Origin of the sequence: Stenotrophomonas maltophilia group sp. msm4 (assembly GCF_032025605.1) — a bacterium.
GTDB classification, from domain to species: domain Bacteria; phylum Pseudomonadota; class Gammaproteobacteria; order Xanthomonadales; family Xanthomonadaceae; genus Stenotrophomonas; species Stenotrophomonas sepilia.
Window position 1 is genome coordinate 945,402 of record NZ_JAVSKK010000002.1, and the last position, 110,953, is coordinate 1,056,354.

At 67.0% G+C, this 110,953-nt stretch carries 107 protein-coding genes and 4 pseudogenes (1 of these 111 running past the window's edge); 42 read left to right on the forward strand and 69 right to left on the reverse strand.

Annotated elements, in window-relative coordinates:
- Window positions 1-957: the 5' portion of an alpha/beta fold hydrolase gene (locus ROV93_RS13615; protein ID WP_312540110.1), read on the reverse strand. The gene continues 780 nt to the left of window position 1, outside the view; the window shows 957 of its 1,737 coding nt (coding positions 1-957); it begins with the start codon at window positions 955-957; its stop codon lies beyond the left edge, outside the window.
- A gap of 305 nt (window positions 958-1,262) precedes the next feature.
- On the opposite strand from ROV93_RS13615, the gene ROV93_RS13620 reads away from it, so the two are divergent.
- The gene (locus ROV93_RS13620; RefSeq protein WP_161820442.1) at window positions 1,263-1,907 is read left to right on the forward strand and encodes a TetR/AcrR family transcriptional regulator; all 645 of its coding nucleotides are present in this window, start codon (window positions 1,263-1,265) and stop codon (window positions 1,905-1,907) included.
- Between the two features lie 148 nt (window positions 1,908-2,055).
- Here ROV93_RS13620 and ROV93_RS13625 read toward each other — a convergent pair whose 3' ends face one another.
- The 10 genes from ROV93_RS13625 to ROV93_RS13670 all read right to left on the reverse strand — a co-directional run bounded on the left by ROV93_RS13625 (window position 2,056) and on the right by ROV93_RS13670 (window position 9,519).
- Window positions 2,056-4,026 carry a relaxase/mobilization nuclease and DUF3363 domain-containing protein gene (locus tag ROV93_RS13625; protein WP_033474832.1) on the reverse strand — a complete coding sequence of 657 codons (1,971 nt, stop codon included), beginning with the start codon at window positions 4,024-4,026 and terminating at the stop codon, window positions 2,056-2,058.
- Between the two features lie 448 nt (window positions 4,027-4,474).
- Entirely contained in the window at window positions 4,475-5,086 is a 612-nt protein-coding gene (locus ROV93_RS13630) for a S26 family signal peptidase (protein WP_033474831.1), read from the reverse strand.
- Entirely contained in the window at window positions 5,083-5,628 is a 546-nt protein-coding gene (locus tag ROV93_RS13635) for a DUF2840 domain-containing protein (protein ID WP_033474830.1), read from the reverse strand. The genes ROV93_RS13630 and ROV93_RS13635 overlap by 4 nt, the downstream gene beginning before the upstream one ends.
- Window positions 5,625-5,897 carry a hypothetical protein gene (locus tag ROV93_RS13640; protein ID WP_033474908.1) on the reverse strand — a complete coding sequence of 91 codons (273 nt, stop codon included), beginning with the start codon at window positions 5,895-5,897 and terminating at the stop codon, window positions 5,625-5,627. Before ROV93_RS13640 ends, ROV93_RS13635 begins: the two co-directional genes overlap by 4 nt.
- The gene (gene parA / locus ROV93_RS13645) at window positions 5,894-6,532 is read right to left on the reverse strand and encodes a ParA family partition ATPase (RefSeq protein ID WP_033474829.1); all 639 of its coding nucleotides are present in this window, start codon (window positions 6,530-6,532) and stop codon (window positions 5,894-5,896) included. Before parA ends, ROV93_RS13640 begins: the two co-directional genes overlap by 4 nt.
- 253 nt (window positions 6,533-6,785) lie before the next feature.
- The gene (locus ROV93_RS13650; protein WP_033474907.1) at window positions 6,786-7,631 is read right to left on the reverse strand and encodes a replication initiator protein A; all 846 of its coding nucleotides are present in this window, start codon (window positions 7,629-7,631) and stop codon (window positions 6,786-6,788) included.
- Window positions 7,632-7,657: 26 nt separating this feature from the next.
- On the reverse strand, window positions 7,658-7,942 hold the full coding sequence (locus ROV93_RS13655) for a helix-turn-helix domain-containing protein (RefSeq protein ID WP_033474906.1): 285 nt from the start codon (window positions 7,940-7,942) through the stop codon (window positions 7,658-7,660).
- Between the two features lie 115 nt (window positions 7,943-8,057).
- Complete coding sequence (locus tag ROV93_RS13660; protein ID WP_033474828.1) at window positions 8,058-8,825, reverse strand: DUF2285 domain-containing protein; 768 nt, start codon at window positions 8,823-8,825, stop codon at window positions 8,058-8,060.
- Window positions 8,826-8,879: 54 nt separating this feature from the next.
- On the reverse strand, window positions 8,880-9,047 hold the full coding sequence (locus ROV93_RS13665) for a hypothetical protein (protein WP_192840743.1): 168 nt from the start codon (window positions 9,045-9,047) through the stop codon (window positions 8,880-8,882).
- A gap of 121 nt (window positions 9,048-9,168) precedes the next feature.
- Window positions 9,169-9,519, reverse strand: coding sequence for a DUF2958 domain-containing protein (locus tag ROV93_RS13670; RefSeq protein WP_033474905.1), 351 nt, complete (start codon window positions 9,517-9,519; stop codon window positions 9,169-9,171).
- Between the two features lie 296 nt (window positions 9,520-9,815).
- On the opposite strand from ROV93_RS13670, the gene ROV93_RS13675 reads away from it, so the two are divergent.
- Entirely contained in the window at window positions 9,816-10,106 is a 291-nt protein-coding gene (locus ROV93_RS13675; RefSeq protein ID WP_033474827.1) for a helix-turn-helix transcriptional regulator, read from the forward strand.
- A 110-nt stretch (window positions 10,107-10,216) separates the two neighbouring features.
- On the opposite strand, the gene ROV93_RS13680 is transcribed toward ROV93_RS13675, so the two are convergent.
- The 5 genes from ROV93_RS13680 to ROV93_RS13700 all read right to left on the reverse strand — a co-directional run bounded on the left by ROV93_RS13680 (window position 10,217) and on the right by ROV93_RS13700 (window position 14,721).
- Entirely contained in the window at window positions 10,217-10,357 is a 141-nt protein-coding gene (locus ROV93_RS13680; protein WP_312540119.1) for a hypothetical protein, read from the reverse strand.
- A 39-nt stretch (window positions 10,358-10,396) separates the two neighbouring features.
- Window positions 10,397-10,711 carry a DUF736 domain-containing protein gene (locus ROV93_RS13685; protein ID WP_033474826.1) on the reverse strand — a complete coding sequence of 105 codons (315 nt, stop codon included), beginning with the start codon at window positions 10,709-10,711 and terminating at the stop codon, window positions 10,397-10,399.
- Window positions 10,712-11,476: 765 nt separating this feature from the next.
- A complete protein-coding gene (locus tag ROV93_RS13690; RefSeq protein ID WP_033474825.1) occupies window positions 11,477-11,686 on the reverse strand; it encodes a hypothetical protein in 210 nt (69 codons plus the stop codon).
- A 60-nt stretch (window positions 11,687-11,746) separates the two neighbouring features.
- Window positions 11,747-13,810 carry a ParB/RepB/Spo0J family partition protein gene (locus tag ROV93_RS13695; protein WP_033474824.1) on the reverse strand — a complete coding sequence of 688 codons (2,064 nt, stop codon included), beginning with the start codon at window positions 13,808-13,810 and terminating at the stop codon, window positions 11,747-11,749.
- An 80-nt stretch (window positions 13,811-13,890) separates the two neighbouring features.
- A complete protein-coding gene (locus tag ROV93_RS13700; protein ID WP_088886605.1) occupies window positions 13,891-14,721 on the reverse strand; it encodes a DUF932 domain-containing protein in 831 nt (276 codons plus the stop codon).
- A 411-nt stretch (window positions 14,722-15,132) separates the two neighbouring features.
- Between ROV93_RS13700 and ROV93_RS13705 the strand changes: the two genes are divergently transcribed.
- Window positions 15,133-15,654 (forward strand): hypothetical protein, encoded by a 522-nt coding sequence (locus ROV93_RS13705; RefSeq protein ID WP_235551469.1) that lies wholly within the window; start codon window positions 15,133-15,135, stop codon window positions 15,652-15,654.
- Window positions 15,655-15,792: 138 nt separating this feature from the next.
- Here the strand turns inward: ROV93_RS13705 and ROV93_RS13710 are convergent, their stop codons facing one another.
- The 3 genes from ROV93_RS13710 to ROV93_RS13720 form a co-directional block, all read right to left on the reverse strand.
- Window positions 15,793-16,071: a hypothetical protein gene (locus tag ROV93_RS13710; RefSeq protein WP_033475440.1), complete on the reverse strand. Its 279-nt coding sequence runs from the start codon at window positions 16,069-16,071 to the stop codon at window positions 15,793-15,795.
- A gap of 318 nt (window positions 16,072-16,389) precedes the next feature.
- On the reverse strand, window positions 16,390-16,776 hold the full coding sequence (locus ROV93_RS13715; RefSeq protein WP_033475439.1) for a hypothetical protein: 387 nt from the start codon (window positions 16,774-16,776) through the stop codon (window positions 16,390-16,392).
- Window positions 16,777-17,003: 227 nt separating this feature from the next.
- On the reverse strand, window positions 17,004-17,621 hold the full coding sequence (locus ROV93_RS13720) for a LysE family transporter (protein ID WP_033475437.1): 618 nt from the start codon (window positions 17,619-17,621) through the stop codon (window positions 17,004-17,006).
- A 66-nt stretch (window positions 17,622-17,687) separates the two neighbouring features.
- Here ROV93_RS13720 and ROV93_RS13725 point away from each other — a divergent pair, with 66 nt between their 5' ends.
- Entirely contained in the window at window positions 17,688-18,611 is a 924-nt protein-coding gene (locus tag ROV93_RS13725; protein WP_033475436.1) for a LysR family transcriptional regulator, read from the forward strand.
- A 43-nt stretch (window positions 18,612-18,654) separates the two neighbouring features.
- On the opposite strand, the gene radC is transcribed toward ROV93_RS13725, so the two are convergent.
- The 9 genes and pseudogenes from radC to ROV93_RS13770 all read right to left on the reverse strand — a co-directional run bounded on the left by radC (window position 18,655) and on the right by ROV93_RS13770 (window position 28,137).
- Window positions 18,655-19,164 carry a DNA repair protein RadC gene (gene radC / locus ROV93_RS13730; protein ID WP_033475433.1) on the reverse strand — a complete coding sequence of 170 codons (510 nt, stop codon included), beginning with the start codon at window positions 19,162-19,164 and terminating at the stop codon, window positions 18,655-18,657.
- Window positions 19,165-19,742: 578 nt separating this feature from the next.
- Window positions 19,743-22,061: pseudogene (locus ROV93_RS13735) on the reverse strand (TonB-dependent receptor); the annotation flags it as partial.
- A 145-nt stretch (window positions 22,062-22,206) separates the two neighbouring features.
- On the reverse strand, window positions 22,207-22,608 hold the full coding sequence (locus ROV93_RS13740; protein WP_180890452.1) for a hypothetical protein: 402 nt from the start codon (window positions 22,606-22,608) through the stop codon (window positions 22,207-22,209).
- Window positions 22,609-22,772: 164 nt separating this feature from the next.
- Window positions 22,773-23,450, reverse strand: a complete 678-nt coding sequence (locus ROV93_RS13745; RefSeq protein ID WP_072168619.1) for a Fe2+-dependent dioxygenase — start codon at window positions 23,448-23,450, stop codon at window positions 22,773-22,775.
- A gap of 10 nt (window positions 23,451-23,460) precedes the next feature.
- Entirely contained in the window at window positions 23,461-24,180 is a 720-nt protein-coding gene (locus ROV93_RS13750; protein ID WP_072168620.1) for a tetratricopeptide repeat protein, read from the reverse strand.
- Window positions 24,181-24,248: 68 nt separating this feature from the next.
- Window positions 24,249-26,540 carry a TonB-dependent receptor gene (locus ROV93_RS13755; protein WP_312540127.1) on the reverse strand — a complete coding sequence of 764 codons (2,292 nt, stop codon included), beginning with the start codon at window positions 26,538-26,540 and terminating at the stop codon, window positions 24,249-24,251.
- Window positions 26,541-26,689: 149 nt separating this feature from the next.
- Window positions 26,690-27,094 (reverse strand): hypothetical protein, encoded by a 405-nt coding sequence (locus ROV93_RS13760; protein ID WP_072168621.1) that lies wholly within the window; start codon window positions 27,092-27,094, stop codon window positions 26,690-26,692.
- 174 nt (window positions 27,095-27,268) lie between these two features.
- Complete coding sequence (locus tag ROV93_RS13765) at window positions 27,269-27,601, reverse strand: non-heme iron oxygenase ferredoxin subunit (protein ID WP_005415593.1); 333 nt, start codon at window positions 27,599-27,601, stop codon at window positions 27,269-27,271.
- The gene (locus ROV93_RS13770) at window positions 27,598-28,137 is read right to left on the reverse strand and encodes a GNAT family N-acetyltransferase (protein ID WP_072168623.1); all 540 of its coding nucleotides are present in this window, start codon (window positions 28,135-28,137) and stop codon (window positions 27,598-27,600) included. Before ROV93_RS13770 ends, ROV93_RS13765 begins: the two co-directional genes overlap by 4 nt.
- 68 nt (window positions 28,138-28,205) lie before the next feature.
- Here ROV93_RS13770 and ROV93_RS13775 point away from each other — a divergent pair, with 68 nt between their 5' ends.
- A complete protein-coding gene (locus ROV93_RS13775; RefSeq protein WP_065196581.1) occupies window positions 28,206-28,697 on the forward strand; it encodes a hypothetical protein in 492 nt (163 codons plus the stop codon).
- Between the two features lie 54 nt (window positions 28,698-28,751).
- Here the strand turns inward: ROV93_RS13775 and ROV93_RS13780 are convergent, their stop codons facing one another.
- The 5 genes from ROV93_RS13780 to ROV93_RS13800 all read right to left on the reverse strand — a co-directional run bounded on the left by ROV93_RS13780 (window position 28,752) and on the right by ROV93_RS13800 (window position 34,054).
- Window positions 28,752-30,008 (reverse strand): cysteine desulfurase, encoded by a 1,257-nt coding sequence (locus ROV93_RS13780; RefSeq protein ID WP_065196580.1) that lies wholly within the window; start codon window positions 30,006-30,008, stop codon window positions 28,752-28,754.
- A complete protein-coding gene (sufD, locus tag ROV93_RS13785) occupies window positions 30,005-31,267 on the reverse strand; it encodes a Fe-S cluster assembly protein SufD (protein ID WP_072168625.1) in 1,263 nt (420 codons plus the stop codon). Before sufD ends, ROV93_RS13780 begins: the two co-directional genes overlap by 4 nt.
- A complete protein-coding gene (gene sufC, locus ROV93_RS13790) occupies window positions 31,267-32,031 on the reverse strand; it encodes a Fe-S cluster assembly ATPase SufC (RefSeq protein WP_005415598.1) in 765 nt (254 codons plus the stop codon). Before sufC ends, sufD begins: the two co-directional genes overlap by 1 nt.
- Window positions 32,032-32,105: 74 nt before the next feature.
- Window positions 32,106-33,581, reverse strand: coding sequence for a Fe-S cluster assembly protein SufB (sufB, locus tag ROV93_RS13795; RefSeq protein WP_072168626.1), 1,476 nt, complete (start codon window positions 33,579-33,581; stop codon window positions 32,106-32,108).
- A 17-nt stretch (window positions 33,582-33,598) separates the two neighbouring features.
- A complete protein-coding gene (locus ROV93_RS13800; protein ID WP_049414161.1) occupies window positions 33,599-34,054 on the reverse strand; it encodes an SUF system Fe-S cluster assembly regulator in 456 nt (151 codons plus the stop codon).
- A 211-nt stretch (window positions 34,055-34,265) separates the two neighbouring features.
- Here ROV93_RS13800 and ROV93_RS13805 point away from each other — a divergent pair, with 211 nt between their 5' ends.
- Together ROV93_RS13805 and ROV93_RS13810 are read left to right on the forward strand one after the other, a co-directional pair.
- Window positions 34,266-34,733, forward strand: a complete 468-nt coding sequence (locus ROV93_RS13805) for an SET domain-containing protein-lysine N-methyltransferase (RefSeq protein WP_012479369.1) — start codon at window positions 34,266-34,268, stop codon at window positions 34,731-34,733.
- Window positions 34,734-34,895: 162 nt separating this feature from the next.
- Window positions 34,896-35,438, forward strand: coding sequence for a type 1 glutamine amidotransferase domain-containing protein (locus ROV93_RS13810; RefSeq protein ID WP_005415602.1), 543 nt, complete (start codon window positions 34,896-34,898; stop codon window positions 35,436-35,438).
- Between the two features lie 38 nt (window positions 35,439-35,476).
- On the opposite strand, the gene ROV93_RS13815 is transcribed toward ROV93_RS13810, so the two are convergent.
- From ROV93_RS13815 to ROV93_RS13830, 4 genes are all read right to left on the reverse strand, one after another.
- On the reverse strand, window positions 35,477-36,073 hold the full coding sequence (locus tag ROV93_RS13815) for a DUF1439 domain-containing protein (RefSeq protein ID WP_005415603.1): 597 nt from the start codon (window positions 36,071-36,073) through the stop codon (window positions 35,477-35,479).
- A gap of 81 nt (window positions 36,074-36,154) precedes the next feature.
- Window positions 36,155-36,694 (reverse strand): hypothetical protein, encoded by a 540-nt coding sequence (locus ROV93_RS13820; protein WP_072168627.1) that lies wholly within the window; start codon window positions 36,692-36,694, stop codon window positions 36,155-36,157.
- Between the two features lie 56 nt (window positions 36,695-36,750).
- Window positions 36,751-37,059: a DUF3861 family protein gene (locus ROV93_RS13825; protein ID WP_005415605.1), complete on the reverse strand. Its 309-nt coding sequence runs from the start codon at window positions 37,057-37,059 to the stop codon at window positions 36,751-36,753.
- Window positions 37,060-37,352: 293 nt separating this feature from the next.
- Window positions 37,353-37,751 (reverse strand): HU family DNA-binding protein, encoded by a 399-nt coding sequence (locus tag ROV93_RS13830; RefSeq protein ID WP_072168628.1) that lies wholly within the window; start codon window positions 37,749-37,751, stop codon window positions 37,353-37,355.
- 372 nt (window positions 37,752-38,123) lie between these two features.
- Between ROV93_RS13830 and ROV93_RS13835 the strand changes: the two genes are divergently transcribed.
- Entirely contained in the window at window positions 38,124-38,555 is a 432-nt protein-coding gene (locus ROV93_RS13835) for an OsmC family protein (RefSeq protein ID WP_072168629.1), read from the forward strand.
- Between the two features lie 99 nt (window positions 38,556-38,654).
- On the opposite strand, the gene ROV93_RS13840 is transcribed toward ROV93_RS13835, so the two are convergent.
- On the reverse strand, window positions 38,655-39,533 hold the full coding sequence (locus ROV93_RS13840) for a PhzF family phenazine biosynthesis protein (protein WP_072168630.1): 879 nt from the start codon (window positions 39,531-39,533) through the stop codon (window positions 38,655-38,657).
- A gap of 113 nt (window positions 39,534-39,646) precedes the next feature.
- Window positions 39,647-40,522, reverse strand: coding sequence for a PhzF family phenazine biosynthesis protein (locus tag ROV93_RS13845; RefSeq protein ID WP_312540145.1), 876 nt, complete (start codon window positions 40,520-40,522; stop codon window positions 39,647-39,649).
- Between the two features lie 75 nt (window positions 40,523-40,597).
- Here ROV93_RS13845 and ROV93_RS13850 point away from each other — a divergent pair, with 75 nt between their 5' ends.
- The 4 genes from ROV93_RS13850 to ROV93_RS13865 all read left to right on the forward strand — a co-directional run bounded on the left by ROV93_RS13850 (window position 40,598) and on the right by ROV93_RS13865 (window position 46,640).
- Window positions 40,598-43,192 (forward strand): bifunctional aspartate kinase/diaminopimelate decarboxylase, encoded by a 2,595-nt coding sequence (locus tag ROV93_RS13850; protein ID WP_072168632.1) that lies wholly within the window; start codon window positions 40,598-40,600, stop codon window positions 43,190-43,192.
- A 76-nt stretch (window positions 43,193-43,268) separates the two neighbouring features.
- A complete protein-coding gene (gene murL, locus ROV93_RS13855) occupies window positions 43,269-44,621 on the forward strand; it encodes a UDP-N-acetyl-alpha-D-muramoyl-L-alanyl-L-glutamate epimerase (protein ID WP_061479208.1) in 1,353 nt (450 codons plus the stop codon).
- Window positions 44,602-46,011 (forward strand): UDP-N-acetylmuramoyl-L-alanine--D-glutamate ligase, encoded by a 1,410-nt coding sequence (gene murD / locus ROV93_RS13860; protein ID WP_072168633.1) that lies wholly within the window; start codon window positions 44,602-44,604, stop codon window positions 46,009-46,011. Before murL ends, murD begins: the two co-directional genes overlap by 20 nt.
- 95 nt (window positions 46,012-46,106) lie before the next feature.
- Window positions 46,107-46,640 carry a hypothetical protein gene (locus tag ROV93_RS13865; protein WP_072168634.1) on the forward strand — a complete coding sequence of 178 codons (534 nt, stop codon included), beginning with the start codon at window positions 46,107-46,109 and terminating at the stop codon, window positions 46,638-46,640.
- Between the two features lie 87 nt (window positions 46,641-46,727).
- Here ROV93_RS13865 and ROV93_RS13870 read toward each other — a convergent pair whose 3' ends face one another.
- Complete coding sequence (locus ROV93_RS13870) at window positions 46,728-47,321, reverse strand: SMI1/KNR4 family protein (RefSeq protein ID WP_072168635.1); 594 nt, start codon at window positions 47,319-47,321, stop codon at window positions 46,728-46,730.
- Between the two features lie 133 nt (window positions 47,322-47,454).
- On the opposite strand from ROV93_RS13870, the gene ROV93_RS13875 reads away from it, so the two are divergent.
- Complete coding sequence (locus ROV93_RS13875; protein ID WP_072168636.1) at window positions 47,455-48,246, forward strand: dienelactone hydrolase family protein; 792 nt, start codon at window positions 47,455-47,457, stop codon at window positions 48,244-48,246.
- Between the two features lie 187 nt (window positions 48,247-48,433).
- On the opposite strand, the gene ROV93_RS13880 is transcribed toward ROV93_RS13875, so the two are convergent.
- Entirely contained in the window at window positions 48,434-49,432 is a 999-nt protein-coding gene (locus ROV93_RS13880) for a polyprenyl synthetase family protein (protein ID WP_072168637.1), read from the reverse strand.
- A 214-nt stretch (window positions 49,433-49,646) separates the two neighbouring features.
- On the opposite strand from ROV93_RS13880, the gene ROV93_RS13885 reads away from it, so the two are divergent.
- Window positions 49,647-51,260, forward strand: a complete 1,614-nt coding sequence (locus ROV93_RS13885; protein ID WP_072168638.1) for an alpha-glucosidase family protein — start codon at window positions 49,647-49,649, stop codon at window positions 51,258-51,260.
- Between the two features lie 278 nt (window positions 51,261-51,538).
- On the opposite strand, the gene ROV93_RS13890 is transcribed toward ROV93_RS13885, so the two are convergent.
- Window positions 51,539-54,295: a TonB-dependent receptor gene (locus ROV93_RS13890; RefSeq protein ID WP_072168690.1), complete on the reverse strand. Its 2,757-nt coding sequence runs from the start codon at window positions 54,293-54,295 to the stop codon at window positions 51,539-51,541.
- A gap of 275 nt (window positions 54,296-54,570) precedes the next feature.
- Complete coding sequence (locus tag ROV93_RS13895; RefSeq protein WP_180890455.1) at window positions 54,571-56,625, reverse strand: glycoside hydrolase family 97 protein; 2,055 nt, start codon at window positions 56,623-56,625, stop codon at window positions 54,571-54,573.
- A gap of 237 nt (window positions 56,626-56,862) precedes the next feature.
- On the opposite strand from ROV93_RS13895, the gene ROV93_RS13900 reads away from it, so the two are divergent.
- The 5 genes from ROV93_RS13900 to ROV93_RS13920 all read left to right on the forward strand — a co-directional run bounded on the left by ROV93_RS13900 (window position 56,863) and on the right by ROV93_RS13920 (window position 63,218).
- The gene (locus ROV93_RS13900; RefSeq protein WP_072168640.1) at window positions 56,863-59,052 is read left to right on the forward strand and encodes a Six-hairpin glycosidase-like protein; all 2,190 of its coding nucleotides are present in this window, start codon (window positions 56,863-56,865) and stop codon (window positions 59,050-59,052) included.
- Complete coding sequence (locus ROV93_RS13905; protein WP_072168641.1) at window positions 59,049-60,536, forward strand: MFS transporter; 1,488 nt, start codon at window positions 59,049-59,051, stop codon at window positions 60,534-60,536. The genes ROV93_RS13900 and ROV93_RS13905 overlap by 4 nt, the downstream gene beginning before the upstream one ends.
- Window positions 60,536-62,251 (forward strand): alpha-amylase family glycosyl hydrolase, encoded by a 1,716-nt coding sequence (locus tag ROV93_RS13910; RefSeq protein ID WP_072168642.1) that lies wholly within the window; start codon window positions 60,536-60,538, stop codon window positions 62,249-62,251. The genes ROV93_RS13905 and ROV93_RS13910 overlap by 1 nt, the downstream gene beginning before the upstream one ends.
- Window positions 62,252-62,372: 121 nt before the next feature.
- Complete coding sequence (locus ROV93_RS13915; RefSeq protein ID WP_072168643.1) at window positions 62,373-62,759, forward strand: SseB family protein; 387 nt, start codon at window positions 62,373-62,375, stop codon at window positions 62,757-62,759.
- Between the two features lie 141 nt (window positions 62,760-62,900).
- Complete coding sequence (locus ROV93_RS13920) at window positions 62,901-63,218, forward strand: hypothetical protein (RefSeq protein WP_072168644.1); 318 nt, start codon at window positions 62,901-62,903, stop codon at window positions 63,216-63,218.
- Window positions 63,219-63,329: 111 nt separating this feature from the next.
- Here the strand turns inward: ROV93_RS13920 and ROV93_RS13925 are convergent, their stop codons facing one another.
- On the reverse strand, window positions 63,330-64,361 hold the full coding sequence (locus ROV93_RS13925) for a LacI family DNA-binding transcriptional regulator (RefSeq protein WP_072168645.1): 1,032 nt from the start codon (window positions 64,359-64,361) through the stop codon (window positions 63,330-63,332).
- A 291-nt stretch (window positions 64,362-64,652) separates the two neighbouring features.
- Between ROV93_RS13925 and ROV93_RS13930 the strand changes: the two genes are divergently transcribed.
- Complete coding sequence (locus tag ROV93_RS13930) at window positions 64,653-65,225, forward strand: single-stranded DNA-binding protein (protein ID WP_043034165.1); 573 nt, start codon at window positions 64,653-64,655, stop codon at window positions 65,223-65,225.
- Window positions 65,226-65,348: 123 nt separating this feature from the next.
- On the opposite strand, the gene ROV93_RS13935 is transcribed toward ROV93_RS13930, so the two are convergent.
- Window positions 65,349-66,260, reverse strand: a complete 912-nt coding sequence (locus tag ROV93_RS13935) for a LysR family transcriptional regulator (RefSeq protein WP_072168646.1) — start codon at window positions 66,258-66,260, stop codon at window positions 65,349-65,351.
- A gap of 98 nt (window positions 66,261-66,358) precedes the next feature.
- On the opposite strand from ROV93_RS13935, the gene ROV93_RS13940 reads away from it, so the two are divergent.
- The 6 genes from ROV93_RS13940 (at window position 66,359) to ROV93_RS13965 (ending at window position 71,617) form a co-directional block, all read left to right on the forward strand.
- On the forward strand, window positions 66,359-66,685 hold the full coding sequence (locus tag ROV93_RS13940) for a nuclear transport factor 2 family protein (protein WP_072168647.1): 327 nt from the start codon (window positions 66,359-66,361) through the stop codon (window positions 66,683-66,685).
- Entirely contained in the window at window positions 66,682-67,464 is a 783-nt protein-coding gene (locus ROV93_RS13945) for an SDR family oxidoreductase (RefSeq protein WP_072168648.1), read from the forward strand. Before ROV93_RS13940 ends, ROV93_RS13945 begins: the two co-directional genes overlap by 4 nt.
- A gap of 210 nt (window positions 67,465-67,674) precedes the next feature.
- Entirely contained in the window at window positions 67,675-68,571 is an 897-nt protein-coding gene (locus ROV93_RS13950) for a TIM barrel protein (RefSeq protein WP_176698795.1), read from the forward strand.
- A gap of 27 nt (window positions 68,572-68,598) precedes the next feature.
- Entirely contained in the window at window positions 68,599-70,284 is a 1,686-nt protein-coding gene (locus tag ROV93_RS13955; protein WP_072168649.1) for a GMC family oxidoreductase, read from the forward strand.
- On the forward strand, window positions 70,284-70,859 hold the full coding sequence (locus ROV93_RS13960) for a gluconate 2-dehydrogenase subunit 3 family protein (RefSeq protein ID WP_072168650.1): 576 nt from the start codon (window positions 70,284-70,286) through the stop codon (window positions 70,857-70,859). The genes ROV93_RS13955 and ROV93_RS13960 overlap by 1 nt, the downstream gene beginning before the upstream one ends.
- On the forward strand, window positions 70,859-71,617 hold the full coding sequence (locus ROV93_RS13965) for a DUF1080 domain-containing protein (RefSeq protein ID WP_072168651.1): 759 nt from the start codon (window positions 70,859-70,861) through the stop codon (window positions 71,615-71,617). Before ROV93_RS13960 ends, ROV93_RS13965 begins: the two co-directional genes overlap by 1 nt.
- A 10-nt stretch (window positions 71,618-71,627) precedes the next feature.
- Here the strand turns inward: ROV93_RS13965 and ROV93_RS13970 are convergent, their stop codons facing one another.
- From ROV93_RS13970 to ROV93_RS13990, 5 genes are read right to left on the reverse strand one after another with little or no spacing between them, the layout of a single operon-like run.
- Window positions 71,628-71,924, reverse strand: coding sequence for a cytochrome c (locus tag ROV93_RS13970; protein WP_005415640.1), 297 nt, complete (start codon window positions 71,922-71,924; stop codon window positions 71,628-71,630).
- 18 nt (window positions 71,925-71,942) lie between these two features.
- Complete coding sequence (locus ROV93_RS13975; protein WP_312540161.1) at window positions 71,943-72,809, reverse strand: sugar phosphate isomerase/epimerase; 867 nt, start codon at window positions 72,807-72,809, stop codon at window positions 71,943-71,945.
- Window positions 72,810-72,828: 19 nt separating this feature from the next.
- Window positions 72,829-73,953 (reverse strand): Gfo/Idh/MocA family oxidoreductase, encoded by a 1,125-nt coding sequence (locus tag ROV93_RS13980; RefSeq protein WP_072168653.1) that lies wholly within the window; start codon window positions 73,951-73,953, stop codon window positions 72,829-72,831.
- 12 nt (window positions 73,954-73,965) lie between these two features.
- Window positions 73,966-75,183 carry a nucleoside permease gene (locus ROV93_RS13985; protein WP_072168654.1) on the reverse strand — a complete coding sequence of 406 codons (1,218 nt, stop codon included), beginning with the start codon at window positions 75,181-75,183 and terminating at the stop codon, window positions 73,966-73,968.
- Between the two features lie 27 nt (window positions 75,184-75,210).
- The gene (locus tag ROV93_RS13990; RefSeq protein ID WP_072168655.1) at window positions 75,211-76,263 is read right to left on the reverse strand and encodes a sugar phosphate isomerase/epimerase family protein; all 1,053 of its coding nucleotides are present in this window, start codon (window positions 76,261-76,263) and stop codon (window positions 75,211-75,213) included.
- Between the two features lie 95 nt (window positions 76,264-76,358).
- On the opposite strand from ROV93_RS13990, the gene ROV93_RS13995 reads away from it, so the two are divergent.
- The 4 genes from ROV93_RS13995 to ROV93_RS14010 all read left to right on the forward strand — a co-directional run bounded on the left by ROV93_RS13995 (window position 76,359) and on the right by ROV93_RS14010 (window position 81,612).
- Window positions 76,359-77,363: a LacI family DNA-binding transcriptional regulator gene (locus ROV93_RS13995; RefSeq protein ID WP_072168656.1), complete on the forward strand. Its 1,005-nt coding sequence runs from the start codon at window positions 76,359-76,361 to the stop codon at window positions 77,361-77,363.
- A 149-nt stretch (window positions 77,364-77,512) separates the two neighbouring features.
- Window positions 77,513-78,565: a diguanylate cyclase gene (locus ROV93_RS14000; protein ID WP_312540168.1), complete on the forward strand. Its 1,053-nt coding sequence runs from the start codon at window positions 77,513-77,515 to the stop codon at window positions 78,563-78,565.
- A gap of 116 nt (window positions 78,566-78,681) precedes the next feature.
- Complete coding sequence (locus ROV93_RS14005) at window positions 78,682-79,707, forward strand: AI-2E family transporter (RefSeq protein ID WP_072168658.1); 1,026 nt, start codon at window positions 78,682-78,684, stop codon at window positions 79,705-79,707.
- Between the two features lie 162 nt (window positions 79,708-79,869).
- Complete coding sequence (locus ROV93_RS14010; RefSeq protein WP_072168692.1) at window positions 79,870-81,612, forward strand: GGDEF domain-containing protein; 1,743 nt, start codon at window positions 79,870-79,872, stop codon at window positions 81,610-81,612.
- Window positions 81,613-81,621: 9 nt separating this feature from the next.
- On the opposite strand, the gene ROV93_RS14015 is transcribed toward ROV93_RS14010, so the two are convergent.
- Window positions 81,622-82,128, reverse strand: a complete 507-nt coding sequence (locus ROV93_RS14015; protein ID WP_072168659.1) for a PaaI family thioesterase — start codon at window positions 82,126-82,128, stop codon at window positions 81,622-81,624.
- Between the two features lie 35 nt (window positions 82,129-82,163).
- Complete coding sequence (locus ROV93_RS14020; RefSeq protein ID WP_180890459.1) at window positions 82,164-82,598, reverse strand: hypothetical protein; 435 nt, start codon at window positions 82,596-82,598, stop codon at window positions 82,164-82,166.
- A 286-nt stretch (window positions 82,599-82,884) separates the two neighbouring features.
- On the opposite strand from ROV93_RS14020, the gene ROV93_RS14025 reads away from it, so the two are divergent.
- The 6 genes from ROV93_RS14025 (at window position 82,885) to ROV93_RS14050 (ending at window position 87,731) form a co-directional block, all read left to right on the forward strand.
- Window positions 82,885-83,316 (forward strand): pyridoxamine 5'-phosphate oxidase family protein, encoded by a 432-nt coding sequence (locus ROV93_RS14025; protein ID WP_072168661.1) that lies wholly within the window; start codon window positions 82,885-82,887, stop codon window positions 83,314-83,316.
- Window positions 83,317-83,410: 94 nt separating this feature from the next.
- Window positions 83,411-83,992 (forward strand): hypothetical protein, encoded by a 582-nt coding sequence (locus ROV93_RS14030; RefSeq protein WP_005415652.1) that lies wholly within the window; start codon window positions 83,411-83,413, stop codon window positions 83,990-83,992.
- A gap of 205 nt (window positions 83,993-84,197) precedes the next feature.
- Window positions 84,198-84,665: a DUF2975 domain-containing protein gene (locus ROV93_RS14035; protein WP_072168693.1), complete on the forward strand. Its 468-nt coding sequence runs from the start codon at window positions 84,198-84,200 to the stop codon at window positions 84,663-84,665.
- Window positions 84,665-84,889, forward strand: coding sequence for a helix-turn-helix transcriptional regulator (locus ROV93_RS14040; RefSeq protein ID WP_061479178.1), 225 nt, complete (start codon window positions 84,665-84,667; stop codon window positions 84,887-84,889). Before ROV93_RS14035 ends, ROV93_RS14040 begins: the two co-directional genes overlap by 1 nt.
- Before the next feature lie 43 nt (window positions 84,890-84,932).
- Complete coding sequence (locus tag ROV93_RS14045; protein WP_072168662.1) at window positions 84,933-86,474, forward strand: TerC family protein; 1,542 nt, start codon at window positions 84,933-84,935, stop codon at window positions 86,472-86,474.
- 120 nt (window positions 86,475-86,594) lie between these two features.
- Window positions 86,595-87,731 carry a metallophosphoesterase gene (locus ROV93_RS14050; RefSeq protein WP_072168663.1) on the forward strand — a complete coding sequence of 379 codons (1,137 nt, stop codon included), beginning with the start codon at window positions 86,595-86,597 and terminating at the stop codon, window positions 87,729-87,731.
- 117 nt (window positions 87,732-87,848) lie between these two features.
- Here the strand turns inward: ROV93_RS14050 and ROV93_RS14055 are convergent, their stop codons facing one another.
- The 5 genes from ROV93_RS14055 to ROV93_RS14075 form a co-directional block, all read right to left on the reverse strand.
- Window positions 87,849-88,505, reverse strand: a complete 657-nt coding sequence (locus ROV93_RS14055) for a ferric reductase-like transmembrane domain-containing protein (protein WP_072168664.1) — start codon at window positions 88,503-88,505, stop codon at window positions 87,849-87,851.
- Window positions 88,506-88,587: 82 nt separating this feature from the next.
- Entirely contained in the window at window positions 88,588-89,322 is a 735-nt protein-coding gene (locus tag ROV93_RS14060; protein ID WP_072168665.1) for a putative DNA-binding domain-containing protein, read from the reverse strand.
- Window positions 89,315-90,154, reverse strand: a complete 840-nt coding sequence (locus tag ROV93_RS14065) for a DUF692 domain-containing protein (protein ID WP_072168666.1) — start codon at window positions 90,152-90,154, stop codon at window positions 89,315-89,317. Before ROV93_RS14065 ends, ROV93_RS14060 begins: the two co-directional genes overlap by 8 nt.
- A gap of 56 nt (window positions 90,155-90,210) precedes the next feature.
- On the reverse strand, window positions 90,211-90,687 hold the full coding sequence (locus tag ROV93_RS14070; RefSeq protein WP_069139051.1) for an EF-hand domain-containing protein: 477 nt from the start codon (window positions 90,685-90,687) through the stop codon (window positions 90,211-90,213).
- Window positions 90,688-90,787: 100 nt separating this feature from the next.
- Entirely contained in the window at window positions 90,788-91,432 is a 645-nt protein-coding gene (locus ROV93_RS14075) for a DoxX family protein (RefSeq protein ID WP_072168667.1), read from the reverse strand.
- Window positions 91,433-91,773: 341 nt separating this feature from the next.
- On the opposite strand from ROV93_RS14075, the gene ROV93_RS14080 reads away from it, so the two are divergent.
- From ROV93_RS14080 to ROV93_RS14100, 5 genes are all read left to right on the forward strand, one after another.
- A complete protein-coding gene (locus ROV93_RS14080) occupies window positions 91,774-92,568 on the forward strand; it encodes an alpha/beta hydrolase (protein WP_072168668.1) in 795 nt (264 codons plus the stop codon).
- Between the two features lie 3 nt (window positions 92,569-92,571).
- Window positions 92,572-93,117, forward strand: a complete 546-nt coding sequence (locus tag ROV93_RS14085; RefSeq protein WP_072168669.1) for a redoxin family protein — start codon at window positions 92,572-92,574, stop codon at window positions 93,115-93,117.
- Window positions 93,118-93,174: 57 nt separating this feature from the next.
- On the forward strand, window positions 93,175-93,915 hold the full coding sequence (locus ROV93_RS14090) for a response regulator (protein WP_072168670.1): 741 nt from the start codon (window positions 93,175-93,177) through the stop codon (window positions 93,913-93,915).
- Complete coding sequence (locus ROV93_RS14095; RefSeq protein ID WP_072168671.1) at window positions 93,912-95,225, forward strand: HAMP domain-containing sensor histidine kinase; 1,314 nt, start codon at window positions 93,912-93,914, stop codon at window positions 95,223-95,225. Before ROV93_RS14090 ends, ROV93_RS14095 begins: the two co-directional genes overlap by 4 nt.
- Window positions 95,226-95,409: 184 nt before the next feature.
- Window positions 95,410-96,669 carry an MFS transporter gene (locus ROV93_RS14100; protein ID WP_088496746.1) on the forward strand — a complete coding sequence of 420 codons (1,260 nt, stop codon included), beginning with the start codon at window positions 95,410-95,412 and terminating at the stop codon, window positions 96,667-96,669.
- 4 nt (window positions 96,670-96,673) lie between these two features.
- Here ROV93_RS14100 and ROV93_RS14105 read toward each other — a convergent pair whose 3' ends face one another.
- Complete coding sequence (locus ROV93_RS14105; protein ID WP_005415667.1) at window positions 96,674-97,621, reverse strand: nucleoside hydrolase; 948 nt, start codon at window positions 97,619-97,621, stop codon at window positions 96,674-96,676.
- A 151-nt stretch (window positions 97,622-97,772) separates the two neighbouring features.
- On the opposite strand from ROV93_RS14105, the gene ROV93_RS14110 reads away from it, so the two are divergent.
- Window positions 97,773-98,099, forward strand: a complete 327-nt coding sequence (locus ROV93_RS14110; RefSeq protein ID WP_072168673.1) for a hypothetical protein — start codon at window positions 97,773-97,775, stop codon at window positions 98,097-98,099.
- A gap of 223 nt (window positions 98,100-98,322) precedes the next feature.
- Here the strand turns inward: ROV93_RS14110 and ROV93_RS14115 are convergent.
- The 11 genes and pseudogenes from ROV93_RS14115 to mqo form a co-directional block, all read right to left on the reverse strand.
- Window positions 98,323-98,964 (reverse strand): annotated as a pseudogene (locus ROV93_RS14115) (GntR family transcriptional regulator); the annotation flags it as partial.
- Window positions 98,965-99,069: 105 nt separating this feature from the next.
- Window positions 99,070-100,437: an SLC13 family permease gene (locus ROV93_RS14120; RefSeq protein WP_072168675.1), complete on the reverse strand. Its 1,368-nt coding sequence runs from the start codon at window positions 100,435-100,437 to the stop codon at window positions 99,070-99,072.
- 104 nt (window positions 100,438-100,541) lie between these two features.
- Window positions 100,542-101,462 carry a malonate decarboxylase subunit epsilon gene (gene mdcH / locus ROV93_RS14125; RefSeq protein ID WP_072168676.1) on the reverse strand — a complete coding sequence of 307 codons (921 nt, stop codon included), beginning with the start codon at window positions 101,460-101,462 and terminating at the stop codon, window positions 100,542-100,544.
- Window positions 101,459-102,316 (reverse strand): triphosphoribosyl-dephospho-CoA synthase MdcB, encoded by an 858-nt coding sequence (gene mdcB, locus ROV93_RS14130; RefSeq protein ID WP_227836623.1) that lies wholly within the window; start codon window positions 102,314-102,316, stop codon window positions 101,459-101,461. Before mdcB ends, mdcH begins: the two co-directional genes overlap by 4 nt.
- Window positions 102,313-102,954, reverse strand: coding sequence for a malonate decarboxylase holo-[acyl-carrier-protein] synthase (gene mdcG, locus ROV93_RS14135; protein WP_072168678.1), 642 nt, complete (start codon window positions 102,952-102,954; stop codon window positions 102,313-102,315). Before mdcG ends, mdcB begins: the two co-directional genes overlap by 4 nt.
- Window positions 102,947-103,651: a biotin-independent malonate decarboxylase subunit gamma gene (gene mdcE / locus ROV93_RS14140; RefSeq protein WP_065178163.1), complete on the reverse strand. Its 705-nt coding sequence runs from the start codon at window positions 103,649-103,651 to the stop codon at window positions 102,947-102,949. The genes mdcG and mdcE overlap by 8 nt, the downstream gene beginning before the upstream one ends.
- Window positions 103,652-103,653: 2 nt before the next feature.
- Window positions 103,654-104,562 carry a biotin-independent malonate decarboxylase subunit beta gene (locus ROV93_RS14145; protein WP_111201158.1) on the reverse strand — a complete coding sequence of 303 codons (909 nt, stop codon included), beginning with the start codon at window positions 104,560-104,562 and terminating at the stop codon, window positions 103,654-103,656.
- Window positions 104,559-104,879 (reverse strand): malonate decarboxylase acyl carrier protein, encoded by a 321-nt coding sequence (mdcC, locus tag ROV93_RS14150; RefSeq protein WP_065178127.1) that lies wholly within the window; start codon window positions 104,877-104,879, stop codon window positions 104,559-104,561. Before mdcC ends, ROV93_RS14145 begins: the two co-directional genes overlap by 4 nt.
- A 10-nt stretch (window positions 104,880-104,889) precedes the next feature.
- Window positions 104,890-106,533: a malonate decarboxylase subunit alpha gene (gene mdcA, locus ROV93_RS14155; RefSeq protein WP_312540189.1), complete on the reverse strand. Its 1,644-nt coding sequence runs from the start codon at window positions 106,531-106,533 to the stop codon at window positions 104,890-104,892.
- 163 nt (window positions 106,534-106,696) lie between these two features.
- Window positions 106,697-108,894: pseudogene (locus ROV93_RS14160) on the reverse strand (TonB-dependent siderophore receptor).
- Window positions 108,895-109,223: 329 nt separating this feature from the next.
- Window positions 109,224-110,917, reverse strand: a pseudogene (gene mqo / locus ROV93_RS14165) (malate dehydrogenase (quinone)).
- Between the last annotated feature and the right edge of the window lie 36 nt (window positions 110,918-110,953).

Here is a 110,953-nt window from a genome sequence, read left to right on the forward strand (position 1 = left end):
GGCAATCGCCAGCAGCGTCCCGCCCAGGCAATAACCGGTGGCGTGCACCTTGCGCTTGGGAACGATCGCGTTGACGGCCTGCAGCGCTGCATGGAAGCCCTGCTCCAGATACTCGTCCATGCCCAGATCGCGCTCGGCCTGGCCCGGGTTCTTCCAGGAGATGCAGAACACCGTATAGCCCTGGCCTGCCAGATACTTGATCAGGGAGTTGTGCGGAGAAAGATCGAGGATGTAGTACTTCATGATCCAGGCGGGGATCACCAGCACCGGCTCCGGGTGCACCGTTTCGGTCGAGGGCGCGTACTGGATCAGCTCCATCAACTGGTTGCGCAGCACCACCTTGCCCGGCGTGGCGGCCACATCGCGACCGACCACGAACGCCTCCGCTCCTGCGGGCGGCAGCTTGGCCAGCGAGCGCTCGATGTCGTCAAGCAGATGCGCCAGGCCGCGCTGCAGGTTCGCGCCATCCTCGGCGACGGTACGTGCCAGCGCCTCTGGATTGGTCAGCAGGTGGTTGCCGGGAGAGAGCATGTCCAGCCACTGCCTGGCCGCGAAGGCCACCACGTTCTCGTGGTGCTTGTCCACGCCGGATACGCCATGGGTGGCCTGCGACCACCACTGCTGGTTGAGCAGAAAGACCTGATGCAACAGGTTGAACGGCCAATGGCGCCATTCCGGGGCAGCGAAGCGCCGATCCTGCACCGGTGTCTCGATGCAATCGCGGGCTTCTCCCGTGCCGGCCAGAAGGCATTCGCGCAGATAGCCGGCAAGCGCGGACGCCTGTTCGGCCGCCAGTGACATCAACTCGGACTGCTTGCCCGGCGAGGAGGCCAGATGCGAAGCCCAATCCGTCCACGCCAGCAGGAGAGACTGCGGCGAGATGGACGCGCTGGCAGCGGCCTGGACAGCGCGGGCCAACGCATCCATCTGTATCGAGACTTCACCTTCATTCGCCATCAAAACGCGTCCTCTTCCTATGACGATCAATGAATTACGCAAGAAACGACCCGTGCGTCGTTTTGGACTATAGCATCAATTCCCCAAATGCGAAGCGCTTATCCGCGGCTCGATCGGTCACGTGGGCGTACGCATGGGCCGCTCTACGACAAGGGGTGCGGCACGGGTGGGCGTTGAAGTGAAGCTCCGTGCTGCCTTGATTGCAGCTCTGAAAGCAGAATGGCGAGACTGCGCCAGGCGAGCCGCGTTAGAATTGCCGCAACAATTTCGCAGCGTGTTGAAGCAGGCCTAGGCCGGGAGATATCTTGAGTAGCTCGTCTCACCGAGGCGGTCGGCGGCGCCGTTATTTGCCAGGAGCCGAGCGAAAGCGGGAAATCCTGGATGCTGCACTGATCGAGTTCCTCGCACATGGGTTTACCAAGACCACTGTCGAGGGAATCGCCATACGCGCAGGCATGTCGAAGTCAGGGGTCTATGCGCACTTCGGCAGCAAGGATCAGGTCTTCGAAGAACTGTTGATGGCAGCCTTGCCTACGACGGAAGATTCTTTCAGCGTGTTTCTGTCCGAGGCCAATGGCTCGATCCAGGAGATAGCAGAGGCCTACATCGACAAGCTCTATGCACGCCTGGACAGTCCGCTTGCCGTTCCGACCTTCCAGTTGCTGATCGCGGAGAGCAAGCGGGTACCCGGCCTCATCGAACGATGGCACGCCAACATCCTGTTGAAGATGCGCGCGAGTTCGCAGGCCTTGGTCGACGAATGCGTACGCCGGGGAGTGATGCGTCAAAGCGCGCTGACAGAACATTTCGAGATCGTGCTTTGCCCTGTCGTGTATTGGCTGGCCAAATGCGTGCTGCTGGGCGAGCGCGCTGAAGAAACGGGCCTGTCGCTGAAAAAAATGCACGAGCTTCACAAGAAGTTGTTTCTGGAACTGCTCTTGCCTCGTTAATGATCCCGATATGGCGAGGCTGAGCGCCGTCGTTCGACAGCCTGGACACCGACCAGTCTGCGAAATCAATTGACCGCTTGCCGTCAACGTGATCGACCTCAGCGTCCGCGGGCCGAGCCAGGCGAATGGATTACCGGCTGAGCATTGATCATCCAACTGTCGGCCCTCGCTGCCTTCCGATCTCCCACGACACCCCGCCGCCACGCACCGTCGCCGCGATCTGCTGCCCCAACCGTGGCTCGATCACGGGTCGCCACGGCACCAGGCTGAACCCCATGCCGTCATCGAGCATCGCGTAGCGCCCGCTCGCCAGCATGACCGAGCGCCGGTAGATACCGGCGACCCGCTGCCCATCCGCCGCCGGGCGATGCGCCAGTCCGGTTTCGGCGGCAATGTCCTTGGCGGCCTGCGCCAGTTCCCGGTTGCGCAGCGTGCCAAGCAGGTTGCGCGCCAGGATGATGCGCTGCCCGCGCCGCTCGGCCAGCCCCTGTTCGGCCAGGAAGTCGGCGCGCTGCTGGATGGCCTGCTTGGCCTCGCCGCCAAAGCCCAGGTCGCCCAGCCCACGGTCGCCGCCGATCAGTTGCTGGTCAAGCCAGGTCGCGCCGATGACGCGGGCCTGCCGCTCGATGGACAGATGCGATTTCAGCTCCACCGCCACGCCACCCAGGCGCTGCGCGTCGTACTGGCGACCACGCTCGGCCAGATCGTCTGGCACCTTCCATAGCCCTTCGGCCACGCGCTCCACGATGCCGGCCCGGCGCAGGGCTTCCAGCCGGCGGACGTGGGCGGCGACAACCTCCTGCGGGTCGCGTCCGGGCTTGGCCCGGCCCTGTTCGATGGCAAGGTGATGGTCGGCACGGTACAGGCCATCACTCGCCAGCGCGGCGATGTTCTTGTCGGCGGCGCGAACCTCGGTCGAACCCTTCACTTCCACGATGGCGCCGGCCGGGTACTGCTCCAGCTCGGTGCGCGGCGGCAGCGCCACGTAGTGCGCCTTGCCGTCCACGCCGTCGATGACCAGATAGCCTCGGTCGTACAACTCGTCGGCCAGCCCTTTGCCTGCGACACGGCCCACGATGGTGTGGCCGTTTTCGCCATCGTCCTGGCCGGGCTGGAACACGGCCAGCTCGCGCTGCCTGCCGCCCATCGCCCGCTGCATGGTGCGGATGATGTCGCCGCGCTCGGCCATCGCCCGCAGGGTGGATTCAGCTTCTGCATGAATGGCCCAGGTGCCCGGCGCCGTTTCCGTCGCCAGTCCCATGCGCTGCAAGTGTTGCAGGCGACCGACGAGCAGCAGGCGCCGGCGTTGCAGCCTGGGTTCGGCAAGCCGTTCCGTGTGAACCAGGCCATCGACGGCTTCACGCTGCAAGGTGCGATCCAGGCTTGTCCATCGCTCCTGTTCCACCTCGCGGGCCAGGGTACGCTGTATCTCCAGCTCGGTGCGCGGCCCCAGCCACTCGGTCGCCAGTTCCATCGCCCGCTCGCGCATGCCGCGCGTGATGTAGTCCTGCGAGACGATCAGATCCTTGCCGGTGTCGTCCTTGCCGCGCAGCACGACGTGGGTGTGCGGGTTGTCGGTGTTCCAGTGATCGACCGCCACCCAGTCCAGTCGCGTGCCCAGGTCGGCCTCCATCCGTTGCATCAGGTGCCGGGTGTAGGTGCGCAGGTCGTCGAGTTGTTCCGCGTCTTCGGGGGAGACGATGAAGCGGAATTGATGGCGGTCGCCCCGGCCGCGTTCCTCGAAGGCGGCGGTGTCGGCCTCGTCGGTCGCCGGCCCGTAGGCATGGCCCGGCCCGCCCTGCCTGTCCACGCCCTCGCGCTCGATGTAGCGCAGGTGCTGGACGGTGGAGCGGCCGCTGGCCTGCTGGAGATACACCAGCCGCACCTTGACCGTGGCGCGGCGTGAGTTTGCCGTCAGCGACTGGCCGGTGAAGCGGGCCGCCACATGGCCGCGTCCCAGGCGTGAACCGGGCGCCTTGCCCCGCTTGCCGCCGGTCGCGTTGGCCGCCTTGCCGGCCTGGCGCAGCACCTGCGAAACAAAGGTGTCGCCGCGCTGCTTGGGCTTGCCGGGCCGGATGCGGAAATGGTCGTCACCGGGGGAGTTTCCGCGCTGGTTCATGGCGTGGCTCCAGGCAAGCCCGTCGCACCCTGGCGGGCGAGGCACGCGGATTCTCCAATGGCTGCAAGGCATTGGCTGCTGTCGCGGCACGAAGCCGCCATAAGGCGCGTGCCGCGCCACCCCCACGTGCAGACTGGCTTTGCGCGCACCCTGGTGCCGCACCCTTCAATCTTGCCTTCCGCCTTTGCCTTCCGCTGTCGCTCCAGGCACCGGCGGCCCGGCGGCGCTGCTGCGGGAGCAGCCAGCGCGCCGGCGAACGCGCGAACTGACGCTATGAAGGCCGCAGGCCGGGCGCGTTCGAGGCAAGACGCCTGCACGTTGGACGGCTTCGCCGAAGGCAGCGCGACGTGCGGTGCGAATGCACCGGCACGGCAGGCGCGACGACACGGCGACGAACAGTAGAACGACATGCCCGATGGCACGCCGGAGCGCAGCGAATTGGCGGCCATCATGGGCGTGTCTCCAGCCAGACCGGATGCGCGACGCCGATCACGGCGGATGCGCTGACCGGGCCGAAATACCGGCTGTCGAACGATGCCGGGTTGGTCACGCTCAACAGGAACAGCTCGCCCGGTTCGAGGCGGCGGCAAAGCTGCAAGGATGGCAGCGGCCGGCCCAGCCGGTCGGCAGGCAGCACGGCGGCCGCAGGCACGCCGTCGATGCGTACCTGCCCGGCGACGATGCAGACGTGTTGCGGCGCGACCGCGCCCACACGTTTGAGCAGCGGCACGCGCGTCGGCAGGTAGCCGCGCTGCGCAGCCAGCATGGCGGCCCTGTCGGGCAGTGGCACCAGCACGATGCTGTCCACGGACAACGGACGTGGCAGCGAGGCGGTGCGCGGGGCGAACGGTTCTATGCGATACCAGCCGACCGCCACGCTGTCGGACGGGTTGTAGATCAGGCGCGGCGGTGGTTGCACGAAAGCCGCCCAGGCCAGCGCAGCGAGACCGATGGCGGCCAGTGTCGCCACGACGACGCGAGCGCGCAAACGTGAACGTGGGTACAAGCGAGGACGCGGCGCAACGGCCGACGCGCCGCCCGTGTTGGTCGGGGCCGTCATGGCAGCACCTTCCCGGCCAGCCAAGCGGCGTGCCGCTCGGCGGTGTATTCGGGCAGCGCAAGGCGGGCCGCCAGACGGTTGCCCAGCGTGCGCCAGTACGCGGGCGACACGTCGATGGCGGCGATGCCCAGCGCTTCGATGGCGTCGATGCGTTCCAGCACGGCGCGCACATTGGCATCGCCTTCTGCGTGCAGCAGCAGGCGCGCGCCTGGCTGCACGCCTGGGATGCGCTGCACGGCATCGAGCGGCGTGCACGTTTGCATCACCATGAGCTGCCATCGGATCGTGCCGTAATCGTTGGCCTGCCAGCGGATGCGGCAGAGCATCGCGCCCGGCAGGAACACTGCGCAGCGCCGCCAGCGGTCTAGCTGGAGTGTGCGCGCAGGTTCTCCAAAGCGCAGGTAGAGTTTGAAACGGGCCTCGATGTAGGCCAGCGAAACGCGCGTCAGCGGCACGTTGCCGGCCTGTCCGGCGAGTGCCGAAAGCGCAGGCAGCGGCATAGCCGGTGCCGCGTTCGCGGCAGGCAAAGCGGATGCGGTCATGGTGTGTTCTCCCTGTGGTGATCGGGAAACTCCCGCTCCAGCAGGCCGCGCAGCAGGTCGGCCACGGTCACGCCTTGCGTGAAGGCCGACACCTTGATGCGCGCCCGCATGGCGGGCGTGATGTCCAGGGTCAGGCGCGCGGTGTAGAGGTCGCCTTTGCCCAGCGCATCGGCATCGCCCTGGCGAATCCACGCTTCTGCGTGCGGATTCGCGGGCGGACGTGCGCCGATGCCGACACGCTTGCCGCGTGGTGGTGGCTTCGCCGTCATGTCGGCCACCGCAGCAGTTCATCCACCAGGGCGGTGATTTCGCGGGCGGCGGCGCTGTCGGGCGCTGTCTCGCGGGCGAGCCGGCCAGCGGCCACGCTGTCGGCGAACACGATGCGCTGATGCACCTCCGAGCGCAGCGCGGGCAACGGCTGTTCGGCCAGCGATTGCCGTGCCTCACGCCCGATGATGGTGGTGCTGACGCGCCGATTGATGACGAAGGCCGCGCGCAGCGCAGGCCGGAACACCTGTGCCTCGCGGATCAGCGAAACCATCTCGGCGCTGGCCCACACGTCGTAGGGGCTGGGCTGCACCGGGATCAGCACGCGCTCGGCCGCCAGCAGTGCGGAGCGCGCCAAGGCCGCGATGCGCGGCGGGCCGTCGATGATGACGTGATCGGCCCGCCTGGCGAGTTCTGGCGCTTCCTGATGCAGCGTTTCGCGGGCGAGGCCGACGGCGCTGAACAGCCGCGGCAAGCCTTGCTGACTTCTGCGCTGCGTCCAATCCAGCGATGAACCCTGCGGGTCGGCATCGAGCAGGATGACGTGCTGGCCGCGCATCGCCAGCTCGCCGGCGATGTGCGTGGCGAGCGTGGTCTTGCCGACGCCGCCTTTCTGGTTGAGCAGAGCAAGGATCATGGCGCGGCCCTCCCTGCTGGAAAGCCGGTCTTTCGCTCCTGCATTTCGTGCCGTTGGGTGGTTGTCCACCGAAACGGCGCGCTTCTACTAAAAGTTATGTATTTACTGTTAGGGAAGTTAAGGGGCGAGAAAACCCAGCAGCGGCGCGGGTTTGCGGCCGATTTTGTTGCCTGATAGCACGAGGATTTGTTGCCTGATAGCACGAGTCCACTGTTGCCTGATAGCACGAGTGAATTAACAGGTTTTCCCGCACTTATCCCCGTGCCGTATGCAGCACGGGCCGGAAGGTCAGCAGTTCGGTTTTCTCGCCAGGCATCCGCTCGATGCCCAGGACGTAGCCGGGCAGCGACTGCCGCGCCACCAGCGCGCGCAGGTCGGCGGCGAAGTCGTAGAAACGCGCCACGCTGCCCGACTTGCGGTACAGGTGCTGGAAATCGAATTGCCAGCCGTGTTCCTGCCGTCCGCCGTGCTTGCGCACCAGGCGGTACAGCCACCGCTCGATGCCACCAGTGAGCCGGAAGTACGTCGGGTCGATGGTCAGCACCAGGGCCGCGTCCACCACGCCCGCGTAGAACCAGTCCGGCAGGATCAGCTCGATGCCCAGCGGCGTGCCGCTGGCATCGGCCAGTTCCTTCCACTCGTTGATCCACGAGAAGCGATGCAGTCGCCTTCCCGTGGTTTCGCGGATGGACGTGGCCACCGTGGTCGATTGCAGCCGGTCGAGCGCGGCCTTGAGGCGCTGGTAGTCGCGCAGCGACGTACCGCGCCCGATGAAGCGCAGGATTTCGTAAGGGCGCACCTGCATCAGCCGCGAGGTCGGGATGCCCGCGTCGCGGGCTTCCACGATCTGCGAGGCCGCCCAGATCAGGATGTCGGCATCCCAAATGGTCGCTATGCCATGCTCCTGCGTCCCCTCCACGCGGATGGTGATGCCGCCTGCCCGGAAGTCGATCGGCGCCGTGCGGCGCGACTTCGCCAGCGAGAAGAACGGAAAGGCCATCAAGTCCTGGCTGTCGCGTGGCGCCATGTCGCCCGGCAGCGCGCGGAACAGGTCGAGCTGTTCGCGCTGCTGCAAGGCTTGCCCTGGCGGGCTGGACATGGCGAAGGCCACCCACGCGCCGATGGTCAGCGGCCGTCACGGTAGTCGCCCGCATGCCGTTCGGCATATTCCGGGTCGGAAGTGGCCGCGTAGCTGCGCGCATCGGCCCAGGCGTCGAGGTCGCTCACCGCATACATGACGCGGCGGCCGAACTTGCGGAACTTCGGGCCACCGCCGATCACGCGCTGCTTCTCCAGCGTGCGCGGCGACAGGCGCAGGTAGTCGGCGGCCTCGTCGTTGGTCAGGTAGCGTTGGGGCTGCGCGGGCGCAGGGACAGCAGCGGCGGCAGGCCGCAAGGGAGCGGGTCGCATGGGATGTACCTCCATCAAGCCCGGCCACACCACGCGGCCGGATAGAGGCACTTTCAAGAAAGATGGGCTTCTTGCTAAGGGACGAATTGCAGGGACTGCAAAACGTCCCCCCTTACTACGATGCAACTGGCGAGACCTGCGCCAGACTGCGATAGCCGCCGCGCATCAGCGCCTCGCCACGCCTGACCAGCCGCCGCACGCGGGCACGCAAGGCGCTGTCCTTGTGCCAGTCGGCCACGACGGCATCCGCGCCGAACAGTCCTTCGGCGACTTCGCGCAAGGACGCGCCCGCCAGGGTCGCGTCGAGCGCCTGCAAGGTGTGCAGTTCCAGCACCGCGGCCGGCGTGGGCCGGGAGCGCGCCGCTGCCGCAGGCGCGGCCACGGTCGCGGCGGACAGCGCATCCAGCTCGGTCGCCAGCGTGCGGTAGCGCGCGCAAGGCGCGGCGCAGGCACGGGTGGCGTACAGGTAGGCCATGCCGTCTTCCAGGCCGGGCGCGAGCGCGAGCCGCAGGCAGCAGCCGGGCCAGTGCGACACCAGCACCAGGCGCTTGCCATCATGGATCAGTTGCTTGCGGCCAGGCACGCGCCAGAACTCGAAGGCAGCGGCTTCGGGCGGCGGGTCGGCATCGGGAACAAGCTGCACCACGGCATCATGATCGGGGAACCAGGCCGGATGCGCGTCGCGCGCATCCAGAGCGGGATCTTCCAGCAGGCGCAGGCCCCAAGCCAGCGCCGCGTCCGGCCGCCGGCGACGGCGCCGCCAGTCGCGGCGGTAGCCGGGGTTTCGGCGCAAGTATTCCCACGCCAGTGCGGGGCCGTCGAGGTGCAGGACGTAGAGATAAGCCGCTGTCGGATACCAGTGTTCGGCGCTGCGATCAGTCATGGCGAGACCTCCCTGTGCTTGGGGTGCGTCGCCACGGATTCCGCCGTGCGGGAGCTATCGAAACGCCATCAGGTCGTCATCAAAAAAGGTTAAGCTGTAACTGTCGGTGTCAAGACCGTTTGGCTCCGGCGTGTTGCGGCAATCGTCTGAATGCGACGGCTGCGCAACCCGGAAATGGTGCGCGGCACCGGATACCGTGCCGCAGGCCGCGCCAAAGATCATGACTGTTTGCATCATGCTGGCACCGCTTCGGTGCATCAATGCCGATTGAGACCGTACAGGTCTTGGGTAAGACCGAAATAGTCACAATGCGCCCCGGCTGGCCGGGCTGCGCTGGCCTTCATCAGTCCGTGATCGCGCCGTTCTCCTGCGCCAGCCGGACGTACTCCGACAGTGGGCGCAGCGCCTGGAAATACCGATCCCGCCGCACCGGCAGCTTGCGCGGGCCGACGATGCCGGCTAGGTCGGAGAGCTTGACCGTGCCCAGCGAGGGCATCCCGATACCGAGGTCGATCAGCCCGTAGGCCGTGTCGTCATCCGCAGGGTCGAGCGACACCAGCAGCCAGGTCACATGCGCGTCGGGGGTGAACAGCCGCACTACGGGCAGCGGGTCGAGGTGCTGGCCAGCGGCGAGCGCCGCTCCGTGGGCGAGCAGCCGGGCACGTTCGTCAGCGGTGACAAGTGGCAGGGTCATGGCCGGAACCTCCACGAAACCGAGGATGCGCGGATGCGCTTGTGCGTCGAAGCACGGAACCGCCAAACCGTCTCCGTGCTTTCGTGCGCAAGCACGGATGCGCAAGCCATCGCATCCTTGGAAGAACGCAAGCGCAGAAGCGCAATTGTAGGAAGCCGGAAAGACACGGATGCGATTCCCCGGTTCTGTTGGAATCCGTAGATACGGATTTCCGTAAAAGCACGGAACACCGTTTTTTCGCCAATGAGTTAAAGATAACGTGGTTTTAATTGTCCTTTGATTCGACGCTTCTGTCTATGCAGAAGCGATCCGTTCAGCCAGGCCGACCGGCCGGCGTTACCACCTTCGATGCCGACCTGGCGCAAGCCTTCGGCGCGGCGGTGCGTGCGCTACGGATGGAGCGAGGGATTGCGCAAGAATCGCTGGCGCACCTGGCCGGCATCGAGCGTTCGCACATGGGCAAGATCGAGCGTGGCGAACACATGCCCACGCTGGCGATCATCTTCAAAATCGCCCGCGCACTCGATTGCAGTACGGCGGTGCTGATGGCCGAGACGGAAAGCCAGATCGCGGCGTTCGAGACATAGCCGCAAGCGGAGCGCGCAGCGCCGCAGGCGCGAAGGCGTGAGGGATTGAAGCCGCATGGCCGTGACGGCGAAGTCGGCACGGGGCGCAGCCCGAAAGCCCGGCGGCGCTTTCAGCGCCGACACGCCATCTTGCGCTTGTCGCCACGGGCGTCGAGCCATTCGACCATCACCGATGCGATGCCGGCCCTGAACATGCGGCGCATGAGACAACTGCCGAAACCCTGTGCGTGCGGCGCTGCGATCAGCAGCATCGCGCCCCGCCGCAAGGGACGGGGCGCGGTGGGCGGCCGTCAGGCCGCCTTGGGCTTGCTGCGCGACCAGATCAGGTCGTGCGTGCCGTCCTCGTTCTCGATCAGGCGGGCATAGACCGTCGCCGGGAACGAAGGATCGTCGAGGGACACTGACACGTAGGGCCGCCCGGCTTCGCTGGTCTTCTTCCACCCCGCGCCGATGTCGTGGCCGGCCGCCTGAAGGCGGAAGTCGGGGGCGTTTTCGTTCTCGCCTTTGTCGTTGGCAACCAGCTTGACCTTGACGTTGAGGGTCAGGGTGCGAAGCGTGCCGGTGAAGCCGTCTTTCTCTGCGGTGAAGGTGCCGATGTTTGCCATGATGAATCTCCTTTCGGTTGAACAGGGTTCGCGCCCATCGCGTCCTGTTGTGATCCGACCGGCGGGGGACGGGCTGGCTGCACCGCTTGCGGGCGCAACGCAGTGGAGCGCCTGGAAGCGAAAAGAATTTGTCCCGCGAGGAATGCGCACAGCGCAGGGGAAATTGTTTTCGCTGGAAGGTTGCAGCCATAGAAGCCCGGCCACCGCCAGGATTCACAAACAGACAGGACGCCTTGGGCCGACCCGCTCCGAAAGGAAACATGGCCGGCTCGGCTCCCCGCGCGACGGCTTCACCGGCTTGCGCCCTGGCACGGGCAAGGACAACGCCCAGCGACAAGGTGAAAGCGCCCCTGACGTAGCAGGCGGCCTCTTGCTTGAGGCGTGGCGTGGAAGCTCCATTGCAAGGCCGGGTGGCGTGTCGGTGAACCGTCCTTCGTGACGTACAGGTGACGAACCGCCAGCGTCGAGGACGGCACGCTTTCGTGCAACCTGCGGCAGCAAGCCGGGGCGTAGGCCCACAAGCCCCGACCATTGGGGCGGGGCGCATTCGGAATGTCGTCGGCGTTGTGCGCCGACGCACTTATGGGCTTCGAGGGTTTCCCGCGCACAAGGCTACTTGTGCGCCGCCCCTGCGCGGCCTGCCCGAAGGCGGCGCAGGGGCGCTCTGGCTTTGGGCCTTGAACACCGGGCGCGGCCACCGCCGCGCCCGGATTTTTTGGCATTCCCCGCGCCCAAGACGGAACGGCTTGGGCGCGGGGCTGTTCCCTATTCTTTGGTTTCGATGATCCACCACACGGCACGCGGCAAGGCGCGGCCCGTGATGGGATGCAGGTCTGTCAGGTCGGCGCGCGCCGTCCAGCCGCGAGGCGGACGGTAGCCGCGCACGTCGCCATCGCCATGCCAGCGGCGGGCGCGTACCGTTCCGGGGGCGTAGGTCGCGGCCATGCGGGGGCGGTTCGTGGTGTCGTGGCTCATGGGGGAATCCTCGGCATGAAGCGCCCCGGCCGGAGCCGGGGCGCTATCTGTGGTGCAAGATCACGCGGCCAGTGCCTCGGCCTGCGGCTGCTCATCCGCCATGGCGGCGACTTCCTCCGGCTGTTCGGCTTCCTCGTCCGTCACCACCTCCTGCGCGTCCTGCTGCGGGGCTTCGGCGCAGAAGATGGCGGGCATCCAGCCGGTGCCATCGGCCAGCCGTTCGGCTTCGCTGGCAATGTCGGCCTTCTTCAACTTCGCCAGCCGGGTGACGTGCGCCGGGGCGTACTGTTCCACGGCTTCCAGAATCGCGGCCTTCGGCACATGCTGGAAGTAACCGTCTGCGGTCGGCTTCCACCATGCCGCCATGTCCAGCCCCACCGCTTGCGCCAGTTCTGCGCCGGGCTGGTGCGGCGTAGCGCGGGGCGTCACCACGTCCACCGTGGACGCCACGCACACGGCCAACAGGCGCACCAGTTCATCCTGCGGCTTCGCCAGCAGCGCGGCGAACAGTTCGGCGCTGTCCTCCGGCAAGGCTTCGCCCGCGACTTCCTGCAAGGTGCGCAGCGCCACGGCGGCAGGCGATTCCGACACGTCCGGGGCAAGGCTTTCGAGCCGGTCTTGCTGTTTCAGGCTCACACCCAGCGGCAGATCGTGGCCGTAGTAGCTTTCCTGCAAGACGGTCTGCACCATGCCATGTACCACGGCGGCCAGCGCGGCTTGCGGATGCCGGGCGACTTCGATTTGCAGCGCGGCGGTACGGTGGGCACTCAACCGCTGCGCCAGTCGGTCGGACATGGCGGCGGTCTTGGGGGCGTTGTCCGCTTCCTCTCCTTCGTCGTCGTTGTCGGCTTCGCCTTCGCTGCCGAACCCGTGGCGCAGCCGTTCCAGCGTGCGCAGCGCCTTGGCCTCGGCTTCGCGCAGCAGCCCGCGATGAATCACGGCCTGCCCGTCGCGGTCGATGCTGACGATGGCACCGGCTGCGGCCTTCACGTTGGCCGCATAGTCCAGCAAGCCATCTTCCAGCGCCTGCAACTGCTCGCCCAGGCGCTCGCCTTCCTCCTGCAAGGCATCGGCCTTTTCCTCGTCCTCGTCGTCCAGCGCGGCATCCACGGCTTCGGCCACTTCCTGCATCTTGGCTTGCAGCTTCTCGATACGCTGCGCGTCGCGCTTGTTCGGGCTGCGGCGTTCCCTCGGCGCACTCTGGAAGGCTTGCAGGTCGGCATGGGTCATGCTCGGCGTGGCATCCACCCAAGCCCAACCCTCGGCCTGCACCTCGGCGGCGATGCCTGCCAGCTTGTCTTGCGCCAGCCGTTCCAGCAGCGCGGCATCGGTCAGATACACGCCCTTGTCGCCTTCCGCGAACAGGTCGCGGCGGATGCCGCCGCCTGCCTGCTGGTAGCCGTCCAGCCCGACGAAACGCACCAGCGGATGCCGGTAGGCGTCGATTTCCCGTTCGGTCAGGCGGTCGCGCAGGTTGTGCGGGCTGCGCTGCCATGTCGGCGCATCGTAGAACGCGGCCTCCTGCGCGGCGTGATCGTCGGTGATGGCAAGGGCCATCAACTGATCGAGCGTCACGGCTTCGGCGCGGTAGTCGGCCAGCAGCCGGGGCGAGACGTTCGCCAGCTTCAAGCGGCGCTGCACCACCAGCGGGGACACGCTGAAATCTGCCGCTATGTCCTCGATGGGTCGGCCTTCGGCCACCAGCGCGGCGAATGCCTCGAACTGGTCGGCGGGGTGCATGGCTTCGCGCTGCACGTTCTCGGTCAGGCTGGCCGTGCGGGCGGTGCCATCGGCCACCAGCAGGCAAGGCACGTCCCATTCCTTGCTGATGCGGTGCTTCTTCGCCAGCAGCTTCAACGCGGCGAGGCGTCGGCCACCGGCGACCACTTCGTAATGCTCGCCATCGGCGGCGGCGATCACGATCAGGTTTTGCAGCAGGCCCACACGCTGGATGGATGCGGCCAGTTCGGGAATGGACATGCGCGGGGTCTTGCGCACGTTGCGCCCGGTCGCGCGCGACACCAGCCGCGACAGCGGAACCAGAATCAGATTCTTGGTCGGGTCGGCTGCTTCCAGCGCAGGGGCTTGGATGGCGCGGGCTTCGGTTTGGGTAATGGCGTTCATGGTGATAACTCCTATCGGTTCAGGGATGCAGCAGCGAAGAAAGCGGCTAGGGCTGCTGCCTGCCCCTGCCGCGTGGGGAATCAGGCTTTCAACTGGCGCAGGCCATCGGCCAGCATCCAGAGGGCGCGATTGAGGCGCACATCGGAATCAATGCCCTGCACCGGGCGGGTTTGCTGGCGGCGACCGTTGGCGCTGCGCCCATGCAATCCACCTTTGGTCAGGTTTTCTTGGGTGCGGTTGAACACGCTCCACAAGTCCGGGCGGCGGTCGTCGAACCGGCGCGGCATCAGGATTTGTGATTCGGTGATGGGCGCGGGCTTGTTGTCGGTAGGGTCGTACTTGAGAGCCAGCGCGGAACGGGCGAACACTTCGGCTTCGCCTTCATCCAAGGTGATCGCGCGCATGGCATCGCGGGAATCCTTCACCCGGTCGAAACCGCGCAAGACTTCGTAAGCGCCTTCGATGACATGCCCGGAAACGTCGCCTTTGTGGGGCACGCGCACATCGGCCACGGTGTCGCCGCACACAAGGCTATTGCTGCACACGAACCGGAACATGCCGGCCAGCATCTGATAGCTGCTGGTGCCATCGTGCGAGTTCAACAACACGATTTCATTGGCTTCCGCTCCGTTGATCTGGCTCGCGTGCCGCAGGCGCAGCATGTGTTTGGTGTGCTCGCGCTTGCCTTCGTCGCGCACGCGGGTTTGCGTCACCATGAAGGGCTGGAATCCTTCTTTGCGAAGCTCGGCCAGCACGGCGGCGGTGGGGATATAGGCGTACCGCTGCGAGCGGCTTTCGTGCGGGGCATCCGCGAAGATGGACGGGGCCACGCGGTGAATCTGGTCATCGGACAGCGGGTAGTCGCTGCGCAGCGAAGGGGAGCGGGAAGCGAAACGGGATGCGAGTTGCATGGTCTTTCTCCTGACGAAAAGGGTTTGCTGTTCACACCGCACACCGGATTCCTAGATTCGGAGCCCAGCCTTTCGGCTGTTCGGTGCGGTTGGCACGAGGAACCCGGTTGGCCCTGTTGCCACCGTCTTTCCTGAGTTCATCGCCCGCGGCCAAAGGAGCGCGCGGACGGGGGCCGTCAAGGAAACAAGCGCAGGGTTGGTGCGGCCCGCAGGCGCAGCCGAGGACACGGCCCTGCGCGCCTTGACGGCACACGGGAGCGGGCTACGGTCGCGAACAAGGTGATGGAGTCAGGAGAGATGGCTGGACAAGGCAACGGCCGCCCTGGTGTGCTGAACCGCACGCAAGCGAAGCGCGCAGGCCCGAAGCTGGAAGCCGGGCCGTAGGCGTCAGCCGAGCGGAGCGAGGGAACGATGGAAGCCCGTCAGGGGCGAGACTCGCGTAGCGAGGCTCGATGCGCAGCACGACAGCGCGACCGGCCATGTTTCCTGGCCGGGGACGCCCATTCCGCCTTTGCGTTGTTGTCGGAGCTGATGTCGAAATCGGGGCGTTTTTGGGCGAATTTCGACTGGAGTAAAGACAAGCTGCTGCCTATCGTGGGGGCTTCATCACTTCCTGGGCTTCCCATGACAACACCACCCTCTGCCGATGCTTCAACGCCCGGCACGCCACCCCAAGGCATCTTTCTGCCCTCGATGGTCTGGACGACCGACCGCGCGACAGTCGCAGCGGAGAAGAAACGCCTCCTTGCCCTGCATCAGCAGCTCAATGCCGTGGTGAACAACGCGCACCATGCCGACGAATGCGCCACCTGGCACATGATGGCCGAGGCATCGCTGTTCCAGTTGGATCACGACATTGACGCGCTATTCGACTGGCTGGAAGCCAACGAACGCGGAGTACGGCGAGAGCGCCCGGACAGGATGTACGACTGACGCCGTACAGTGCCGATCCGGCGCGAGCCGGTTCGGCTGCATTGAGGGGCGCCAAGCGCAGCGCGGCGGGGATGGCCGCATGGCCTTCCCCTGGAGTGCAAGCGAAGCGCGCAGCGCCCCGGCAGGGGCGCGAAGGCATCAACCCGCGTCGTCAGGGCGCAGGCTGGATTCCGCGACCGGCATCCAGGGCGAGGTCGAATTGATGAAGTAGCGCCGGCCGAGCGCGTACAGCCCGCAAGGCCCGGCAGGCCGATAGAACCCGGTGACGCGGCGATGGAACTGCACGCCGAAGTCATTGGTGTAGATCACCGCATCGCCGACCTTGAAGCGCAGCGGTTGACCGTTCTCCGGCGCGAACGGCTTGCGCGCGTCGTGCTGCGCCGAGACTTCGATGACCCAATCGTGATGGCTGCTCATGGCATGAACTCCTGAAAGATTACCGGGCGGAATTGCCCGACCCTTCCGGGGCACGGCGCAGCGCAAGCAGTCAGGGGGCGCAGACGGCCGCCAGGACGCAAGCGCCATCGGCGCGCAGCCCTTGACGGCGCGAACGCTGTGGCACGATGAAGGGAACAGCAAGACCGCCTCTCCGTCCATGCACATCGGCATGGCAGATTCGCCAGACACCATCTGGCTTTTTCGAGGCAGCGTTGCATGAAGGTGCAAAGGACGCGGACGCAGCAAAAAAATAGCGCGTCATCCCGAAGGACAACGCGCCGGATCAATGCCGCGCGATCAGTGCGCGGTCATCGCCTGCAACTGCTCGATCACGCCGGGTTCAACGAACACGCATGGCTGCTTGTCCTCGATCGGCACATTGAACACATCGGCGAACACCTCGCGTTTCAGGTGCGCCAGGCGACCAGTCCGATGCGCCTGATCGGGCTTCATGCGAGCGGCGCCCGCCGCAGCGCGGCTGCGCTGCGGATCGCATTCGACCAGCGCGACAAAGCCATCGTCGGACAGCTTCTGATGTTCAGGGCACAAGCCCCAGCCTGTCGCCGTGTGGCGCTCCATGCTCGCGCGCAGGCGCTTGTCCAGCAGGATGGCGCCGGTGTCGAAGCGAGCGCCGCAGACCAGGCAAACGTGTTGTTCGAGGAAAACGTGCGATTTGTCGTTCATGACGGTCTCCGGTTGCACGGGCGGAATTGCCCGGAACCGTCGCCAGCACGACGCAGCGCAGCCGTCAGGGGTCAAGGACGGCCACGGGCCGCAAGCGTGCTCGCACGCGCAGCCCTTGACGGCGAGAACGACGTGATACGGTGAAGGGGACAGCAAGACCGCCCCACGTCATGCACAAACCTTGGCATGCTGAATTTCCGAAACACTGTCTCGGAAATCCCAGACGATCAGCGCGATCCGCGCGCTACCGCCAACAGGACACCGAAACCGACCAGCAGCCCACCGAAGGCGCGGTCGATCCAGTGGCGCACGGCCAGCAGCCGATCGCGCACGGCGCCGGCGGAGAAGCACAAGGCCACCAGGCTGAACCAGGCCATGTGCGCCACCGAGATGAACGCGCCGTAGCCGATCTGCACCGCCAGCGGCGTGTCCGGCCGTACCACCTGCATGAACAGGCTAACGATGAACACCGTGGTCTTCGGATTCAGCGCATTGGTCAGGAAGCCGGTGCGCAGCGCCGCCGCATCCGACAGCGACGCCACGGTGCTGTCAGCCAGCGGGCCGGCAGGCTTGGCCCGCAGCATCTTCACGCCGAGATAGATCAGATAGACGGCACCGACCAGCTTGATGGCGTTGAACAGCCACAACGACTGCTGGATCAGCAGGCCCACGCCGACCAGCGTATAGGTGACGTGGACGAGCACGCCCAGGCCGATGCCCAGGGCCGTCAGCACACCGGCGCGGCGCGACAGCATCAGGCTGTTGCGCGTGACCATCGCAAAGTCCGGCCCAGGGCTGATGACGGCCAGCAAGGTGATTGTGATGACAGCTATCAGTTCGGTCATGGCGTATCCTGGCGAAAAGCAACGTATTAAGGCGATGCTATCGACAATAAGGCCCAGTGAATAACGATGATTTCTGACATTAATGGTGAGCCTGATTCACCATCGAACGATGCGCGCCTGCCTTCGCTGCTCGCGCTGCGCTGCTTCGAGGCGGCGGCCCGGCTGGAGAACTTCAGCCACGCGGCCAACGAACTGCACCTGACCCACGGCGCGGTCAGCCGCGCCGTGCGCCTGCTCGAAGACGAGCTGGGCGTGGCCCTGTTCGAGCGGCGCAGCCGGCGCGTGTTCCTGACCGATGCCGGCCGCACCCTGGCGCGGGCCGTGGGCAACGGGCTGGATCTGATGCGCCAGGCCGTCGGCGAGCTGCGCGCCAGCGCCCGCCAGGGGCGGCGCTGGGTGCTGTCGTGCGAGCCAACGCTGCTGATGCGCTGGCTGATCCCGCGCTGGCCAGCCTTCCAGGCCCGGCATCCAGGGATCGACGTGCATCTGGTCGCCGGCGGCGGGCCGTTCTCCTTCGCCAGCGGCATCGACCTGGCCATCCGCCGCGACGACTTCCCCTGGCCCGAGGGCTACCACGCCGAATCTCTGTTCGCGGAAAAGGTCGGCCCGGTCTGCCGACCGGACAAGGTGGCGACCTGGTTCTCCACGAAAAAGGCCAGCGCTGCGCTCAAGACCGGCGCGCCGCGCTTGCATTCGCGCACGCGGCCGGGCGCATGGTCGGAATGGGCGGTAGCCGCAGGCCAGCCCGTACAGGATGCGGCGGGACAAACCTTCGAGCACTTCTATTTCAGCTTGCAGGCGGCCGTGGCCGGCCTGGGCGTGGCAATCGGCCCGTGGCATCTGGTGCGCGACGACCTTGACAGCGGTGTGCTGACTGCGCCGCTGGGCTTTGTCGAGGACGGTTCGCGCTACTGCCTGCTGTCGCCGCAGCCCTTGCAGCCCGACGGCCCGCAGGCCGATTTGCTGGACTGGCTGCGGGCGATGGCATAGCAGGTAGCGGTCGCAGCAAAAAAGGGGGCCGAAGCCCCCTGGATCAGATCAGGCCACGTTCGGCAAATGATGTCGTTTTCGTGCCGCCGACGATGATGTGATCCAGTACGCGCACATCCACCATCGACAACGCCTCCCGAAGCCGCTTCGTCAGCACCCTGTCGGCTGCGCTTGGCTCGGGATTTCCGCTCGGGTGGTTGTGGCTGATGACCAGCGCCGCCGCGTTGAGCCGAAGCGCCTCCTTGACCACTTCACGCGGATGCACTTCGGCCGAGTCGATCGTGCCGTGGAACATCTCCCTGTATTCGATCAGCCGATGCTGCGTGTCCATGAACAGCACCGCGAACACCTCATGCTCGAAGCCGGACAGCTTGGCAAACAGGTACTCCTTGACGGCCGCCGGTGAAGTGAACGAAGTACCACGCTGCATCTTCTGGTCAATGACCAGGCGCGCGGCTTCCAGAATCTGATCCGCAGACGCCAGGGCATAGCGCCCGTGAGAGTCACGCACCAGCAAAGCATCATCGAACGAGGAAAAGGACAGTTGCGACATGATCGTGCTCCGGTTGCTCGGGCGGAATTGCCCGGAACCGTGGTCAGCACGGCGCAGCGCAAGCTGTCAGAAGGTCAAAGACGGCCGCCAGGACGCAAGCGCGCATGGCGCGCGCCGCCTTTGACAGCGAGAACGACGTGATACGGTGAAGGAGACAGCAAGACCGCCTACACTCCGCCCACTGCACAAAGTCGGCTTTTGGGGCAAGCGGAGCGCGCAGGCCCGTGGAGCAAAAGCGTCGGGGAAGATTTCCCAGACACTGTCGGGGAAATTTCCATAGCGGCGGCCGAGGGCCGAAGGCGTCAGGGGGAAAAGCCGGATGGCCGCGATTCGGCACGAAGCGCGGGGCGCAGCCCGCACACCCGACGGCGGCACGCCGGGACGCCCAACATGGGCATCAAAGGAAAAGGGGACTTGGGGAAACTGCTGCGCTGGAACACGCCATGCTTGTCCGGTGGCGTTCTTTCCCTTGGCTCTTATCCGGCTCCTAGACCGGACAGGCAGGGCATCTTGGGCAGCGTGGCACGGGCGCTAAACCCGCATGGGGACTGGCTTTCCGGCGATCAGGCCGCTTGAAAATTCTGTTTGACAAAACTATCGAACAGGTTGTTGACCCGTGCGTTCACCGTCAGCCAGGGCGTGGCCTTCCAGCTGCCACCGAGATGGAAGATCGTGTAGTCCTCGTAGTAGCGGGTGTGGCTGGCGCCGTTGGTGTCCAGCAGCGTGTCGCGGTAGCGGTCGTAGCGGCCCTCGCCGATCAGCGACAGGCTGACCGCTTCGTTGACCTGCCAATTGAGGCTGGCGTTGGCCATGTGTTTTGCCGGCATGGTGCCGCTGATCGGCAGCCCCTTCTGTGCGCCACTGGTCTGCTCGCTCCTGGTCCAGGTGTAGTTGCCGCGCAGCTGCAGGGTGTCGAGCAGGTCGACGTGGGCGGCCAGTTCGGCACCCCGCGTTTCAGCCTTGTCGATGTTCACGCTCTGGGTGAAGGTGCTGTAGCCCAGTGCGGCCCAGCCCGGGCCGATGTCCACGCAGTAGCCGCTGCCGGCGCGCGCCACTTCGCAGTTGGGGAAGGTGCCGCCGCTGGCGATCTTGTCTTCGAACGTGTTGAAGAAGCCGGTGACGTTGAAGCCCCAGCGCTGGCCCTCGTAGTAGGCGGCCAGCTCGTAGTTGGTGCTGGTTTCAGGCTTCAGGTTCGGCGAACCGACCAATGGCAGCACGCCCTGGCCACCGAAGCCGGTGATGCCCGGGAACAGCTGGTCCGGTCGCGGGGTCTTGTAGCCGGTGCTGACGCCGCCCTTGAAGGTCCACGCATCGCTGGCGTTCCACACCAGGTAGCCACGCGGGCTGACGTGGCTGCCGAACACGTTGTGGTCGTCGTAGCGCAGGCCGAAGGTGGCGGTGAGGGTGTCGGTCAGCGCCCAGTTGTCCTCGGCAAACAGCGCCCACATGCGGTGTTTCTGCTTGACGTTGCTGCGGTAGCCGGCGCCATCCATGCCAAACACACCGTCGACCATGTCAGTGTTGTTGTACTGGCCACCCACCGTCAGCTTGTGCGCGCCGAAGTCCAGGTCGAGCATCGTGTCGAGCACGTAGCCTTCCAGTTCCATGCTGCGCAGCGGGCGCGGCAGGAACGCCTGCAGGCGCGCCGTCTCACTCGGGTTGAGGGCGGCCAGGGCGTTGCCTCGGCTGGCCGCACAGTGGTTGGCGGCGCCAGTGCGGCGGCAGACGTCATTCCACAGCGTCTGCAGGTTGGCACGCTCGTCCAGGGTCAGCGGCAGCGAACGACCCAGGTTGTTGCTCTTGCTGTGGGTCAGTGAGGTCTGCCAGGTGCCGAAGCCGTAGCGGCCCTGGTGGGTCAGCGACAGCTGATCGCGCTCGTAGCGCTGGTAGGCGGTGTAGCCCACGCGCGGCTGCACCACGCGACGGGTGACGGTGCCGCTGCCGTTCGGGTTGGGAATGATCGCATTGCCGACGCGCCACAGGCTGGCCAGGCTGTCGAGGGTGCCGGTCTGGCCTTCGCTATTGTCGTATTTCTGCCGCGACACGTCGTAGTCCAGCCACAGTTCGTGATCGTCGTTGATGCGGAAGTCCAGGCGCACACCGGTGTTCCAGTTGGTGTTGGCGACCGACTTGCCGCCACCGCCGAAGCCGATGCTGCGCTCCCACGGCGTACCGTCGGGAAGGGTCAGTGCATCCCATTCCGGGTTCGAGGCCTTGGCATCGTAGTAGCTGCCGCGTACCGCCAGGCTGAGGCGATCCTTCAGCAGTGGGCCGCTGAGGTAGAGGTCGGTGGTGCGCGCATCGCCGAACTGGTCGTCCTGCTGCACGGTGAAGCCTTGGGTCACCGAGCCGTGCCAGCTGTCCTGGTTGCGGCGGGTGATGATGTTGATGACGCCGCCCATCGCGTCCGAGCCGTACAGCGTGGACATCGGCCCGCGCACGACTTCGATGCGTTCGATCGCCTCCAGTGGCGGCAGGTAGGCGAACTGGCCGCCACCGAAGTTGTTCGGGTAGATCTGGCCGACATTGCTCTGGCGACGGCCGTCGATCAGCACCAGGGTGTACTCGGACGGCAGGCCGCGCATCGACACGGTGGCGCGGCCGTTCTTGTCGGTCGCTTCCAGGCCCACGTCGATGCCTTCGACGTCGCGCAGGGCGTCGACCAGGCTGGTATACGGGCGCTTGCTCAGTTCCTCGCGGCTGACCACGCTGATGCTGGCCGGGGCATCGATCACCTTCTGTTCGAAGCCGGAGGCGGTGACCACCACCTTGTCCAGCGTCTGCGGTGCGCCGGCGGCGTCACCGTGGGCGAAGGCGGGGCTGGCGAAAGCCGCCAGCACGGCGCTGGTCAGCAGGGTACGGGACAGGGACGAACGGACACGATGGCGCTGGGCCATGGCAGTTACCTCGAAGGATGCAGGGTGGCGCGATGCCGTGCGCGAAGGGCGCGGCAGGCACGGAAGGCCCGGTCAGGGGCGGCAGGGATGAAGCAGACAGCGGCGTGCAGGCGCGACCGCGCAGGCGGTCACGCCAGGCCGTGGATCAGGCGAGCGGCGGCGCCTGGCCGCGTTGCTGGCGGCGCCCGGGCGCATCGGCCCAGGGCGTGTCCGGAGCGGCCAGCGGCCAGTCCGGGCGCACGCCGGGCATGGCCGGCGTGGCGGGTACGAGTTCGAGTTCAGTGCGCAGCCAGTGGCTGGCCAGCAGCAACGGCGGGTGTGCCTGCTCGGCCGCTTTCACCGGGGGGGCGGCACAGCGGCGCAGCTTGGCCGGCGCCTCTTCCTGCAGGGGGCTTTCGCCACCGCGCTCTTCCAGCGGCATCTGCATGGCCATTCCGGCCTGGGCCTGTGGCAGCAGTGGCAGGGTGCCCAGCAGCAACGCCAGCATCGCCACCCATGCCAGCAGGCTGGCCAGCGCCGGACGCTGGCCGCGCATGGCGGTGCCCATCTTGCGATGGATGAGTGGGCGAGGGCGAAGCGGACGCAGCAAGCAGGGGTCCCCAAGGGTCTGCCGGCAGCGGCCGGCATCAACGGGGCGTGATTGTAATGAGAGCCGTTAGCTGTTGCAAATGAGAATGATTGCCAAAATGCCGTAGGCCGGCCCGGCAAGGCTCAGACTTCGCTCCAGCGCCGCAAAAGGTTGTGGTACACGCCGGTCAGCTGCAGGATCGCCTCGGCGTCGCCGCCGGTCTGCCGCAGGCGCTCGATCGAGCCATCCATTTCCCACAACAGGCGGCGCTGCACGTCGTCGCGGATCATGCTCTGCACCCAGAAGAACGAAGCCACGCGTGCGCCACGGGTAACCGGCCGCACCTGGTGCAGGCTGCTGGACGGATACACGACCAGGTCGCCGGCCGGCAGCTTCACTTCGTGCTCGCCGTAGGTGTCGCTGATGATCAGTTCGCCGCCCTCGTACTCATCCGGCGCCGACAGGAACAGGGTGCAGGAGATGTCCGAACGCAGCTGTTCACCATTGGCGAGGTTCATCACCGCGCCATCGACATGGAAGCCGTAGGTGCCGCCGCCGCTGTAGCGGTTGAAGCGCGGTGGCAGGTACTTCAGTGGCAGCGCGGCGCTGAAGAACAGCGGGTGCCGGGCCAGCGCGACGAGGATGATCTCGCCCAGTTCGCGGCGCAGCGGCGAGGCCTCGGGCAGCTGCTGGTTGTGCTTGGCCTGTGCGCCCAGATGCCCCACGGTTTCGCGGCCATCGGTCCAATCGGCGTCGTCGAGGCGGCGCCGGAAGCCGGCCACCTGGTCGGCGCTGAGAATGTCGGGGATGTGCAGCAGCATGCGGGGCTCCTCAGAGGGACGGCGGTGCGACCAGGGCGCGCACCTGCGGATGCGGCGACGCGGCCAGTTCCGGCACGATGTGCGCCATGAACGCCGGGCTGCCGTGCGCCAGGGCGAGCCGTAGCCAGTGCACGGCCTGCTCGACCTGGCCGGCGTGCAGCAGGATCGAGGCGTAGTTGGCCTGGCCGCGGAAATCGCCGGTCTCGGCCGCGCGCCGGTACCAGCCCAGGGCGGCCTGCGGATCGCGCTCGATCTCCAGGCCGTCTTCAAGGTGGCGGGCCAGCAGGTTCATCGATTTGGCATGGCCCAGGTGCGCGGCACGGGTGTACAGGGCCAGTGCCTGCGCGCGGTCCTGGGGCACGCCGCGGCCGGTGGCCAGCAGGTTGGCCAGGTTGTACAGGCCCCAGTCCAGCCCGGTGTCGGCCGCGCGCCGGTACCACACCGCGGCCAGCGTGGGATCGGGCGTGGTGCCCTGGCCCAGCTCATGGCAGCGGCCGAGCATGTTCATCGCCATCGGCGCGCCGTTGTTGGCGGCGGTTTCGTACCAGAGCAGCGCAGCCGAGGCGTCCTGCGCGGTGCCTTTACCTTCCATGTGCATCTGCGCGAGCAGCAGCTGCGCCTCGACCTGCCCGGCCTGTGCGGCGTCGCGCACGCGTGCGAACGCAGCCTGTGGATCGTGCTGGAGCAGCTCGGCCAGGGCGTCGCTGTCGATGGGGGTACGGGTTGCCATGGGGTGAGTATCGCCGGAAACAAAAACGGCGGCAGGAGCGCCTGCCGCCGTGGTGGAGCGCGGTTACATCAGAACTTGACGTTCAGTGCCAGAGTGGCCGAGCGACCCGGGGCGATGCTCGCGTAGTGCGAGGCATAGGCCTTGGTGAAGTAGGTCTTGTCGGTCAGGTTCTGCACGTTGAGCTGCAGGCTGATGTTGTCCTGGATCGCGTAGCTGGCCATCGCGTCGAAGCGGGTGTAGCTCGGGATCCACTTGGTGTTGGCGACATCACCGTACTGCTTGTCCGAGTAGAACGCGCCGGCGCCGAGGGTCAGGCCGATCGGGAAGCGGTAGGTGGTCCACAGGTTGGCGCTGTGCTTGGCAGTGTTCGGGAACACGTTGCCGTTGTACGGCGACGGCACGTACACGTTGGACGGGCAGGTGCGGCCCACCGGTGCGCCACAGACGAAACCGTTGTCCTTCAGTTCCGAGTCCAGGTAGGTGTAGCCGCCGTACAGGCTCCAGGCGTCGGTCAGCTGGCCGGTGAAGCCCAGTTCGAAGCCGTTGATCTCCTTCTTGCCGGCGTTCTGGCTGGTGCCGTTGTCGACCGTCACGCGTGCGTTGTTCATCACGGTGTGGAAGATCGCTGCGGTCAGGTTCAGGCGCTGGTCGAACAGGTCCCACTTGGTGCCCAGTTCGAGGTTCTTCGTGTCCTGCGGCTTGAGGTCGGCCACGGCGGCGCTCAGGCCGTCCGAACCGTCACCACCGTCCATGCCCGGCGGGGTCGAGGAGGTGCCCCACGACAGGTAGATGCTGCCGTTGGCGGCCGGCTTGAACACCACACCGGCCTGGTAGTTCAGGAAGTCGTTGCTGTTGCGCACGCGGGTCGGTGCCTTGCCGGCCACCGGGGTGGTCAGGGTGGTGCGGAAGTCGTCGTAGCGCAGGCCGAGGTTGATCATCCACTGCTCATTGAGCTCGATGGTGTCGAACACGTAGGCCGAGGTGGTCCTGGTGCGCTGCTCGACGTCCAGTGCCTTGTCGCTGCGGTACACCGAATGGGTGGCTGCCCACGGATCGCGCGGATCCGGATTGGCGAAATCGGTGCAGTTGTAGCCGGTGGCCGCGCCGGTGGTCGGGCACTTGCTGTTGCCGGTGAGCGGGTTGCTGGTGCCCGGGGTCATCAGATAGCTGCCGCGGGTCATCTTCTCGTCGCTGTACTCCACGCCAGCGCTGTAGCTGTGCTTGAGCGCGCCGGTCTGTAAGGCACCGGTCAGGCCCAGCTGGTCGGCGAAGCTCTTGACGTCGACGGCGCGGGCGTTGGTACGGCGCCACAGGGTACCGTAGTTGTTCGGGTTGCCCTGGCTGTCGTCCGGCTGGGTCCACAGGTAGTCGTTGCTGGTGTTGCCCAGGCGCGCGATGTTGCGCAGCTTGTGGCCGCCGAAATCGTAGCTGGCATCCAGCGTGCTGATGTCGGCGCGGGTGCGCTGGAAGTCACGGTCGACCAGGCCGTAGTAGTTGTTGCGGTCCGGCACCATCGGGCGGCCGTCGACCCACTTCGAGGCCGGCGCACCGTTCGGGTTGCCGTAGGGGAAACCACCGGCGTCCGGCAGGTCATCGCTCTGCATGTGGTAGTGGCTGGCGATCAGCTGCGCCGGGCCGTTCAGGCCGAATGCAATCGACGGCGCGATGCCCCAGCGGCTGACATTGGCGGCGTCGCGGCCAGCGATGTCCGATTCGTGCTTCATCAGGTTCAGGCGCGCGGCGATGCCGTCGCCCAGGACGTAGTTGGCGTCCACGGTGCCGCGTGCGTAGCTGTCGGTACCGATGCCCATGCTGGCGTTGGTCTCGTTCTTCAGCTTCGGCGTCTTGCTCACCAGGTTCAGGCTGCCACCACCGGAATCACGGCCACCGTAGGCCGAGCTCGGGCCCTTGACCACTTCCACCTGCTCCAGATCGAAGATCTCGCGGGTCTGCGAGCCGACGTCGCGCAGGCCGTCGACGAAGACGTTGCTCTGCGAATCGAAGCCACGGATGAAGGGGCGGTCGCCGGTCGGGTTGCCGCCTTCGCCGGCACCGAAGGTGATGCCCGGCACCATGCGCAGCGCATCCTGCAGGTTGGTCGCACCGGTTTCGGCGATCAGCTTCTCCGACACGATCGACACTGACTTGGGGGTGTCCAGCAGTTCGGCGGTGAACTTCGGCGAGGACGGATTGAACCAGCTGCCGCGCACCTGCACCTTGTCCAGGTCGGTGGCCTTGCTGGATGCGGCATCAGCGCTGTCGGCAGCCTGCGCGGCCAGCGGCGCGAAGCCTGCGGCCAGGGTGGCGGTGGCGAGCAGGGAAACGCGCGGGGCGTGCTTGCGGGACGTGATGTGGGTCATGGCTTTGGGTAGTGGCGTGGATCGGGAAACGGCGAAGGCCGAAGCGCAGACAGCGCGACGACAGGGAGGGAGCGTCTTCTGTAGAGCCGAGCTGATGCCCGGCGATGCGGCGAACGACTTCAGGCGCACGGCAACAGCCGCAGGGCGCCTCAGCTGGCGTGCGGTGCGGGCGGTGCGTGGCCGGGGTTCAAGCGCAGTGCGGGATCGTGCAGTTGCCGGCGCAGGGCGTCGGAGCGCCATAGCGGGATATGTGCGACCAGGGGCGCGCGCAGGGGTGCCACTCCGGTGCAGGGCGTGTTGCCCTCACCCTCAAGCGGCGGCTCCGGTGCAGGTGCAGCATGTTGCGGGCATTCGTCTGCCGACGGCGCCGGCAATGGCATGACCTGGCGCAACCCTTCGGCATGTGCCTGCCACCCTTGGGTAGTCGGGGCGTTGCTGCGTCCTTCGTGCAGCGCCGACCAGCCCAGCAGCAGCGTCAGCAGCACGGCCACGGCCAGTGGCCACCCCTGGCGGGCGAGCTGGCACAACGTGGCAGTGGGCGCGGGCGAGACCATGGCGCGAGGGCGAAGTCGTTACGAAGATGTTACGTAGAATAACATCAACGATAATGATTCGCATGTACGGGGTGCTGCGGGACGCCGGGGCGGCCGGGGAACGCCCTGCGAAGGCCCTTGCGGGGCCTCCTGCAGATCCAGCCCAGGGTGGATACCCCCAGACCGTGCGCCGCCTCAATCGCGGTCGTCGCGGGTCCAGACGGCGTCGTGCTCGCGCTTCACCGGGAACTTGGGCACCGGGGTATAGGCCGGGGCGCACAGGGCGCGGCCATCGCGCACGTCGAAGCGCGCACCGTGCAGTACGCACTCCACGCTGCCTTCGGCGGTGTTGAATTCGCCCGAGGACAGCTCGAATTCCTCGTGCGTGCACTGGTCTTCCAGCGCGTACAGCTCGCCGTCGAGGTTGAACACCACGATCGGGGTGCCGGTCACCTCGTCGAACACGCTCTTCATTTCACCGGGCAGCAGCTCGTTGCTGGCGCACACGAAGGTCCAGGTATCGCTCACGCGGCCGCTCCGGCCAGCGGTTTTTCCAGGATCTCGAAGCGCAGGTCGTCGCGCTTGGGGATGCCGAAGCGTTCGTCGCCATACGGGAAGGGTTTCTTGATGCCGGTCCGCTGGTAGCCACGACGCTCGTAGAAGGCGATCAGTTCGTCGCGTACGTCGATCACCGTCATCTGCATCACCGGCACGTTCCATTCGCGTGCGGCGTGGGCTTCGGCGGCGACCATCAGCTGTTTGCCGACGCCGCCGCCCTGCTGTGCGGGGTCGACCGAGAACATGCCGAAGTAGCCCTTGCCCTCAACGTCGGCAACGTGGGCGCAGGCCACAAGAACGCCTTCGCGCTCGGCCAGCAGGATGGTGGAGCGGGGGCGGTCCAGGTCGGCCTGGATGCCTTCGGCGTCGATGCGGGCGCCATCCAGCAGGTCGGCTTCGGTAGTCCAGCCCACGCGGCTGGCGTCGCCACGGTAGGCCGAGGTGACGAGGGCGATCAGGGCGGGGATGTCGGCCGGCGTGGCGGCGCGGAAGGTCAGGGTGCTCATGGGGGCATTTTAGGTGGGCAGTGGGCGGGCGCAAATGGGGGAGACCCTCGACGGTCCTGGCAACCGCTATGCTCGTGCATTCTTCAAATGCCAGGCGGAGTGCAGGGGTGGGCATACCGAAGGGAATCGCGCTGGCCGCAACTGTCCTGCTTGTGGCTCTTCTGGCTTGCCTGCCGGCGCACGAGGAGAGTGGCGGCATCGCGCCCAACGGCCTGGGGTGCCCGCGTTTCAGTGCGTCCCGTGCGTTGCCAGTGACGGTGGAGGCGCTGCGTGCCGATCCCATGCGTTATCACGGCAGACTGGTGCGCGTACGGGGTGCCTACGTTGAGAGCTTCGAAATGTCTGCGCTGCACCCGGGGCCACCGGTGCAGGATCCATGGGCGGCCGACGGCGTGTGGGTGAATGGAATTCCCGTCACGGCGCTGCCGTCGGAGCAGGCGGTTGAACTCACCGGAATCGTATCGGCGGGCCAACCCGCGTTCCCTTACGGCAAGGGGCACCTTGGGCAATGGCCTGCGGAGCTCTGCGTGTCTTCGATCCTGCCCTTGGCGGCGCCTTGAAAAACGCCGCGGTTTCCCGCGGCGTTCTCGTTGCTTCCGGCTGCGCTGTGAGTCTTACCCCAGCAGCTTGCGTACCTTGGTCAGCGCGGTCATGAACCGCTCGATCTCGGCGTGCGTGTTGTAGAACGCCAGCGAGGCACGGCAGGTGGCGGCGACGCCGAAGTACTGCAGCAGCGGGTGTGCGCAGTGCTGGCCCGAGCGCACGGCCACGCCTTCCAGGTCGAGCAGGGTGGCCAGGTCGTGGGCATGCGCGCCATCGATCAGGAACGAGACCACGGCGGCCTTCTCCGGTGCCTGGCCGATGATGCGCAGGCCATCGACGCGGCGCAGCTCTTCGGTGAAGTGCGCCAGCAGTTCGGCTTCGCGCGCCTCCACGTTGTCCTGGCCAAGCTGCTGCAGGTAGTCGGCGGCCACGCCCAGGCCGATGAAACCGGCGATGTTCGGGGTGCCGGCTTCGAACTTGTGCGGGGCATCGTTGAACACGGTGCCGTCGAAGCTGACTTCCTTGATCATCTCGCCGCCGCCGAGGAACGGTGGCATCGCGTCCAGGTGCTCGCGACGCGCCCACAGCGCGCCGGTACCGGTTGGACCGCACATCTTGTGGCCGGTGATGGCGTAGAAATCGCAGCCGATCGCGGCGACGTCGACCTTGCGGTGTGGCACGGCCTGCGAGCCATCGACCACGGTGATGATGCCGCGCTTGCGCGCTTCGCGGCAGATCTCGCGCACCGGGTTGACCGTGCCCAGCACGTTGGAGACATGGGTGACCGCCAGCAGCTTGACCTCCGGGGTCATCGCCGCGCGCAGCGCATCCAGGTCCAGCGCACCATCGGGAGTGATCTCGGCCACGCGGATGGTGGCACCGGTACGCTGCGCGACCAGCTGCCACGGCACGATGTTGGCATGGTGCTCCATGCGCGACACCAGGATCACGTCGCCGGCCTTCAGCCGCGGCAGCGCCCACGAATACGCCACCAGGTTGATGGCGAAGGTGGTGCCGCTGCACAGCACCAGCTCGCTGGGGCGCACGTTGAGGAAGCGCGCCAGCGTGTTGCGCGCACCTTCGTAGGCATCGGTGGCTTCGCTGCCCAGTGCATGCACCGCGCGGCTGACGTTGGCGTTGTAACGGCGGTAGAACTCGTCCACCGCGCCGATCACCTGCACCGGCTTCTGGCCGGTGTTGGCATTGTCGAAATAGACCAGCGGCTTGCCGTGCACTTCACGCATCAGCAGCGGGAAGTCGAGGCGGACGCGGTCCCAGTCGGGGGCGCCGGTGCGTTCTTCGATCGGGCGCGGCGTGGACAGGTTCATGCCACACCCGCCTCGGCCAGTGCCTTGTCCAGGCGACGTGCCAGCTGCGCACGCAGCGCGTCGGGCAGGATCTTCAGCGGCTCGTGGCAGAACGCGGCGCTCAGCAGTGCCTGCGCCTGGGCCTGCGGCAGGCCGCGCGAGCGCAGGTAGAACAACGCGTTGGCGTCGAGCTGGCCGACGGTCGCGCCGTGCGCGGCCTTCACTTCATCGGCGTCGATCACCAGCGTCGGCTGGGTGTCGATCTCGGCATCGGCCGACAGCAGCAGGTTCTTGTTGGACAGGTTCGCGTCGGTGCCATCGGCGCCTTCGCGGATCTGGATGCCACCATGGAACACCACGCGGCTGCGGTTGGCGGCGACGCCGCGCCACAGCAGTTCGCAGGCGGTATCGCGGGCGATGTGGTCGATACCCAGGCGGGTTTCGACGTGGCGGCGGCCATTGCCAAGCAGCACGCCGTTGGCGGTCAGCTGGGCATTGTCGCCTTCCAGGCGCACGTTCAGTTCATGGCGGCTGAGCGCGGCGCCCAGTTCCAGGTCCACGCGGTGGTACTGCGCGCCGCGGGCCAGCACCGCGTCGGTGCGCAGGAAGCTGGTCTGGCGCGCGCTGCCGGCCTGCACGCGGGCGTGCTTGAGCACGGCATCGCGGGCGACATGGGCATGCAGCACGGTATTGTCCAGGTGGGCGGAGTCGCCCACGCTGAAGCGATGCTCGACTACGCCCAAGCTGGCGCCGGCACGCAGTTCGATCAGGTGGCGGTGATGCCAGGCCAGGTCGGTGTCACCGGCGACGCTGGCGAACACCAGCTGCAGCGGCACGTCGACCTGCACGCCTTCATCCACGCGCAGCACCACGCCTTCATCGGCCAGTGCGGCGTTGAGGCGGGCGAAGATCTCCTCGCTGCGCTCGTAGCGGCGGCCAAGGAAACGCACGGCGTCTTCGCCGGAGGCCAGTGCGGCCGACAGCGGCTGCAGCTGCACGCCGGCCGGCAGGGCCTGCACGTTGCTCAGCGCGGCATCCAGGCGGCCGTTGACGAACACCAGGCGCGGCGCCGGGATGTCGTCCAGCAGCGCGGCGTCCAGCGCCGGGCCCTGCAGCGGTGCCGCAGCAAACGCACGGCGTTCCAGCTGGCGCAGCGAGGTGTACTTCCAGGCTTCATTGCGTGCGGCCGGCAGGCCGTCGCGCAGGGCCGCATCCAGCACTTCGCGGCGCGCATCGCTGCCGCAGAAGGCCTGGGCCATCGAGTCGAGCAGGGCGCTCATCAGACCGCCGCCTCGGGCACGACCCGGTCCTTCAGGAAATCATAGCCGTGCGCTTCCAGTTCCAGCGCCAGTTCGGGACCGCCGCTCTTGACGATGCGGCCATCGGCCAGCACGTGCACCACGTCCGGCTTGATGTAGTCCAGCAGGCGCTGGTAATGGGTGATGACCAGGAACGAACGGTCGGCGGCGCGCAGCGCATTGACGCCGTCGGCCACGCTCTTCAGCGCGTCGATGTCCAGGCCCGAGTCGGTCTCGTCGAGGATCGCCAGCTTCGGTTCCAGCACGGCCAGCTGGAAGATCTCGTTGCGCTTCTTCTCGCCGCCGGAGAAGCCTTCGTTGACGCCACGATGGAGCAGCTCGTCCTTCAGGTGCAGCACGGCCAGCTTCTGCCGCACCAGCTTGAGGAACTGCATGGAGTCGAGTTCGTCCTCGCCGCGTGCCTTGCGCTGGGCGTTCAGCGCCGCGCGCAGGAAGTAGGTGTTGTTCACGCCCGGGATCTCCACCGGGTACTGGAATGCCAGGAACAGGCCGGCAGCGGCACGCGCTTCCGGGTCCTGCTCCAGCAGGTCGACACCGTCGAACTGCACGCTGCCTTCGGTCACTTCGTAGCCGTCGCGGCCGGCCAGGACATTGCCCAGGGTGGACTTGCCGGCGCCGTTCGGGCCCATGATGGCGTGCACCTGGCCGGGCTTCACATCCAGCGACAGGCCCTTGAGGATTTCCTTGTCGCCGATGCGGGCGTGGAGATTTTCGATCTTCAGCATGGTGGGGGTTTCCGTGGGGCGGGCCTGGGCCCGCCGGTAAAGAGAATGCGTTTGCGAGGGGCAGGGGCGGGCGGTCAGCCCACCGAACCTTCCAGCGAGACTTCCAGCAGCTTCTTGGCTTCCACCGCGAACTCCATCGGCAGTTCGCGGAACACCTGCTTGCAGAAGCCGTCGACGATCATCGACACCGCGTCTTCCTGGCTGATGCCACGGGCGCGGCAGTAGAACAGCTGGTCGTCGGAAATCTTCGAGGTGGTGGCCTCGTGCTCGACGGTGGCGCCCGGGTTCTTCACCTCGATGTAGGGGAAGGTGTGGGCGCCGCACTGCTTGCCGATCAGCAGCGAATCGCACTGGGTGTAGTTGCGCGCGCCATCAGCATTGCGGTCGACCTTGACCAGGCCGCGGTAGGTGTTCTGGCCGCGGCCGGCGCTGATGCCCTTGCTGACGATCTTGCTCTTGGTGCGCTTGCCGACGTGGATCATCTTGGTGCCGGTGTCGGCCTGCTGGCGGTGATGAGTCAGCGCGACCGAGTGGAACTCACCGACCGAGTCGTCGCCCAGCAGCACGCACGAGGGGTACTTCCAGGTGATCGCCGAGCCGGTCTCGACCTGGGTCCAGGTGACCTTGCTGCGCGCGCCGCGGCATTCGGCACGCTTGGTGACGAAGTTGTAGATGCCACCGACGCCGTTCTCGTCGCCCGGGTACCAGTTCTGCACCGTGGAGTACTTGATCTCCGCGTCTTCCAGTGCCACCAGTTCGACCACCGCAGCGTGCAGCTGGTTCTCATCGCGCATCGGCGCGGTGCAGCCTTCCAGGTAGGAGACGTAGGCCTTGTCCTCGCACACGATCAGGGTACGCTCGAACTGGCCGGTGTGGCCGGCGTTGATGCGGAAGTAGGTGCTCAGTTCCATCGGGCAGCGCACGCCTTTGGGAATGAACACGAAGCTGCCATCGGAGAACACCGCCGAGTTGAGCGCGGCGAAGTAGTTGTCACCCACCGGCACCACGGTGCCCAGGTACTGGCGCACCAGCTCCGGGTGTTCCTTGATGGCCTCGGACATCGAGCAGAAGATGATGCCCTTCTCAGCCAGTTCCTTGCGGAAGGTGGTACCGACGGAGACCGAGTCGAACACCGCGTCCACCGCCACGCCGGCCAGCTTGGCGCGCTCGTGCAGCGGAACGCCCAGCTTGTCGTAGGTGTCGAGCAGTTCCTTCGGCACGTCGTCCAGCGAGGCGTACTTCGGGCCCTTCGGCGCCGAGTAGTAGCTGAGCGCCTGCAGATCGATCGGGGCGATCTCCAGCTTGGCCCAGTCCGGCATCGGCATGGTCAGGAAGTGGCGGTAGGCGTCCAGGCGCCACTGCGTCATCCACTCCGGCTCGTCCTTCTTGGCCGACAGGGCACGGATGGTGTCCTCGTCCAGGCCCGGCGGCAGGGAGTCCGACTCGATCTCGGTGATGAAGCCAGCCGAATACTTGCGGCCGAGCTGCTCGTGGATCTCGCGGTTGGGGGTGTCGTCGTGGGCGACGTTTTCGATGGTTTCGGTGGCCATGGGGGGCTGCCTGTGGATCAGGAGACGACGTCAACAGCGATGGTGCGGCGCTGTTCGTCATCGGCGAGGGGAAGGGGGGGCAGGATCTGCGCAAGACTGACGTCGCGCAGGGCCTCGGAGACCACGTCGTTGATCAACCGCCAGCTGCTGCGCGCGCCGCACTTGGGTGCCATGCCGCACTGGTGGTGGTCGTGGCTGCATTCGGTCAGGGCCAGCGGCCCTTCCATCGCTTCGACCACTTCGAACAGCGAGATCTCGATGGCCGGGCGGGTCAGCCGGTAGCCGCCACGGACGCCGCGCAGGCCTTCGACCAGGCCGGCCTGGGCCAGCGGCTTGAGTACCTTGCTGACGGTGGGCGGCTCCAGGCCGGTGAATTCGGCCAGTTCGGTGGCACTGAGCACCTCGCCCGGACGGGCGGCGAGCACGGTCAGCACGACGGTGGCGTAATCGGTGAGCTTGGTGACGCGCAACATGGGGATGCGAGTGGTTCTTAAAGCGGACTGAAATTGTACGCTTTTATTCGCCACCATCCAACCCGGGCATTCAGCCGGCGCTGGGGCCGGGCCGGGAGGCTCTGCCAGCGGGCGCTGCCGGGGGCGCCATGCTGCGCCAACCGGGTGATTTTCGCAATCACCCGGAATGGGCGAGAATCCCTGTTCCATCCGCTGCAAACAGCCCGTGCCGATGCCGAAGAAGATCCAAGCCCGCAAGTCCGCCATCCATGGCAACGGCGTGTTCGCCGTCGCCCCGATCAAGCAGGGCGAGCGCGTGATCCAGTACAAGGGCCTGCTGCGCAGCCATGGCGACGTTGATGCCGATGACAGCGGCGACGTCGAAAGCGGCCATACCTTCCTGTTCACCCTCAATGACGACTGGGTGATCGATGCCAACTACAAGGGCAACGACGCGCGCTGGATCAACCACAGCTGCGACCCGAACTGCGAGGCGGTGATCGAGGAAGATGAGGACGGCGACAGCCGTGGCGACAAGGTGTTCATCGAGGCGCTGCGCGATATCAAGGCTGGCGAAGAGCTGACCTATAACTACGGCATCACCCTGGCCGAGCGCCACACCGCCAAGTTGAAGAAGATCTGGGAATGCCGCTGCGGCTCGCCCAAGTGCACCGGCACCATGCTGCAGCCCAAGCGCTGACCGGTACCGGGTAGGGCCGGCCGCTGGCCGGCATGGCGCGATGCAGGAGCCGGCCAGCTGCCGGCACTTGCGGGAGGCTCTCCACCTGCCGTGCACGGCAGGGTCACCGCCGTGCAAGGGCCGTTCGTCCACGCTGTGCACTCCCCCAACTGGAGTGCACCCATGGCAGAGCGATTGAAGGGAAAACAGATCGCAATCCTCGCGACCCACGGCTTTGAACAGTCCGAATTGACCGAGCCCAAACGGCTGCTGGAAGCGGAAGGTGCGCGGGTCAGCGTGGTGTCGCCCGCAAAGGAGGCGACCATCAAGGGCTGGAAAGAGAAGAACTGGGGCGACGCCGTCGCGGTCGACATCCCGCTGGATGAGGCGGATCCGGCGGGCTTTGATGCCCTGGTGCTGCCGGGAGGTGTGATCAATCCGGACACACTGCGCACCGACGACGCGGTGCTCAGCTTCATCCGCTCAGTGGATGAAGCCGGCAAGCCCGTCGCCGCGATCTGTCATGGCCCGTGGCTGCTGATCAACAGCGGGCTGGCCGATGGCCGCGAGCTGACTTCCTGGCCCTCCCTTCAGCAGGATCTGGCCAACGCCGGTGCGAACTGGCGCGACGCCGAGGTCGTGGTAGACGGCAACGTGATCACCAGCCGCAAGCCGGATGACATTCCTGCTTTCAGCGAGGCGGTGGTCAAGGCACTTGCCGCGTGATGCCTTGCCGGTAGTGTCGGCCGCCGGCCGGCACTACCTTATTTGCCCAGCAGGCCTGCCGGCACCAGGTTGCCCAGGTTCTGGTTGAAGGTGACCACCAGCTTGCCGTTTTTGACCTGTGCCGCCTGCACCTGCAGCGCGCCGAGCACCCCGGCCACCGCCGGGTCCAGCTTGTAGATCGGTTCGCGCTGGGCGTAGTCGCTCAGCCAGGCATTGAGCAGGCCACGGGTGCGTGAGTCGAGGCGGCCGCCCTGGTTGGCCGGGGTGAAGTCGTCCACACTGGGCTGCTGCAGGTGGAAGCCCTGGGTCTGCGCGTCGTAGCGCAGGCCGCTGCTGAGCTTCACCGTACCCAGTTTGGCCGGGTTGCCGCCGGCGGTGGCCAGTGCCACGTCCATGCCAAGGTTCAAGCGCTCGCCGGCCGGAAGGCTCAGCTGAGGATGGCTCATGGTCAGGGAGATCAGGCCGCCAAGGGCGTCCTGGGTGCGCGGGAAGCTGCCATCGAGGTACTGCTGGACGTCGCTGGCACCCACCGACAGTTCGCGGCCGGAAATGGAGGGAGCCGCCTGCGCGCCGATCGCAGCGGCGATCAGTACGGTGGAGGCAGCGAGGCGGGTCATCAGGGAACGCAGGCGCATGGCGGTGACCGATGGCAGGGAATGGATGGATCAAAGAGTAGCCGTGCAGGCTGAATCGCGCGTGCATGCGGCTGTAACGGTTCAGTCCAGCATCGGACGCAGTTGCGCCGACTGGATCTGCCAGGCGCTGCCATCGCTGCTGGGTTGCACGCGGTACCAGCCACCGAAGCGGAACGTACCGTTGGCGGTGACCGCGCGGATCTGCACCGGCACTTCAAGCAGCTGCGGTGGCTGCCGATCGTCGCGGGCGAGCGGGGGATCGCTGTGCAGGCGCAGGGTGCGCAGGTCCTGCAGCTGCCGCAGCGCGGCGTCGTCCGCATGCCGCGGGTCGCTGGGCGGGATCGTCCAGGCGGCATCGCTGGCGGCGCGGTCGCGGTTGAGCAACGCCGCTACGTAGCGGTTGAGCATCGTCGATGGCGGCTCGGCACCGTCGGCGACAGCAGACAGCACCGACATTTCACTTGCCTGCACTGCTGCGGGATCGGGGCCGGTGCGAGTGTTCGCGGGTGCGGTGGCAGCGACGGGAGCGGACGCTGCCGCGATGTCGCCGGTCGTCTGTGCTGCCGGGCGTGAACAGCCCAGCAGCACCAAGGGTGCGATCAGCAACGGGATCCTGCGCATGTCTGCCTCCTCCCCGAGGCAACCTGGAGGGCGGCAGTGTAGCGATTGCGCCGGGATCAGCGGGAGGAGGGCAGCTGATCCAGAGCGTCCAGCGCTGGCAGGACCTGACCGGCGATGGCCGCCAATGCGTGGCCGCCGGTCTCGGCATGGCGCTGCACGATATCGCGCAGCAGCTGGGTGGCGATCACCAGGGTCGCACGCTCGTCGCCGCTGATCCCGGCGGTACGCGGGGCCGCCTCCAGCAGGCGCATCAGGTCGCGGCTGGCGCGATGCTCCAGTTCGATGGTGCAGCGCCCTGTGCACTGCAGCCCGTCCTTTTCGATGGGGGTCACCGAGATCCGGTAGCGGGTGGAGGGGCTGGCCATGAGGGTGTGCTCGCCGTAGCTGTGGAGGATGTGCCCACCATAGGCAAGGCCACGGCCTGAGGCGACGGCCGGCGCTGCACGCAGTGTTCCACCCGGTACGTTCCAGCACCTGCCCAGGCCGCGCTCGGCCAGTGGCGACGGGCCTGTACGGGCATTCCCGGGGAGGCGGCAACGCTGTGTTGCGGATTGCCACAGCGCGACGCATCCACGCATGGCGTGGATCTACCGCCGGGCACGCAAAAAAAACGGGACGGCCAGAGCCGTCCCGTCGGAATCCACGTTGGGGCGCGCGCTTACAGCGCGGCGTCCTTCAGCTTCTTCAGCGGACGCACCTTCAGCTTGGTGGTGGCCGGCTTGGCGGCGAACCACTGCTCTTCCTTGGTGAACGGGTTGATGCCCTTGCGCTTCGGCTTGGCCGGCACATTGACGGTGGTGATCTTCAGCAGGCCCGGCAGGGTGAAGGAGCCAGCGCCCTTCTTGTGCACCGAGGAGGCGACGGCGCTTTCCAGCGAGGCCAGCACAGCGCGGACGTCCTTGGCGACGACGCCGGAGGCTTCAGCGATGTGTGCAACCAGGCCGGACTTGGTCAGCACTTCCTTGATCGGCTTCGGAGCGGCCGGCTTGGCGGCTGCCTTCGTCGCGACTTTCTTCGCTGCCTTCTTCGGGGCAGCCTTCTTAGCGGTCTTTGCCATGGTTTCCTGTTCCGTGAACGGTTGGTTGTTTGGTCGGCGCCGAACCCCGTCGGCAAGCGCAATGTAGGGCAACTCTTGGGCGCCGCCAATAGCCCGAAGCGCGGAAAGTGCATGTTTTTTCATATCCAGGCCGATTCAGTACATGGTCGGCGGTGGGGGATGGGGGCACGCCAGCGTGTTCGATCGCCGGCGCCCGCCGATCGGTGGGGTGCGCGAAACCACTGAAAACAAGAGGAAAATGCGTTCCGGGCTGGCGAGGAAGTGTCCACGCGCCGGACTCGGGGGCGACGTCCGGCGTGCGGCGGAGCGACGCAGGGCTAACGCGTGGCGTGCGAGGGTAGCCGTTCATCACCGCCACGCAGGAGCAGCACAATGGGAATCTCGCGACACGCCACCGCGCACTGGGAAGGCGATCTGAAGACGGGCAAGGGGCAGTTGAGCACGCCGCAGAGTGGGCTGCTGGACAAGACCCGCTACGGTTTCAACAGCCGCTTCGGCGACGAAAAGGGCACCAATCCGGAAGAGCTGATTGCCGCCGCGCACGCGGGTTGTTTCACCATGGCGTTGTCAGCCAAGCTCGGCGAAGCAGGCTTCACCCCGACCTCGCTGGACACCGAAGCCAAGGTCGACCTGTCGCTGGAAGGCGGTCCGCAGTTGTCGCAGATCCGCCTGAAGGTCAGGGCGGTGGTGCCCGGCATCGATGCGACGCAGTTCCGTGCCATTGCCGATGATGCCAAGCAGAACTGCCCGGTATCCAAGGCGCTGAGCGCGGTGCCGATCAGCCTGGAAGCCGAGCTGGGCTGAGCCGGCGCATCTGTAGAGCCGAGCCCATGCTCGGCTTCTGCAGGTCCCGTGATCTGGCCGAGGAGCAGCCGAGCGTGGGCTCGGCTCTACAGTACCCCTTTACCAATCAAGGGTGCCGGTGATGACGGTCTGCACCTGTCCCCCGGACCAGACCTCGCCGTCCTCATCGACCCGCAGGGTCAGACGCGCATCGTGGCCGACTTCGCGGCCCTGGCTGACTTCGAACGGTGCACGGCCACGTGGCAGCGCGTCGCGCAGGTCCAGCCACGCGGCCAGCACTGCATTGGCGGCCCCGGAGGCGGCGTCCTCGAAGCGCCGACCATTGCCGACGAAAGCGCGCACGGCCAGATCGAATCCCTCACTGCCATCGCTGAAGGCATAGGCGAACACGCCCATGCTGTCGGTGGACTCGGCCAGCGCAGCCACAGCGTCCCAGTCCGGATGCAGGGCGCGCAATGCGGCTTCATCGGCCACCTGCACCACCCACCAGCTGCGTCCGCCCTGCATGCGCGCCAGCGGCAGCGAGCCCAGTGGCCAGTCCTTCAGTGCTGCCAGCAGGCGCGGATCGGTGGCTTCAGCGATCTCCGCCAACTGCGCGCGCGGTGTGCGGATGGCGATGCGCTGCTGCGCGCCCTCACCGCTGACGCGCAGCGGCAGGGCACCGGCAATGCCGTCCTGCACCAGCACGCCGTCGACCGGTGTGGCCAGGCCTGCCTGCAGCACCGCATGCGCCGTGCCGACGCTGGGGTGACCGGCGAACGGCACTTCCTTCTGCGGGCTGAACATGCGCAGCCGGTAGCTGGCACCGTCGGCCTGGGGCGGAAACACGAAGGTGGTCTCGGGCAGGCGCGTCCAGCGCGCGATGGCCTGCATGCTGGCATCGTCCAGGCCGTCGGCATCGAGTACCACGGCCAGCGGGTTGCCAGCGCCGGCGCGCGGGGAAAACACATCCAGCTGCAGGAAACGGCGGGTGGTCATCGGGGCGAAACTCCAGGATCGGGTGGCGCGCAGCTTAACGCGCGGTTGTAGAGCCGAGCCCATGCTCGGCTGTGTCGGGGTGTGAGAAGAAGCAGCCGAGCGTGGGCTCGGCTCTACAGCCAACGGATCTGGCCGTCGATGACCGGCTGCACCTGGCCGCCGATCCACACCGTGCCCTGCGCGTCGACCTGCACCTGCACGCGGCCATCGCGGCCCACTTCGCGGCCCTGGCTGGCCACGTAGCGGCCTTCGCCGCCGGGCAGGGCATCGCGCTGCCGCAGCCAGGCGCCGATCAGCGCATTGGCGCTGCCAGTGACCGGGTCCTCGGGCACGCTGGGGGCATCGGCGGGGCAGAACGCACGCACCACGCGGGCATGGCCGGCGCCGGCTTCGTCGGCGAACACCGCCACGCCGGTGGCATCGGTGGCAAGGCTCCAGTCGGCCAGCGCGGCCATGTCCGGCAGCAGGCTGCGCACGGCGTTGGCATCGCGCAGTGGCAGCAGCCACCAGCGTGCGCCGTTGTCCCAGAGTTCGGGCGCCTGCCCGTCGGCAGCGAGCGCCAACAGCGCGGCGGGCGCTCCGCCTGCCTCCGTGTCCAGTTGCCGTGCCGGAGGGCTGGCCAGCTGGATCTCCAGTGCCTCGGCCGGGCCGCTCACCCGTACTGGGAGCAACCCTGCCGCGCATTGCTGCAGCAGGGCGCCGTCGCGCGGTTGGGCCAGGCCGCAGGTCACCGCCGCCCAGGCGGCACCGACGCTGGGGTGGCCGGCGAAGGCCAGCTCACGGGTCGGTGTGAAGATGCGGATGTGGTAATCGGCGCCGGGCGCGGTGGGGCGCAGGAAGAACACCGTCTCGGACAGGTTCAGCCAGGTAGCCAGGGCCTGTATCTGGCTGCTGGAGAGCGCGTCGGCGTCCAGGATGACGCCCAATGGATTGCCGGTTCCGGGGCGGGGGCCGAAGACATCGAGCTGCAGGTAACGGAGGACGGCCATCTACGGGGATATTGCGCTTAGAATCGAAGGTTCCGCCCCCGAGGGCGGCTTCCCCACATTCTACATAGCCAATCCATGTCAGCTTCCCCCCTTGTCGATCGTTGGATCGTACTGAAGTTCGGCGGCACCTCGGTGTCGCGTCGTCACCGCTGGGACACGATCGGGAAGCTGGCGAAAAAACGCGCGGAAGAGACCGGATCGCGCGTGCTGGTGGTGGTATCGGCGCTGTCCGGGGTCACCAACGAACTGACCGCGATTGCCGACGGCGCGCCGGACAGCGGTGATCGCGTGGCAGCGCTTGTCGAGCGCCATGAGGGCTTCCTGGCCGAACTCGGCCTGGGCCGCGAGGTGCTGGCCGAACGGCTGGCGGCGCTGCAGGGCCTGCTCGACGATGCGCGGGCGGCCACCCGTCCGCTGGATTGGCAGGCCGAAGTGCTGGGCCAGGGCGAGCTGTTGTCCTCCACGTTGGGTGCGGCCTATCTGCGCGCCTCGGGCCTGGACATGGGCTGGATGGATGCCCGCCAGTGGCTGGACGCGATGCCGCCGCAGCCGAACCAGAGCGACTGGTCGCAGCGGCTGTCGGTGAACTGCCAGTGGCGCGCCGACGCGGAGTGGATGCAGCGCTTCCGCGCGCAGCCGACCCGCCTGCTGATCACCCAGGGCTTCATTTCGCGGCATGCCGATGGTGGTACCGCCATCCTCGGCCGTGGTGGCTCGGATACCTCGGCGGCGTACTTCGGTGCGCTGCTCGGCGCCAGCCGGGTGGAGATCTGGACCGATGTGCCGGGCATGTTCAGCGCCAATCCGAAGGACGTGCCGGACGCGCGCCTGCTGACCCGCCTGGACTATTACGAAGCGCAGGAAATCGCCACCACCGGCGCCAAGGTGCTTCACCCGCGCTCGATCAAGCCGTGCCGCGATGCCGGCGTGCCGATGGCCATCCTCGATACCGAGCGCCCGGAACTGCCGGGCACCAGCATCGATGGCAGCGCCGCACCGGTGCCGGGGGTGAAGGCGATCAGCCGCCGCAATGGCATCGTGCTGGTGTCGATGGAAGGCATCGGCATGTGGCAGCAGGTCGGCTTCCTGGCCGATGTGTTCAACCTGTTCAAGAAGCACGGCCTGTCGGTGGACCTGATCGGTTCGGCCGAGACCAACGTCACCGTGTCGCTGGACCCGTCCGAGAACCTGGTCAACACCGATGTGCTGGCCGCGCTGTCGGCCGACCTGTCGCAGATCTGCAAGGTGAAAGTGATCGTGCCGTGCGCGGCGATCACCCTGGTGGGCCGCGGCATGCGGTCGCTGCTGCACAAGCTGTCGGACGTGTGGGCGACCTTCGGCCGTGAGCGCGTGCACATGATCTCGCAGTCGTCCAACGACCTGAACCTGACCTTCGTCATCGACGAGGCCGATGCCGATGGCCTGCTGCCGATCCTGCACGCAGAGCTGATCGACAGCGGCGCGATGCCGGTGGAGGAGACCGAAGTGTTCGGCCCGCGCTGGCGCGAGATTGCCGGCACCGTGCGCCCGCGCGGCACGCCGTGGTGGCGCGGCCAGCGTGCGCACCTGCTGCAGCTGGCCGATGCCGGTACGCCGCGCTACGTCTACCACCTGCCGACGGTGCGCGCCCGCGCCCGTGCACTGGCCGCGATCAAGCCGATCGACCAGCGCTACTACGCGATCAAGGCCAACAGCCACCCGGCCATCCTGCAGCTGCTGGAAGCCGAAGGCTTCGGCCTGGAGTGCGTGTCGCACGGCGAGCTGAAGCATGTGTTCCAGCACCTGCCGGAACTGTCGCCCAAGCGCGTGCTGTTCACCCCCAGCTTCTGCCCGCGCAGCGAGTACGAGGCGGCGTTTGCGCTGGGCGTGACCGTGACCGTCGACAACGTGGAAGCGCTGCAGCGCTGGCCGGACCTGTTCCGTAACCGCGAGCTGTGGCTGCGCGTCGATCTGGGCCGGGGTGAGGGCCACCACGCCAAGGTCCGTACCGGTGGCAAGGAGTCCAAGTTCGGCCTGCCGATCGCCCGCGTCGACGAGTTCGTGCGCGCGGCCACCGAACTGGGCAGCCGCGTGGTGGGCCTGCATGCGCACCTGGGCAGCGGCGTGGAAACCGCGCAGCATTGGCGCCTGATGTGCGATGAGCTGGCCGGTTTCGCCCGCCGGATCGGCAGCGTGCAGACCATCGATATCGGTGGCGGCCTGCCGATTCCGTACAGCGACGAAGACGAACCCTTCGACCTGGACGCCTGGGCCGAGGGCCTGGCCGAGGTAAAGGCACTGCACCCGGCATTCCGCCTGGCGATCGAGCCGGGCCGCTACCTGGTGGCCGAATCGGGCGTGCTGCTGACCCATGCCACCCAGGTGGTGGAAAAGGACGGCGTGCGCCGTGTCGGCCTGGACGCCGGCATGAACGCACTGATGCGCCCGGCGCTGTACGACGCCTGGCATGACATCGAGAACCTCAGCCGGCAGGGGGGGTATGCCGAAGCGGCGTTCGATGTGGTCGGGCCGATCTGTGAATCCAGCGATGTGTTCGGCAAGCGCCGCAAGCTGCCGGTGTCCACTGCGCCGGACGACGTGATGCTGATCGCCGATGCCGGTGCCTACGGCTATGTGATGGCCAACACCTACAACCAGCGGAAGCTGCCGCGCGAAGACGTGATCGAATGACCACCGCGCGCGCCCTGCACCCGCCCACCGACACGCCCCGCGCCTTCGCGCGGGCCCGTGCCTGACCGGATACACCATGACTGCTTTCGACAAACACCAGGTTTCCCGCTTCCGCTTCGTCCGCTGCGACTTCGCAGCGGATACCGGCGTGGCCCGGCTGGTCTACGCCTTCGACGACGGCCCGGAGATGGTGGAAACCATCACCGTGCCCGGCGCCCCGTTCGTGCTGGACGAGGCGCGCGCCGCCGCCGTGCAGCGTGCGCTGCAGCTGCTGCACCTGATCGCCGGCGTCAGCTACTACAAGGCCGGCGTACCGGATACGGTCAGCATCGACAGTTACAGCATCGATGCCGATACCGCCGCACTGGTGGAGACCATTTACCTCAACGGCCTGGGCGAATTCGCCTACCGCAACGGCCTGAACCTGCGCGGCCGCTTCCGGTTGCCGGTGCAGGGCGAGGCCGTGCAGGCGCCGGCGCTGGGCCTGCGGCCGCACGCGCTGGTGGCCATCGGCGGCGGCAAGGATTCGCTGGTCAGCATCGAAGCGCTGCGCCGTGCCGGCGTGGACGAGACGGTGACCTGGATCGGTGGCTCGCAGCTGATCCGTGCGTGCGCCGAGCGCACCGGCCTGCCGACATTGAACCTGGGCCGCACGCTGGCACCGGAACTGTTCGAGTTGAACCGCCAGGGCGCCTGGAACGGCCATATCCCGGTGACGGTGGTGAACTCGGCAATCATGGTGCTGGCCGCCCTGCTGCACGGCGTGGACCAGGTCGTGTTCTCCAACGAGCGTTCGGCCAGCTACGGCAGCCAGATTCCGGGCACCGGCGAAGTGAATCACCAGTGGTCCAAGGGCTGGGCCTGCGAGCAGGCGTTCGGCAGCCATGTGCGGAAGTACGTGGCGGCGGATCTGCAGTACTACTCGCTGCTGCGACCGATGTCCGAGCTGGCGGTGGCCCGCCAGTTCGCCAAGACTGATTTCTACGACGCGCACTTCTCCAGCTGCAACCGCAATTTCCACATCCTCGGCGAGCGCCCGGTGAACCGCTGGTGTGGCGTCTGCCCGAAGTGCCATTTCGTGTTCCTGGCGCTGGCCCCGTTCATGCCCAAGACGCGCCTGGTGCGCATCTTCGGCCGCAACCTGCTGGACGATGCCGAGCAGGCCGGTGGCTTCGATGCGCTGCTGGAATTCCAGGACCACAAGCCGTTCGAGTGCGTGGGTGAAGGCCGCGAATCGCGTGCGGCGATGGCGACGCTGGCGCAGCGCCCGGAGTGGAAGGAAGACGTGCTGGTGAAGCGCTTCTGCAACGAGATCCAGCCGCAGCTGGATGCCGCCGAACTGGAACTGGCACCGCTGCTGCAACTGCAGGGCGAGCACCGCGTTCCGGCTGCGCTGTGGGAACGGGTGCGTGAAGATTTCGAAGCTTGAAGGAAAGCGCGTCGCGCTGTGGGGCTGGGGCCGCGAGGGCCGCGCCGCGTTTGCGGTGCTGCGTGAGCGCCTGCCCACGCTGCCGCTGAGCCTGTTCTGCCCGGCGGCCGAAGTCGGGGCCGCGCGCGTGGAAACACAGGGCGCGCTGGACGTGCGTGGCGAGCCTTCTGCTGAAGCGCTGGCCGCGTTCGACGTGGTGATCAAATCGCCCGGGATCAGTCCCTATCAGCCGATCGCGCTGGCGGCGGCAGCGCAGGGCACCACCTTCATCGGCGGCACCGCGCTGTGGTTCGCCGAACACGCGGCCGACGATGGCATCGTGCACGACACCGTGTGCGTGACCGGCACCAAGGGCAAGAGCACCACCACCGCGCTGGTCGCGCACCTGTTGCGCGCGGCCGGGCATCGCACCGGACTGGTCGGCAACATCGGCCTGCCGCTGCTGGAAGTGCTGGACCCGCAGCCGGCGCCCGAGTACTGGGCCGTCGAGCTGTCCAGCTACCAGACCGGTGAAGTGGCGCGCAGTGGCGCCCACCCGCAGGTGGCAGTGGTGCTGAACCTGTTCCCGGAACACCTGGACTGGCACGGCAGCGAACAACGTTACATCGAAGACAAGCTGCGGCTGGTGACGGAAGCCGCACCGCGCATTGCCGTGCTCAATGCCGCCGATCCGCACCTGGCGGCACTGTCGCTGCCCGATAGTGAGGTGGTCTGGTTCAACCAGCCGCAGGGCTGGCATATGCGGGGCGACATCGTGCATCGCGGCGAACAGGCGGTGTTCGATACCCGCAACACGCCGCTGCCGGGCCGCCACAACCGCGGCAACCTGTGCGCGGTGCTGGCTGCACTGGAAGCGCTGGGCCTGGACGCCGTGGCGCTGGCACCGTCAGTGCAGGATTTCCGCCCGCTGCCGAACCGCCTGCAGCGCATCGGCGTGGCCGATGGCCTGACCTACGTCAACGATTCGATCAGCACCACGCCGCATGCCAGCCTGGCTGCGCTGGAGTGCTTCGCCGGGCAGCGCATCGCGCTGCTGGTGGGCGGGCACGACCGTGGCCTGGACTGGACCGACTTCATGCAGCACATGGCGCACGATGTGCCGCCGGTGGAGATCGTGACCATGGGCAGCAACGGCCCGCGCATCCACGCGATGCTGCAGCCGCTGGCCGACGCCGGCCGCTTCGGCCTGCACGCTGCGGGCGATCTTGCCGAGGCGATGGTGTTGGCGCGCACGGCGCTGGGCGCGCAGGGCGGGGTGGTGCTGTTGTCCCCGGGTGCGCCGAGCTTTGGTGCTTACCGCGACTACGTGGCGCGCGGACGTCATTTCGCCGAACTGGCTGGGTTCGATCCGGACAGCATCAGCGCGATTCCGGGGTTGGGCATCGCTTGATCCGCCGGATCGGGGTCGGATCCCTTTCCTCAGGAAAGGGCTCTGACTCCGGCGAGTTACCATGGGCGCATCCTCGGACGGACCCGGATAGCCGCGTGTGCACCTTCATTACCCTGTTCCTGCCCGCATCCTTATCGCACATTGAAGCCGCCGCGATCATGCAGCGCAGTGGCCGGCGCCTGTTTGCGCAGGATTCGCCCAGCCTGCAGTCAGCGGTCGGGCCCGGTTGGCAGCCGTGGTTGAGTGCCGTGCACTGCGATTGCGGCACGTCGCTGGCCTCGGCGCAGGCGGTTCGTGCGTGGAACGGCGATGCCGAACGCTGGCGCAGGAAGGGCTGGAGCGAAGCGAAGATCGCGCGCGCGTTGGCGGCGCAGTTGGCGCGGCATGAACAGGATCAGCAGGCACGCCGCGATGAAGCCCTGGACGATGCCGGCCAGTGGTTGCAGCGTATCGATGCGCTGTTGCAGGCTGGGGCCGCGCGCATCGGCCTGCTGGTGCGCGACTACGACGGTCCGGTGGGTGCCCGGCAGCCGAAGCCGCCGGAACGCCGCTGGCCGCGCGCGCATCTGGCGGCGTCGGATCTGCTGGCATTCGAGCCGGGCACGTTGCACTGGATCGAACGCGGGTAGTGCCGGCCGCTGGCCGGCAACCTGCGGGGAAATTCATCCACGCATGGCGTGGCTCTACTGTAGAGCCACGCCCATGCTCGGCTGCCTTCATTCGTCTTCGTCGATGAACGCGTAATCGCCATCGATCAGCTGCTGCAGGTACGCATCGAAGCTCGGCGCAATGACTGCATAGCTGTCCGGATCGTGCAGGTAGCGCACCACCTGGCCGACGGTGCCACCCTGTGCCGGATCGAAATCCAGGTACAGCATCGAGGTGCCGCCGTTGTTCATGCAGTGCGAGAAGCACAGGCGCCTGCTCATCGGCAGATCACCGTCGATGCCTTTACCCAGGATCTCCGGCTCGTCATCCAGCCACTCTTCGTAGATGGAACGGATGCTGTCGTCCCACCGCTGCTGGTCCTCGAAGATCTGCGCGACTGATCGCAGGTAGTACGGGTAGCCACCGTCCTCCACGTCCGAGCCCAGCATCAGTACGCAGACCTTGCCGCCGGGGTACTCCCGGTAGTGGGTGCCATCCACGCGCGATAGGAGTTCCACCAGGCTGCCCGGCACCTGCGGCCACTGCACACGCAGGCGCTGCAGGTCCTCGGCGCTGGCGCCCTGGACATGTGCCCACTGCGGGGCATCCTCGGCAGGCAAACGCGGGATCAGGCCAGACAGAAAGCGATCAACAAGATTCATGCGAAAAAAGGGGACGGAGGGGATTAAGTCGTATCCAACCACACCTGCGTCACGCCGCCAATGCAGAATGCGACGCGGGAGGGGCGAATACGGCTTAATCCCCTCCGTCCCCTTTTTCTTGCGGAGCAGGCGCATGAATCGTTGGCGATGCGGTGTGGCGATGGTGCTGGGGCTGGCGGCGATGCCGGCGTGGGCGGCGATGAAGACGCAGCCGGTGGAGTGGAAGCACCAGGGCACGACCTTCAGTGGTGTGCTGGTCTATGACGATGGCGAGCATGACAAGCGCCCCGGCCTGGTGATGGTGCCGAACTGGAAGGGCGTGAACGAGTCGGCCATCGAGAAGGCCAAGCAGCTGGCCGGTGATGACTACGTGGTGCTGGTGGCTGATGTCTACGGCAAGGACGTGCGGCCGAAGAGCGATGCGGAGGCGGGACCGGTGGCCAGCAAGCTGCGCAACGACCGGCCGCTGCTGCGTGCGCGTGCACTGGAAGCGGTGAACGTGCTCAAGGCGCAGGCCGGCAAGGTACCGCTGGATGCCAGCCGGATCGGTGCGGTCGGTTTCTGTTTCGGTGGCACCACGGTGCTGGAGCTGGCCCGCGCCGGTGCGCCGCTGGCTGCTGTGGTCAGCCTGCACGGCGGGCTGGGTTCGCCGTTGCCGGCGCAGGCCGGTGGCACCCATCCGTCCGTGCTGGTGCTCAATGGGGCCGATGACAGGAGCGTGACCGCCGAGGACATCGCCGCTTTCCAGAAGGAAATGGATGCGGCCAAGGTCGATTGGGAGTTCACCAACTACAGCGGTGCCGTGCACTGCTTCGCCGAGCGCGACGCCAACAGCCCGCCGGGGTGCCAGTACAACGAGCGGGCGGCCAAGCGCGCGTTGAAGGCGCTGGATGAGTTCTTCGAGGAACGGTTCGAGAAGCGTTGAGCCGTGCAGTGGTAGTGCCGGCCGCTGGCCGGCATTCCCGTGACACCCGCAGCATCATGAGGTTGCCGGCCAGCGGCCGGCACTACCGGATGCGGTCAATGCGAGCGTTTCCGTGCCGACCAACGGTCGGCACCCACCGGAATGCCGGTGGGTGGGTGCCGACCGTTGGTCGGCACACCTCAACCCATCAATGCGAGCGCTGCACCGCGTAGCGGGCTAAGCCACGCAGGGCGGCCACGGCATCGTTGTCGGCCAGGCCATCCAGGGCACGCTCGGCGGCGTCGGCGTACTCTTCGGCACGACGACGGCTGTACTCCAGGCCGCCGGTGGCGCGGATCGCGGCCAGCACCTCCGGCATCGCCGAGGCGTCGCCGTCCTGCACGATGGTGCGCAGGCGCTCGCGGGTAGCATCATCGGAGTGGGCCATCGCGTGGATCAGCGGCAACGTGGCCTTGCCCTCGGCGAGGTCGTCGCCCAGGTTCTTGCCCAGCTCCTCGGCGTTGGCCGAGTAGTCCAGCACGTCGTCGGCGATCTGGAATGCGTAACCCAGGTGCATGCCGTAGTCGAACAGGGCCTGCTGGGTGGCTTCATCCACGCCGCTGGCCAGCGCGCCCAGGCGGGTACCGGCGGCGAACAGCACCGCGGTCTTGCGCTCGATCACGCGCAGGTAGGCGGCTTCGTCGGTATCCGGGTTGTGCACGTGCAGCAGCTGCAGCACTTCACCCTCGGCGATGCGGTTGGTGGCGTCGGCCAGGATCTGCATCACCGGCATGCGCTCCAGCTCGACCATCAGCTGGAAGCTGCGCGAGTACAGGAAGTCGCCCACCAGCACGCTGGGCGCGTTGCCCCACAGCGCGTTGGCGGTGCTGCGGCCACGCCGCAGGCTGGATTCGTCCACCACGTCGTCGTGCAGGAGGGTGGAGGTGTGGATGAACTCGATGATCGCCGCCAGCTGGTGGTGCTCCGGGCCGGCCTGGCCGACCGCGTGGCCGGCCAGCATCACCAGCATCGGGCGCAGGCGCTTGCCGCCGGCGGAAATGATGTGGTCGGCGATCTGGTTGATCAGCACGACGTCCGAGGACAGCCGGCGCCGGATCAGGGCGTCGACGGCGGCCATGTCGGCCGCGGCAAGCGACTGGATCTGGGGCAGGCCCAGGGCGGGACGGGTGTCTTCGGTGATGGTCATGCGATCAGGCTTTCAGGCTCACCATCGATTATAGGCGCTGGCCGTGAATTCGGGCGCAAACGGGCCCGAGCGGCAATTCCAGCCCGGCCTGCGCGGCCCTTCGCGTGAATACGTATGCAGGTTGCGCCATGCCCGCGAGGCCACCGCTAAGCTTGCCGGATCAGGATTTCGGCCCGCTGCCGGCGGGTCCCGCATGCCCGGAGGGGGGCTGTCGATGTCGCACTATCCATGGTGGCGCGGAGCCGTCATCTACCAGATCTACCCGCGCAGTTTCCTCGATGCCAACGGCGATGGGGTGGGCGACCTGCCGGGCATCATCGAGCGCCTGGACCACATTGCCGCGCTGGGCGTGGATGCGATCTGGATCTCGCCGTTCTTCAAGTCCCCCATGGCCGATTTCGGCTACGACATCGCCGACTACCGCGACGTCGACCCGCTGTTCGGCAGCCTGGACGACTTCGACCGCCTGCTGGCCAAGGCCCATGGCCTGGGCCTGAAGGTGATGATCGACCAGGTGTTGAGCCATACTTCGATCGAGCACGCCTGGTTCCGCGAGAGCCGCCAGGACCGCAGCAATCCGAAGGCCGACTGGTACGTCTGGGCCGACCCGCGCGAGGACGGCACCCCGCCGAACAACTGGCTGTCGCTGTTCGGCGGCTGTGCCTGGCAGTGGGAGCCGCGCCGTGAGCAGTACTACCTGCACAACTTCCTGGTCGACCAGCCGGACCTGAACTTCCACCACCCGGACGTGCAGCAGGCCACCCTGGACAATGTCCGTTTCTGGCTCGATCGCGGCGTGGATGGCTTCCGCCTGGATGCGATCAACTTCTGCTTCCACGATGCGCAGCTGCGTGACAACCCGCCCAAGCCGGCGGAGAAGCGGGTGGGGCGCGGCTTCAGCCCGGACAACCCGTACGCCTACCAGTACCACTACTACAACAACACCCAGCCGGAGAACCTGCCGTTCCTGGAGCGCCTGCGCGCGCTGCTGGATCAGTACCCGGGCGCGGTCAGCCTGGGCGAGATCTCTTCGGAGGATTCGCTGGCGACCACCGCCGAGTACACCCGCGATGGCCGCCTGCACATGGGTTACAGCTTCGAGCTGCTGGTGGATGACTACAGCGCGGCCTATATCCGCGACACGGTCTCGCGGCTGGAAGCGGCGATGACCGAAGGCTGGCCGTGCTGGGCGGTGTCCAATCACGACGTGGAGCGGGCGGTCAGCCGCTGGGGCGGCCACCCGGCCGATCCGCGCCTGGCGCGGATGCTGGTGGCGATGCTGTGCTCGCTGCGCGGCTCGGTCTGCCTGTACCAGGGCGAGGAGCTGGGCCTGGCCGAGGCCGAGGTACCGTTCGAGGCACTGCAGGACCCCTACGGCATCACCTTCTGGCCGAACTTCAAGGGCCGTGATGGCTGCCGCACCCCGCTGCCATGGACCGATGCGCCGTTAGCAGGTTTCACCAGCGGCCAGCCCTGGCTGCCGATTCCGGTCGAGCACCGGGCGGCGGCGGTGGCCGTGCAGGAACGCGACCCGCACTCGGTGCTGGCGGCGTTCCGCGCGTTCCTGGCCTGGCGGCATACCCAGCCGGCGCTTCTGCATGGCAGCATCAGATTCCTTGAAAGCGCCGAGCCTGTGCTGCTGTTCGAGCGTATGCTTGCAGATGAAACCCTCCTGCTGGCCTTCAACCTGTCGGCCGAGGCGGTGACCCATCCGCTGCCGCCGGGCAACTGGCAGCAGGTGGCGGTACCGGGCCCGGATGCGGGCACGGTGCAGGGCAACGAACTCCAGCTGCCGCCGCGCGCGGTGTATTGCGCCCGACGCAGCTGACCGTTTTCTCCGGTGGCGGTACTTGCGGGGACGGGGCCGAAGCGCCCCGTCCCTTTTTTGTGGGTGGGATTCCAGAGAACGGCATCCACGCATGGCGTGGATCTACGGGTTGGAACGTCGCTGCATGGGCCTTGCCGATCACGTGCTGGCATCCGCGCATAAGAAAACCCGCTGCCTGCGCAGCGGGCTTCCGGTCCTGCTCCCTTTGTGTTGCCGGCCAGCGGCCGGCGCTACCGGATTCGGGGTGCCAGCCAGCGGCCGGCACGACCCGGCCGTGATCAGAACTTGTAGTTCACGCCCAGCATGTAGGTGCGGCCCCACTCGATGTACTCCAGCGGGCGGTCCTTGCTGCCGGCGTAGGTGCGGTACGGCTCGTTGGTCAGGTTGCTGCCCTGCAGAAGCAGGGTCAGGCCACGCAGGGCACTGCTGTCGCTGAAGGTGTAGCTGATCTGCGCATCGGTCACGTTCTCGCCGACCACGTAGCGCAGGCTGCGGTTGCCGTTGAAGTTGCCGATCTCGCCGATGAAGTCCGAACGGCGGCGCTGGCTCACCCGTGCCTCGAAGCCGCTGCGCTCGTAATACGCGGTGAAGTTGTACACGCGCTTGGACAGGCCCGGCAGGCTGATCGGATCACTGCCCACGCTGGAGGCGCTCTCCGGGTCCAGGATGGTGATGTCGCTCTTGTTGAAGGTCGCGCTGGCCTGCACGCCGAAGCCACGCAGGCTGTCGGTCAGCATCTCCAGCGGGAACGATGCGGTCAGTTCGAGGCCCTTCAGCGTGCCGCCCTTGCCGTTCTGCGGGGCGGAGAAGGTGCCGGTGGTCAGCACCGGTGCCGTCATGCCCGGCGGCGGCACGTAGCTGCCCAGCAGCGCGGTGAAGTCGTAGTTGTCGACCGATTGGGTGTAGACGTAGCTCTTCAGGTCCTTGTAGAAGATCGCGGCGGCCACGTAGGCCTTCTCGCCGAAGTACTTCTCGTAGGACAGGTCCAGCGCGGTGGCACGCCACGGGTCCAGCAGCGGATTGCCGCCGCTGCCGCCGGGGCGGCCGGTGCCGGTGTCCACGCCGAACTCCAGGCCGGCGCGCATCTGGTCCACGCGCGGGCGTGCGACCTGCTTTGCAGCGGCGAAGCGCAGCGTCTGCTGGTGCGGGAACAGGAAGGCCAGGTTCAGGCTCGGCAGCCAATCGTTGTAGGTGCGGCCGTTCGAGTACGGCTGCACGTTGTTGCCGGCCGACTGCGAGCTGTCCCAGTAGCGCGAATCCGAACTCTGGTCGGTGTGCTGCATCTGCACGCCGATGTTGCCGCGCACGCCGACGTCACCGATGTCGGCGTTGATGTTCAGGCGCGCCCAGGCGGTGGTGATCTTCTCCTGTACCGTCCACGACTTGGGAATCAGGTAGTCCAGGTTGTCGACCGGGTTGAAGGTCATGTAGCGGCCCACCGCGGCCGGCACGTTCCAGGCCGGGATGGTGCCGAGGCCGGCGAAGCCCAGGTTGACCGGGCGGTACTGCAGGTCCGAGGCGATGTTGGCGTCGCCCTGCGCACCCAGCAGGATGTTGCCTTCGGACTGGGTCTTCACCTTGCGGCGGTCAGCGTAGTTCACGCCGATGTCGATGTCCGGCGCCCACGACGCGACGGCATCGGGCAGGGCGATGGTGGCGGCCAGCTTGCCACCCTTCAGGCGGTCTTCCACCTGCGGCACCTTGCCGTAGCCGGAACCGTAGATGGTGTTGGTCAGGAACAACGCATCCGGGTTGGAGTAGTTCAGGCCCGGGCTGATCTGCGAGAAGCCGTCCTGGCGGATCGACACGCCGACCGTATCCAGCTGCGGCATCGGCGTCAGCTGCAGGTTGTTTTCCAGGTTCAGCTCGTCGCGCGTGGCCTTGGAGTAGTTCAGGTCGGCGACCAGCTTGACGCCACTGAAGTTGAACTCGTTGTTCCAGCCGAACGCGTCGATCTTGTCCTTGCGCTTGTTGTACATGCCGCGTACCAGCGGGTACACGCCGCTGGCAGTGCCGCCAGTGAACGAACCATTGGCGTTGACCTGCGGGTTGCTGACCAGCAGGCCCGGGGTGTAGTTGCCGTTGTAGTTGCTGAGGTTCAGCTCGAACTGGTTGGCGGTGTCGATCTGCTCGGCTTCGGTGTGGAATGCATCGAAGGTGCTGGTCCAGCTGTTGTTCGGCCGGAACTGGACCGTGGCCATCACGCCGTCGCGCTTGTTGTTGCCGGTGCGGCGCAGCGCCTTGATGCCATCGGAGAAGTAGGTGCCGGCACCCACGCCCGGACGGTCGCCCTTGTCGGTGTGCTCGGTGGTCCACGGCTCGTACAGACCGACCTGGTTCTCCTGGATCGGCATGTCGCTGTGCGCATAGCCGATGGCGATGCCCAGGGTCTTGTCCAGGAACTGGTCGATGTAGCTGGCGCTGAAGCGGTTGCCGTACGGATCGGTGTTGGCGGCGCGGCCCAGCGAGCTCTTCTGGTAGCGGCCACTGACCGCGATCACGCGCTCGCCGAAGCTGAGCGGGCGCGCGGTCTGCATGTCGATGGTGCCCGACAGGCCCTGGCCGACCAGTGCCGCGTCAGGGGTCTTGTACACGGTCACGCCGTTGACCAGTTCGGACGGGTACTGGTCGAACTCGACGCCACGGTTGTCGCCAGTGCTGACCACTTCGCGGCCATTGAGCAGGGTGGTGGCGAAGTCCGGCGACAGGCCGCGGACGCTGATCACCTGCGCGCGGCCCGCCACGCGCTGGGCGGCCAGGCCGGGCAGGCGCGAAATGGACTCGGCGATGCTGACGTCGGGCAGCTTGCCGATGTCTTCGGCGGAGATCGCTTCGACCACCGAGGTGGCGTCCTGCTTGACCGCGATCGCGCTCTCGATGCCGCGGCGGATGCCGGTGACCTGCACCGTATCGAGGTTGGTGGCGGCGGTGCCGGCCGGTGTGGTGGTGTTCTGCGTGGACTGTGCCGACGCCAGTGTCGGCGCCAGGACAACGGCCAGCGCGATGCTCAGCGCGCTGCGCTTGTGGTTCAACATTTTCCCCTCCCAGGCAATGTTGCAGATCGATTTGTGAGCGTTCCGGCGGGGCCGTGAACGTGCGACGCGGTGGCCGCTGTCGTCGCCGCTATGGTAGGCAGCGCGTTCTTCGCGGGGATCACCCTGCATACGTATTCAATGGCGTCTGCAGGGATGTAATCGCTTTCAAGTGTCTCGTTCTGTAGAGCCGAGCCCATGCTCGGCTGCATTTCGGTGCTACGCACCGCCGCCCGAGCGTGGGCTCGGGCGCTACGGGGGCGCAGGCAGGAAAACGTTCAGCGGATCGGCGTGAAGCGAATGGCCTGGCCACCGCCGGGTGCCAGCACCAGCGTCAGTGCATCGGCGCTGGTCACTTCGCGGGTTTCGCGAACGAACGCGAACGGGTTGCTGCGGAAATCTGCGCCTTCACCATCACGGTAGATCTCGGCGCGGTAGCGCACGCCAGGTTCCAGGAAGCCCAGTGACACCGGCAGCACGCGGCCGTGTTCATCGGTGATGCTGCCGAGGAACCAGTCGCGGCTGTTGCGGTCGCGGCGCACGATCGTCACGTAGTCACCCACTTCGCCATCGAGCACGCGGCTCTGCTCCCAGTCCACCGCCACGCCCTCGATGAAACGGAACGCCTCGCGATGCTGCAGGTAGTGTTCGGGCAGGTCGGCGGCCATCTGGATCGGGCTGTACAGCACCACGTACAGCGCCAGTTGGCGGGCCAACGTACTGGGGATGGCCTGGCCGTGGCGGCCCTTCAGGCTGAGGATGCCGGGGGTGTAGTCCATCGGCCCGGCCAGCATGCGGGTGAACACCAGGTTGACCTCGTGCTCCGGCGGGTTCGGTGGCTGGCCCCAGGCGTTGTACTCCATGCCGCGAGCGCCTTCGCGCGAGATCCAGTTGGGATAGGTGCGGCGCAGGCCGGTGTCCTTGATCGGCTCATGCGGGTTCACCGACAGGTGCCGGCGCGCGGCTTCCTGCACCACCTTCAGATGGTGGCGGGCCATGAACTGCCCGTCATGCCACTCGCGCCACAGTGGGCCCCCCGTGGGATTGCGGCGGTCGACCTGGCCGTCGTCGCAGACGTAGCCGGTCTTGAACTGGTCCACGCCCAGCCGTGCGTACAGGTCCAGCGCGGCGTCCAGCTGGGCCTCGTAATGTTCGATGGCGCAGCCGGTTTCATGGTGGCCGATCAGGTGCACGCCTTTCTTCAGGCCATACGCCGACAGCGCTTCGATGTCGAAATCGGGCGTGGCGCGGGTGAAATCGAAGTCGTAGCCATTGCCCACCCACATGCCGTCCCAGCCTGGGTTCCAGCCCTCCACCAGCACGCCGCGGAAGCCGTGCGCCGCGGCGAAGTCGATGACTTTTTTCGTCTTGGCGGTGGTGGCCGCGTGCTTCGGCCCGGTCGCCCAGCTCTCGTTGTCCAGGTGCATCGACCACCACACGCCCAGGTACTTGGCTGGTTTCACCCAGCTCACATCACCCAGTGCATTGGGTTCGTTGAGGTTGAGGATCAGGTCCGATTCGACCAGGCCGCCGGCACGGTCGGCGATCTGCAGCGTGCGCCACGGCGTGGCGAAGGGCAGGGTGCGGCGCACCTTCCAGCCTTCGGCCGAGGGCGACAGCTGCGCGCGCAGGCGCTGCCCCTCGCTGTGGCGCAGCCACATGCCGGCGTAGTCCACCAGCGCGGCCTCGTGAATGGCCACATGCAGGCCATCGCGGCTGCGCAGGGTCATCGGCGTATGCACCAGCGGTACTTCGCGCAGCGGGGTGCGCTGGTACAGGTACTCGTAGTGGATCGGCTCGCCGGCGGGGATCCACCAGGCGGTGGAGTCCTGTGCGATGGCGAACTCGGTCAGCTCGTCATCGATGATGGCCTCGCGCAGATTCGGCTGTTCGGGGAATACGTAGCGGAAGCCGAGGCCATCGTCGTAGACGCGGAACACTACATCCAGCCGGCGCTTGCTGCCGGTGGTTTCGGCCAGCTGCACGATCAGCTCGTTGAAATGGTTGCGGGTGAGCCGGCGTTCGCCCCACGGCTGCTCCCAGGTGTCATCGACGCTGCGCCGCTGCTGGCCCAGCAGAGTGAAATCGCGGTCCAGGCGACCGTCGCGCAGGGCGAAGCCGAGCTTCGAATCCTCCACCACAGTGTCGCCCAGGCGCTCGACCCGATAGCGGGCCGTGCCGCCGTCCAGCACCAGGCTGACCTTCAACACCTTGCCCGGCGATTCGACGCTGGCCACCTGGGGCGCGGCCTGTACCAGCGTGGCCCATCCGATCAGGGCCAGGCCCAGCATGTGCGCGAATACCGCGCGTACAGCAGTGGGTGACATCGGCAATTCCCCTCCCAAGGCGCCGTTGGCAGACCCGGACCATAAGCCAGCGCGTCGGGTGCGCTACCGCGCGACGCCATGAATACGTATGCAACTGGACGCAGCCGACAGCCCCGCGTCTACCATGGCGCCAGGGCACCTTGAGGGAGGGGCCGCGCCCGCCCGCCGGCAACGACGGTGCGGACCTACAACGCGTGCAGAGAGGGAGGGAGGCCGACGGGCGCGAGCCGGTCCGCCGCTTCGATGCTGAAGATCATTTGCCTGACCGCTGCCCTGGGGGCAGCGCTGGGGACGACCGCGCAGGCGGCCGACCTGCAATTCGACGGCCGCCATGCGCGCGCCGAAGCCGCTGCCAAGGGCAGCTTCGTGCTGCATGCGCCGAAGCGCGAGGTGCGCATCGCACCGATGCCGATGCGCAGCCAGACCGGCAGCGTGATGTTCGATGCCCTGTTCGCACTGGCCCAGCAGGAGATGGACCAGGACCGCGTGGATGCGATCCGTGATCCCGCCTTCGACGAAGGCCGGCCGGTGCCCTGCGAGTGCTTCCAGACCGGTGCGCGCTGGCCCTATGTGTGGACGCGCGATGTCAGCTTTGCCGCCGATCTGGCGCTCGCACGCCTGGATCCGAAGCGCACCCGGCAGTCGCTGCAGTTCAAGCTGTCGGCGGCGCGCGATGGCCATACGCCCGGCCTGTTCGTTGCGCAGGACACCGGCTCCGGCGGCAGCTGGCCGATCAGCAGCGACCGCGTGGTGTGGTTCCTGGCCGCGCGTCACCTGCTGCAGGATCGCGCGTTTGCCGACCAGGTCTGGCAGGCGCTGCAGGCCACGCTGGCGCAGGACCGCGCGATGGTGTTCGACGTGCAGATGGGCCTGTACCGCGGCGAGACCTCCTTCCTGGACTGGCGCGAGCAGACCTATCCAGACTGGACCCGCGAGGATGTGCGTTTCATCGGTGATTCCTACGCACTGTCCACCAACGTGCTGCACTACCAGGCACTGCGCCTGGCCGAACGCCTGGCCGGGCAGCACGGCGATGCCCGCGCGGCCGACTACAAGGCCTGGGCCGACGCATTGGCGCAGCAGATCGATGCGCGCTTCTGGCGCGAGGATATCGGCCAGTACATGAGCTACATCGGCGAAGCCGCGCACCCGGTACCGTACGCCAAGGTCGATCTGCTCGGCCTCTCGCTGGGCATCCTCGCCGAGGTGCTGCCGCCCGAGCGCGCGCGGCGTGCGCTGGCGGCGTATCCGATGGGCCCGGCTGGCAGCCCGGTGGTCTGGCCGCAGGAAGCACAACAGCCGATCTATCACAACCGGGCGATCTGGCCGTTCGTCAGTGCCTACTCGCTGCGTGCGGCGCGGCAGCTGGACGATGCGCCGCGCATCGCCGCCGAGATCCGCTCGCTGATGCGCGGTGCCGCGCTGGCCGGCTCCAACATGGAGAACTACGAACTGGTCACCCAGGCCGTCCATGTGGATGAAGGCGCGCTCAGCGGGCCGGTGGTCAATTCGGAGCGCCAGCTGTGGTCGGTGGCTGGATATCTGTCGATGGTGGTCGAGGGCGTGTTCGGCGTGCAGGACGATGGCCGCGTGCAGCCCAAGCTGCCAGCCGCGCTGGTCCCCGAACTGTTCGGCAAGCAGCGCCGCATCTCCCTGGAGGCCGATGGCAAGCGCTATGTGCTGGAGCGACCGAAGCAGGTGGGTGATGGCCTGCTGGTGGCGGGCGAGGTAAAGACGCGTGGTGCCACCACCACCGTGCAGCTGGTGGCCACCGCAGCGGCACCGCGCAGCGTGGCGACGACGGCCGACGCCAATGCGCGCGCACCGGCCACGCCGGCCGCACCGCAGGCGCGACGCGAGGGCAGGGGCTGGAATGTCGAGGTCGCTGCCGGCCAGGTGCTGTGGCAGGACGGCCGGGCGCTCACCGCCAGCAATGGCCTGGCACGCATCGGTGACGATGGCCTGCAGCATTGCCTGAGCCTGACCCGGCGCGACGGCGCATTGGAATCGCTGCACAGTCCGATGGTCTGCGTCGGTCCGCAGCAGCGATTGAAGGGTGCCGAGCGCTGGCAGTTCACCTCGGCCAAGGCGGGGCAGGTGCGCCTGCGCCTGCAGTACAGCAACGCGAATGGGCCGATCAACACGGGCGTGACCGCCGCGGTGAAGCAGCTGGTGCTGCAGTGCCCGGGCCAGCCGTTGCAGCGGCACACCGTCACCCTGCCGCACAGCGTGGCCGTGCAGGACTCGACCTCGGCGACGTTTCCGGTGCCGAAGGGCCGATGCGCGGTCACGCTTGAAGAGGGCTTCAACATGAGCACACTGCAGCACTTCGCGCACTACACCGGGGGCAAGGGCGGGCGCGACGGCGTGCTCAACCAGGCGCAGGTGCAGGCGCTGACGGTGGCGCCCGTGGCCGTAGAGGGCGCGCGATGAATCGCCCCGCCAAACCCCAGCTGTCGTTCTGGCAGATCTGGAACATGTGTTTCGGTTTTCTCGGCATCCAGTTCGGCTTCGCCCTGCAGAATGCCAACGCCAGCCGCATTTTCGAGACGCTGGGCGCGGACATCGACGCGGTACCGGGGCTGTGGATCGCCGCGCCGCTGACCGGCCTGCTGGTGCAGCCGGTGATCGGTTACCTGTCCGATCGCACCTGGACGCGCTGGGGGCGGCGCCGTCCGTTCTTCATGATCGGTGCGGTGCTGACCACGCTGGCCCTGCTGGTGATGCCGAATTCACCGACGCTGTGGATTGCGGCCGGCACGCTGTGGGTGCTCGATGCCTCGATCAACGTATCGATGGAGCCGTTCCGAGCCTTCGTCGGCGACCAGCTGGCGCCACGCCAGCGTCCGGCCGGCTATGCGATGCAGAGCTTCTTCATCGGTGTGGGCGCCATCGTCGCCAGCTTCCTGCCGTTCATCCTGGCCCACTTCGGCGTTGCCAATACGGCCGCCGCCGGTGAGGTGCCGGACACCGTGCGCTATGCGTTCTACTTCGGCGCGGCGGTGCTGCTGGCGGCGATCACCTGGACGGTGGTCAGCACCCGCGAATATTCACCAGCAGAACTGGCTGCCTTCGATGATGCCGAGCCGCCGGCGCATCATGCGGGAGCGGTGATCGACGGCCCGGCGCCATGGACGCGGGTGGCCCTGTGGCTAGGGCTGGGTGTGCTGTTGGCGCTGCTGATCACCTGGCGACAAGGCGACAGGATGCTGTACGTGCTGGCAGGCCTGTGCGCCGGCTACGGCCTGCTGCTGGCGGTCGCGCGCGCGTTGCCGGCCACGCATATGCTGGCCGCCATCGTCGGCGACCTGCGCGCGATGCCGGTGACCATGCGCCGCCTGGCGTGGGTGCAGTTCTTCTCATGGTTCGCGCTTTTCGCCATGTGGATCTACACCACTGCTGCGGTGGCCGGTACCCACTTCGGTTCGACCGATCCACAGTCGGCGGCCTACAACGAAGGTGCCAACTGGGTTGGCGTGCTGTTTGGCGCCTACAACGGCTTCGCTGCGTTGGCGGCGGTGCTGATTCCACCGATGGTGCGTGCGATCGGCCTGCGCTGGAGCCACCTGGTCAACCTGTGGCTGGGCGCTGCCGGCCTGGTCTCGCTGATGTTCATCCGCGACCCGCACTGGCTGCTGCTGTCGATGGTGGGTGTGGGTTTTGCCTGGGCATCGATCCTGTCGTTGCCGTATGCACTGCTGTCCGACAGCGTGCCTGCGTCGAAGATGGGTGTGTACATGGGCATCTTCAATTTCTTCATCGTGATCCCGCAGCTGGTGGCGGCCAGTGCGCTTGGCTTTGCCCTGCGCGCATGGCTGGGTGGCCAGCCGATGCATGTGCTGGTGCTGGGCGGCTGCAGCCTGTTCGTCGCCGGCCTGTGCGTGCTGCGGGTTCCGTCCCGTCCGGAGGTGGTGTGATGCGTGGTGTCCTGGCTGTTGCCGTTTCCCTTGCCCTGTTCGCCGGCCAGGCCGTGGCCACGCCGCGCCCGGACTACGTCGGCACCACCGAACCGTTCGCCAGCGATGCGGTGTACTTCGTGGTCACCGACCGCTTCGTCAACGGTGATCCATCCAATGACCATCGCGACCAGGGTGGCGCGCACCGCACCTTCGACATCCCGGTGCCATGCCCGGACAAGGTGGACGGCAACATTGGCTACCTCGGCGGCGACTTCCGTGGCGTGCTCGACAATGCGCAGTACATCCGCAACCTGGGTTTCGGCGCGGTGTGGATCACGCCGATCATCGACAACCCCGACCAAGCTTTCACCGGCAGCAAGCCGATCAGCTGCACCAGCACGCTGACCGACCGCGGCAAGACCGGCTACCACGGCTACTGGGGCATCAACTTCTACAGACTCGATGAGCACCTGCCCAGCAGGGACCTGGACTTCGCCGGACTGACCAAGGGCCTGCACGGTGCCGGCCTGAAGGTGGTGCTGGACATCGTAGGCAACCACGGTTCGCCGGCCTGGACCATGCCGACACGGCAACCGCAGTTCGGTCAGATCTTCGACAAGGATGGAAAGTTGATCGCCGACCACCAGAACCTGCCGCCGCAGAAGCTGGACCCGGAGCACAACCCGCTGCACGCGTTCTACAACAACATCGGTCCGGTCGACAGCAAGGACGGCTCGATCTTCGACGGCAACCTGGCCGAGCTGTCCGACTTCAACCAGGACAATCCGGCGGTGATGGATTACCTGGTCGGCGCTTACCTGCAGTGGACCGCGCAGGGCGTGGACGCATTGCGCATCGACACCATCGGCTGGCTGCCGCACCCGTGGTGGCATGAATTCGTCAAGCGCATCCGCGCCGAGCATCCGGGCATGTTCATGTTCGGCGAAGCCTTCGACTACAACGCGGCGACCATTGCCGAGCACACCTGGCCGGCCAACGCCAATGTCAGCGTGCTCGACTTCCCGTTGCGCGGTGCTCTGGAGCAGACCTTCGGCACCGCCGGCAAGGGCTTCGAGACGCTGGCCGAGCCGCTGCACCTGAGCGGTGGCCCGTATGCCAATCCGTACGAGCTGATGAGCTTCTACGACAACCACGACATGCCGCGCCTGCAGGCCAGTGACAACGGCTTCATCGACGCGCACAACTGGCTGTTCACCGCGCGCGGCATTCCGGTGGTCTATTACGGCTCGGAGACCGGCTTCATGCGTGGCCGCGCCGAGCACGCAGGCAACCGTGCCTACTTCGGCCAGCCGAGTGTGGACGCTGCGCCGCAGAGCCCGATCTTCGCGCCGCTGCAGCGCATCGCCAAACTGCGTGAAGCGACCCCGGCACTGCAGCGTGGCTTGCAGGTGAACGAGCGCCTGCACGGCGACGAAGCGGTGTTCCTGCGCGTGCTGCAGCAGGAAGATCTGGCGCAGACGGCGCTGGTGCTGCTGAACAAGGGCGATGTGGCGCGCACCTTCGAGGTGGATCGCTACCTGCAGGCCGGCACGTGGCGTGACGCGCTGGATGGCGGCACGGTGAAGGTCGAGCGGCAGCTGAAGACTAACGTGCCGGCGCATGGGGTAAAGGTCTATGTGCTGGACGCCACCGTGCAGCAGCCGGCACTGCAGGCCGAACTGGACAAGGCGATGGCTGACCAGCGGGCACGGGACCAGCGCCTGGGGCGGTAGTGCCGGTCGCTGGCCGGCAACTCATGAATCCATGGTCCCTTCAGGTGCCGGCCAGCGGCCGGCACTACCGGGGGGACCACATCCGGCACAATAGGCACCCCTCACGCCGTGCCGCACCGCCATGACCGACCTCGCCCCGCAGACCCCGATCGAAACCCTGCTGAAGGCGGCGATGGACGGGGCGGTGCCGATCCGCGCCTTCATGGAAGCCTTCGTCGCCTCCGAGGTGGTGCTGCAGACCGGCAGCCTGGTGACCCCCGACGGCAGCGGCTTCGACCCGCTGCTGTTTGACAAGCAGGGCACCCTGCACGTGGCCGTGTTTACCGACCCATCGCGGGTGGGCATCTACAGCCAGCAGGCCGAACACCAGATCCGCTGGCTGATGCTGGACGTGCTGCGTCGCGTGCCGGGTGGCTACGGCGTGGTGATCAACCCCGGCACCGCGCTGGGCTTCGAGATCTCGCCCAGCGGCGTCGGCGAGATCCTGAAGGACTTCGCCCAGGGTTGATTATCATGTAGAGCCGAGCCCATGCTCGGCTGCCGTTCGCGCCATGCCGGATCAGTCGAGCACGGCCCGACCCTACAGAACGCTTCCCTTCGGGTGCAGTACGTGGTTCCTTTGGGATAACGCCAGGATCGAGGCTCTGCTGTGGAATTGAAGGAATTACCTGTCGGCTCACCGGCACGATCACGCCATTCCCGCTCCGCACTGATCTTCCTGATCGCAGCCATCGTTGCCGCGCTGGTGTCCGTGCCCCTGCTGCGCGCGGTGGGCATCGTGCAGTGGCCGGCATTCGCCATTGCCTGGCTGATCAACCTGGGTTCGGCCTGGTATCTGGCCCAGTGGGCACGCCAGCAGGGCCGTTCGGCGTGGGGCTACGGATTGCCGGCGGTGCTCGGTACCGTCGCTTCGATCGTGGTCTATGTGCTGTTGGCGTTGCTGGGGCCGAAGGCCGGGGCACGCTGAACCTGTGCGCCTGTCGCGGGTAGTTTGCCGAGCACGGCTCGGCACTGGCACTAGGGTAAGACCAAGCCAAACAACAAGGGCGAGGCCAAGAGCGATCCCGCCCTGCGGCGCCTACCCGCGCAGGGATGATTCGCGCACGACCAGCTTCACCGGGATGCTCTGGCTGTCCACCGGCTGCCGCCCGATCAGCGCCAGCAGGCGTTCCACCAGCAGCTGCCCGGCCTGCTTGGTGTCCTGCTGCACCGTGGTCAGCGCCGGGGACACCGAAGCGGCCAGCGGGATGTCGTCGAAGCCGGTCACCGCCACGTCCTGCGGCACCCGCAGTCCAGCCTCGCGCAGGGCGCGCATCGCACCGATGGCGATCAGGTCGCTGGCCGCGCAGATCGCATCGATCGGCTCGCCGCGCGCCAGCAGGGCCTGGCAGGCCTCCTGGCCGGAGGCCTCGGTGGTGATCGCATCGTGCTGCAGCGCCGGTTCGGCGGCCAGGCCGTGGTCCTGCAGGGCCGCGACATGGCCGCGGTAGCGCTCCTGGAATTCGGGGTAGTGGCTGGAGGCATGGCCAAGGAAGGCGATGCGGCGGCAGCCCTGCAGCAGCAGATGGGTGGTGATGTCATGCCCGCCCTGGAAGTTGTCGCTGCCGATCGAGACACCGGGCTGGCCGGGCAGGGCGGCGCCCCAGCGCACGAAGTGCGTGCCCTGTTCGACCAGCCGCTGCAGGCGGTCGCGCGATTCGTGGTAGTCACCGTAGCCGAGCAGGATGATGCCGTCGGCCTTGTTGCTGTCTTCGTAATCGGCCTGCCAGTCGGTGGACAGCTGCTGGAACGACACCAGCAGGTCCTGCCCGTGCAGGGCGCAGGCGCGGGTGATCGAGCCCAGCATCGAATGGAAGAACGGGTTGATCAACGAGTCGTCGTTGGTCGGGTCCTCGAAGAACAGCAGGGCCAGCGTGCCGGCATTGCGCAGGCGCAGGCTGGAGGCGTTCTTGTCGACCTTGTAGTTCAGCTCGCGGGCGATGCGCAGGATGCGCTCGCGGGTCTCGACGTTGACCATCGGGCTGCCGCGCAGGGCCCGCGACACGGTCGGCTGGGAGACCCCGGCCAGGTGGGCGATGTCGAGGGAGGTGGCTTTGCCTTTGATCGTCATGGGCGGGCGGAGCGGGCAGATGGAAGGTGCCCGGGCATGATGCCATGCGCCGACGCGAATGCCCCTCTGAACGTCGGCCGGGGCGCAGGTAAGTCATTGCCGGACAAGGAAATCAGCCTGATCCTTCGGGGCGGTCGGAGTCTCCTGACCGGGCGGATGGCGGCGGCAATGGTAAGATGCGTCGTTCTCGCATTCCCCCAAATTTCACCAGGGGCGGCCCAGCGTACTGCACCCCGCCCGGGGCTGTGCTATCACTGGCGGTCTGCCCCTGGACAACGGACGAAGGTACCTATGGCGCGCGGCATCAACAAAGTCATCCTGGTCGGCAATCTCGGCAACGACCCGGACGTGAAGTACACCCAGGGCGGCATGGCGATCACCCGCATCAGCCTGGCCACCACCAGCGTCCGCAAGGACAAGGATGGCAACCAGCAGGAGCGCACCGAATGGCACCGTGTGGTGTTCTTCGGCAAGCTCGGCGAGATCGCCGGCGAGTACCTGCGCAAGGGCAGCTCGGTCTACGTCGAAGGCAGCCTGCGTTACGACAAGTACACCGGCCAAGACGGCGTGGAGAAGTACTCCACCGATATCATCGCCGACGAAATGCAGATGCTGGGCGGCCGCGGTGAAGGCGGCGGCGGTGGTGGCGGCAACTACGGCGGCGATCGTCCGCAGCGCCAGCAGGCGCCGCGCCAGGAGTACGGCGGCGGTGGCGGCGGCCAGCGTGGTGGCCAGGGCGGTGGCTATGGCAACCAGGGCGGCAACCAGGGCGGCGGCTACGGCAACCAGGGTGGCAACCAGCGTCCGCAGCCGCAGCAGGCGCCGCCGATGGACGACTTCGCTGACGACGATATTCCGTTCTAAGCGCATCTTCGGTGCATCCCGACAAGGGCTCCTGGCATGCCTGCCTGGGGCCCATGTCGTTCTTGAGGCACTGCCGGGATCCTGTTGTCCGGCGGCGGCCGATGCGGACGTTCCTCGATGTTGTCACCGATTACCGAACACGCCCTGGTCCAGCAGGCAATCAATGAACGCACCCAGCAGGGCGGGGCGGTGCCGCCTGTTCGGGTAGTAGAGAAAAAGCCCGGGGCGCGAGACCGACCAATCCGCCAGTACCCGCACCAGCAATCCCTGGGCCAGCAGTTCCCCCACGCGATCCTGCTCGAAGTGATAGGCGATTCCGAGGCCGGCCAGTGCCGCCGCAATCCCGACGTCAGCGTGATTGGTGACGACAGGACCGTCCACGGCGACCTCCAGGTGGCGGCCTCGCTTCTTGAACTCCCATCGGTACTGCCTGCCGTCACTCTGCAGCCGCCAGTTGATGCAGGCGTGATCCTGCAGGTCCGCCGGAGTTCGCGGCGTTCCACGGCGTGCGAGGTAATCCGGTGACGCCACGGCCACCATGTTCAGGTCGGGAGTGAGGCGGATGGCCACCATATCCTTCTCGAGCTGCCCACCCACGCGGATGCCCGCATCAAACCGGCCACTGACGATGTCGCTGAGCGCGTCGTCGACCACGATGTCGACAACGACATCAGGGTAGGCCTGGTGGAAGCGGGCAAGCCGCGGGGCAATCAGTGTTCTTGCGGCGATGCCCAGCGTATTGATGCGCAGGGTCCCGTTGATCCGTCCGCTCGCTTCGCTGGTTTCAGCGACTGCTACCGCCAACTCCTGGAACAGCGGCGCGATGCGCGCGTACAGTCGTCCGCCACTTGCCGAGGGTGCCACGCTTCGTGTTGTGCGATTCAGAAGGCGGGTGCCGAGACGGCCTTCCAGTTGACGGATGGTCTGGCTCAGGGCCGAGGGCGATACCCCCAGATGTTCCGCCGCCCGCGCGAAGCTCTGACGTTCCACGACCGCCACGAAGGCCTTCAGTTCAGCGAACTCGGATCCGCGCATTATGTAAGATTCTTGACATAACCCATTCGGATTATAGGGCATTCACTTAACCGACCTGCGTGCACATCCTGAGCGCCTCACCACTGCAGGAGCCAGGAATGAATGCGTTGACTCTCCCAGAACCCATCGCCGCGTACTTCGCGGCCGAACATGACCCCGAAGTGCTGGCGCGTTGTTTTGCCGCCCAGGCTGTGCTGAAGGACGACGGGCACACCCTCGTCGGCGTCGACGCCATCAAAGCCTTCCTGGCCGAGGCATCCGCCAAATACAGCGCCACCAGCGTGCCCAGCGCCATCGAACGGCAGGGGAAACACCACGTTGTCCGTGCCATCGTGAGCGGCAACTTCCCCGGCAGTCCGATTCTGCTGAGCTACCGTTTCGAACTGGAACGGGGCCTGATCGCATCGCTGGAGATCACCGCATGAGCTTCGATCTTCAACTCGGTGGCCTGCGGGCCGTGGTGACCGGCGGCACGGCCGGTGTGGGGGCGGCCGTGGTCAGGACCCTTGCCGAGGCCGGGGCCAGGGTGATGACGTCGGCGCGCAGCCTGCCGGCACGCCCGGTGGAAGGAGTCGCCTACGTAGCCGCCGATCTGTCGACGGCCGAGGGCACCGGCATTTTCGCCCACGCCGTGCTGCAGGCATGGGGCGGCGCAGACATCCTGGTCAATGTGCTGGGGGGATCAAAGACACCTGGCGGCGGCTTCGCAGCGATCAGTGATGCGCACTGGCTTGCCGAGCTGAACCTGAATCTGATGCCGGCGGTCCGTGTGGATCGTGCCTTGCTGCCATCCATGCTCGCGCAGCGCGCTGGCGTGATCATCCACGTCAGTTCGATCCAGCGCATGCTGCCTCTGCCGGAGTCCACCACCGCGTATGCCGCCGCCAAAGCGGCACTCACGACCTACAGCAAGTCGCTTTCACGAGAGGTCACTCCCAAGGGCGTGCGGGTGTTGAGCGTAGCGCCGGGCTGGATCGAGACAGAAGCATCCCGGGAATTTGCAGAGCGGATCGCGGCAGAAGCGGGAACCGATTATGAAGGTGGCAAGAGGCTGGTCATGGACTGGCTCGGCGGGATCCCGGTGGGACGGCCCGCGGCACCGCAGGAGGTGGCCGATCTGATTGTGTTCCTGGCGTCTCCCCGGTCGGCGTCGATTGCCGGAACGGAGTATCGGATCGACGGCGGCACGATTTCGACGCTGTAGCCAACAGGCGTCGTCCTGCTTCCACCGCCAGAAGGAAAGCCTCGCTCACGCGGGGCTTTTGTTTTCCAGGTCGGCTGCGGAGTTGTGCCTCGCAGCATTGATTTTCGTGCACTGCGACTTGCAAACACACAAATTCCTCCCCTATGGTGCAATCGATTGCATTGCAGTGAATCCTCAGTTTTTGATGTCGGTTGGGAGGCCGGCAGGTGGATGTCCATCCATTCGATCAGACCGGCCCCGGCGATGGGCATCACGCGACGCGACGCGCTACGTCTTGCGGTTGCCGGCGGCATTGGCCTGGGGGCTGCAGGTGTGCTCCCTGCATTCGCCGCCGATGCCCCCCTCAAAGGAAACCTGAAGCAGGCCGTCGCCCGTTGGACCTTCCCGCAGCTGTCGGTTGCCCAGCTCTGCGCGACGGTGAAGGACATCGGTTTCGCCGCGATCGACCTGGTCGGTCCCGAACACTGGCCCACGCTGAAGGCCCACGGCGTCTACAGCTCGATGTGCAACGGCGCGGAGCTGGGCCTGACCAAGGGTTTCGCCGGCCGCGAGTTCCACGACCAGCTGGTGGAGCGCTACACGCGGCACATCGACCTGGTCGCCGATGCCGGCTACCGCAACCTCATCTGCTTCTCCGGCAACCGCAATGGCATGGACCCCCACGACGGCATGGCCAATGCCGAGGCCGGCCTCAAGCGCGTCCTCGGGTATGCCGAGAAGCGCGGCGTCGTGCTGGTGATGGAACTGCTGAACTCCAGGGTCGACCATCGCGACTACCTGTGCGACCACTCCGCATGGGGCGTGGAGCTGTGCCAGCGGCTCGGCTCGGACAATTTCGGCCTGCTCTACGACATCTACCACATGCAGATCATGGAGGGCGACATCATCGCCACCATCGGAAAACACCATGCCTGTTTCAAGCACTACCACACCGCAGGCGTGCCCGGCCGGAACGAGATCGGAGACCAGCAGGAGCTCAACTATCCGGCCATCTGCCGCGCGATCCGCGACACCGGTTTCAAGGGGTATCTGGCGCAGGAGTTCATGCCTGCCGCGCCCGATCCCGTTGCTTCATTGCGCGAGGCGATCCGCCTCTGCGACGTCTGAAACGATATCCACCCAGGTGAGAGACCCATGGCAGATAATCACTACGACGCCATTGTTGTTGGCTCGGGAATCAGTGGCGGCTGGGCAGCGAAGGAGCTGACCGAGAAGGGCCTGAAGGTCCTGATGCTGGAACGCGGGCGCAACATCGAGCACGTCAAGGACTACGTCAATGCGATGAAGGAAGCGTGGGACTTCCCGCATCGCAACCGGCCGACGCAGGCGATGAAGGCCGCTTTTCCGGTGCTGATGCGCGACTACGGCCTCGCCGAGAACCTGGAAGGAATGTGGGCCAACGAGCAGGACTCACCCTACATCGAAACCAAGCGTTTCGACTGGTTCCGCGGCTACCACGTCGGTGGCCGTTCGCTGTTGTGGGGCCGTCAGAGCTACCGCTTCTCCGACCTGGATTTCGAGGCGAACCTCAAGGAGGGCATCGCCACCGATTGGCCGATCCGCTATGCCGACATCGCGCCGTGGTACGCCCATGTGGAAAAGTTCGCCGGCATCGCCGGCACGCGCGAGGGACTGGACGTGCTGCCGGATGGTGAGTTCCTGCCGCCTATCCCGTTGAACATCGTCGAGAAGGACGTGGCCGCGCGGATCAAGAAGGCCTTTGGCGGCACGCGGCACATGATCCACTCGCGCACGGCCAACATCACCCAGCCGATGCCCGAGCAGGGGCGCGTGAACTGCCAGTATCGCAACAAGTGCATTCTGGGCTGTCCCTTCGGTGCCTACTTCTCGACCCAGGCGGCGACGCTGCCAGCGGCGATGAAAACCGGCAACCTGACCCTGCGCCCGTTCTCGATCGTCAAGGAAGTGCTCTACGACAAGGATCGCAAGCGCGCGCGTGGCGTGGAGGTCATCGACGCCGAGACCGGGCAGACCTATCAGTACACGGCCAAGGTCATCTTCCTCAACGCATCGTCCTTCAACTCGACCTGGCTGCTGATGAACTCGGCCACCGATGTCTGGGAGGGGGGGCTGGGTTCTTCGTCGGGCGAGCTGGGGCACAACGTGATGGACCATCATTTCGGTGCAGGCGCCTCGGGCCGGGTCGAGGGCTACGAAGACAAGTACTACTTCGGCCGCCGTCCGTGCGGCTTCTACATTCCGCGGTTCCGCAATGTCGCCGCCGACAAGCGTGGCTACCTGCGCGGATTCGGCTACCAGGGCGGTGCCAGCCGCACCGGCTGGTCGCGCGAGATCGCCGAGCTGAACATCGGTGCCGACCTGAAGGAAGCGCTGACCGTGCCCGGTGACTGGCGCATCGGCATGACCGGGTTCGGTGAGATGCTGCCGCACCACGACAACACGATCCGCCTGGACCGCGAGCGCAAGGACAAGTGGGGGCTGCCGGTGCTGGCGATGGACGTGTCCATGCGCGCCAACGAACTGGCGATGCGCAAGGACATGGCCGCCGATGCCGCCGAGATGCTGGAGGCGGCCGGGGTCAAGGACGTGAAGATGCACGACAACGACTACGCCCCGGGCAAGGGCATCCATGAGATGGGGACTGCGCGTATGGGACGGGACCGGAAGAGCTCGGTATTGAACGCGCACAACCAGGTCTGGGATGCCCCCAATGTGTACGTCACCGACGGTGCCTGCATGACCTCCAGCGCCTGCGTGAATCCGTCGCTGACCTACATGGCGCTGACCGCGCGCGCGGCCGACCACGCGGTACGCGAACTGAAAGCGGGGAACCTGTGATGGATCGCCGCGAACTGCTGAAGATGATCGTCGCCGCCACCGGTGCGGCCATGGTCGGCCTGCCTGTGCTGGTGCAGGGCAAAGCGCCAGCGGCCGGGGCGATGGCCGCGTTCTCCGATGCCGAAATCAGCACGCTGGACGAGATCGCCGAGACCATCCTGCCGCGGACCCGGACACCCGGGGCGAAGGACGCGGGCGCCGGTGCGTTCATGGCGACGTTCGTCAGCGACTGCTACACCGCCAGGCAGCAGGCGGTGTTCCGCGCCGGGCTGGCGGACATCGACAAGCGCGCCGGTGGCCGCTTCGTGTCGCTCACGCCGGAGGCGCGTACCGGATTGCTGCGTACACTGGATGCCGAAGCCAAGGCGCGCAATGCAGACGTGACCGAGACCGGAACGCCCGAAGAGGGCGAAGCCATGCCGCATTACTTCACGATGATCAAGCAGCTGGCCATCTTCGGCTTCTTCACCTCCAAGGTCGGTGCGACCGGGGTGCTGCAGTACGTCGCCGTGCCGGGGCGCTACGACGGTGACCTCGCCTATGTCCCCGGCACACCTGCCTGGGGGACCAGCTGATGGACACCAACCTGATGATCCGCCCTGCGTTGATCACCGCCGGCCTGCTGGCCGCTGCATCTGCGTTCGCACAGGACAGTGCCGACGCTGTGCGTGACCCGAAGAAGACGGAAGTGTGGACCCCTGTGCCCGCGACCGTGGCAACGCCACCCGGCAAGGCACCGTCCGATGCGATCGTGCTGTTCGATGGCAAGGATCTCTCCGCGTGGGAATCGGAGCAGGGTGGCCGCGTGCCCTGGAAGGTTGCCGGAGGCGCCATGACGGTTGTTCCGGGCAGCAAGGGCATCCGTACCCGGCAACCCTTCTGCGATGTCCAGCTGCATGTCGAATGGCGTACGCCCACCGAAACGAAGGGCTTCGACGGCCAGAACCGGGGCAACAGCGGGATCTTCCTGCAGGGACTGTATGAGTTGCAGGTACTCGACAGCTACCACAACCCGACCTACGCCAATGGCCAGGCGGGTTCGATCTACAAGCAGGCCATGCCACGGGTGAACGCCTCGCGCGCACCGGGCCAGTGGCAGGTCTACGACATCCTCTGGAAGGCCCCGCGCTTCTCGCCGGGCGGCGGCCTGACGTCGCCCGCACGGATCACCGTGCTGCACAACGGCGTGCTGGTACAAGACGACACCGTGCTGGCGGGCAGGACCGAATACATCGGTGCGCCTTCGTACGCACCGCATGGGTGCGCGCCGCTGTATCTGCAGGAACATGACTCCAAGGTCAGCTACCGCAACATCTGGGTGCGCGAGCTGTAGCGCCCACCCGCTACTTCGCCAGGTAGCTGGCGATGTCATCGATCTCCTGCTGTGACAGCTGCGGGAAGGGGGGCATCAGACCGCCGCCCTTCCTGATCCTGTCCTTGACCTGGGCGGGCTGCAGCCGCTTGCCGACATCGGTGAGCGCCGGGAACGTCGGCGGTACACCGGTGCGTTCAGCACCGTGGCAGGCGGTGCAGTGCTGGGCGTAGAGTTTCGCGCCGGCGGCCGGGTCGTCCTTGGCCCACGCTGCCGTCGCAACGTTCATGCCGCCCAGGGCCACGGCCACTGCCAGGATCATTTTCATGTGGGGCTCCTTGATGCGTCAGCGGTGGGTACGGGTGGGCAGGTTGGTGGTCAGGTGTTCACGCAGGTAGTCCGCGCCGGCCTGGATGACCTTGGCCGGGTCGCGTGGCTGGTCGTGTTCGACGATGTACCAGTGCACGCCAGCGGTGGCGGCGGCCGGCAGGATCGCGTCCCAGTCCAGCACGCCCTGGCCGACCGCAGCGAATCCACCTTCGTCTTCGGCCTGGCCCTTGGGCGCATTGTCCTTGGCGTGTACCGCAAATATGTGGCCGCGGAACTTGCCAAGCATCACGGCCGGGTCCAGGCCCGCGCGCGCGACCCAGGCCAGGTCCAGTTCGGTCTGCAGCTCGGGGCCGGCGGCGTCGAACAGCAGCTCCAGTCCGGTCCTGCCATTGAAGTCGACCAGCTCGAAGTCGTGGTTGTGATAGGCCAGCTGCATCCCCTTGCCGCGCACCTGCCTGGCAATCCGGCCCAGCTGCCGGCCCAACGCGGTCCAGCCGGCGGCATCGCGCGGACGGTCCTTCTGGTCCAGATAGGGCACCACCAGCGTGCTGTTGCCAATCGAGCGGTTGAAGGCCACCACGGCATCCAGGTTGTCGCGCAGCTCGGCCAGCTGAACGTGCGACGAAACCGCTTTGATCGAGTAACGGTCCAGCAACTGTTTCAGCTCCGCAGCGCTTGCATTCTGCGTACCGACGGTCTCCACCGCACGCACGCCCGCGTCGTGGACGATCTTCAGCTGCTGGTCAAGCGGGCCGGCGTTGCGCAGCGTGTACATCTGCACGGCGATGGGCTTCTGCGCACCGGCTGTGTTTCCTGCGAAGGCGGGCAGGACTGCAAGCAGCAGCAGGACGAGGGTTGCAGTTCTACGGACAGGGATGTTCATCAACAGATCCTCCCGGGATTCAACCGATGGTGGTCCAGGTGCGTGACCTGGCCGATGCAATGACACGATCAACGATCCGCGCCGAGCGCAGGCCGTCTTCGAAGGTGGGCAGGCCCTGCGGCCGCTCGCCTTCAATGGCGCGATAGGTGTCGGCCACGAACGCTTCGAAGCACTGCGCGTAGCCTTGTGCGTGCCCCGCTGGCAGCGGCGACAACCGGCGTTGTTCGGCATTGCCGGCGCCCGGGCCGCGCACGAAGATTTCCTCGCGCTGCTCGGGCAGGCCGATCCACAGCCGCTCGGCATCCTCCTGGTTGAACGCCACGCTGGCGTTGGCGCCGTCGATCTCGAACCAGAGCCGGTTGTGGCGTCCGGCCGAGACCTGGCTGACCGTCAATGACGCCAGCGTGCCCGCGCCGGTCCTGAACATCGCTGCGGCCACGTCCTCGCTCTCGACCGCTTGCTTTGCGCCGTCTGTCGCCGGCGTGCTGAAACTCTGGGAGGTGGTTGCGCTGCGCTCGGGGATCACCGTGGCAAACGCCGCGTTCACTTCGGCGAAGCACTCGCCGCTGACCCATTCAACCAGGTCGCACCAGTGCGACCCGATGTCAGCGAACACGCGCGATGTGCCACCCAGTGCAGGGTCAACCCGCCAGTTGTTGCTGGCCGGGTCCAGCAGCCAGTCCTGCAGGTAGCTGCCATGGATCAGGTGCAGTGGCCCCAGATCGCCCTGCGCGATGCGTGCGCGTGCCTCGCGGACCACCGGGTGGTAGCGGTAGACGAAGGGGACGGTGGCGACCAGTCCGGTCGAGGCGGCCAGCGCCGCCAGCGCCTGCGCATCGTCCAGCGTCGTCGCCAACGGTTTCTCGCAGATCACGTGCTTGCCGGCGTCCAGTGCGGCCTGCGCCATCGCGCGGTGCAGGTGGTTGGGCGTGCAGATGTGCACGACCTGTACCTGGGGATCAGCGACGACGTCCTCGATATCGCGATAGGCGCGCGGGACATTCCACGCATGCGCCACCTCGCGCGCGCGCTGCGGCGACGAGGCGGCCACGCCGCGCACCTCGGCGCCAGCCAGCAGTGCCGCGCGGCGATGCACCGCGCCGATCATGCCGGTACCAACGATGGCGATTCCAAGCAGGGGCATCGGCCGGTCTCCTCAGGGTGTGGACGACGCGGCCGCCGCTACCGGGCGGTCGCGGAACAGCAGCAGGAAGGCGATCAGCACCACCAGTGCAACGCCGGCCGGGAACAGCCAGATCTGCTGCCAATCGGGGCCGGCCTCGGTGGTGAAGTGCTCCACTACCGCGCCGGACAGGAAGGTGCCGATCAGCATGCCCACGCCATAGGTGGCCAGGGTGATGAAGCCCTGCGCGCTGCTGCGCGCGGCGGGGCCGGCGTGGGCATCGGTGTAGATCTGGCCGGTGACGAAGAAGAAGTCGTAGCAGATGCCATGCAGTACGATGCCGATCACAAGCAGGGAGAAGCCACTGCCCGCATCGCCGAAGGCGAACAGCGCGTAGCGCACGACCCAGGCTGCCATGCCGACCGCCAGCATGGTCTTCACCCCCAGCCGCACGAACAGGAACGGCATGGCCAGCATCAGCAGCACTTCGGACACCTGGCCCAGCGACTGCAGGCCGGCCGCGCCCTGCACGCCCAGGTCGTTGAGATACGGATTGGTGAAGTTGTAGTAGAACGACAACGGGATGCAGATGGCGATGGAGGCCAGGAAGAACACCAGGTAGGCGCGCGACTTCAGCAACCGCAGTGAATCCAGCCCCAGGATCTGTCCCAGCCCGGCATCGCGCTGCTGCGCCAGTGGCGGCGTGTGCGGCAGGGTGAACGCATACAGGCCCAGCACCAGCGATGCCAATGCGGCCATGCGGAAGGTCAGTTCAAGCCGATGCGCCTGTTCCCAGCCCAGCCAGCCGATCAGCACGCCTGCAACGATCCAGCCGACGCTGCCGGCCACGCGTACCAGCGGGAACTGCTTCTCCGGCGATTGCATGTGCCGCATGGCGACGCTGTTGGCCAGTGCCAGCGTCGGCATGAACAGGAGCATGTAGCCCATGACGCACGCGGAAAACACGCTGAAGCTGGTGGCGGTGGACGCCAGCCACATCAGCACCGCGCCGGCCAGGTGCAGCACCGCCAGGATGCGCTGCGCCGCGAAATAGCGGTCTGCGATCAGGCCGACCAGGAACGGTGCCACGATGGCACCGATGGACTGGCTGAGAAACGCCGTTGCCACCTGGCTTGCGCTGGCCTGCAGCGGGCCCTGTACCAGGTAGGTGCCCAGGGTGACGAACCACGCCCCCCAGATGAAGAACTGCAGAAACATCATCGCGCCCAGGCGCGACATGGCGTGCGTCATGGCTTGCCCTCCCGGGGCGGTCGTGGCTCAGATTCCCAGCATGCGGCGCAGTGATCCAGCGTCCGTGGCGCTCCCGGCAAAGTCGTCGAAGGCGCGTTCGGTTACATGGATGATGTGATCGCGGATGAAGGCGGCACCCTCGCGCGCGCCGTCCTCCGGGTGTTTCAGGCAGCACTCCCACTCCAGCACCGCCCAGCCGGGGAAGTCGTACTGGGCGAACTTCGAGAAGATCGCCTTGAAGTCGATCTGGCCGTCACCGGGTGAGCGGAACCGGCCCGGACGATCGATCCAGTCCTGGTAGCCGCCATACACGCCGCTGCGCACGCTGGGGCGATACTCCGCGTCCTTGACGTGGAAGATGCCGATGCGGGCGTGGTAACGGTCGATGAAACCGAGGTAATCCATCTGCTGCAGCAGCAGGTGGCTGGGGTCGTACAGGATCTTCGCGCGGGGATGATGGTCGACCTCATCGAGGAAGCGCTCGAATGTCGCACCGTCATGCAGGTCCTCGCCCGGGTGGATCTCGAAGCACAGGTCCACGCCGCAGGCATCGAACACATCCAGGATCGGGCGCCAGCGGCGGCCGAGTTCGGCGAAGGCTTCTTCCACCAGGCCCGGCGGGCGCTGCGGCCACGGATAGAAGTAGGGCCAGGCCAGCGCACCGGAGAACGTGGCGTGCGCGGTCAGCCCCAGGCGCTGGCTGGCCTGCGCGGCGAGCCGCAGCTGCTCCACGGCCCAAGCCTGGCGCGCGGGCGGGTTGCCGCGCACGTCTACGGGTGCGAATCCGTCGAACAGGCTGTCGTAGGCGGGATGGACCGCGACCAGCTGCCCCTGCAGATGCGTCGACAGTTCGGTGATCTGCAGGCCGTGCCCGGCCAGCATGCCGGCAACATCGTCGCAGTACGCCTGGCTGCGCGCCGCCTCGGCCAGATCGAACAGGTGGGGCGCGGAGGTGGGAACTTGTACGCCAGAATAGCCCAGACCCGCGGCCCACCCGGCCAGCGTGTCCAGCCGATCAAAAGGAGCTGTGTCGCCGATGAACTGCGCCAGGAACAGCGCTGGACCCTTGAGCGTCTTCAACGTGATTCGCTTTCGATGCAATCGATTGCATTATCCTAGCAGGGGCGCACGCAGGACCTGTTGTGCACTGCACAGCGGACAGGAGAACTAACGCCATGGCCACCATCTACGACATCGCCAGGCACGTCGGCGTCTCCGCAGGCACGGTGTCACGGGCGCTTTCCCGGCCGGACAAGGTGCTGCCGGCCACCCGTGCGCGCATCGAGCAGGCCGCCGCCGCATTGGGCTATGTGCCCAACACGGTGGCCCGCACGCTCAAGACCCAGCGCAGCGGCAAGATCCTGGTCACCGTCCCGGACATCGCCAATCCGTTCTTCGCACAGATCCTGCAGGGTGCGGAGGAGGCCGCGCAGGCGGTCGGCTACGCGGTTCTGCTGGGCGATACCCAGCATCAACCCGATCGTGAGGAGCGCTACGCACAGATGCTCCGGCGCAACGAGGCCGACGGCATGATCGTGCTGGGCCATCGCCTGCCACCGACCGCGCGCGAAATCGTCGAGCAGCGCGGTGCAGCTGCGCCGGTGGTCAATGGATGTGAGTTCGACCCCGCACTGGGCATCCCCAGCGTCCATATCGACAACGCGGCCGCCGCACGCGCGGTGATGGAGCACCTGTACGGCCTGGGGCACGAACAGATCGCCGTGGTCGGCGGGCCACCTGACAACCCCCTGCACCAGCAGCGGCTGGAAGGGGTCCGGGCCGCCGGCAAGGCGCGGGGTCGCCTGCGCCAGCTGAGCATCGTGCCCGGGGACTTTTCCGTTGAGTCCGGGCATGCGGCGGTGATGGCGCTGCTGGACGGCACGCCCGTGCCGACCGCGGTGTTCTGCTTCAGCGACCAGATGGCACTGGGGGCACTGGCGGCCTGTCGCGACCGGGGCATCCGCGTTCCGGAAGCGCTCTCCATCGTCGGCTTCGACGACCTGGCCTCTTCGCGTTATCTCACCCCGCCGCTGACGACCATCCGGCAGCCGATGCGTGAAATCGGCGAGCGCGCGGTCAACCTGCTGCTCGCCATCATCGAACAGGTCGATGTACCGCTTCAGCAGACGCTGGAGTTCAGCTTCATGCTGCGCGGTTCGACAGCGGCGCCTCGGTGGTAGCGCAGGCGAGGCAGGGCAGTCGGAGCAGGGCGGCCGGCCCGCGCGTCGTGCCGCGACCTTGATCCCGAATTGACGCAAAGCTGTCAGACTCATCGCAGGCAGCCCGGCAAGGGCCGTGGCAGCAGGTGCGATCGCGCAAGGGGGGGGCAATGCCATTCTTCACCGATTCGGCGGAAGGCGCGGTCGAAGGCATTGGCGCGGCACGTCGCATCGGCTGGATGCGTTTCGTCGGCAATGGACTGGGGGCAATCCCCATCGCTTCGATCATCCTCGAGCGCCACGATGGGCCGCTGGCGTGGGTCCTGCTGCTGCTCAACGCGCTGGCGTGGCCTGCGCTGGCATTGATGCTGACCCAGCGCTCCGGCCAGCCCGCGCTCGTCCAGTTCCGCTGCATGGTGGCCGACTCCTTTTTCGGTGGTGGCTGGATCGCCTTCATGGCGTTGAGCGCGGTGCCCAGTGCACTGTTCGCCGCACTGCTGGTGGCCGACAAGATCGCTGCCGGTGGCGTTCGCCTGGCGATGCGCGCCACGCTGGCCCTGATGCTGGGCTTCGCGCTCACCTGGTGGGCGCTCGGCTTCCCTTACCAGCCGGTCACCTCGCAGCGCACGATCGTGCTGAGTGTCCCGTTCCTGTTCGTGTATGGCATCGGCCTGAGCATTCTCAGCTGGCAGCTGGCGCGCCGGGTCAAATCGCAGAACCGCCAGCTGCAACGTCTCAGCCGGATGGACCCGCTGGTCGAACTGGCCAATCGTGGCTTCCTGATCCTGCGTGCGCAGCAGGCGCTGGACCGGGCACAGGGCCAGGGCGGGTTTGCCTGCCTGCTGATGCTCGATGTGGACGACTTCAAGCGCATCAATGACTCGCATGGCCACCGCGCCGGTGACGAGGTGCTGCGGCATATCGCGGCGACATTGCGCACCGTTGCCCGGCCCGGTGATACGCCCGCGCGGCTCGGGGGCGATGAGTTCGTCGTGCTGCTGCGCGACTGTACGCCTGTTGACACGATGCACGTGGCCGAGCGGGTGCGCCTGCACCTGCTCGAGGCCGCGCGGCAGGCCACGCCGGGTGTGGAATTCAGCGTCAGTATCGGCATTGCGGCCACGCCGCGTGGCGGCAGTGTCGAGGACTGGTTGGCACTGGCCGACCGCGCGCTGTACCACGCCAAGCGCCAGGGCAAGAACACCGCCAGCTGCGGCGAGTGAGCGCGCGTGGGGACGGCACGGCTGCCGCCGAACGAGGATGAAATGCCCATTCATCCTGCACGCGGAATCAGCACGCCAATCCTCTACCATGGGCCACCCCGCCCGGACGCGCTCCCATGCAAGACGCTCTCGTTGCCCAGCCCAAGCCCCCCATTCCAAGGATCGCGGCGTGGCTGATGATGCTGCTGGGCATGTGGCTGGCGCTGAAACTGGGCCTGGTGGTCACCCTTCTGTCCGGCCTGCTGGTGTTCCAGCTGACCCACCTGCTGGCTTCCACCGTGGAAGGCAGGCTGCCGCCGGGACGCGCACGGGCGATCGCCGTGATCGTGCTGTCGGCGATCATCATCAGTGCGCTGGTGCTGGCCGGGATCGGCGTGGCCTCGTTCTTCCGCAACGAGACCGGCGGCCCGGACGCATTGCTGGCGCGCCTGATGGAGATCCTCAACACCTCGCGGCACCAGGTGCCGGCGCTGCTGCAACCCTACATCCCCGAGGACATGCCGGCGCTGCGCGCGGCGCTGAACGACTGGGCCGCCGAGCATCAGCGCCAGCTGGGCGTGGCCGGTACCTCGGTGGTCCAGGTGGGTGTGCGCGTGCTGATCGGCATGGTGCTGGGTGCGATGATCGCACTGTATGACGAACTGCCGCTGCCGAAGATGGGTCCGCTGGCGCAGGAGCTGATCGGGCGCACCAGCCGCCTGGCCACCGCGTTCCGCCAGGTGGTGTTCGCGCAGGTGAAGATCTCGCTGCTGAACACCGTGTTCACCGCGATCTTCCTGCTGGGCGTGCTGCCGTTGTTCGGCGTGCACCTGCCGCTGTCCAAGACCCTGGTGCTGATCACCTTCCTGGCCGGCCTGCTGCCGGTGGTGGGCAACATCATCTCCAACACGATCATCACCATCGTCGCACTGTCGGTCTCGTTCTACGTGGCGGTGGCGGCGCTGCTGTACCTGATCGTGATCCACAAGCTGGAGTACTTCCTCAACGCGCGCATTGTCGGTGGCGAAATCCAGGCGCGGGCCTGGGAGCTGCTGCTGGCCATGCTGGTGATGGAGGCGGCCTTCGGCCTGCCGGGCCTGGTCGCCGCGCCGGTGTTCTATGCCTACGTGAAGCGCGAACTGGTCGACCAGCGCTGGATCTGACGCGGCGGGGCATGACGTATTTGTCCCGATTCGAGCGTCCGCGCGGTCTTGTCGGTGCGTTCGCGGCGCGCACGGTGTACCCACGGCCACGGTTGGCCCGTTAGCGGCTTGGCGCCTGTGCAGGCGGCCGCTACAGTGTTCCGCACGACAGGGGAAATGTGCATGGCCCGCAAGGCGTCGCCCATCGGATTGCGGACCTGGGTCTGGATCCTGGCCGGGCTGTTCGTAGTCTGTACGCTGCCGCTGATGGCCATCGCACTGGTGCAGGGCACGCTGCGCTTCACCGCCGCCGAGGACAACCTGGTCAGCCTGCGCCGGCTGCAGCAGACCTTCGACCTGGCCAACCGGGTGTCGGCCGAGCGCGGCCCCGCCAACAGCCTGCTGGGAGCCAATACGGCCGATGCGGCCGAACAGGCGCGGCTGGCCGCGCAGCTAGCGGTTGCGCGCAAGCGGGCCGACACCGTCCTGCTGCAACTGGACACCGTGTTCAAGGCCGATCCGGGCGTGGTCGACGAACATGGGCTGCTGGCCGACGTGCAACGTCGCCTGCAGTCGGCGCGGGCCGCGGTGGACCAGGTGGCGGCACAGCCGCACGAGATGCGCCGGGTGGAAGACGTGGAGCGCGCGATCAGCAGCATGTTCGCCGTGGTCGATCGCCTGCACGTGCTGACCTCGGCGCAGATCAGCGTGCTGGTCAGTGCCGACCGCGAAGCGGCGATCCCGGCGATGCAGGGCCAGGTGCTGATCGACCTGCGCGAGCATGGCGGCCGCCTGGCCTCGAACGTGATGGCGCCGGTGGCGGTACCGGGGGCCTGGCGTGACGAACAGGTGCGGGCGGCATTGCAGACCGAAGGCCGCCTGCTGGAACTGTGGCGGCTGGCAGGCAGCCATGAAGCCGTGTTCCGCAGCGATCCGACGCTGTCCTGGCATTGGGGCATGGCACGCCGGCAGTTCTTCGGCGAATCGCTGCCGATGATCGAACAGCTGATCGAAGATGGACGGCGTGGCGTGCCGCCGCCGTGGACCGCCGCAGAGTTCACCGCGCGCTACGTACCGACCCTGCGGTCGCTGGAAGCGCTGCGTGACGGTTACCTGAGCGTGTCCATCGCCCGTTTCGAGCGCACCCGCAACCGCGAAGCGACGCGCCTGGTGGTGCTGGTGGCGACCGTGCTTGGCACGCTGGTGGTGCTGGGCGTGGCGCTGCGCATTGCCCATCTGCAGATCCTGCGGCCGCTGCTGCAGGCACAGAAGCAGGTGATCCAGATCGCCTCGGAAGCGCCCGGCCCGGAACAGCACGTGACCCACCCGCTGGCCGAGATGCAGCGCCTGTTCGATGCCATCGAAGTGCTGCGCGAGAAGTCGCGCGAGCGCTCGGCGTTGACCAGCGAGCTGCGCCAGCTGGCCGGCACCGATGAACTGACCGGGTTGTTGAACCGGCGCGCGCTGGACCAGAGGGTGCAGCAGCGCCATGCCGACGGTGGCACCAGCGCGGTGGTGATCCTGCTTGACATCGATCGCTTCAAGGCCATCAACGATGGCCATGGGCATGCTGCTGGCGACCAGGTGCTGGTGCAGGTGGCACAGCTGCTGCAGCGCCACCTGCGCCGCAGCGACAGCATCGCCCGCTACGGTGGCGAGGAATTCCTGGTGCTGCTCGCCGACGGCGATCTGGCCGGCGGCCGCCAGTTGGCCGAGTCGCTGCGCGTGGCCATGCGGCAGCTGGACATCGCACTGGCCGGAGGCAACGTACTGCGGGTCACTGCCAGCTTCGGCGTAGCCGAGGGGGGCACCGATGCGCTGGGCTGGCGCACCCTGCTGCGTGCCGCCGACGCGGCCATGTACCGGGCCAAGGCGCAGGGCCGCGACCGCGTGCGGGTGGCCGGCGGCGGCCGCAACGCACGTTGAGGACACGCATCAGCCGATGCGCGCATGCACGCGCCGCAGCGTGCGCGCGATCATCCGCCTCGCGATGGGACGCGGCACCGAGAGACCGCGCCAGCGCAGCGCACCCACCCGGAAGGTGGCGCTGGCGGTGGCCAGTACCTTGCCGGCCGGGTCAGTCAGCCAGCCACGGGTGAAGGCGATGCTGCCCTTGCTGTGCTCGACTTCGCCCCAGCCGATGATCCGCCCCGGCCGTGCCGGGTTGACGAAACTGGTCTTGGATTCCACCGTGACCGCGATGCGGTTGGCTGGCAGGGTGGCGTAGATCGCCGGCCCCATGCAGTCGTCCAGCATCGCTGACAGGAATCCGCCCTGCACGTTGCCCATCGGATTGGTGAGCACCGTCCCGGCGTCGAACTCGACCTGGATGCGACGCAGTGCATCGTCGTAGTCGACGAATCGCCAGCCGAGCAGGGTGCCCGCCTGGGAGGGCGGCAGATCACCGTTGACCACGCGGTAGAAGATCGATTCGGGATTCATGGGAGCCTCGATGGAGGGAGATGAGGGAGCACGCATCAGGACAGTGTCAACAGGGCCAGCACGAATCCGATGACCGACAGCAGCACCACCGCGGCGCCGGCGGGCACCGGTGTACGCGCACCGGTGCGTCGCCGCACGCCGGAGGCGACCAGCACCGGGGGCGCGGTGGCGACCAGGCAGAACAACTGGAACGCCAGCAGCTGTGGCAGCGCGAAGTGACCACCGAAGAAGATCAACCAGGCCAGCATCACGCCGGCACCGGCCAGTGCGATCCACCCGGCGCCGACCACGCGGATGAGTGCCATCAGCAGCACCTGCATGCGCGGTTCGATCTCCGCCCACGACATGCCCACGGCCTGCGCGTGGTAGGGCATGAAGTCGGAACGTTTCAGATAGGCCGCAGCAAACAGCGAGACAATGAAGAACGCCAACAGGTAGCAGCCGAACGCGAGCCAGGCGAACAGATCCATGTGGAGGCCGTGCGGTTGGGGGAGGAGTCGCCGCGTGCACGCCGGCTGCCATGCCGGTCGTGCCACGGGGTTGCGCGATTCTCGGGCACGCCCCTGTTAGCTGGGTGTAGTGCTCCGCAGGGGCGTTCCTCTATCTGCCTTTAACGTAAGCATGGTGGTGTGGAGTGCGTCACGCATGGACCATGCGCCGTATCTCGTTTCCCGTGAAGAGGCCGCAAGTGCTCATGCACTTTCCGGTCACCGCTCTGCGCAGACGCTGGGCGTCCCTCCGATCAAGGACCGCGCCGTGACCCAGCTCACCCTCCCAGAACTTGCCAAGAAAATGGCCGGCATCGATTTCACGATGCTGCAGACCCGCGCCGGTGGAGAAATTGCCGGTCGCCCCATGAGCAACAACGGTGACGTGGACTATGACGGTGACAGCTGGTTCTTCACCATGGAAGACACCGACATGGTGCGCGAGATCGAGGCTGACCCCACCGTCGCACTGGGTTTCTCCGGCAGCAAGTCGCTGCTGGGCAAGCCGCCGCTGTTCGTGCACGTGCAGGGAAGGGCGGCGCTGGTGCGCGATCGGGCCACGATGCGCGAGCACTGGGTGAAGGACCTGGAACGGTGGTTCGAACAGGGAGTGGATACACCGGGACTGGTACTGATCCATGTGCGCGCCAGCCGTATCCACTACTGGGATGGCGAGGACGAGGGCGAAATCACAACCTGATCCCGGCGCGGGGAGGCCGGCGGCAACGCGGCCGTTGCGCGCCGCGCCCGGGCTTTGCCATCCTCCCTGATGTTTTCCGTACCGTGGAGTTCCAATGCGCCCTGCCTCCTGGCTGATCCTGGCCCTGCTGCCTGCCCTGGCGGCGGCGCAGCCTGCACGTGCACCGAAGGCCAGCGCACAGGCGCAGGACCCTTTCAGTGAGTTGTTCGATACCGCCTGCATGCAGCACATCGGCGCACCGGCGCGGTTGCAGTCGTTGATGGAATCCAACGGGCTGTCACCGCTGCAGCCTGCCGAGGCGGCAACGTTGCTGCAGGGGCAGTCGGGCGTGGCCTGGATGGTGCCGCTGGCCAGCGGCCGCTATGCGGTCAGCTGGGCTGACGATGGCACGTGTACGGTCTACGCCGAAAAGGCCGACGCGGCGGTCGTGCAGAAGGGCTTTGCCCGGTTGGTGCAGGCGGCGCCGACGCCGTTGCAGGCGCGCTCGCTGCCAGGCCGTGGGCCGTTGTCGGCGGACCAGGTGGCGATCCAGTACGGCTGGGCCACGCCCGGGCAGGCCAAGCTGCAGGTGCGTTTCCGGCTGGTCACGCGGCAGGCGGCCGAGGCCGGCGTGCAGGCGATGGCCTCGGTGACGCCGGGCGAAGCGATGCTGGAGCAGGCTGCACCCAGCCGGTAACGCTGGCCCCGCGCCGCGCAGGCTGCCCAGGCCCGCGATTCAGCCTTTCACGCAGGTTGTGATATATCGTTTATCGATAAATCCATCCCGGGGGCGGCGAGGCCGCCCCAATGCCGGAGGCCGCTTGACCGCTCGTCCCGCCCGCGCCAGACCCGCGCGAGGCTTGTTCACCCTGGCCCAGGCCGCCGTCCAGGCCGTCCGGGCGATGTGCTGGCTGGGCATCCTGGCCGCACTGCTGGCCGTGCCGCTGGTCGCGCACGACCGTCGCTGGCTGCTCGACAGCGTCCACGATGCCGCTGCCGCTGCTGCACACGGCAACGCGCTGTTCCTGCACTTCTGCCTGGGGCTGGCTGCGATCGTCGCGCTGCTGGTGCTGTGCCTGCTGTTCCTGCGCCATCTGCTGCGGCTGCTGAAATCGGCGGCGCGCGAAAGGCCGTTCACCCACGCCAATGCGCAGCGCCTGCAACGGATGGCGTGGCTGATGCTGGCGATGGAGCTGCTGTCGATCCTGATCGGCGCCTACGCGGCCTGGATGGGCCCGGACTTCAGCTGGATGGAGGTGGGCGGCGGCATGTCGATCACCGGGCTGGTGGCGGTGCTGATGCTGTTCGTGCTGGCACGCGTCTTCGCCGTGGGCGCGGCGATGCGCGATGACCTCGACGGTGTCATCTGATGGCAATCGTCATCACCCTGGACCGCGTGCTGCAGGAACGGGGCATGACCCTGTCCGAGCTGGCCGGGCGCATCGACATCACCCTGGCGAACCTGTCGATCCTGAAGACCGGCAAGGCGCGCGCCATCCGCTTTTCCACGCTGGATGCGATCTGCCGGGAGCTGCAATGCACGCCTGGCGACCTGCTCGGGTACGACCCGTCGCACACGCAGGACGCAGACTGAGTGTTTGTTCTTCTCCCTTACCTACTGACGAAACGGACCTGAAATGGAATGGTTGGCTGACCCCTCGATATGGATGGGCCTTGCAACCCTGGTCGTGCTTGAGATCGTGCTCGGCATCGACAACCTGGTGTTCATCGCGATCCTTGCCGACAAGCTTCCGCCGCACCAGCGCGACCGCGCGCGGGTGATCGGCCTGGCACTGGCCCTGCTGATGCGGCTGGTGCTGCTGGCGGCGCTGGCCTGGATCATGAAACTGACCGAGCCGCTGCTTACGCTGTTCGAGCACAGCTTTTCCGGGCGTGACCTGATCCTGCTGGGCGGTGGCCTGTTCCTGCTGTTCAAGGGCACCATGGAGCTGCACGAACGGCTGGAAGGCCGCGCGCACCACGAAGATGGCAAGAAGGTCTATGCCAGCTTCGCCATGGTGGTGGCGCAGATCGTGGTGCTCGATGCGGTGTTCTCGCTGGATTCGGTGATCACTGCGGTCGGCATGGTCGACAACCTGGGCGTGATGTATGCCGCCGTGACCATCGCAATGGCGCTGATGTTGCTGGCGAGCAAGCCATTGACCCGCTTCGTCAACAAGCATCCCACCGTGGTGGTGCTGTGCCTGGGCTTCCTGCTGATGATCGGCTTCAGCCTGGTGGCCGAAGGCCTGGGCTACAAGATCCCGAAGGGCTATCTGTACGCGGCGATCGCCTTCTCGATCCTGGTGGAAGCCTTCAACCAGTGGGTGCGTTTCAACCGTGAGCGCAACGAGCGTCGCCAGCCGTTCCGGCAGCGCACCGCTGATGCGGTGCTGCGCATGCTCGGCGCGCGCCCGGCCAATGGCCACGACGATGAAGGCCTGGACGCGCAGGTGGACGCCGAAGAGCGCCTGCAGCCTGCCGAACACGAAATGATCCGCAGCGTGCTGGGCCTGGCCGACCGGCCGGTGTCGAGCGTAATGACCGTGCGCGCCGATGTGCAGTGGATCGACCTGGCGCGTGGGCAGGAGGACGTCGTGGCGCGCCTGGTGGCGTCGCCGCACACCCGCCTGCTGGTGGGTGAGGGTGACCTGGACAGCCTGCGTGGCGTGGTGCAGAGCCGCGATCTGCTGGCCGACCTGCTGCAGGGCAGGCCGCTGCAGCTGGAAGGCAACCTGCGCGAGCCGCAGTACGTGCTGTCCAGCGCCAGTGCGCTGCAGGCGCTGGAACTGATCCGCCAGCATCCGGTACCGCTGGCGGTGGCGGTGGATGAGTACGGCAGCGTGGAAGGCCTGGTGACCGCCAACGATCTGCTGGCGGCGATTGCCGGCGATCTGGTCGATACCCAGGACGAGCGCTATGGCGTGGTCGCGCAGGGCGAGGACCAGTGGGAGGCCGACGGTGCGCTGACCCTGGACGACCTGCAGCGGCTGACCGGCGTATCGCTGCCACGCAGTGCCGACTACATGACCATCTCCGGGCTCGTGCTGGAGCAGCTGGGCCGGCTGCCGGACACCGGCGATGCGGTGGAGGTGGCGGGTGTGCGCATCACCGTGCTGGCGATGGAGAAGCGCCGCATTGCCCGCCTGCGGGTGCAGCGCCTCGACGGAATGGCTTGACGCCCCTGTTGTTGTAGCGCCGAGCCCATGCTCGGCTGCAGATTGAAATACCGGGCATGGGCTCGGTGCTACACAACACCGCCTGCAGCCGTCACCATGGCGGCCCACTTTCTTTCCAGGATGGTTGCAGTGCTGAGTACGATCGGTTTGTTGATGGGCCTGTATGTGGCCTGGCGCCTGTTCTGGCCACAGCGCATGCCCACTTGGCTGAAGGTCGTGCTGTCGCTGCTGCTGGTGGGCGTAGCCGTGCAGCTGCGTATCGTCGCCACCTTCTGGGGCACCATGGCGTCGCCGGAAATTCCGAAACTGGCCATCGCCACGCTGGCCACCGGCTCCACGGCGGTGTTGCTGTTGGCGTTGCTGATGCTGGCGATGGATGTGGGCCTGCTCGCGTCCCGCCTGCTGCGCTGGCCACGTGCGGTAGCCGCATTGCGCACGCGGCGCTTGCGGCCGGCGGCCGGCGTGCTGGCCCTGCTGGTCAGTGGTTATGGTGTCAGTCAGGGCATGGCAGTGCCCCAGCCCCGGCAGATCGAGGTGAGCGTTGCCGGGCTGCCAGCGGCGTTCGACGGCTATCGCGTGCTGCAGCTGACCGACATCCATGCCAGCCGCCTGCTGACCGGCGACTGGGTGCGCAGGGTGGTGGATGAGAGCAACGCATTGGCGCCGGATCTGATCGTGATCACCGGCGATCTGATCGACGGCAGTGTCGAGGCCCGTCGTGACGACGCGCGTCCTCTGGCCGATCTGCGGGCGCCGGACGGTGTCGTCGCCATTACCGGCAACCACGAGTATTACGCGCAGTACCAGGCATGGATGCAGGCGTTCCGCGCGCTGCACATGCAGGTGCTGGAGAACAGCCACCTGCAGGTACGACGCGGTGATGCAGCGCTGACCATTGCCGGGGTCACCGATCCGGTGGCCGCACGCTACGGCCTGCCGCTGCCGGATCTGGACGCCGCCTTGGCCGGCGCCGATCCCTCTGCGCCGGTGATCCTGCTTGACCACCGCCCGCGCAACGCGCGAGAGGCGGCGGCGCGCGGCGTGAAGCTGCAATTGTCCGGGCACACTCACGGTGGGCAGATCATCGGCATGGACCAACTGGTGAAGCGGGCCAATGGTGGCTTCGTCTCCGGCCGCTACGACGTGGACGGGATGACCCTTTACGTGAGCAATGGTGCGGGTCTCTGGGCCGGTTTCCCGGCACGCATCGGCGTGCCGTCGGAGATCACCCTGGTGACATTGCGCCGCGCGCCGTGACCTGAAGTGGGGCAGATCCCTTTCCGCAGGGGATTCGATGCCGATCGTGCTGGGATCCCTCTGTAGAGCCGAGCCCATGCTCGGCTGAACCAGAGGCAGCCGAGCATGGGCTCGGCTCTACAAGTAACCGCCTCCTTGAGAACTCCGCAGCGGTGGCCGCGCACGCGCGCTTCGGCGCAGTGACTGCGCCCGCTTGGCGATCCAGCGCACCACGAAGGCGGTGAACAGCAGCGCCGACGGCACCGCATACCAGAAGTTGCCCGTCACGCGCTTGAAGTACGAGTAGGTGAACACCGCCGCGATGATCCACATGCCGGACAGGTGCAGGCGACGCCAAGCAGTGGGGCCCATGCGGCGGGCGATCCCCCGATGCGAGGTGATGGCTAGCGCCAGGATGGCGATGTAGCCCACCGTGCCCGGAAGATTGGCCAGCGCGGATCGTGCTGGCCAGAACGCCGGGTTGAGGATGCCGAAACTGGTGATGGCGATGGCATGCAGCAGGTGCGAGAACGCGAAGGACAAACCGACGGTGCGCCGTTCGCGCAGCAGGAACCGGGTGAACGGGCCGGGCAGAAGACTGGCGAACGACGATGCGGTGAACGCCGCCAGGAACAGCAGGAACGATGTGCGTGCAGTGATCCGGATCGCCGCACGGCTGCCTTCGGCTGCATCGGGATACAGGGCGAAGGCCGCCAGCGCGAATGCGATCAGGACCACGGCGATGGCCACGAACAGGCGCCAGCCGTGCAGGAAGGAAGTGTTGGAAGCAGCCATGGTGAGACCTCGAAGCAGGAATGGGGAGCACCGGCCGCTGGCCGGCCAATGAGTAGGTAGTGCCGGCCGCTGGCCGGCACCCTCAACAATCGTTCGGCACAACCAGCACGCCCGCCGCGCACAGCTCGCCCAGAACGGGCACGCAGGCCACGCGCAATGCGTCCGTTGCCACGTCATGTGTTTCGGACAGCACCTGCAGTGCCTCTTCCACAGGCGCGCCGTCGTCACCGAAGGCTGATAGCAGCGCGTAGGCCAGCGGTGACAGTTGCTCGACCTGCAGGCTGAAATCGGCGCGGCGCTGGATCACCAGCAGCGTGGGCGCTGCGCCCAACGCCGGCTCCAGGGCCTCGTCCTCATGCACCGGCCACTGGTAGCCCAGCACCCGCACCAGCGGCGAAACCGCCAGCACATCGCTGCCTTCGGGAACGCGGTGCAGGGACCGCCCGGCGTCACGTGCTTCAATGTGCAGCGACTGCTGCGAGCTCTCGTAGTGCGCCAGTTCCGCTGTCCAGGCCGGGAGTGCCAGCGTGTCCTGTACTGCCAGCCAGGTCGCGAACTCGCCGGCGATCTGTGGGAACAACGGGGTCTGGCAGGCGTGGCGGGCGTAGTAGTGCTCCACCGTGTCGCGCCAGCGTGGCGTGCCCAACTGCTGTTGCAGGCGCGGCAGGCTGCCGGCCAGCAGGGTGTCCAGGCTGTCGATGCACAGGCGGCGGTATACCGCCAGCCTGCCCGCCTCGACGCCGTCGGGTGCGGCCATTGCTGGGTCCCGCACATGATCGGCCCAGCGCCGTTGCAGGGTAGCCAGCGACTCAGCCATGGGCCACCTCGGGTGAACGTGCCTCGACCTGCGCTTGGCGGATCTGTGCAACCTCGGTCAGCAACTCCGCCAGCGGCGGAAAGTTGAAGTCGCGTTCGAGCAGCGTCGGGCGCACGCCGACCCGCGCATAGGCCTCGCGCAACAGCGCCCAGACCACGCCTTTCACCGGGGCACCGTGGGTATCGATCTTGAAGCCATCGTCTTCATCGAAATGGCCGGCCACATGCAGCGAGGCGACACGGTGGGACGGCACGCAGGCCAGGAATTCGAAGGCGTCGTAACCGTTGTTGCAGGCGTTGACGAAGACGTTGTTGACGTCCAGCAGCAGGTCGCAGTCGGCTTCGGCGAGCACGGCGTTGATGAAGTCGATCTCGCTCATGTCCGCGCCGGCAACGGCATAGTAGGAGATGTTCTCCACGGCGATGCGCCGGCCCAGCATGTCCTGCACCTGGGCGATGCGACTGGCGACATGGTGTACGGCTTCGGCGGTGAACGGCAGCGGCAGCAGGTCGTAGACATGTCCGCCGGCGGCGCAGTAGCTCAGGTGTTCGCTGTACAGCTGCACCTGGTGCAGGTCGAGGAAGGCACGGGTCTGTGCCAGCAGGGTGCGGTCCAGCGGATCAGGACCTCCCAGCGACAGCGACAGGCCGTGGCAGGTCAGGGGGTGGCGCTCGCTGAGCTGGCGCAGCGCGGCGCCGTGTGCACCGCCGACGCCGATCCAGTTGTCAGGAGAGACTTCGAGGAAGTCGATGGCACCGGCCGGCATTGCCAGCAGTTCGTCGATCAGGCCACGGCGCAGGCCAAGGCCGGCGGCATTGAAGGGCAGGGACATGGCGGATGCTCCAGAGAGAGGGCGCCGCCTTGAAGGCAGCGCCGGTTGGACGTCGATCAATCGGCAACGCGGGAGAACAGGCCCTTCGGCATCGGCTTGCCGTTGGCGGTGTAGACGCTGCGCAGGTAGTCGTGCGCTTCCTGTTCGCTGATGTAACCGTCGTGGTCGGTGTCGATGCGGTCGAACTCGGCGGCACGCTTGGCGGCCACCGCGTTGAACTCGGCACGCGAGACCTTGCCGTCGTGGTCACGGTCGGTGCGGGCAAACGAGGCATCGCCGCACTTGCCTTCGCCACACTGGCCTTCGGCCACCTTGGCCTTGCCGGCGGGCTTGCCGGTGGTGGCCTTGTTGGCCCCGCACTTGCCTTCGCCGCACTTGCCTTCGGCGGCGGCGCTCATGGCGACGGCGCTGATCGCCAGCGGTTGGATCGCTGCGGCCTGGCCGGCCAGCAGCAGGCCACCGGCCAGGGCGATGCCGATGGCACCAATGCGCGGCAGGCGGGAGGAGGGGGTGTTCTTGGTCGAGACGGACATGGTAGTGACTCCTTGGGGATGGCACGCCAGGCGTGCGGGATGGACGTCGCCTGAAGGCGACGGAAACGAAAGGAGGAAGCGCGGGAAGGGGCGAAGCAGGTCAGGCGGTGCGACGACGGCGCAGCGCGTAGCCCAGCAGCAGCACGCCACCAAGCAGGGCGCCGCCGAAGCCGATGCCGGGCAACAGCGCGGCAACCGGCAGCAACAGGGCGATCAGGCTGACGCCCCAGCCCAGGCCGTCATCGCCGACGGGGGCATGCTGTGGGCCGACCAGCAGCCGGTCCACGCTGAGCGCGCCACCGCCGTTGAGGATCAATGGCAGCAGCATGGCCAGGAACAGCAGCGGCAGCTTGAAGTTGCCGTAGCCCTGGTCGGTGATCGCATAGCCCTGCCAGAGTTCACCCAGGCCGCTCCACTGGTCGGGCCAGTGCACGGCGGCGATGGCGACCACCGTCAACACCCAGAAGACGTAGGCCACCGAGCGCGTGGCCAGGCCGAGCAGCAGCATCACCGCACCCACCAGTTCCAGCCAGGTGGCCAGCTGCCAGTTCAACGATGCGGGCAGGGTGGAGAACGGGAACGGGAAGCGACCTTCCAGCTCGGCGAACCAGTTCTGGCCGCCCAGCTTCTCGCGGCCGGACTCAAAGAACTCCCAGGCCAGCAGCGTGCGAAGCGCCAATGGCGAGAGCCAGCGGCCGACGGCGTCCAGGCGGGGGGTATACACGGAAGAGGCAGTGCTGATCATGGTGGTTTCCTGCGGGCCAGTGGTCGATGGAGGCCATTCCAGGCGGCGCAGGTATCGGCAACGTGTGCCGTTGCCCGGGGTTTTGTCAGCGACTGTGGCCGCAGCCGGGGTTTCGTACAGTCGGATACAAAGACGATGCGTGGATGCACATCGATGCGTTGCGCGCACGCGTGCGTGGAACGGTATCCACCCAGTAGCGCCCGGCCAGGCCGGCGCCAGAATGTATCCCACTGTAGAAACCCGCCTGCGCCCTACAGTCCGTTACAACTCCGCGCCGCGAAGAAACAGCGCCGATACACCGGCAGGCGGAAATGACCACTCCCAACACCGGAGTGTCACCCGTGATCCGTATCTCCTCGCTTGCCGCCGCTCTCGCCCTGGCCGGAGCTGCCGCCCCGGCCTTCGCCACCCAGGCCGATACCGCTGCACCGCCCACCGTCATCCTGGTGCACGGTGCCTTCGCCGACGGCTCCAGCTGGAGCAAGGTCATCACCACGCTGCACGACTGGAAGCTGCCGGCGGTGGCGGTGCAGAACCCGCTCACGTCGTTGGCCGACGATGTGGCCGCCACCCGCCGCGCGATTGCCGCCGCGCCCGGCAAGGTGGTGCTGGTCGGCCACAGCTGGGGTGGCACGGTCATCACCGAAGCGGGCAATGACCCGAAGGTGCAGGCGCTGGTGTACGTGGCGGCCTTCGCACCGGATGCAGGGCAGTCTTCGGCGCAACAGGGCGAAGGCTTCCCGGTCGGGCCGGGCCTGGCCCGGCTGCAGGAGAGGGATGGCTACCTGACGTTGCCGGCCGATGCCATCGCCCAGGACTTCGCGCCGGACGTAATGAAAAAGTCGGCAGCACTGCTGTACAGCACGCAGGTCCCGTTGAAGGCCAGCGCGCTGGGCGAGGTGGTGAACATGGCGGCCTGGCGCAGCAAGCCGAGCTGGTACGTGCTCAGCCGTGATGACCGCATGCTGTCGCCACAGCTGCAGGCCGCGACCGCACGTCGCATCGGTGCACAGCTGCAATCGATCGGGAGCAGCCATGTGTCGCTGCTTTCGCATCCGGCGCAGGTAGCCGACAGCATCCTGGAGGCGGCAGGGGTGAAGCCCGCTGAACTGCCGTTGGCCGAGCAGGGGGGCTGAACGATGACCGCACTGCGAGGGTACGCACTGCCGTTGCTGCTGGGCCTGCTGGGCGGAGCAGCGTTGTTGCTGGCCTGGCCCAACCCGGAGGCCGATGCGCAGCCGGCACAGGCCCTTCCCGCTGCCGGGTTCGACGGTGGCGGGCCCTGGCACAACAGCCCACCGCTCACACTGAAGCAGTTGCGGGGGCAGGTGGTGCTGGTCGAGTTCTGGACCTATACCTGCAGCAACTGCCTCAACGTGGCGCCGTATGTCCACCAGTGGAATGCCAGGTACGCGTCGCAGGGCCTGAAGGTGATCGGCGTGCATACGCCGGAGTTCGCCCATGAAGGGCTGCCCGGCAACGTGCGCAGGGCCATCGCACGGTTGGACATCACCTGGCCGGTGGTGCAGGACAACCAGTACCGGATCTGGAACGCCTGGGGCAACCGCTTCTGGCCCGCACTGTACCTGCTCGACCGGCAGGGGCGGGTGGTCTACCGCCATTACGGCGAGGGCGACTACGCACGTACCGAAAGCGAGATCCAGCGCCTGCTGGCCAGCCCTTGAGCCGCGCTACCATGGCCGCGCAGCGCGGCCCTGACCTCCGTCTTCATCGAGAACGCAATGAACCATGTACCGCACATCCTGGTCGTCGACGATGACAGCGAGATCCGCCAGATGCTGGCCGACTACCTGCTGCGCAACGGTTTGCGTGTCAGCCAGGTCGACGGTGGCCGGGCCATGCGCGCGCTGATGGATACCCATGCGGTGGATCTGGTGGTGCTGGACGTGATGATGCCAGGCGAGGACGGCCTGAGCCTGTGCCGCAACCTGCGCGCCGGCAAGCATCGTGCGGTGCCGGTCGTGCTGCTGACCGCCCGCGATGACGAAACCGATCGCATCATCGGCCTGGAAATGGGCGCTGACGACTACGTGACCAAGCCCTTTTCTTCGCGCGAGCTGCTGGCACGCATCAATGCGGTGATCCGTCGCACGCAGATGCTGCCGCCGAACCTGCAGGTGAGCGAGGCCGGGCGCCAGCTCGCCTTCGGCGAGTGGCGCCTGGATACCACCGCGCGCCACTTGCTGGACGCACAGGGGACCGCGTATCCGCTCAGCGGCGCCGAGTTCCGCCTGTTGCGCGTGTTCCTCGACCACGCCAATCGGGTGCTCAGCCGCGACCAGCTGCTCAGCCTCACCCAGGGCCGCGATGCCGAACTGTTCGATCGCTCGATTGACCTGCTGGTCAGCCGCGTGCGCCAGCGACTGGGTGACGACGCGCGCGAGCCGACTTACATCAAGACCGTGCGCAGCGAAGGCTATGTGTTCAGCGTGCCGGTGCAGTTGCTGGGGCCGGACGAATGAGCACCGGGGCACGCCGTCCACGCTGGCCGCGCACGCTGTCGGCGCGGCTGCTGCTGGTCCTGCTGGGCGGACTCACCCTGGCCCACGCGCTGTCCTTCGGCTTGCTCTTTTTCGAACGCTACCAGTCCACCCGCAGCATGATGCTGCGCAACCTCGACGAGGATGTGGCGGTGAGTGTCGCACTGCTGGAGCACCTGCCCGCAGACCAGCGCGATGCCTGGGTACCACGGTTGGAACGACGCACTTACCGCTACCTGTTGCGTCCAGCCGCGCCCGGGCCGGGGCTGCAGACCGATCGTGCGCGCCAGGTCACGGCGATCATCGACGACAGCCTGCGGCACCGCTATCGGTTGCAGGCGCGCCAGGTGGCTCGCCTGCCGGAGCGGTTCGAGGTGGAACTGCGCCTGCACGACGGCACACCCTTGACCATTGAAGTCACCCCGTCGGGGCTGCCGCTGGCACGTTGGCTGCCCGCCGTGCTGCTGGTGCAGCTGGCGCTGCTGCTGGTGTGCGCGTGGCTGGCCGTGCGTCTGGCCCTGCGCCCGCTGCAGCAGCTGTCGCATGCGGTGGAGCATCTGCAGCCGGGCAAGGACGGGCCTGCACTGCCTGAAGATGGCCCTGCGGAAGTAAGCGGCGCGGCGGCCGCACTCAATGCACTGCAGGCACGCATTCGTGGCCATGTCAGTGAACGCCTGCAGATCCTGGCCGCGATCTCGCATGACCTGCAGACCCCCATCACGCGCATGAAGCTTCGGGTGGAGACCCTGCCGGAAGACGCTACCCAGCAGCGCCTGCTGAATGATCTCGATCACCTCGGGCAACTGGTGCGCGAGGGCGTCGCCTATGCGCGCAGCAGCCACGTCGCCGCTGGCGCGCCGGTGTCGATGGACCTGGGCGCGTTCCTGGCCAGTGTGGTCGGCGACTACGAGGACATGGGCAAGCCGGTCACTGGCGGTGCGCCCGCTGGGCTGGTCGTACAGACCTGGCCGCAGCCGCTGCGCCGGGTGGTCGGCAATCTGGTCGACAACGCATTGCGCTACGCCGGCGCCGCCGAGATCGAGGCGGGCCGCGATGAGGCCGGAAGGGTGTGGATCAGCATTTCCGACCGTGGCCCCGGCATTCCCGAGGACCAGCTGCAGGCAGTGCTGGCGCCGTTCCACCGGCTGGAAAGCTCGCGCAACCGCGATACCGGAGGGACCGGCCTGGGACTGGCCATCGCGGTGCAGCTGGCGCAGTCGCTGGGCGGCTCGCTGCGCTTGCACAACCGCGAGGGTGGCGGGCTGCGGGCGGAGCTGCAGCTGCCGGGCTGAGTTGCCCGGCCTTGTGTTCCAGCAAGGATGCTTCTGCTTCGGCCTTGGCGGTGAGCGCTTCAGTGGTCATGAAACCCAGTGCATGCACGCAGCCGACAGCCGATGACCGGCATTTCACCCGGTCCATGCCACGCTGCGCGGAACCTGCCCAACCGGGATAGAGGCTGTTGAAGGCGAATACGCAATGACCGCGGCGCGGCAGCGCTCGATGTGGGTGGCCGGCCTGTCCACGGTGGTGGAGTGGTACGACTTTACCCTGTACCTGTACTTCGCCACGGTGCTGTCGCGGGTGTTCTTCGGCGGTGGCGAGCAGGCGTTGCTGGTCACCTTGGCCGGATTCGCGGTGTCCTACCTGATGCGTCCGCTGGGCGCGCTGTGCTTTGGTCACCTGGGTGACCGGCTCGGCCGACGCTGGATGTTGCTCGCGTCGATGGCGTTGATGGCAGCGGCAATGCTGGCCACTGCGCTGCTGCCGACCGCGGCCACCGCAGGCGCCACGGCCGGCGTGCTGCTGCTGGTGCTGCGCTGCGTGATGGCGTTCTCGGTGGGCGGCGAATATACCGGCGTGGTGGCGTACCTGCTGGAAAGCGCACCGGCGCGCCGACGCGGCCTGGTTACGTCATTGGCCTCGGCCGCCAGCGAAGTGGGCGCCCTGCTGGCGGTGGCGATCTCTGCACTTACCGTCGCGCTGCTGCCCACACCGCAGCTGGACAGCTGGGGCTGGCGGATTCCGTTCCTCGTCGGCGCTGCGCTTGCGCTGGTGATCCTGATTGCGCGTTCGGGCATGCACGAGTCGCCGGAGTTCGAGCGCCAGCGCCGCGAAGGCAGCATTCCCGCCACACCACTGCGGCATGTGCTGCAGCATCATCCGTTGGCGGTGGCGCGCACGTTCGCGATTTCGGCGCTGGGATCGATCACTTACTACGTGGGCATCACCTATGTGCCTGCATTCCTGCACGCGCAGGGCCACGATGAGGGTGACGCACTGTGGCTGTCGACGATCGCGGCGGTGGCAGTGATCGCGATCACGCCCCTGTGTGGCGCATTGTCGGACCGCATCGGACGACGTCCGGTGTTGTTGGGCCTGACCGTGCTGGCAGCGCTGCTGCCGCTGTCCCTGTTTGCGTGGATGGCACAGGCAACGGCGCTGGGCATCGTGCTGGCGGCGGTGCTGCTGGCCTGCGTGGCCGGCGGTGTAAGCGCGGTGGCGGCCCCGGCCACGGCTGAGCAGTTCCCAGGCGAAGGCCGGGTCAGCGGCCTGGCACTGGGAGTAACAATGGCCACTGCCTTCTTCGGCGGGGCAACGCCATGGCTGGCGCAATGGTGGGTGGAGCGCAGCGGCTGGGCGGCGGCGCCGGGCGCGATGATCGCGCTGGTGGCGGTGCTGGTGCTGCCGGTGCTGTGGACCCTGCCCGAGACGGTCCCGGGCAGGGCCAGACGCTAGCCGGTCAGACCTTCAGGGTCTGCTCGATGTCGGCCAGTACCGCGGCCGCATCCACACCGATGGCGATCGACTGCACCACGTGGCCGTCCCACACGCTGGGGCCGAATGCCAGGCCTTCCGGCTTGGGAATGGTCATGCCGCGGGCGACGCCGTCGGTGGCCACGCGCACGCTGGCGCGCTCGAACTGGAACAGTTCCGGGCGGGTCAGCGCGATGCACGCGCAGCAGTCATGCACGACCATGCCCTTGTGGCCGGCCTGCAGGTAGAAGTCCACGTAATCCTGCGACAGCGCACGGACCAGCTCGGCGTCGGCACCGCCGATGGTGGCCAGCTTATCCAGGCCGTCACGGTCCATTTCCACGCGGGTGGTCACGTCCAGGCCGATCGCGGTGACTGGCCAGCTGGCGGTGAACACCACGTCGGCGGCTTCGGCATCGCCCCAGATATTGGCCTCGGCGGCCGGGGTGATGTTGCCGTTGACGTGGAAGGCGCCGCCCATGATCACCACGCCGCGTACCAGGCCGGCGATGTCCGGGGCCTGCTGCAGGGCCAGGGCCAGGTTGGTCATGCGGCCGACCGCGACCAGGGTCACTTCGCCCGGATGGGCGCGGACCAGATCGATGATCAGCTGATGGGCCGGGCGGGCATCGGCGGCCACGTCCAGGCTGGCCGGCACCGGGTGGTTGCCCAGGCCGTTGTGGCCGTGGATGTGCACCGGCCACGCTTCCGGGGTGGCTTCCGGCTGCAGCGGGCCGTCGGCACCGCGCGCGACCGGGGCGGCGAAGCCCCAGGCCTGCTTCAGGTACAGCGCGTTGTGCGTGGTCGACTCCACCGAGGCATTGCCGAAGGTGGTGGTGACACCGATCAGGTCGATCTGGGCGTGCTTGTGCAGGTACAGCAGGGCCAGGGCGTCGTCGACGCCCGGGTCGGTATCGAAAATGACTTTCAGCATGTTGTTGTTCTTCTTCTTCCGTGTGGTGCGAGGGGCGCCGGCGGCCAGGGGCAGGCCGGCACACCCCCACATTGTCCCATCTTCATGACAGGCAGGGCCATTGCCGGGGTGGCAGGCCATAATGCTCCCAGTCCAGGCATGGTGTCGCCGAATGCTGATCGTTGCCCTTCTGCTGGTCCTGCTGGTGCTGGGCTTGAACGTGGTGGCTACCGTGGTGATCGGCAGGCGTGATGGGCTGTCGACGGGCGGTCGGACGGTGCAGTTGCTGATGGTCTGGCTGCTTCCCCTGGTCGGCGCCATCCTGTGCATGGCGGTGGCTACGGCCGATGGCTCCGGGATCCGGGGCGACAACAGTTTCGGCGGTGGCTACGATCATCCGGGCGGCCAATCCGGCGACAGCTACAGCCATCACAGCCACAGCAGCTCCGACTGCGCCAGCGACGGTGGCAGCGGTGACGGCGGCAGCTGCGGCGATTGAGGTCTCTGTAGCGTCGAGCCATGCTCGACTGCTCTTCGCTTCAACGCCGCCGTGCCTGAGCAAGAAAGCAGTCGAGCATGGCTCGACGCTACAGAACATCGGTTGGCTGCGGCCGGTAGTGGCGGCCGCGGGGCGGCCCCCCCCACCCCCCCCCCCCCCCCCGTGGGGGGGCCCCCCCCCCCCCCCCCCCCCCCCCCCCGGGGCCCCCCCGCCCCCCCCCCCCCCCCTGGCTGAGCAGATGGCGCTCCATGGTGCGTTCGGCAGCCTGCGCATCGCGGCGGCGGAAGCACTCCATCAACTCGCGGTGTTCGGCCAGCGACTGCGCCGTGCGGCCCGGGGTCAGCAGCTGGCGGCCGCGATGCATCTTCAGGATGCGGTGCAGGTCGTGGGTGATGCGGATCAGCCACGGATTGCCCGCGTAATGCTGCACGGTTTCGTGGATCAGGTAGTTGTTGCGGTAGTACTCGGCAATGTTGCCCTCGGCCGCCGCCGCTTCCATCGCCGCATGCAGGGCCTCCAGTTGTTGCACGCCGGCATCGTCGATGTGCTTCACCGCCTCATGCGCGCAACGGCCTTCCAGCATGGCCATTACCGGGAACAGCTGGTTGAGGTCTTCCAGCGTCAGCCGGGTGACCCGGCTGCCACGACCTGCGTCGATCTGTACCAGGCCTTCGGCGGCCAGCAGCTTCAACGCCTCGCGCAGCGGCGTGCGGCTGATGCCCAGTTCTTCGCACAGCGCGGGCTCGTCGATCCACTCGCCCGGCGGCAGCCGGTAGTCGTAGATGCGCTCGCGCACGTGGTCGGCCACCTCTTCATACAGAGGTGCGCGCTTCTTCGGTGACCGCGGGGCAGGGGCAATGGCCATGGAGGAAGTGTACCGCCAGGTAGTGCCGGCCGCTGGGTGGCAACCCATGATCGCTGGATGGCTTCATGGGATTGCCGGCCAGCGGCCGGCACTACCGTTGGGTGGTTACATCCAGCCCGGCACCACGAATACCAGCCAGGCCAGCAGTGGTCCAAGCGCCACCACCAGTCCGCTGTAGACCAGGAAGCGGCGGAACAGGGTCTCGCGTTCCTCCTTGGCTGCCGAGGCCACCACCAGTGCGCCATTGGTGGAGAACGGGCTGACATCGACGATGGTGGACGACACCGCCAGCGCGCAGATCACGCCGGCGGCGCTGAGGTGACCCTGCATCAGGAACGGCACCGCCAGCGGAATCGTGGCGCCCAGCACTGCGGCCGACGAGGCGAATGCGGAGACGATGCCGCCGACGTAGCAGACCAGCAGCGCGCCGAGCAGCGGAATGCCGATGTCGGACACGCCATTGCCGATGAAGTCCACCGCGCCGGCATGTTCCAGCACGCCGATGTAGGTCACCACGCCACAGATCAGCAGCACGGTGGACCAGCTGATGCCATCGACCGCGCCCTTCTGGCTTTGTGGCGACAGCAGCGCCAGCGCCACCGCGACGGTGATCGAGACCAGGCCGACGTTGAGGTTGTAGATCAGCGCGGCCACGCCCAGGCCGAGCAGGCCGATCAGGGTGAACAACCGTTCGCGGGTCAGGCCCACCGCATCCAGTGCCGCCGGATCATTGCTGAGCGTGCCGCCGCCTGCTGCGACCAGCGCGCCATGGCCTTCGATCGCGAACTGGCGCGACGACGCCTGCGGACCACCGGCCATCGCCAGTTCGGCATTGCCGATCGTTCCTGCCGCGGTGATCGAGCCGCGATGCAGCAGGGCGATGCCACCGAAGGCGAAGAAGCAGATCGTCGCCATCATGAAGTTGAAGCCCAGGCTGGTCAGGAACACTGCCATCTCGGTCACTTCCAGCCCAGCCTTCTGCACCACGCCGTTGGTGATGCTGCCGTACACGCTGATGGGCGAGAAGCCGCCGGCCTGCGCACCATGGATGACCAACAGGCCCATCATCAGCGGGTTGATGTTGTACTGCTTGGCAAAGCGCAGCGCGACCGGGCCGATGATCGCGACCGCCGCCGGGCCCAGCGCACCGAACGCGGTGAGCACCGCGGTGATCACGAACATCACCCACGGAATGGCCACGATATGGCCACGCACCACTTTCACCGCCCAGTGCACCAGCAGGTCGATGGTGCCGTTCTTCTGCGCGATGGCGAACAGGTAGGTGATGCCGACCAGGGTCAGGAACAGATCGCCGGGAAAGCCGGCCAAAACCTCCTTGCCGCCCATGTCGACCCACAGCCCGCCGATGATGAAGGCCAGCGCAAAGGCGACCGCGCCCATGTTGATCGGCATCGCCGTGGCGACGATGAACATGATCACCAGGCCGATGATCGTTGCGATTTGTGGACTCATGCGCCCTCCCAGACACGTGGCTCACGTACAGCGCGGATGGAGACCCGCCATCCCGGGTTAAGGCGACGTACTGCGTGATGCGTGATACGTACTGCTGGAACCCGTTACTGCAGCCGCTCCAGCGCACTGCGGACCCACGCCGCGGCGCCTTCCAGGCTCTGGAACTCTTCCACCGCGCGCACTTCGCAGCACGGATAGGACGGCGCGACCATGCGCGCCAGTGCGTTGCCCGGGCCCAGCTGCAGGAACACCCGCGCGCCGCGCTCGAAGGCCTGGCGCATCACCTGCGCCCATTCGATGGTCTGCGCCAGCTGCGCCGACAGCGTGTGCACCACCGTGGCACGATCACGCACAGGCCGCGCATCGATGCCGGCCAGCAGCGGCAGGCGTGGGGCTTGCAGCGGCGAGGCATCGAGTGCGGCAGCGAACGGTGCGACCGCCGCCGCCAGCAACGGCGTGTGGGCAGGCACGTGCACCGCCAGCGGACGGATGCCGGCACCCTGCGCCCGTGCGGCACCGGCCAGCCGCTGCAATGCGGCGTGCGTGCCGCCCACGATGAAATGGTCCTGCCCATTGGCGATGGCCACGTACGCACCGTGCAGATCGCACAGTGGCTGCAGTACATGGCGCTCCAGGCCAAGTACCGCCTGCAGGCCTGCATCGGCGGGGCTGGCGCCGTCCATCAACTGCGCGCGCTGCGCCGCCAGGGCAAGGCAGGTGGCCGCATCGAAGCTGCCGGCGATGGCATGCGCAGCCAACTCGCCGATGCTGTAGCCGGCGGCCAGCGTCGGCGTTGGCACGTTGTCGCGCAGCCCCTGCCACTGAGCCAGAGTGGCCGCGCACAGCAGCGGTTGCGCCTGCGCATTGTCGAAACGGTCGTCGGCCACCGCGGCGGAAAACACATCGCGGCCGAGCACCGTGCTGGCCCGATCAAGGGTGTGGCGCGCGGCCGGAAGATCGCGCACGCGGTCGAACATCGCTGCGTGCTGCGCGCCTTGGCCGGGGCAGAGCAGGGCCAGGCTCATGCGCGCTCCTGCAGCAGCAGGAACCCGCTGCAGGCCAACAGGTCTGCGCTGCCGCCTGGGCTCAGCCGGCGCGCGACGAAGCCATCACCGATGCGACGCAGATGTGTCCGCCAGTCCGGCGCGAAGGTGCCGCCCGCGTCCAGGAAGGTGCGGGCCTGCCGCTGGGCCCAGCGCAGGCCGTCGGTGCCGCCACGGTGCAGCAGGTTGAGGTCATCCACGCACGCGATCAGCTGCATCAGGGTCTGGCACATCGCGGCCTCGCGTGGCAGGCCGCTGGCCAGCGCGTGACGCATGGTAGGCAATGCCACGCCGCGCAGCAGCGGATAGCCGGCGGCCGCTTGTTCGCGCACACCCTGCACGCCGTGCCGTGCGCGCGCGCGCTGGCCAGGGCTGTTCGCATCCAGAGGTGCGTCGGCGAGCTCGGCAGACCAGCGGCGCACTTCCTGGCAGACCTGCTCACCCGTGGCGGCATGGCCCAGGCGGGAGCGACAGGCCGCGGCGGCCGCCACCAGCAGGCCGAGACTGAAGACCGCGCCACGATGGGTATTGACGCCGGCGGTTGCGCGCAGCATCGCGATTTCGGCTGCGATGCCACATCGGCGCAAGGCGTCGAAGTCCGCCCCGGCTGCACCGAGGCAGGCCACGGCGGTGAAATAGTGGCGCAGCGCGAACAGGCTGCGCAGGAATGTGCCGGCGTCCATGTCGTGATGGCTGCCGCTGTCGAATGGCGTGACCAGTCCGGGCTTGGGCGCCAGCGCCAGCTCCGCATGCAGGCTGGCGACGGCGAGGCGCCCCAGGCGCGCGCTGTCCACGGCAGCTGCCGGCCTGACTGCCGATTGCACGACGGCGGTCATGCGCTCACCCCGGCGGAGGCGAACATCGCATCGCGTAGTTCCAGTGCGGCACCATCGAGGCGCTTGACCAGTACCTCGCGGCTGCGTCCGGCGTACTCCCGCCAGTTCACGGCGGCGTCGCCGCCCAGGCACAGCTCGCCATCGACCCGCCGGTCGTGTTCGGCTTCCCATGCCTGTAGCCGTGCAGCCAGGGCATCGGCCTGCGCGGTGGTGTCGATCGGCCACAGCAGATCGACGTCCGAGCGCGCGTGCACATAGCGCAGGCCAGTAAGGTGCTGCCACGCGAAGGCACCGAATACGCGCGCCTCAGCGATGTTCTGCAGCACTTCAAGGGGCCGCCGCCAGTCCTGCGGAACGTCGCCTTTCAGCACCGCCTGGAGTGCCGGCGGCGGTGTGGTGCGCAGCACATCGTGTGCTGGCACGCGCAGGGCCAGGCGCAGTTTGCCCTCGGCGGGCGGCAGCGGCACGCCGAGACGCAGGCGTGGATCGGCATCGTCGGCGGCACGCCGCGCGACGATGGCCGGCCGGCCCTGTGCAAACCAGTCGGCCAAGCGCGACTCATGCGCGGCGATGTCCGCCTGCCAGCCGGCGTGCGCTGACAGCCAGACCAGCGTATGTCGGGGCAGCCGCTCAGGCATCGCCCTGGCTCACGGCTTCAGCCACGCGTGCGGCAAGCATGCGCCCGCCACGTTCGGCTCCGCGCACTGCGCGGCGGTCGCCATGGGCGGGCGTGCGCAGGGCCTGCAGAAGGTGCTGGGCAAGATTGCCCTCCCACAACGATTCCACCGCACCCATCGCCACGTAGTTCTCCACGCCCGGTGCGAACACCGGTGAGGTCTGGCTCAGCGCCTGCAGTTTATCCAGCGGCTGCTTGGTCACCCGGGCCATCGCGCGCAGGTCCATCACCCGCACCTGCGCATCCGGCAGGGCATGGATGTGGTCGGCCATCAGCCCGAACGAGAGGAAGCCGCCACTGACGGATTCACCGTAGACCAGCGTGACCAGTCGGGCGCCACGTCGACGCGCGAGATCCAGCGTCTGCGCCAGGTGCGCGAAACAGCCGTTGATGCCGAGCAGTTCGTCGCGGCGTGCCAGGCGCTGGCCGGCGGTGTCGACCAGCATCACGATCGGTTGCTGCGGATGCGCGGCGGTGCTGGCCAGCACCGTTTCGGCCAGTGCCAGTGCGTGGTCCACGCCCACCTCGAGCTTGTTGGCGGTGCCGATCACAGTCACATCGCCGTTGTCGGTGGTGGCGCTGCCGGTCAGCACCGAATCGCTCACCGCAATGGCATGCCCATGCGGAAACAGGGCATCGAGCAGTGTCTGCAACGGCATGTTCATGGCAGGCTCCGGTCGCCGGTGGCGGTGAGGAATTCATCGGTGTCGAGCAGTGGCAGGCGTTCGGGGTGGGCAATGCCCAGCCGCGCCCAGATCTCCAGGCCATCGCGGCAATCGCCCCAGGCCCGCACGCGCGCCTTCAAGGCCGCATGGCGTTCCTGCAATGCGGCCAGTGCAGCATCCGGGTCAGTGCTGCCCGCATCGGGGTGCAGCGCGTCGCGCGCGGCCAGCGCGAATGCTTCAAGGGCATCGGGCACCAGCACCTGCGCCTGGTCGATCAGGTACCGGTGCTTGCCACCGGTCACACGCCAGACCAGCGCGCGATCGCGTGAGTCGAACTCTTCCACGCCGCGAACGGTTTCGATCACCTCCGGTCCGGACAGCGACATCCGGCCTTCCTCGGACATGATGACCGTGGTGCAGCAGCGGGCAACGATGCCCATGCCACCGAAGGCGCCGTTGCCGCTGCCGATCAGCGCGATCACCGGCACGCCCGCTGCACGCGCGTCCAGGGTGGCGCGCATGATCTCGGAGATCGCAATCAGGCCCGCATTGGCTTCGTGCAGCCGCACGCCGCCGGTATCGAGCAGCAGCAGCACGCCGTCAGGGCGGGTGTGCGCTGCACGGCGCAGCAGCCCGGTCAGCTTGGCGCCATGCACTTCGCCCACGCCGCCGCCCATGAATTCACCCTGTTGTGCGGCCAGCAGCACGTGTTTGCCCTGCAGCCTGGCCTCGCCGACGACGATGCCATCGTCGAACGCGGCCGGCTGGTCGAGCTGGGCCAGGTGCGGACTCATCATCCGTCGCGCCGGGCCGAGGAACTCGTGGAACGAGCCGGCGTCGACCAGCCCGGCGATGCGCTCGCGCGCATCGGCTTCGTAATAGCTGTGGCGCTGTACGTGGTTCATGGCGCGCCTCCGGCCAGCAGGGTTTCCACGGCCTGGTCCAGGCGCAGGCTGACCACGGCCGGGGTCGCACCGGCGTCGTTGATCGAGACGCGCACATCGCGCAGCGGATGACGCTGTGCGAAGTCGTTGATCACCGCCTGCCAGATGCTGCCGAAGCCCTGCGCGGCGGTGATGACGCGCACCGTCATCGCGCCCTGCTGCGCCGCCGGTTCCAGCAGGATTTCCAGGTTGCCCGACGCCAGCACGCCCACCAGCACCGCATCGCGCGCGAACGGCACGTCGGTGCGGCCTTCGAATCGATAGTCGAGGGTTTCCATGCTCAGCCCCTTACCAGTTGCGGAAGCGCTTGGGCGGGTCGTACAGACCGCCGGACCAGCGCACCAGGTCCTTCACCGAACGCGCCGCCAGCAGGTCACGGCTGGCATCGCGCACGGAGATGCCGAGGTCACCGGGACGGCGGATCACGCCGCGGTCGCGCAGGTTCTCCACAATCGCGCGGTCGCGCCCGATGCCCACGGCGGTATAGCCGGCCACGCCACGGATCGCCTGTTCGCGCTCCTCGGGGGTGCGGCACAGCAGCAGGTTGGCGATGCCTTCCTCGGTCAGCACATGGCTGACGTCGTCGCCGTAGATCATCACCGGCGGCAGCGGCATGTTCGCGCGTTCGGCCAGTTCCCAGGCGTCGAGGCGGTCAACGAATGCCGGGGCCATGTGCTCGCGGAAGGTTTCCACCATCTGCACCACCAGTTTGCGCCCGCGTGGCATCTCGCCCGGGCGTGCGGCCTGCTGGCCGGCCTTGATCCAGGCCTCGCTGGCATGGCGGCGACCGCGCGCGTCCGAGCCCATGTTCGGTGCGCCGCCAAAGCCGGCGATGCGGTCGCGGGTGGCAGTGGAACTGTTGCCCTGCAGGTCGATCTGCAGGGTGGAACCGATGAACATGTCGCAGGCATACAGGCCTGCGGTCTGCGAGAACGCGCGGTTGGAACGCATCGAGCCGTCGGCGCCGGTGAAAAACACATCGCCCCGCGCGGCAATGTATTTCTCCATGCCCAGTTCCGAACCGAACGAATGCACCGATCTGACGAAGCCCGATTCGATCGCCGGAATCAGTGCCGGGTGTGGGTTCAACGCCCAGTGCTGGCAGATCTTTCCCTTCAGCCCGAGCGATTCTGCGTAGGTGGGGAGCAGCAGTTCGATGGCGGCGGTATCGAAGCCGATGCCGTGATTCAAACGATTCACGCCGTACTCGGCGTAGATGCCCTTGATGGCCATCATTGCCATCAGTACCTGGATTTCGGAGATCTGCGCAGGGTCGCGGGTGAACAGCGGCTCGATATGGTTCGGCTTCGGCGCCTGCACCACGAAGTTGACCCAGTCCGCAGGAACATCGACGCGGGGGAGGCTGTCAACGATCTCGTTGACCTGGGCGATGACGATGCCGCCACCGAAGGCGGTGGCTTCGACGATCACCGGAGTGTCTTCGGTATTCGGCCCGGTATAGAGGTTGCCGTGGCGGTCGGCGGCCTGCGCGGCGACCAGCGCTACGCGCGGCGTAAGGTCGATGAAGTAGCGGCCGAACAGTTCCAGGTAGGTGTGGATGGCACCGATCTGGATGCGCCCTTCGGCCACCAGGTTGGCCAGTCGCACCGATTGCGGGCCGGAGAACGAGAAATCCAGTTTCGAGGCGATGCCACGCTCGAATACGTCCAGGTGCGAGGGCAGTGAGAGGACCGACTGCACCATGTGCAGGTCATGCACGCGGGCGGGGTCGAGGTCGGCCAGCGCCTGGGCGAGGAAATCGGCCTGCTTCTGGTTGTTGCCCTCCAGGCAGACCTTGTCGCCTGGCTCCAGCACTGCGTGCAGCAACTCGCCGACGTCGCTGCTGGCGACCTCGCGTCCCCGGGCCCACGGCGCGGCACGTTCCAGGCGGGCCTGGCGACTGCGTTCCAACGTATCCCAGCTCGGGTTCATTGACCGGCTTCCGACGGGTGTTGAGATAATTACGGCATAATTACGAAGTGGGTACAACCTGCAGTGCAGCAAAAAGAAGGGCCCGCGCGGAGGCGGGCCCATTCAGGGTGTGGGGTGTGGGGTGTGCCGACCAAAGGTCGGCACCCACCGGTTCGCAGGTGGCTCAGAACTTCCAGCGCAGGCTGGCCGATACGAAGCGCGGCTCGCCGTAGTTGTTGTAGTCCAGGTTGGCCCAGTAAGTCTTGTCCAGCGCGTTGCGCACGCTCAGCGTTGCAGTCCAGCTGTCGCTGATGCGGTAGTTGGCATTGAATTGCACCAGCATGTACGCCGGCTGGTTCACGGTCACCGTGCCGCCCAGCGGGTAGGCGATGTTGTAGCCCTGCACCTTGCTCTGCCACTGCAGGCCACCGCCGATGCTCAGGCGTTCCAGCGCACCGCGCAGCTGCAGTTGCGTGTTGAGCTGCAGCAGGTCCTTGGGCGGGTTGGCGTACAGCAGGTCGGTGGCGGCGCGGGTGACCTTGACGTGGGTGTAGCCGGCATTGACCGTCCAGCCCGGCAGGATTTCGCCGTTGATATCCATCTCCCAGCCACGCGCCTTGGTACCGTTGACGCCGATGTAGGCCGAGCTGCCGTCGCTGAGCGAACCCTCCGGCACGCCCATGTCACGCACCGCGTAGTTGTCCTGCTTGGCCTCGAACACAGCGACATTTGCGGTCAGGCGGCCATCGAACCACTGCGTCTTGAGGCCCGCTTCCAGGTTCGAGCCCTGCACCGGTGCCAGCAGGTTCTCGTTGCGGTCCTTGTAGTTCTGCGGATTGAAGATCTCGGTGTAGCTGGCATAGGCCGACACGTTCGGGGTGATCTCGTAGACCAGGCCCACGTACGGAGTGACTTCATCGCTCACCTTGTACGCACCGCTGGTGCCGGTATAGGCGCCGGCGGCGTTGTAGGAGCGGGTGAGGGTTTCCCACCGGCTCAGGCGTGCACCGGCGATCAGCGACAGCGGATCGGCCAGGTGCAGGCGCGTGGCCAGATAGACGCCACTCTGCGTGGTCTGGGCGGCGCGCGCCGGTGCGGCGGTAGGTCACCTCGGAGATATCGCCGTTCCAGCTGTATACGTTGGGGATGTAGCAGCGCTCGCGTGCACCCGTGGCGCTGACACACGTTGCCCAGTCGCTCGGGAAGTTCAGCGCCACGGTGTTCGTGGTCCCTTCCAGATCCGACCACTGGGCGCCGACCGTGAGGTCGTGGTCGCGCGAACAGCGGGAAGCTGCCGGTCAGGTAAGCATCGACATTGCGGCGGGTGTCTTTCGAATCACCGGCGGCCGCACGCAGGAAGATGCCCGAGCCGGTCACCGGGTCCGGGTTGCCGGTGCCGTACAGGCGCACGTTCTGCACGTTGCCGCGGGTGTAGGCGGTGTTGATCTTCAGCAGCCAGTTGTCGCCGAAGCGCTGTTCCAGGTTGGCGAAGGCGGTGTTGCTCTCGCGCTTCCAGTAGCTCCACTTCGGCGACAGGTTGGTCGAGCGCGGCAGATGGGCGAAATTGCCCTGGCTGTCGAAGAACGGCACGGCGCCCCAGGTCGAACCGGTCGGGTTGTTGTCCTGGGTCTGGTAGCCGACGGTGAGCGTGGTGCTGTCGGTGACATCGCCTTCCAGCACCGCCATGCCGGCCATCTTGTTCTCGTCGTAACGGTCGTAATACAGGCCACGATCGGTGTAGGCGGCGACCACGCGGCTGCGGAAACGGCCGTCATCGGTCAGCGGCGCGGTGACATCGGCTTCCATGCGGCGGTAGTCCCAGCTGCCGGCGCTGACCGCGAACGACGCGTCGAATTCCTTGCCGGGGCGCTTGCGCAGCAGGTTGACCGTGGCCGACGGCACGCCGGCGCCGCTGAGCAGGCCGTTGGCACCGCGGATCACTTCGATGCGGTCGTAGAAGGCGGTGTCGTATTCCTGGTTGGTGGAGCCGCTGTAGGTGGGAATGCCGTCGACCTGGAAGTCGGTGATGGCGAAGCCACGCGCGTAGTACAGCGGGCGCTGCGTGTCATAGAAGGACACGCTGACGCCGGTCACGTTGCGCATCACATCGTTGATGCTGAACAGTGATTCGTCCTGCAGGCGCTGCAGGCTGATCGCGGTGGCCGACTGCGGGGTTTCCTGCAGGGTGATCGGCAGGCGCGTGGTACTGGCCGGCGGAGCGGACCGCTCGGCCCGGACGCTGACCCGGTCCAGGGTCTTGGCATCGGCGGCGGCATCGGTGGCGGCGAACGCGGCGGGCGTGACCAGCAGGGTCAGCGACGAAAGCAGGGCAGCCGGCAGCAGCGCGCGGCGGGGCAGGCGGTTACGGACAGGCAGGGGCATGGTGGGCTCGAGGCTTGGAAACGGGGAAGGGCGGCAACAGTCGTCCAGCACCCGGGGCGGCGGCTTCGGGACGGTCAGGTCCTTCTGGAGAGGCGCGATCACTGCGCAGTACGCAAATGTAAATAATTCTTAACAAGATTACAATTCGCGTCATTGCGTAGAGGCTTTCCGGCATCCAGCAGGCTTCCTGTTGAGCCGAGCCCATGCTCGGCTGTTGGCAGCCGCGAAGAGCAGCCGAGCGCAGGCTCGGCTCTACAGGCGGTGGCCCGCCCAGACGAGAACGGCCACCCGAAGGTGGCCGTCCGTCTGCATCGAAGGAACGCGCGGGCTTACAGCGCCTGCAGTTCCTCATTGGCATTGCGCTTTTCCTTCGCCGGAGCCGGAGCCGCAGCGGCCGGAGCCGGCACCGCCGCGTTCGCATCCACCGGCACCTCCAGGTACGGCAGGTGCAGGGTCTGGCTGGTCAGCGTACGGATCTCGTTCACCAGCGCCGGGCTGTCGTTGAGCTTGCGCCCATACGACGGCACGATCTCGCGCAGGCGGGTTTCCCAACCGGCCTTCATCTGGTCCGGGAAGGCCTTGGCCATCAGGTCCAGCATGATCGGCGGCGAGGTCGACGCGCCCGGCGACGCGCCGAGCAGTGCGGCGATGGTGTGGTCCTTGTCGGTCACGATCTCGGTACCGAACTGCAGCACCGGGTACCTTCAGCGGATCGCGCTTGATGATCTGCACGCGCTGGCCGGCGGTGACCAGCTTCCAGTCACCCGGCTTGGCATTGGGGAAGTACTTGACCAGTTCGGCCTGGCGGTCGGCATCGTTCAGGCGCGCCTGGCCCATCAGGTACTGCACCAGGTCCAGGTTGTCCTTGCCCACTTCCAGCATCGGGCCAACGTTGTTGTGGGTCACCGAGGAATACAGGTCCCACCACGAGCCGTGCTTGAGGAACTTGGTGCTGTACAGCGCAAACGGCCCGAACAGGACCACCGGTTTGCCGTCCAGCTTGCGCGCATCCAGGTGCGGCACCGACATCGGCGGCGAACCGGTCTCGGCCATGCCGTAGGCTTTCACGCCATGGCGCGAGGTCACGTCCTGGCCCTGGAAGGCGAGGAACTGGCCACCGACCGGGAAGCCGGCATAGTCCTTCGACTCCGGAATGCCGGACATCTGCAGCAGCTTCAGCGCGGCGCCGCCGGCACCGATGAACACGAAGCGGGTGTGGGTGGTGGTTTCGGTGCCAGCCTTGAGATCCTTCACCGTGACGTTCCAGCTCTTGTCGGCGTTCTGTCGCAGCGCGGTCACTTCATGGTTCAGGTGCAGGCTGAAGTTCGGGCTGCGCTGCAGGCCGGCGGTCAGCTGGCGGGTGATCACACCGAAGTTGACGTCGGTACCGAGCGGCATCCAGGTCGCCGCCACCTTCTGCTTCGGGTCGCGGCCTTCCATCAGCAGCGGCGCCCACTGCTTGATCTGTGCCGGATCTTCCGAGTACTGCATGCCGTAGAACAGCGGGTTCTTCACCAGCAGCGCCTGCTGGCGCTTGTGCAGGTAGGCGATGTTGTCATCGCCCCAGACGAAGCTCATGTGCGGCGTCGGGTTGATGAAGTCGCTGGGCTGGCTCAGCCGGCCTTCCTTCACCTGGTGCGACCAGAACTGGCGCGAGACCTCGAACGATTCGGCGATGCCGACCGCGCGCTTGGTCTCGATGCTGCCATCGGGCAGTTCCGGGGTGTAGTTCAGTTCGGCGAACGCCGAATGGCCGGTGCCGGCGTTGTTCCAGCCGTCGGAGCTTTCACCGGCGACGCCGTCGAGGCGTTCGTAGACCTGGATGTTCCAGTCCGGCTGCAGTTCCTGCAGGTAGGTGGCCAGGGTAATGCTCATGATGCCGGCGCCGACCAGCACCACATCGACGGGCTTGTCGTTGCTGGCGGCGGCGCACCGAGCGCTGGGTCAGCGGCCAGTACAGGAACAGCGCGGCGGCCAACAGCAGCACGAGCAGGGCGAGAAGAGCCTTGCCAAATTTCTTCATGGGGGCGGGATCGTTGGCGGAGGGGAAGGGGTCAGG

Excerpts from the sequence above, each read along its gene's own strand:
- ROV93_RS13625 (WP_033474832.1), bottom strand. The coding sequence starts at position 4,026 with ATGAACCAGCGCGGAAACTCCCCCGGTGACGACCATTTCCGCATCCGG.
- ROV93_RS13630 (WP_033474831.1), bottom strand. The coding sequence starts at position 5,086 with ATGACGGCCCCGACCAACACGGGCGGCGCGTCGGCCGTTGCGCCGCGT.
- ROV93_RS13635 (WP_033474830.1), bottom strand. The coding sequence starts at position 5,628 with ATGACCGCATCCGCTTTGCCTGCCGCGAACGCGGCACCGGCTATGCCG.
- ROV93_RS13640 (WP_033474908.1), bottom strand. The coding sequence starts at position 5,897 with ATGACGGCGAAGCCACCACCACGCGGCAAGCGTGTCGGCATCGGCGCA.
- parA (WP_033474829.1), bottom strand. The coding sequence starts at position 6,532 with ATGATCCTTGCTCTGCTCAACCAGAAAGGCGGCGTCGGCAAGACCACG.
- ROV93_RS13650 (WP_033474907.1), bottom strand. The coding sequence starts at position 7,631 with ATGTCCAGCCCGCCAGGGCAAGCCTTGCAGCAGCGCGAACAGCTCGAC.
- ROV93_RS13655 (WP_033474906.1), bottom strand. The coding sequence starts at position 7,942 with ATGCGACCCGCTCCCTTGCGGCCTGCCGCCGCTGCTGTCCCTGCGCCC.
- ROV93_RS13660 (WP_033474828.1), bottom strand. The coding sequence starts at position 8,825 with ATGACTGATCGCAGCGCCGAACACTGGTATCCGACAGCGGCTTATCTC.
- ROV93_RS13665 (WP_192840743.1), bottom strand. The coding sequence starts at position 9,047 with ATGATCTTTGGCGCGGCCTGCGGCACGGTATCCGGTGCCGCGCACCAT.
- ROV93_RS13670 (WP_033474905.1), bottom strand. The coding sequence starts at position 9,519 with ATGACCCTGCCACTTGTCACCGCTGACGAACGTGCCCGGCTGCTCGCC.
- ROV93_RS13675 (WP_033474827.1), top strand. The coding sequence starts at position 9,816 with ATGCAGAAGCGATCCGTTCAGCCAGGCCGACCGGCCGGCGTTACCACC.
- ROV93_RS13680 (WP_312540119.1), bottom strand. The coding sequence starts at position 10,357 with ATGCTGCTGATCGCAGCGCCGCACGCACAGGGTTTCGGCAGTTGTCTC.
- ROV93_RS13685 (WP_033474826.1), bottom strand. The coding sequence starts at position 10,711 with ATGGCAAACATCGGCACCTTCACCGCAGAGAAAGACGGCTTCACCGGC.
- ROV93_RS13690 (WP_033474825.1), bottom strand. The coding sequence starts at position 11,686 with ATGAGCCACGACACCACGAACCGCCCCCGCATGGCCGCGACCTACGCC.
- ROV93_RS13695 (WP_033474824.1), bottom strand. The coding sequence starts at position 13,810 with ATGAACGCCATTACCCAAACCGAAGCCCGCGCCATCCAAGCCCCTGCG.
- ROV93_RS13700 (WP_088886605.1), bottom strand. The coding sequence starts at position 14,721 with ATGCAACTCGCATCCCGTTTCGCTTCCCGCTCCCCTTCGCTGCGCAGC.
- ROV93_RS13705 (WP_235551469.1), top strand. The coding sequence starts at position 15,133 with ATGGAAGCCCGTCAGGGGCGAGACTCGCGTAGCGAGGCTCGATGCGCA.
- ROV93_RS13710 (WP_033475440.1), bottom strand. The coding sequence starts at position 16,071 with ATGAGCAGCCATCACGATTGGGTCATCGAAGTCTCGGCGCAGCACGAC.
- ROV93_RS13715 (WP_033475439.1), bottom strand. The coding sequence starts at position 16,776 with ATGAACGACAAATCGCACGTTTTCCTCGAACAACACGTTTGCCTGGTC.
- ROV93_RS13720 (WP_033475437.1), bottom strand. The coding sequence starts at position 17,621 with ATGACCGAACTGATAGCTGTCATCACAATCACCTTGCTGGCCGTCATC.
- ROV93_RS13725 (WP_033475436.1), top strand. The coding sequence starts at position 17,688 with ATGATTTCTGACATTAATGGTGAGCCTGATTCACCATCGAACGATGCG.
- radC (WP_033475433.1), bottom strand. The coding sequence starts at position 19,164 with ATGTCGCAACTGTCCTTTTCCTCGTTCGATGATGCTTTGCTGGTGCGT.
- ROV93_RS13740 (WP_180890452.1), bottom strand. The coding sequence starts at position 22,608 with ATGGGCACCGCCATGCGCGGCCAGCGTCCGGCGCTGGCCAGCCTGCTG.
- ROV93_RS13745 (WP_072168619.1), bottom strand. The coding sequence starts at position 23,450 with ATGCTGCTGCACATCCCCGACATTCTCAGCGCCGACCAGGTGGCCGGC.
- ROV93_RS13750 (WP_072168620.1), bottom strand. The coding sequence starts at position 24,180 with ATGGCAACCCGTACCCCCATCGACAGCGACGCCCTGGCCGAGCTGCTC.
- ROV93_RS13755 (WP_312540127.1), bottom strand. The coding sequence starts at position 26,540 with ATGACCCACATCACGTCCCGCAAGCACGCCCCGCGCGTTTCCCTGCTC.
- ROV93_RS13760 (WP_072168621.1), bottom strand. The coding sequence starts at position 27,094 with ATGGTCTCGCCCGCGCCCACTGCCACGTTGTGCCAGCTCGCCCGCCAG.
- ROV93_RS13770 (WP_072168623.1), bottom strand. The coding sequence starts at position 28,137 with ATGAGCACCCTGACCTTCCGCGCCGCCACGCCGGCCGACATCCCCGCC.
- ROV93_RS13775 (WP_065196581.1), top strand. The coding sequence starts at position 28,206 with ATGCTCGTGCATTCTTCAAATGCCAGGCGGAGTGCAGGGGTGGGCATA.
- ROV93_RS13780 (WP_065196580.1), bottom strand. The coding sequence starts at position 30,008 with ATGAACCTGTCCACGCCGCGCCCGATCGAAGAACGCACCGGCGCCCCC.
- sufD (WP_072168625.1), bottom strand. The coding sequence starts at position 31,267 with ATGAGCGCCCTGCTCGACTCGATGGCCCAGGCCTTCTGCGGCAGCGAT.
- sufC (WP_005415598.1), bottom strand. The coding sequence starts at position 32,031 with ATGCTGAAGATCGAAAATCTCCACGCCCGCATCGGCGACAAGGAAATC.
- sufB (WP_072168626.1), bottom strand. The coding sequence starts at position 33,581 with ATGGCCACCGAAACCATCGAAAACGTCGCCCACGACGACACCCCCAAC.
- ROV93_RS13800 (WP_049414161.1), bottom strand. The coding sequence starts at position 34,054 with ATGTTGCGCGTCACCAAGCTCACCGATTACGCCACCGTCGTGCTGACC.
- ROV93_RS13805 (WP_012479369.1), top strand. The coding sequence starts at position 34,266 with ATGCCGAAGAAGATCCAAGCCCGCAAGTCCGCCATCCATGGCAACGGC.
- ROV93_RS13810 (WP_005415602.1), top strand. The coding sequence starts at position 34,896 with ATGGCAGAGCGATTGAAGGGAAAACAGATCGCAATCCTCGCGACCCAC.
- ROV93_RS13815 (WP_005415603.1), bottom strand. The coding sequence starts at position 36,073 with ATGCGCCTGCGTTCCCTGATGACCCGCCTCGCTGCCTCCACCGTACTG.
- ROV93_RS13820 (WP_072168627.1), bottom strand. The coding sequence starts at position 36,694 with ATGCGCAGGATCCCGTTGCTGATCGCACCCTTGGTGCTGCTGGGCTGT.
- ROV93_RS13825 (WP_005415605.1), bottom strand. The coding sequence starts at position 37,059 with ATGGCCAGCCCCTCCACCCGCTACCGGATCTCGGTGACCCCCATCGAA.
- ROV93_RS13830 (WP_072168628.1), bottom strand. The coding sequence starts at position 37,751 with ATGGCAAAGACCGCTAAGAAGGCTGCCCCGAAGAAGGCAGCGAAGAAA.
- ROV93_RS13835 (WP_072168629.1), top strand. The coding sequence starts at position 38,124 with ATGGGAATCTCGCGACACGCCACCGCGCACTGGGAAGGCGATCTGAAG.
- ROV93_RS13840 (WP_072168630.1), bottom strand. The coding sequence starts at position 39,533 with ATGACCACCCGCCGTTTCCTGCAGCTGGATGTGTTTTCCCCGCGCGCC.
- ROV93_RS13845 (WP_312540145.1), bottom strand. The coding sequence starts at position 40,522 with ATGGCCGTCCTCCGTTACCTGCAGCTCGATGTCTTCGGCCCCCGCCCC.
- ROV93_RS13850 (WP_072168632.1), top strand. The coding sequence starts at position 40,598 with ATGTCAGCTTCCCCCCTTGTCGATCGTTGGATCGTACTGAAGTTCGGC.
- murL (WP_061479208.1), top strand. The coding sequence starts at position 43,269 with ATGACTGCTTTCGACAAACACCAGGTTTCCCGCTTCCGCTTCGTCCGC.
- ROV93_RS13870 (WP_072168635.1), bottom strand. The coding sequence starts at position 47,321 with ATGAATCTTGTTGATCGCTTTCTGTCTGGCCTGATCCCGCGTTTGCCT.
- ROV93_RS13875 (WP_072168636.1), top strand. The coding sequence starts at position 47,455 with ATGAATCGTTGGCGATGCGGTGTGGCGATGGTGCTGGGGCTGGCGGCG.
- ROV93_RS13880 (WP_072168637.1), bottom strand. The coding sequence starts at position 49,432 with ATGACCATCACCGAAGACACCCGTCCCGCCCTGGGCCTGCCCCAGATC.
- ROV93_RS13885 (WP_072168638.1), top strand. The coding sequence starts at position 49,647 with ATGTCGCACTATCCATGGTGGCGCGGAGCCGTCATCTACCAGATCTAC.
- ROV93_RS13890 (WP_072168690.1), bottom strand. The coding sequence starts at position 54,295 with ATGTTGAACCACAAGCGCAGCGCGCTGAGCATCGCGCTGGCCGTTGTC.
- ROV93_RS13900 (WP_072168640.1), top strand. The coding sequence starts at position 56,863 with ATGCTGAAGATCATTTGCCTGACCGCTGCCCTGGGGGCAGCGCTGGGG.
- ROV93_RS13905 (WP_072168641.1), top strand. The coding sequence starts at position 59,049 with ATGAATCGCCCCGCCAAACCCCAGCTGTCGTTCTGGCAGATCTGGAAC.
- ROV93_RS13910 (WP_072168642.1), top strand. The coding sequence starts at position 60,536 with ATGCGTGGTGTCCTGGCTGTTGCCGTTTCCCTTGCCCTGTTCGCCGGC.
- ROV93_RS13915 (WP_072168643.1), top strand. The coding sequence starts at position 62,373 with ATGACCGACCTCGCCCCGCAGACCCCGATCGAAACCCTGCTGAAGGCG.
- ROV93_RS13925 (WP_072168645.1), bottom strand. The coding sequence starts at position 64,361 with ATGACGATCAAAGGCAAAGCCACCTCCCTCGACATCGCCCACCTGGCC.
- ROV93_RS13930 (WP_043034165.1), top strand. The coding sequence starts at position 64,653 with ATGGCGCGCGGCATCAACAAAGTCATCCTGGTCGGCAATCTCGGCAAC.
- ROV93_RS13935 (WP_072168646.1), bottom strand. The coding sequence starts at position 66,260 with ATGCGCGGATCCGAGTTCGCTGAACTGAAGGCCTTCGTGGCGGTCGTG.
- ROV93_RS13940 (WP_072168647.1), top strand. The coding sequence starts at position 66,359 with ATGAATGCGTTGACTCTCCCAGAACCCATCGCCGCGTACTTCGCGGCC.
- ROV93_RS13945 (WP_072168648.1), top strand. The coding sequence starts at position 66,682 with ATGAGCTTCGATCTTCAACTCGGTGGCCTGCGGGCCGTGGTGACCGGC.
- ROV93_RS13950 (WP_176698795.1), top strand. The coding sequence starts at position 67,675 with ATGTCCATCCATTCGATCAGACCGGCCCCGGCGATGGGCATCACGCGA.
- ROV93_RS13955 (WP_072168649.1), top strand. The coding sequence starts at position 68,599 with ATGGCAGATAATCACTACGACGCCATTGTTGTTGGCTCGGGAATCAGT.
- ROV93_RS13960 (WP_072168650.1), top strand. The coding sequence starts at position 70,284 with ATGGATCGCCGCGAACTGCTGAAGATGATCGTCGCCGCCACCGGTGCG.
- ROV93_RS13965 (WP_072168651.1), top strand. The coding sequence starts at position 70,859 with ATGGACACCAACCTGATGATCCGCCCTGCGTTGATCACCGCCGGCCTG.
- ROV93_RS13970 (WP_005415640.1), bottom strand. The coding sequence starts at position 71,924 with ATGAAAATGATCCTGGCAGTGGCCGTGGCCCTGGGCGGCATGAACGTT.
- ROV93_RS13975 (WP_312540161.1), bottom strand. The coding sequence starts at position 72,809 with ATGAACATCCCTGTCCGTAGAACTGCAACCCTCGTCCTGCTGCTGCTT.
- ROV93_RS13980 (WP_072168653.1), bottom strand. The coding sequence starts at position 73,953 with ATGCCCCTGCTTGGAATCGCCATCGTTGGTACCGGCATGATCGGCGCG.
- ROV93_RS13985 (WP_072168654.1), bottom strand. The coding sequence starts at position 75,183 with ATGACGCACGCCATGTCGCGCCTGGGCGCGATGATGTTTCTGCAGTTC.
- ROV93_RS13995 (WP_072168656.1), top strand. The coding sequence starts at position 76,359 with ATGGCCACCATCTACGACATCGCCAGGCACGTCGGCGTCTCCGCAGGC.
- ROV93_RS14000 (WP_312540168.1), top strand. The coding sequence starts at position 77,513 with ATGCCATTCTTCACCGATTCGGCGGAAGGCGCGGTCGAAGGCATTGGC.
- ROV93_RS14005 (WP_072168658.1), top strand. The coding sequence starts at position 78,682 with ATGCAAGACGCTCTCGTTGCCCAGCCCAAGCCCCCCATTCCAAGGATC.
- ROV93_RS14010 (WP_072168692.1), top strand. The coding sequence starts at position 79,870 with ATGGCCCGCAAGGCGTCGCCCATCGGATTGCGGACCTGGGTCTGGATC.
- ROV93_RS14015 (WP_072168659.1), bottom strand. The coding sequence starts at position 82,128 with ATGAATCCCGAATCGATCTTCTACCGCGTGGTCAACGGTGATCTGCCG.
- ROV93_RS14020 (WP_180890459.1), bottom strand. The coding sequence starts at position 82,598 with ATGGATCTGTTCGCCTGGCTCGCGTTCGGCTGCTACCTGTTGGCGTTC.
- ROV93_RS14030 (WP_005415652.1), top strand. The coding sequence starts at position 83,411 with ATGCGCCCTGCCTCCTGGCTGATCCTGGCCCTGCTGCCTGCCCTGGCG.
- ROV93_RS14035 (WP_072168693.1), top strand. The coding sequence starts at position 84,198 with ATGTGCTGGCTGGGCATCCTGGCCGCACTGCTGGCCGTGCCGCTGGTC.
- ROV93_RS14040 (WP_061479178.1), top strand. The coding sequence starts at position 84,665 with ATGGCAATCGTCATCACCCTGGACCGCGTGCTGCAGGAACGGGGCATG.
- ROV93_RS14045 (WP_072168662.1), top strand. The coding sequence starts at position 84,933 with ATGGAATGGTTGGCTGACCCCTCGATATGGATGGGCCTTGCAACCCTG.
- ROV93_RS14050 (WP_072168663.1), top strand. The coding sequence starts at position 86,595 with ATGGTTGCAGTGCTGAGTACGATCGGTTTGTTGATGGGCCTGTATGTG.
- ROV93_RS14055 (WP_072168664.1), bottom strand. The coding sequence starts at position 88,505 with ATGGCTGCTTCCAACACTTCCTTCCTGCACGGCTGGCGCCTGTTCGTG.
- ROV93_RS14060 (WP_072168665.1), bottom strand. The coding sequence starts at position 89,322 with ATGGCTGAGTCGCTGGCTACCCTGCAACGGCGCTGGGCCGATCATGTG.
- ROV93_RS14065 (WP_072168666.1), bottom strand. The coding sequence starts at position 90,154 with ATGTCCCTGCCCTTCAATGCCGCCGGCCTTGGCCTGCGCCGTGGCCTG.
- ROV93_RS14070 (WP_069139051.1), bottom strand. The coding sequence starts at position 90,687 with ATGTCCGTCTCGACCAAGAACACCCCCTCCTCCCGCCTGCCGCGCATT.
- ROV93_RS14075 (WP_072168667.1), bottom strand. The coding sequence starts at position 91,432 with ATGATCAGCACTGCCTCTTCCGTGTATACCCCCCGCCTGGACGCCGTC.
- ROV93_RS14085 (WP_072168669.1), top strand. The coding sequence starts at position 92,572 with ATGACCGCACTGCGAGGGTACGCACTGCCGTTGCTGCTGGGCCTGCTG.
- ROV93_RS14090 (WP_072168670.1), top strand. The coding sequence starts at position 93,175 with ATGAACCATGTACCGCACATCCTGGTCGTCGACGATGACAGCGAGATC.
- ROV93_RS14095 (WP_072168671.1), top strand. The coding sequence starts at position 93,912 with ATGAGCACCGGGGCACGCCGTCCACGCTGGCCGCGCACGCTGTCGGCG.
- ROV93_RS14100 (WP_088496746.1), top strand. The coding sequence starts at position 95,410 with ATGACCGCGGCGCGGCAGCGCTCGATGTGGGTGGCCGGCCTGTCCACG.
- ROV93_RS14105 (WP_005415667.1), bottom strand. The coding sequence starts at position 97,621 with ATGCTGAAAGTCATTTTCGATACCGACCCGGGCGTCGACGACGCCCTG.
- ROV93_RS14110 (WP_072168673.1), top strand. The coding sequence starts at position 97,773 with ATGCTGATCGTTGCCCTTCTGCTGGTCCTGCTGGTGCTGGGCTTGAAC.
- ROV93_RS14120 (WP_072168675.1), bottom strand. The coding sequence starts at position 100,437 with ATGAGTCCACAAATCGCAACGATCATCGGCCTGGTGATCATGTTCATC.
- mdcH (WP_072168676.1), bottom strand. The coding sequence starts at position 101,462 with ATGAGCCTGGCCCTGCTCTGCCCCGGCCAAGGCGCGCAGCACGCAGCG.
- mdcB (WP_227836623.1), bottom strand. The coding sequence starts at position 102,316 with ATGACCGCCGTCGTGCAATCGGCAGTCAGGCCGGCAGCTGCCGTGGAC.
- mdcG (WP_072168678.1), bottom strand. The coding sequence starts at position 102,954 with ATGCCTGAGCGGCTGCCCCGACATACGCTGGTCTGGCTGTCAGCGCAC.
- mdcE (WP_065178163.1), bottom strand. The coding sequence starts at position 103,651 with ATGCCGTTGCAGACACTGCTCGATGCCCTGTTTCCGCATGGGCATGCC.
- ROV93_RS14145 (WP_111201158.1), bottom strand. The coding sequence starts at position 104,562 with ATGAACCACGTACAGCGCCACAGCTATTACGAAGCCGATGCGCGCGAG.
- mdcC (WP_065178127.1), bottom strand. The coding sequence starts at position 104,879 with ATGGAAACCCTCGACTATCGATTCGAAGGCCGCACCGACGTGCCGTTC.
- mdcA (WP_312540189.1), bottom strand. The coding sequence starts at position 106,533 with ATGAACCCGAGCTGGGATACGTTGGAACGCAGTCGCCAGGCCCGCCTG.